The organism is Streptomyces sp. NPDC025833 (assembly GCF_055558055.1).
Genome location: NZ_JBVHNF010000007.1, coordinates 279401 through 391725, shown reverse-complemented (window position 1 = coordinate 391725; position 112325 = coordinate 279401). Strand labels below are relative to the sequence as shown.

At 73.7% G+C, this 112325-nt stretch carries 99 protein-coding genes, 2 pseudogenes and 1 riboswitch (1 of these 102 cut by a window edge); of the genes and pseudogenes, 39 read left to right on the top strand and 62 right to left on the bottom strand.

What is annotated here, in order from left to right:
- Window positions 1-12 carry the 3' end of a phospho-sugar mutase gene (locus tag ACZ4K2_RS15235; protein WP_467477870.1) on the top strand. The gene continues 1635 nt to the left of window position 1, outside the view, so the window shows 12 of its 1647 coding nt (coding positions 1636-1647); its start codon lies beyond the left edge, outside the window; its stop codon occupies window positions 10-12.
- An 800-nt stretch (window positions 13-812) separates the two neighbouring features.
- On the opposite strand, the gene ACZ4K2_RS15230 is transcribed toward ACZ4K2_RS15235, so the two are convergent.
- Window positions 813-1511, bottom strand: coding sequence for a PH domain-containing protein (locus ACZ4K2_RS15230; protein ID WP_467477874.1), 699 nt, complete (start codon window positions 1509-1511; stop codon window positions 813-815).
- Window positions 1512-1646: 135 nt separating this feature from the next.
- Between ACZ4K2_RS15230 and deoC the strand changes: the two genes are divergently transcribed.
- The 3 genes from deoC to ACZ4K2_RS15215 are packed head-to-tail and all read left to right on the top strand — an operon-like array spanning window position 1647 to window position 4920.
- Complete coding sequence (deoC, locus tag ACZ4K2_RS15225) at window positions 1647-2606, top strand: deoxyribose-phosphate aldolase (protein WP_467478271.1); 960 nt, start codon at window positions 1647-1649, stop codon at window positions 2604-2606.
- A 6-nt stretch (window positions 2607-2612) separates the two neighbouring features.
- Window positions 2613-4043, top strand: coding sequence for an aldehyde dehydrogenase family protein (locus ACZ4K2_RS15220; RefSeq protein WP_467477878.1), 1431 nt, complete (start codon window positions 2613-2615; stop codon window positions 4041-4043).
- On the top strand, window positions 4036-4920 hold the full coding sequence (locus ACZ4K2_RS15215; protein WP_467477881.1) for an aldehyde dehydrogenase family protein: 885 nt from the start codon (window positions 4036-4038) through the stop codon (window positions 4918-4920). Before ACZ4K2_RS15220 ends, ACZ4K2_RS15215 begins: the two co-directional genes overlap by 8 nt.
- A 96-nt stretch (window positions 4921-5016) precedes the next feature.
- Here ACZ4K2_RS15215 and ACZ4K2_RS15210 read toward each other — a convergent pair whose 3' ends face one another.
- The gene (locus tag ACZ4K2_RS15210) at window positions 5017-5421 is read right to left on the bottom strand and encodes a hypothetical protein (RefSeq protein ID WP_467477883.1); all 405 of its coding nucleotides are present in this window, start codon (window positions 5419-5421) and stop codon (window positions 5017-5019) included.
- Between the two features lie 160 nt (window positions 5422-5581).
- Between ACZ4K2_RS15210 and ACZ4K2_RS15205 the strand changes: the two genes are divergently transcribed.
- On the top strand, window positions 5582-6181 hold the full coding sequence (locus ACZ4K2_RS15205; protein ID WP_467478273.1) for a uridine kinase family protein: 600 nt from the start codon (window positions 5582-5584) through the stop codon (window positions 6179-6181).
- A 166-nt stretch (window positions 6182-6347) separates the two neighbouring features.
- Here the strand turns inward: ACZ4K2_RS15205 and ACZ4K2_RS15200 are convergent, their stop codons facing one another.
- A complete protein-coding gene (locus ACZ4K2_RS15200; RefSeq protein ID WP_467477887.1) occupies window positions 6348-7121 on the bottom strand; it encodes a SigE family RNA polymerase sigma factor in 774 nt (257 codons plus the stop codon).
- A gap of 239 nt (window positions 7122-7360) precedes the next feature.
- Here ACZ4K2_RS15200 and afsQ1 point away from each other — a divergent pair, with 239 nt between their 5' ends.
- From afsQ1 to ACZ4K2_RS15175, 5 genes are all read left to right on the top strand, one after another.
- Complete coding sequence (afsQ1, locus tag ACZ4K2_RS15195) at window positions 7361-8038, top strand: two-component system response regulator AfsQ1 (protein WP_190012869.1); 678 nt, start codon at window positions 7361-7363, stop codon at window positions 8036-8038.
- Entirely contained in the window at window positions 8035-9624 is a 1590-nt protein-coding gene (locus ACZ4K2_RS15190; RefSeq protein WP_467477892.1) for an ATP-binding protein, read from the top strand. Before afsQ1 ends, ACZ4K2_RS15190 begins: the two co-directional genes overlap by 4 nt.
- Entirely contained in the window at window positions 9621-10220 is a 600-nt protein-coding gene (locus tag ACZ4K2_RS15185; RefSeq protein ID WP_467477895.1) for a hypothetical protein, read from the top strand. Before ACZ4K2_RS15190 ends, ACZ4K2_RS15185 begins: the two co-directional genes overlap by 4 nt.
- Before the next feature lie 83 nt (window positions 10221-10303).
- A complete protein-coding gene (locus ACZ4K2_RS15180) occupies window positions 10304-10867 on the top strand; it encodes a VanZ family protein (RefSeq protein ID WP_467477898.1) in 564 nt (187 codons plus the stop codon).
- A gap of 110 nt (window positions 10868-10977) precedes the next feature.
- Window positions 10978-11178 (top strand): PspC domain-containing protein, encoded by a 201-nt coding sequence (locus ACZ4K2_RS15175; protein ID WP_467477902.1) that lies wholly within the window; start codon window positions 10978-10980, stop codon window positions 11176-11178.
- Window positions 11179-11284: 106 nt separating this feature from the next.
- On the opposite strand, the gene ACZ4K2_RS15170 is transcribed toward ACZ4K2_RS15175, so the two are convergent.
- Window positions 11285-11644: an ATP-binding protein gene (locus tag ACZ4K2_RS15170; protein ID WP_467477905.1), complete on the bottom strand. Its 360-nt coding sequence runs from the start codon at window positions 11642-11644 to the stop codon at window positions 11285-11287.
- Window positions 11645-11791: 147 nt separating this feature from the next.
- Window positions 11792-12979 (bottom strand): adenosine deaminase, encoded by a 1188-nt coding sequence (locus tag ACZ4K2_RS15165; protein ID WP_467477909.1) that lies wholly within the window; start codon window positions 12977-12979, stop codon window positions 11792-11794.
- Between the two features lie 134 nt (window positions 12980-13113).
- Between ACZ4K2_RS15165 and ACZ4K2_RS15160 the strand changes: the two genes are divergently transcribed.
- Window positions 13114-13875 carry a dienelactone hydrolase family protein gene (locus ACZ4K2_RS15160; RefSeq protein WP_467477912.1) on the top strand — a complete coding sequence of 254 codons (762 nt, stop codon included), beginning with the start codon at window positions 13114-13116 and terminating at the stop codon, window positions 13873-13875.
- Window positions 13876-14278: 403 nt separating this feature from the next.
- Here the strand turns inward: ACZ4K2_RS15160 and ACZ4K2_RS15155 are convergent, their stop codons facing one another.
- Window positions 14279-15241, bottom strand: coding sequence for a LysR family transcriptional regulator (locus ACZ4K2_RS15155; RefSeq protein WP_467477913.1), 963 nt, complete (start codon window positions 15239-15241; stop codon window positions 14279-14281).
- A 63-nt stretch (window positions 15242-15304) separates the two neighbouring features.
- Between ACZ4K2_RS15155 and ACZ4K2_RS15150 the strand changes: the two genes are divergently transcribed.
- Both ACZ4K2_RS15150 and ACZ4K2_RS15145 read left to right on the top strand, forming a co-directional pair.
- Window positions 15305-16582, top strand: a complete 1278-nt coding sequence (locus ACZ4K2_RS15150; protein ID WP_467477916.1) for an MFS transporter — start codon at window positions 15305-15307, stop codon at window positions 16580-16582.
- A gap of 148 nt (window positions 16583-16730) precedes the next feature.
- Window positions 16731-17744, top strand: coding sequence for a sigma-70 family RNA polymerase sigma factor (locus tag ACZ4K2_RS15145; RefSeq protein WP_467477917.1), 1014 nt, complete (start codon window positions 16731-16733; stop codon window positions 17742-17744).
- On the opposite strand, the gene ACZ4K2_RS15140 is transcribed toward ACZ4K2_RS15145, so the two are convergent.
- Window positions 17628-17999, bottom strand: a complete 372-nt coding sequence (locus tag ACZ4K2_RS15140; protein ID WP_467477920.1) for an STAS domain-containing protein — start codon at window positions 17997-17999, stop codon at window positions 17628-17630. The genes ACZ4K2_RS15145 and ACZ4K2_RS15140 overlap by 117 nt on opposite strands.
- A gap of 120 nt (window positions 18000-18119) precedes the next feature.
- Between ACZ4K2_RS15140 and ACZ4K2_RS15135 the strand changes: the two genes are divergently transcribed.
- Complete coding sequence (locus ACZ4K2_RS15135; RefSeq protein ID WP_467477923.1) at window positions 18120-19076, top strand: AEC family transporter; 957 nt, start codon at window positions 18120-18122, stop codon at window positions 19074-19076.
- An 85-nt stretch (window positions 19077-19161) separates the two neighbouring features.
- Here ACZ4K2_RS15135 and ACZ4K2_RS15130 read toward each other — a convergent pair whose 3' ends face one another.
- The 14 genes from ACZ4K2_RS15130 to ACZ4K2_RS15065 all read right to left on the bottom strand — a co-directional run bounded on the left by ACZ4K2_RS15130 (window position 19162) and on the right by ACZ4K2_RS15065 (window position 35858).
- Window positions 19162-20445 carry a thymidine phosphorylase gene (locus ACZ4K2_RS15130; RefSeq protein ID WP_467477926.1) on the bottom strand — a complete coding sequence of 428 codons (1284 nt, stop codon included), beginning with the start codon at window positions 20443-20445 and terminating at the stop codon, window positions 19162-19164.
- 72 nt (window positions 20446-20517) lie between these two features.
- Window positions 20518-20922: a cytidine deaminase gene (locus ACZ4K2_RS15125; RefSeq protein WP_467477928.1), complete on the bottom strand. Its 405-nt coding sequence runs from the start codon at window positions 20920-20922 to the stop codon at window positions 20518-20520.
- Window positions 20919-22205, bottom strand: coding sequence for an ABC transporter permease (locus tag ACZ4K2_RS15120; protein WP_467477930.1), 1287 nt, complete (start codon window positions 22203-22205; stop codon window positions 20919-20921). The genes ACZ4K2_RS15125 and ACZ4K2_RS15120 overlap by 4 nt, the downstream gene beginning before the upstream one ends.
- Complete coding sequence (locus tag ACZ4K2_RS15115; RefSeq protein WP_467477932.1) at window positions 22205-23335, bottom strand: ABC transporter permease; 1131 nt, start codon at window positions 23333-23335, stop codon at window positions 22205-22207. Before ACZ4K2_RS15115 ends, ACZ4K2_RS15120 begins: the two co-directional genes overlap by 1 nt.
- Complete coding sequence (locus tag ACZ4K2_RS15110) at window positions 23332-24858, bottom strand: ABC transporter ATP-binding protein (RefSeq protein ID WP_467478276.1); 1527 nt, start codon at window positions 24856-24858, stop codon at window positions 23332-23334. The genes ACZ4K2_RS15115 and ACZ4K2_RS15110 overlap by 4 nt, the downstream gene beginning before the upstream one ends.
- Before the next feature lie 203 nt (window positions 24859-25061).
- On the bottom strand, window positions 25062-26114 hold the full coding sequence (locus ACZ4K2_RS15105; protein ID WP_467477934.1) for a BMP family lipoprotein: 1053 nt from the start codon (window positions 26112-26114) through the stop codon (window positions 25062-25064).
- A gap of 527 nt (window positions 26115-26641) precedes the next feature.
- On the bottom strand, window positions 26642-27877 hold the full coding sequence (locus ACZ4K2_RS15100; protein WP_467477937.1) for an amidohydrolase: 1236 nt from the start codon (window positions 27875-27877) through the stop codon (window positions 26642-26644).
- Window positions 27878-28087: 210 nt separating this feature from the next.
- Window positions 28088-28609 carry a hypothetical protein gene (locus ACZ4K2_RS15095; protein WP_467477940.1) on the bottom strand — a complete coding sequence of 174 codons (522 nt, stop codon included), beginning with the start codon at window positions 28607-28609 and terminating at the stop codon, window positions 28088-28090.
- Window positions 28610-28642: 33 nt separating this feature from the next.
- Window positions 28643-30475 (bottom strand): alpha/beta hydrolase, encoded by a 1833-nt coding sequence (locus ACZ4K2_RS15090; protein WP_467477942.1) that lies wholly within the window; start codon window positions 30473-30475, stop codon window positions 28643-28645.
- 10 nt (window positions 30476-30485) lie between these two features.
- The gene (locus ACZ4K2_RS15085; protein WP_467477944.1) at window positions 30486-30932 is read right to left on the bottom strand and encodes a hypothetical protein; all 447 of its coding nucleotides are present in this window, start codon (window positions 30930-30932) and stop codon (window positions 30486-30488) included.
- A 163-nt stretch (window positions 30933-31095) separates the two neighbouring features.
- Window positions 31096-32241, bottom strand: a complete 1146-nt coding sequence (locus tag ACZ4K2_RS15080) for a hypothetical protein (protein WP_467477946.1) — start codon at window positions 32239-32241, stop codon at window positions 31096-31098.
- 47 nt (window positions 32242-32288) lie between these two features.
- The gene (locus tag ACZ4K2_RS15075; RefSeq protein ID WP_467477950.1) at window positions 32289-33227 is read right to left on the bottom strand and encodes an N-acetylneuraminate synthase family protein; all 939 of its coding nucleotides are present in this window, start codon (window positions 33225-33227) and stop codon (window positions 32289-32291) included.
- Between the two features lie 13 nt (window positions 33228-33240).
- Window positions 33241-34494, bottom strand: a complete 1254-nt coding sequence (locus ACZ4K2_RS15070) for a cytidylyltransferase domain-containing protein (RefSeq protein ID WP_467477953.1) — start codon at window positions 34492-34494, stop codon at window positions 33241-33243.
- A gap of 23 nt (window positions 34495-34517) precedes the next feature.
- Window positions 34518-35858, bottom strand: coding sequence for a DUF6716 putative glycosyltransferase (locus tag ACZ4K2_RS15065; RefSeq protein ID WP_467477956.1), 1341 nt, complete (start codon window positions 35856-35858; stop codon window positions 34518-34520).
- A gap of 198 nt (window positions 35859-36056) precedes the next feature.
- On the opposite strand from ACZ4K2_RS15065, the gene ACZ4K2_RS15060 reads away from it, so the two are divergent.
- The 3 genes from ACZ4K2_RS15060 (at window position 36057) to ACZ4K2_RS15050 (ending at window position 39879) form a co-directional block, all read left to right on the top strand.
- Complete coding sequence (locus ACZ4K2_RS15060) at window positions 36057-37037, top strand: glycosyltransferase family 2 protein (protein ID WP_467477959.1); 981 nt, start codon at window positions 36057-36059, stop codon at window positions 37035-37037.
- Window positions 37037-38380 (top strand): polysialyltransferase family glycosyltransferase, encoded by a 1344-nt coding sequence (locus ACZ4K2_RS15055; protein WP_467477963.1) that lies wholly within the window; start codon window positions 37037-37039, stop codon window positions 38378-38380. The genes ACZ4K2_RS15060 and ACZ4K2_RS15055 overlap by 1 nt, the downstream gene beginning before the upstream one ends.
- 317 nt (window positions 38381-38697) lie before the next feature.
- A complete protein-coding gene (locus tag ACZ4K2_RS15050) occupies window positions 38698-39879 on the top strand; it encodes an acyltransferase family protein (protein WP_467477966.1) in 1182 nt (393 codons plus the stop codon).
- A gap of 82 nt (window positions 39880-39961) precedes the next feature.
- Here the strand turns inward: ACZ4K2_RS15050 and ACZ4K2_RS15045 are convergent, their stop codons facing one another.
- The 4 genes from ACZ4K2_RS15045 to ACZ4K2_RS15030 form a co-directional block, all read right to left on the bottom strand.
- Window positions 39962-41377, bottom strand: a complete 1416-nt coding sequence (locus ACZ4K2_RS15045) for a polysialyltransferase family glycosyltransferase (RefSeq protein ID WP_467477969.1) — start codon at window positions 41375-41377, stop codon at window positions 39962-39964.
- Complete coding sequence (locus ACZ4K2_RS15040) at window positions 41374-42360, bottom strand: glycosyltransferase family 2 protein (protein ID WP_467477972.1); 987 nt, start codon at window positions 42358-42360, stop codon at window positions 41374-41376. The genes ACZ4K2_RS15045 and ACZ4K2_RS15040 overlap by 4 nt, the downstream gene beginning before the upstream one ends.
- Window positions 42361-42524: 164 nt before the next feature.
- Window positions 42525-43178, bottom strand: coding sequence for a leucine efflux protein LeuE (gene leuE / locus ACZ4K2_RS15035; RefSeq protein WP_467477975.1), 654 nt, complete (start codon window positions 43176-43178; stop codon window positions 42525-42527).
- A gap of 55 nt (window positions 43179-43233) precedes the next feature.
- Window positions 43234-44814 (bottom strand): acyl-CoA mutase large subunit family protein, encoded by a 1581-nt coding sequence (locus ACZ4K2_RS15030; RefSeq protein ID WP_467477979.1) that lies wholly within the window; start codon window positions 44812-44814, stop codon window positions 43234-43236.
- Window positions 44815-44892: 78 nt separating this feature from the next.
- Between ACZ4K2_RS15030 and ACZ4K2_RS15025 the strand changes: the two genes are divergently transcribed.
- Window positions 44893-45714 carry a L,D-transpeptidase family protein gene (locus ACZ4K2_RS15025; RefSeq protein WP_467477982.1) on the top strand — a complete coding sequence of 274 codons (822 nt, stop codon included), beginning with the start codon at window positions 44893-44895 and terminating at the stop codon, window positions 45712-45714.
- Window positions 45715-45926: 212 nt separating this feature from the next.
- Here the strand turns inward: ACZ4K2_RS15025 and ACZ4K2_RS15020 are convergent, their stop codons facing one another.
- The 7 genes from ACZ4K2_RS15020 to ACZ4K2_RS14990 form a co-directional block, all read right to left on the bottom strand.
- Entirely contained in the window at window positions 45927-47285 is a 1359-nt protein-coding gene (locus ACZ4K2_RS15020) for a hypothetical protein (RefSeq protein WP_467477986.1), read from the bottom strand.
- Window positions 47285-47947: an RNA polymerase sigma factor gene (locus ACZ4K2_RS15015; RefSeq protein ID WP_467477990.1), complete on the bottom strand. Its 663-nt coding sequence runs from the start codon at window positions 47945-47947 to the stop codon at window positions 47285-47287. Before ACZ4K2_RS15015 ends, ACZ4K2_RS15020 begins: the two co-directional genes overlap by 1 nt.
- Before the next feature lie 271 nt (window positions 47948-48218).
- Entirely contained in the window at window positions 48219-49157 is a 939-nt protein-coding gene (locus ACZ4K2_RS15010) for a hypothetical protein (protein WP_467477993.1), read from the bottom strand.
- Between the two features lie 213 nt (window positions 49158-49370).
- On the bottom strand, window positions 49371-49997 hold the full coding sequence (locus ACZ4K2_RS15005; RefSeq protein WP_467477997.1) for an RNA polymerase sigma factor: 627 nt from the start codon (window positions 49995-49997) through the stop codon (window positions 49371-49373).
- A gap of 132 nt (window positions 49998-50129) precedes the next feature.
- Entirely contained in the window at window positions 50130-50471 is a 342-nt protein-coding gene (locus ACZ4K2_RS15000; protein WP_467478000.1) for a hypothetical protein, read from the bottom strand.
- A 258-nt stretch (window positions 50472-50729) separates the two neighbouring features.
- Complete coding sequence (locus ACZ4K2_RS14995) at window positions 50730-51434, bottom strand: DUF4328 domain-containing protein (RefSeq protein ID WP_467478002.1); 705 nt, start codon at window positions 51432-51434, stop codon at window positions 50730-50732.
- Window positions 51435-51547: 113 nt separating this feature from the next.
- Entirely contained in the window at window positions 51548-53197 is a 1650-nt protein-coding gene (locus ACZ4K2_RS14990) for a beta-N-acetylhexosaminidase (protein WP_467478004.1), read from the bottom strand.
- 154 nt (window positions 53198-53351) lie between these two features.
- Here ACZ4K2_RS14990 and ACZ4K2_RS14985 point away from each other — a divergent pair, with 154 nt between their 5' ends.
- The 7 genes from ACZ4K2_RS14985 (at window position 53352) to ACZ4K2_RS14955 (ending at window position 58850) form a co-directional block, all read left to right on the top strand.
- The gene (locus ACZ4K2_RS14985; RefSeq protein ID WP_467478006.1) at window positions 53352-53927 is read left to right on the top strand and encodes a 2-oxo-4-hydroxy-4-carboxy-5-ureidoimidazoline decarboxylase; all 576 of its coding nucleotides are present in this window, start codon (window positions 53352-53354) and stop codon (window positions 53925-53927) included.
- A gap of 189 nt (window positions 53928-54116) precedes the next feature.
- A complete protein-coding gene (sdhC, locus tag ACZ4K2_RS14980; RefSeq protein WP_467478009.1) occupies window positions 54117-54497 on the top strand; it encodes a succinate dehydrogenase, cytochrome b556 subunit in 381 nt (126 codons plus the stop codon).
- Window positions 54498-54502: 5 nt separating this feature from the next.
- Complete coding sequence (locus ACZ4K2_RS14975; protein ID WP_467478011.1) at window positions 54503-54985, top strand: succinate dehydrogenase hydrophobic membrane anchor subunit; 483 nt, start codon at window positions 54503-54505, stop codon at window positions 54983-54985.
- Between the two features lie 19 nt (window positions 54986-55004).
- Entirely contained in the window at window positions 55005-56759 is a 1755-nt protein-coding gene (gene sdhA / locus ACZ4K2_RS14970; RefSeq protein ID WP_467478014.1) for a succinate dehydrogenase flavoprotein subunit, read from the top strand.
- Entirely contained in the window at window positions 56759-57538 is a 780-nt protein-coding gene (locus ACZ4K2_RS14965; RefSeq protein ID WP_467478016.1) for a succinate dehydrogenase iron-sulfur subunit, read from the top strand. Before sdhA ends, ACZ4K2_RS14965 begins: the two co-directional genes overlap by 1 nt.
- An 88-nt stretch (window positions 57539-57626) precedes the next feature.
- Complete coding sequence (locus ACZ4K2_RS14960; RefSeq protein WP_467478019.1) at window positions 57627-58037, top strand: VOC family protein; 411 nt, start codon at window positions 57627-57629, stop codon at window positions 58035-58037.
- A gap of 72 nt (window positions 58038-58109) precedes the next feature.
- The gene (locus tag ACZ4K2_RS14955; protein ID WP_467478022.1) at window positions 58110-58850 is read left to right on the top strand and encodes a TetR/AcrR family transcriptional regulator; all 741 of its coding nucleotides are present in this window, start codon (window positions 58110-58112) and stop codon (window positions 58848-58850) included.
- 11 nt (window positions 58851-58861) lie between these two features.
- On the opposite strand, the gene ACZ4K2_RS14950 is transcribed toward ACZ4K2_RS14955, so the two are convergent.
- On the bottom strand, window positions 58862-60406 hold the full coding sequence (locus tag ACZ4K2_RS14950; RefSeq protein ID WP_467478025.1) for an ABC transporter substrate-binding protein: 1545 nt from the start codon (window positions 60404-60406) through the stop codon (window positions 58862-58864).
- 226 nt (window positions 60407-60632) lie between these two features.
- Window positions 60633-60872: an SCO4848 family membrane protein gene (locus ACZ4K2_RS14945; RefSeq protein ID WP_467478029.1), complete on the bottom strand. Its 240-nt coding sequence runs from the start codon at window positions 60870-60872 to the stop codon at window positions 60633-60635.
- 91 nt (window positions 60873-60963) lie between these two features.
- On the opposite strand from ACZ4K2_RS14945, the gene ACZ4K2_RS14940 reads away from it, so the two are divergent.
- On the top strand, window positions 60964-62214 hold the full coding sequence (locus ACZ4K2_RS14940; RefSeq protein WP_467478032.1) for a D-alanyl-D-alanine carboxypeptidase family protein: 1251 nt from the start codon (window positions 60964-60966) through the stop codon (window positions 62212-62214).
- Here ACZ4K2_RS14940 and ACZ4K2_RS14935 read toward each other — a convergent pair.
- On the bottom strand, window positions 62162-63082 hold the full coding sequence (locus tag ACZ4K2_RS14935; protein ID WP_467478035.1) for a YihY/virulence factor BrkB family protein: 921 nt from the start codon (window positions 63080-63082) through the stop codon (window positions 62162-62164). The two genes, ACZ4K2_RS14940 and ACZ4K2_RS14935, sit on opposite strands and share 53 nt — an antisense overlap.
- A gap of 86 nt (window positions 63083-63168) precedes the next feature.
- Between ACZ4K2_RS14935 and ACZ4K2_RS14930 the strand changes: the two genes are divergently transcribed.
- Entirely contained in the window at window positions 63169-63936 is a 768-nt protein-coding gene (locus ACZ4K2_RS14930) for an SDR family NAD(P)-dependent oxidoreductase (protein ID WP_467478037.1), read from the top strand.
- A gap of 30 nt (window positions 63937-63966) precedes the next feature.
- Here the strand turns inward: ACZ4K2_RS14930 and ACZ4K2_RS14925 are convergent, their stop codons facing one another.
- The 5 genes from ACZ4K2_RS14925 to ACZ4K2_RS14905 all read right to left on the bottom strand — a co-directional run bounded on the left by ACZ4K2_RS14925 (window position 63967) and on the right by ACZ4K2_RS14905 (window position 69237).
- Complete coding sequence (locus ACZ4K2_RS14925) at window positions 63967-64548, bottom strand: 2'-5' RNA ligase family protein (protein WP_467478040.1); 582 nt, start codon at window positions 64546-64548, stop codon at window positions 63967-63969.
- A gap of 149 nt (window positions 64549-64697) precedes the next feature.
- Complete coding sequence (gene trpS, locus ACZ4K2_RS14920; RefSeq protein WP_467478042.1) at window positions 64698-65714, bottom strand: tryptophan--tRNA ligase; 1017 nt, start codon at window positions 65712-65714, stop codon at window positions 64698-64700.
- Between the two features lie 123 nt (window positions 65715-65837).
- The gene (locus tag ACZ4K2_RS14915; RefSeq protein ID WP_467478044.1) at window positions 65838-67286 is read right to left on the bottom strand and encodes a glycine hydroxymethyltransferase; all 1449 of its coding nucleotides are present in this window, start codon (window positions 67284-67286) and stop codon (window positions 65838-65840) included.
- 31 nt (window positions 67287-67317) lie between these two features.
- Window positions 67318-67407, bottom strand: a riboswitch (ZMP/ZTP riboswitch).
- A gap of 126 nt (window positions 67408-67533) precedes the next feature.
- On the bottom strand, window positions 67534-67995 hold the full coding sequence (locus ACZ4K2_RS14910; protein WP_467478046.1) for a nuclear transport factor 2 family protein: 462 nt from the start codon (window positions 67993-67995) through the stop codon (window positions 67534-67536).
- 84 nt (window positions 67996-68079) lie between these two features.
- Window positions 68080-69237: a Dyp-type peroxidase gene (locus tag ACZ4K2_RS14905; protein WP_467478050.1), complete on the bottom strand. Its 1158-nt coding sequence runs from the start codon at window positions 69235-69237 to the stop codon at window positions 68080-68082.
- Between the two features lie 87 nt (window positions 69238-69324).
- On the opposite strand from ACZ4K2_RS14905, the gene ACZ4K2_RS14900 reads away from it, so the two are divergent.
- Window positions 69325-70665 carry a right-handed parallel beta-helix repeat-containing protein gene (locus ACZ4K2_RS14900; RefSeq protein ID WP_467478053.1) on the top strand — a complete coding sequence of 447 codons (1341 nt, stop codon included), beginning with the start codon at window positions 69325-69327 and terminating at the stop codon, window positions 70663-70665.
- Window positions 70666-70680: 15 nt separating this feature from the next.
- Here ACZ4K2_RS14900 and ACZ4K2_RS14895 read toward each other — a convergent pair whose 3' ends face one another.
- The 4 genes from ACZ4K2_RS14895 to ACZ4K2_RS14880 form a co-directional block, all read right to left on the bottom strand.
- Window positions 70681-71361, bottom strand: coding sequence for a hypothetical protein (locus ACZ4K2_RS14895; protein ID WP_467478278.1), 681 nt, complete (start codon window positions 71359-71361; stop codon window positions 70681-70683).
- A 262-nt stretch (window positions 71362-71623) separates the two neighbouring features.
- Window positions 71624-74134 carry an SdrD B-like domain-containing protein gene (locus ACZ4K2_RS14890; protein WP_467478056.1) on the bottom strand — a complete coding sequence of 837 codons (2511 nt, stop codon included), beginning with the start codon at window positions 74132-74134 and terminating at the stop codon, window positions 71624-71626.
- Window positions 74135-74635: 501 nt separating this feature from the next.
- Window positions 74636-75817 (bottom strand): glutathionylspermidine synthase family protein, encoded by a 1182-nt coding sequence (locus ACZ4K2_RS14885; RefSeq protein WP_467478060.1) that lies wholly within the window; start codon window positions 75815-75817, stop codon window positions 74636-74638.
- A 13-nt stretch (window positions 75818-75830) separates the two neighbouring features.
- Window positions 75831-76250 carry a hypothetical protein gene (locus ACZ4K2_RS14880; RefSeq protein ID WP_467478062.1) on the bottom strand — a complete coding sequence of 140 codons (420 nt, stop codon included), beginning with the start codon at window positions 76248-76250 and terminating at the stop codon, window positions 75831-75833.
- Between the two features lie 115 nt (window positions 76251-76365).
- On the opposite strand from ACZ4K2_RS14880, the gene ACZ4K2_RS14875 reads away from it, so the two are divergent.
- Window positions 76366-77211, top strand: a complete 846-nt coding sequence (locus ACZ4K2_RS14875; RefSeq protein ID WP_467478282.1) for a DMT family protein — start codon at window positions 76366-76368, stop codon at window positions 77209-77211.
- Between the two features lie 54 nt (window positions 77212-77265).
- On the opposite strand, the gene pdxR is transcribed toward ACZ4K2_RS14875, so the two are convergent.
- Window positions 77266-78666 carry a MocR-like pyridoxine biosynthesis transcription factor PdxR gene (gene pdxR, locus ACZ4K2_RS14870; RefSeq protein WP_467478066.1) on the bottom strand — a complete coding sequence of 467 codons (1401 nt, stop codon included), beginning with the start codon at window positions 78664-78666 and terminating at the stop codon, window positions 77266-77268.
- 46 nt (window positions 78667-78712) lie between these two features.
- Between pdxR and ACZ4K2_RS14865 the strand changes: the two genes are divergently transcribed.
- The 3 genes from ACZ4K2_RS14865 to ACZ4K2_RS14855 are packed head-to-tail and all read left to right on the top strand — an operon-like array spanning window position 78713 to window position 80372.
- Window positions 78713-79213, top strand: a complete 501-nt coding sequence (locus ACZ4K2_RS14865) for a carboxymuconolactone decarboxylase family protein (RefSeq protein WP_467478070.1) — start codon at window positions 78713-78715, stop codon at window positions 79211-79213.
- Window positions 79210-79653, top strand: a complete 444-nt coding sequence (locus ACZ4K2_RS14860; RefSeq protein WP_467478073.1) for a carboxymuconolactone decarboxylase family protein — start codon at window positions 79210-79212, stop codon at window positions 79651-79653. Before ACZ4K2_RS14865 ends, ACZ4K2_RS14860 begins: the two co-directional genes overlap by 4 nt.
- A complete protein-coding gene (locus tag ACZ4K2_RS14855; protein WP_467478076.1) occupies window positions 79650-80372 on the top strand; it encodes an isocitrate lyase/PEP mutase family protein in 723 nt (240 codons plus the stop codon). Before ACZ4K2_RS14860 ends, ACZ4K2_RS14855 begins: the two co-directional genes overlap by 4 nt.
- 6 nt (window positions 80373-80378) lie before the next feature.
- Here ACZ4K2_RS14855 and ACZ4K2_RS14850 read toward each other — a convergent pair.
- The 5 genes and pseudogenes from ACZ4K2_RS14850 to ACZ4K2_RS14830 form a co-directional block, all read right to left on the bottom strand.
- Window positions 80379-80492, bottom strand: a pseudogene (locus ACZ4K2_RS14850) (glycine/betaine ABC transporter substrate-binding protein); the annotation flags it as partial.
- Between the two features lie 295 nt (window positions 80493-80787).
- Window positions 80788-81777 carry a malate dehydrogenase gene (locus ACZ4K2_RS14845; RefSeq protein ID WP_467478078.1) on the bottom strand — a complete coding sequence of 330 codons (990 nt, stop codon included), beginning with the start codon at window positions 81775-81777 and terminating at the stop codon, window positions 80788-80790.
- Window positions 81778-82152: 375 nt separating this feature from the next.
- Window positions 82153-83676: a helix-turn-helix domain-containing protein gene (locus ACZ4K2_RS14840; protein ID WP_467478081.1), complete on the bottom strand. Its 1524-nt coding sequence runs from the start codon at window positions 83674-83676 to the stop codon at window positions 82153-82155.
- 206 nt (window positions 83677-83882) lie between these two features.
- Window positions 83883-84356 (bottom strand): DUF3017 domain-containing protein, encoded by a 474-nt coding sequence (locus tag ACZ4K2_RS14835; RefSeq protein ID WP_467478083.1) that lies wholly within the window; start codon window positions 84354-84356, stop codon window positions 83883-83885.
- Window positions 84346-85200, bottom strand: coding sequence for a bifunctional methylenetetrahydrofolate dehydrogenase/methenyltetrahydrofolate cyclohydrolase (locus tag ACZ4K2_RS14830; protein WP_467478086.1), 855 nt, complete (start codon window positions 85198-85200; stop codon window positions 84346-84348). The genes ACZ4K2_RS14835 and ACZ4K2_RS14830 overlap by 11 nt, the downstream gene beginning before the upstream one ends.
- A 311-nt stretch (window positions 85201-85511) precedes the next feature.
- On the opposite strand from ACZ4K2_RS14830, the gene ACZ4K2_RS14825 reads away from it, so the two are divergent.
- Window positions 85512-86117, top strand: coding sequence for a hypothetical protein (locus ACZ4K2_RS14825; RefSeq protein WP_467478090.1), 606 nt, complete (start codon window positions 85512-85514; stop codon window positions 86115-86117).
- Between the two features lie 97 nt (window positions 86118-86214).
- Here the strand turns inward: ACZ4K2_RS14825 and ACZ4K2_RS14820 are convergent.
- The 3 genes and pseudogenes from ACZ4K2_RS14820 to purN form a co-directional block, all read right to left on the bottom strand.
- Window positions 86215-86778, bottom strand: a pseudogene (locus ACZ4K2_RS14820) (LuxR C-terminal-related transcriptional regulator).
- Window positions 86779-87004: 226 nt separating this feature from the next.
- On the bottom strand, window positions 87005-88567 hold the full coding sequence (purH, locus tag ACZ4K2_RS14815; protein ID WP_467478092.1) for a bifunctional phosphoribosylaminoimidazolecarboxamide formyltransferase/IMP cyclohydrolase: 1563 nt from the start codon (window positions 88565-88567) through the stop codon (window positions 87005-87007).
- The gene (purN, locus tag ACZ4K2_RS14810) at window positions 88564-89205 is read right to left on the bottom strand and encodes a phosphoribosylglycinamide formyltransferase (RefSeq protein WP_467478095.1); all 642 of its coding nucleotides are present in this window, start codon (window positions 89203-89205) and stop codon (window positions 88564-88566) included. The genes purH and purN overlap by 4 nt, the downstream gene beginning before the upstream one ends.
- 279 nt (window positions 89206-89484) lie before the next feature.
- Between purN and ACZ4K2_RS14805 the strand changes: the two genes are divergently transcribed.
- Entirely contained in the window at window positions 89485-90543 is a 1059-nt protein-coding gene (locus ACZ4K2_RS14805) for a hypothetical protein (RefSeq protein ID WP_467478098.1), read from the top strand.
- Between the two features lie 6 nt (window positions 90544-90549).
- Here the strand turns inward: ACZ4K2_RS14805 and ACZ4K2_RS14800 are convergent, their stop codons facing one another.
- The gene (locus ACZ4K2_RS14800) at window positions 90550-92475 is read right to left on the bottom strand and encodes a cell division protein PerM (RefSeq protein ID WP_467478285.1); all 1926 of its coding nucleotides are present in this window, start codon (window positions 92473-92475) and stop codon (window positions 90550-90552) included.
- A gap of 188 nt (window positions 92476-92663) precedes the next feature.
- Here ACZ4K2_RS14800 and ACZ4K2_RS14795 point away from each other — a divergent pair, with 188 nt between their 5' ends.
- A complete protein-coding gene (locus ACZ4K2_RS14795) occupies window positions 92664-93554 on the top strand; it encodes an RNA polymerase sigma factor (protein WP_467478102.1) in 891 nt (296 codons plus the stop codon).
- Between the two features lie 114 nt (window positions 93555-93668).
- Here the strand turns inward: ACZ4K2_RS14795 and sucD are convergent, their stop codons facing one another.
- The 5 genes from sucD to ACZ4K2_RS14770 all read right to left on the bottom strand — a co-directional run bounded on the left by sucD (window position 93669) and on the right by ACZ4K2_RS14770 (window position 101723).
- Window positions 93669-94553: a succinate--CoA ligase subunit alpha gene (gene sucD / locus ACZ4K2_RS14790; protein WP_467478105.1), complete on the bottom strand. Its 885-nt coding sequence runs from the start codon at window positions 94551-94553 to the stop codon at window positions 93669-93671.
- A gap of 28 nt (window positions 94554-94581) precedes the next feature.
- Window positions 94582-95763 (bottom strand): ADP-forming succinate--CoA ligase subunit beta, encoded by a 1182-nt coding sequence (gene sucC, locus ACZ4K2_RS14785; protein WP_467478107.1) that lies wholly within the window; start codon window positions 95761-95763, stop codon window positions 94582-94584.
- Between the two features lie 588 nt (window positions 95764-96351).
- A complete protein-coding gene (locus ACZ4K2_RS14780) occupies window positions 96352-97569 on the bottom strand; it encodes a VWA domain-containing protein (protein WP_467478110.1) in 1218 nt (405 codons plus the stop codon).
- 204 nt (window positions 97570-97773) lie between these two features.
- A complete protein-coding gene (locus ACZ4K2_RS14775; protein ID WP_467478113.1) occupies window positions 97774-100596 on the bottom strand; it encodes a DUF5682 family protein in 2823 nt (940 codons plus the stop codon).
- Entirely contained in the window at window positions 100593-101723 is a 1131-nt protein-coding gene (locus ACZ4K2_RS14770; protein WP_467478116.1) for an ATP-binding protein, read from the bottom strand. Before ACZ4K2_RS14770 ends, ACZ4K2_RS14775 begins: the two co-directional genes overlap by 4 nt.
- A gap of 132 nt (window positions 101724-101855) precedes the next feature.
- Between ACZ4K2_RS14770 and ACZ4K2_RS14765 the strand changes: the two genes are divergently transcribed.
- Both ACZ4K2_RS14765 and ACZ4K2_RS14760 read left to right on the top strand, forming a co-directional pair.
- On the top strand, window positions 101856-103211 hold the full coding sequence (locus ACZ4K2_RS14765; RefSeq protein ID WP_467478120.1) for an SWIM zinc finger family protein: 1356 nt from the start codon (window positions 101856-101858) through the stop codon (window positions 103209-103211).
- Window positions 103212-103294: 83 nt separating this feature from the next.
- On the top strand, window positions 103295-104971 hold the full coding sequence (locus tag ACZ4K2_RS14760) for a DUF5691 domain-containing protein (RefSeq protein WP_467478121.1): 1677 nt from the start codon (window positions 103295-103297) through the stop codon (window positions 104969-104971).
- Here the strand turns inward: ACZ4K2_RS14760 and ACZ4K2_RS14755 are convergent.
- The gene (locus ACZ4K2_RS14755) at window positions 104947-105369 is read right to left on the bottom strand and encodes a cobalamin B12-binding domain-containing protein (RefSeq protein ID WP_467478124.1); all 423 of its coding nucleotides are present in this window, start codon (window positions 105367-105369) and stop codon (window positions 104947-104949) included. The genes ACZ4K2_RS14760 and ACZ4K2_RS14755 overlap by 25 nt on opposite strands.
- Before the next feature lie 221 nt (window positions 105370-105590).
- Here ACZ4K2_RS14755 and ACZ4K2_RS14750 point away from each other — a divergent pair, with 221 nt between their 5' ends.
- Together ACZ4K2_RS14750 and ACZ4K2_RS14745 are read left to right on the top strand one after the other, a co-directional pair.
- Window positions 105591-106445 carry an esterase/lipase family protein gene (locus tag ACZ4K2_RS14750; RefSeq protein WP_467478127.1) on the top strand — a complete coding sequence of 285 codons (855 nt, stop codon included), beginning with the start codon at window positions 105591-105593 and terminating at the stop codon, window positions 106443-106445.
- A gap of 309 nt (window positions 106446-106754) precedes the next feature.
- A complete protein-coding gene (locus ACZ4K2_RS14745) occupies window positions 106755-108341 on the top strand; it encodes a M23 family metallopeptidase (RefSeq protein WP_467478131.1) in 1587 nt (528 codons plus the stop codon).
- Window positions 108342-108423: 82 nt separating this feature from the next.
- Here ACZ4K2_RS14745 and pcrA read toward each other — a convergent pair whose 3' ends face one another.
- Together pcrA and ACZ4K2_RS14735 are read right to left on the bottom strand one after the other, a co-directional pair.
- On the bottom strand, window positions 108424-110904 hold the full coding sequence (pcrA, locus tag ACZ4K2_RS14740) for a DNA helicase PcrA (RefSeq protein WP_467478134.1): 2481 nt from the start codon (window positions 110902-110904) through the stop codon (window positions 108424-108426).
- A 282-nt stretch (window positions 110905-111186) separates the two neighbouring features.
- On the bottom strand, window positions 111187-111540 hold the full coding sequence (locus ACZ4K2_RS14735) for a hypothetical protein (RefSeq protein WP_467478137.1): 354 nt from the start codon (window positions 111538-111540) through the stop codon (window positions 111187-111189).
- Between the last annotated feature and the right edge of the window lie 785 nt (window positions 111541-112325).

The window sequence follows — 112325 nt, the reverse complement described above, 5'->3', positions numbered from 1 at the left end:
GCCGGCATCTGACCCGCACCTCCCGGACGGGGTGCCCCCACGAGGGGGCACCCCGTCCGGCCGTTCCTCCACCCGCCCGGGGCGGAGGGAACGGCCGGGTCCGCACCGACCGGCGACCCTGCACTCCCGCGGCACGGCACACCGGCCATCCGGAACCACGCGAACCGGCCGGCCGGATGCGGCGGAGCCGGCAGCCGGCAGACGGAAGACGGCAGACGGCAGACGGCAGACGGCAGACGGCAGAGCCGGACGGAGAGGCTCGGCTGCCCGGCGCGGCACCCTCCGGACGGACCACTCCGGCCCGCCTGGAGGCGGGGAGGACGGTCAGGTGCCGGGAGGAGGGCGGCGGGCGGCCCGGTCACCGCCCGCCGCCCTCCCGGGCCCGACAGCACCTCCGCGTTCGCCGCGGCACGGTCCGGCAAGCCCACCGGGCCCCGCCCCCGGAACTGGATGCACCCCACCGCGCAGGCTCGACAGCCCACCACGCCCGGCGACCGCCGAGCGGCACCGCGGTCCTCGACGCCCCCGCCTCGGAGCGCGCCCCCGGCGGGCCCGGCCCACCACGGCCCCGGCGCCTCTCCACGCCCCGACGACACCTCGCCCCAGGACACCGGCCACCGCCAAACGGCACCGCGAACCCACCGAGCCCCGTACGGAACGCACCCAGGCGGGCCGGGCTCGCCTCAGACCTCGCGCACCGGCCCCGCAACACACCCGGCACCCGGCCCCGACGACACCTCGCCCCAGGACACCGGCCACCGCCAAGCGGCACCGCGGGCCCTTCACACCCCGCGCGGAGCGCCCCGGTGGGATCAGCCCGCGATCAGCAGGATCGCCAGCAGGACGGCTCCGGCGACGGCGGGCGCGGCCACCTCGTAGGCCCAGCGCACGGTGACCTCGCCCTGCGCCGACTCGGCCGGCCCGCGGCTCTCCAGGAGCTCCCGCAGGTCGTCCATGACCCTGTCGGTCTCGGCACGGGTCGGCCCGGCGTCCGGGCCGCGCAGGCTGAACCCGCCCATGCCGATGCCGCTCGGCCCGAGCCCGCCGCCCCGGCCGCCCGGCCGCACGCCCCGGGCCGCGTCCGCCGCCGCCCGCTGCTGCCGGCGGGCCGCCTTCTTGCGGGCCCGCAGCGAGACGGGGACGGCCCACAGCTGGTACTTGGCGCCGGACCCCGCGAGGACCTCGTTGGTGTAGCCGGAGCGCAGGCCGGTGACCGCGCCCCAGGGCAGGATGATCACCCGGAAGGGGTTGCGGACGCGCAGCCGGTCCTCGTTGGCGAAGACCGCCGGGCGGAGCGTGAAGGCGAGGATCAGCGGCACGACCAGGATCATGCCGGCCAGCGCCAGCCACGGGGTCCGGCCGTGGCCCTTGAACAGCGCGTCGAAGCCCAGCCAGAGCACGACCAGGAGCAGCAGCACGCCGCCCGCCAGCCCCAGGGGCGAGCGGTAGATCCGGTCCCTGACGGTGGGCACCGGGGGCTGTGACGCGGGTGACGGGTGGTCCGGGGTCATGGCCCGATTCTGCACGACGCCGGCGGCGGTGCGGCCGGCCGCCCTCGAACCGGCGCTCATCCGTGATCTCCCGGCCCGGGACGAGCGCCGGGGGTGTACAGAAACTACGCGCGTAGATATGCTCGTCTGGTGACCATGCCCACTACCGCACCCACAGCACACGCTCTCTCGGACGTCACCGCGTCCGACGGCACGCTGCGCCGCTTCCTCCACGGGCTGCCCGGCGTCGACGCGGTCGGCCTGGAGGCGCGCGCCGCGTCTCTCGGCACCCGATCCATCAAGACCACCGCGAAGGCGTACGCCATCGACCTCGCCATCTCGATGGTCGACCTGACGACGCTGGAAGGCGCGGACACCCCGGGCAAGGTCCGGGCGCTCGGCGCCAAGGCGGTCCACCCCGACCCGACGGACCGGACGACCCCGGCCACGGCGGCCGTCTGCGTCTACCCCGACATGGTGGCCGTCGCCAAGGAGGCCGTCGCCGGCTCGGGCGTCAAGGTCGCCTCGGTGGCCACCGCCTTCCCGGCCGGCCGTGCCGCGCTCGGCGTGAAGCTGGCCGACGTCCGCGACGCGGTCGCGGCCGGCGCCGACGAGATCGACATGGTGATCGACCGGGGCGCGTTCCTCGCCGGCAGGTACCTGAAGGTGTACGACGAGATCGTCGCCGTGAAGGAGGCCTGCGGGACGAGCGCCCGGCTGAAGGTCATCTTCGAGACGGGCGAGCTGTCGACGTACGACAACATCCGCCGCGCCTCCTGGCTCGGCATGCTGGCCGGCGCCGACTTCATCAAGACCTCCACCGGCAAGGTCGCCGTCAACGCGACCCCCGCGAACACGCTGCTGATGCTGGAGGCGGTGCGCGACTTCCGCGCCCAGACCGGCGTCCAGATCGGCGTGAAGCCCGCCGGCGGCATCCGCACCACCAAGGACGCGGTCAAGTTCCTGGTCCTGGTCAACGAGACCGCGGGCGCGGACTGGCTGGACGCCCACTGGTTCCGCTTCGGCGCCTCCTCGCTGCTCAACGACCTGCTGATGCAGCGGCAGAAGCTGGCCACCGGCCGCTACTCCGGCCCCGACTACGTGACGGTGGACTGATCCCCCATGGCATTCGAGTACGCACCCGCCCCCGAGTCCCGCGCGATCGTCGACATCGCGCCCTCGTACGGCCTCTTCATCGACGGCGAGTTCGCCGAGGCCGCCGACGGCAAGGTCTTCAAGACGGTCTCGCCGTCGTCCGAGGAGGTCCTCTCCGAGGTCGCCCGGGCCGGCGCCGAGGACGTGGACCGCGCGGTCAGGGCCGCCCGCAAGGCGTTCGAGAAGTGGTCGGCGCTGCCCGGCTCCGAGCGCGCCAAGTACCTGTTCCGCATCGCCCGCATCGTCCAGGAGCGCAGCCGTGAGCTGGCCGTCCTGGAGACGCTGGACAACGGCAAGCCGATCCGGGAGACCCGCGACGCGGACCTCCCGCTGGTCGCCGCGCACTTCTTCTACTACGCGGGCTGGGCCGACAAGCTCGGTCACGCCGGCTTCGGCCCGGACCCGCGGCCGCTGGGCGTGGCCGGCCAGGTCATCCCCTGGAACTTCCCCCTGCTCATGCTGGCGTGGAAGATCGCCCCGGCGCTGGCGGCCGGCAACACGGTCGTCCTCAAGCCCGCCGAGACCACCCCGCTGTCCGCCCTCTTCTTCGCGGACATCTGCCGCCAGGCCGGCCTGCCCAGGGGGGTCGTCAACATCCTCCCGGGCCACGGCGACGCGGGCGCCGCGCTCGTCGCGCACCCGGACGTGGACAAGGTCGCCTTCACCGGCTCCACGGCCGTCGGCAAGGAAATCGCCCGCACGGTCGCCGGCACGCGGAAGAAGCTCACCCTCGAACTGGGCGGCAAGGGCGCCAACATCGTCTTCGACGACGCCCCGATCGACCAGGCCGTCGAGGGCGTCGTGAGCGGCATCTTCTTCAACCAGGGCCAGGTCTGCTGCGCGGGCTCCCGCCTGCTCGTCCAGGAGTCGATCCACGACGAGCTGCTGGACTCCCTCAAGCGCCGCCTGTCCACGCTCCGCCTCGGCGACCCGCTGGACAAGAACACCGACATCGGCGCGATCAACTCGGCCGAGCAGCTCGCCCGGATCACCGCGCTCGCCGACCAGGGCGAGGCGGAGGGCGCCGAGCGCTGGTCCCCGGCGTGCGAACTCCCCTCCTCCGGCTACTGGTTCGCACCGACGCTGTTCACGAACGTCACCCAGGCGCACACCATCGCCCGCGACGAGATCTTCGGCCCGGTGCTGTCGGTCCTCACCTTCCGCACGCCGGACGAGGCGGTCGCCAAGGCGAACAACACGCAGTACGGCCTGTCGGCGGGCATCTGGACCGAGAAGGGCTCCCGGATCCTGGCCGTCGCGAACAAGCTGCGCGCCGGTGTCGTCTGGTCCAACACGTTCAACAAGTTCGACCCGACCTCGCCGTTCGGCGGTTACAAGGAGTCGGGCTTCGGCCGCGAGGGCGGCCGCCACGGCCTGGAGGCTTACCTCGATGTCTGACCGTCTGAGCGTCTTCAAGACCTACAAGCTGTACGTCGGCGGGAAGTTCCCGCGTTCGGAGAGCGGCCGGGTGTACGAGGTGTCCGATTCGAAGGGCAAGTGGCTGGCGAACGCGCCCCTCTCCTCCCGCAAGGACGCCCGGGACGCGGTCGTGGCCGCGCGCAAGGCGTTCGGCGGCTGGTCCGGCGCGACCGCGTACAACCGCGGCCAGGTCCTCTACCGCGTCGCGGAGATGCTGGAGGGCCGCCGCGAGCAGTTCGTGCGCGAGGTGGGCGAGGCGGAGGGCCTCTCCAAGTCGAAGGCGGCCGGGGTCGTCGACGCGGCCGTGGACCGCTGGGTCTGGTACGCGGGCTGGACCGACAAGATCGCCCAGGTGATCGGCGGCGCCAACCCCGTCGCGGGCCCCTACTTCAACCTCTCCTCGCCCGAGCCGACCGGTGTGGTCGCCGTGCTGGCGCCGCAGGAGTCGTCCTTCCTCGGCCTGGTGTCGGTCGTGGCCCCGGTGATCGCGACCGGCAACACGGCGGTCGTGATCGCCTCCGAGAAGGCCCCGCTGCCCGCGCTGTCCCTGGCCGAGGTGCTGGCCACCTCGGACGTCCCGGGCGGTGTCGTCAACGTGCTGTCCGGCCGCACGGCCGAGATCGCGGCACCGCTGGCCGCGCACCAGGACGTCAACGCGATCGACCTCGCGGGCGCCGACGAGGCGCTGGCGAAGGAGCTGGAGATCGCGGCGGCCGACAACCTGAAGCGCGTCCTGCGTCCACAGGCTGTGGACTACTTCGAGACGCCGGGGACCGACCGGATGACGGCGTTCCTGGAGACGAAGACGGTGTGGCACCCGACGGGCTCGCTGGGCGCCTCCGGCTCCGCCTACTGAGCCCGGCCGGGCCCGGCGCCCGGCCTCGTCGGGACCGGCCGCGGCGCCCCGCGTCCGGTCACCCGCGAGGGCGGCCGGACGCCCCCTGCCGGGGGCTCAGCGGCCCAGCGCGCCCAGTACCTGCCCCGCCACCGGCACCGCGCCGAGCGAGCGGGCCTGGGCGACCGGGGCCGTCAGCATCCGCGAGCCCACCGGCTTGAAGTCGGCCACCTGGGTGCCCAGCCCGTTGTCGAGCGGGTCCACGCCCGTGCCCGCCAGCGGGTTGGGCTTGAGGCCGGCGACCGGCCCGGTGACGTAGCCGGTCGCGGCGGAGAGCGCCGTCAGGCCCGCCTGCGGGTCGACCTTGCCCAGCGACGTGGGCCGCCACGGCACGTTCAGGAGCTGGGGGCCGGAGTCGGCGTGGGCCGTGGCCGCGCCCGCGCCCAGGGCCGCTCCGGCGGCGGCGAGGGCGATCAGGGCGCGCTGCGCGGTGGGGTGCTGGGGGGAGCTGTGTCGGGCCATCGCTGGTGCCACCTTCTGGTGCGCAGGGTAATCAGGTCGGCACCAAGGGTAGTTGAGGCGGGGCTCACGCTCAAAAGCCGACCCGCGGGGTCGGCAGGGCGCCCCCCATGCGTCAAACTGGTGTTCCGTGAGCATTCATCCCCCGTCACCCGCCCGTGTCGTGCTGCTGTGCGGCCCCTCGGGCTCGGGCAAGTCACTCGTCGCCGCCCGCTCCGGGCTCCCCGTCCTGCGCCTGGACGACTTCTACAAGGAGGCCGACGACCCGACTCTGCCGCTGGTGCGGGGGAGTTCGGACATCGACTGGGACCACCCGGAGTCCTGGGACGCGGACGTCGCGGTCGAGGCCATCACCCGGCTGTGCGCGACGGGTTCGACGCCGGTCCCGGTGTACGACATCTCGCTGAGCGCCCGTACCGGCGAGGAGGCGCTGAGCATCGGCCGCACCCCGCTGTTCATCGCGGAGGGCATCTTCGCCGCGGAGATCGTGGAGCGCTGCCGGGAGCTGGGCGTCCTCGCGGACGCGCTGTGCCTGACCCGCGGGCCCGTCACCACCTTCCGCCGGCGGTTCCTGCGGGACCTGAAGGAGGGCCGCAAGTCGGTGCCGTTCCTGGTGCGCCGCGGCTGGCGGCTGATGCGCGCGGAGCGCTCGATCGTCTCCCGCCAGGTGTCCCTCGGCGCCCACCCGTGCGACCGGGACGAGGCGCTGGACCGGCTGACGGCGGCGGCCGGCGGGCAGGCGCGGCAGCGGACGGCGGCCTGACGGCCGTACGCGAACGCGGAACGGGACTGGTCGGCCCCCCGGCCCGCCAGTCCCGTTCCTCTTGCTCCCCCGTGAGCCCACCCCCCAGGTGGCTCCCCCCGTTTCCCCCGTTCCCCCGTTGTCCCCCGTGTCCCCCCTCGGGCCATTCCCCCGATGGCCCCGGCCTTCAGGCGACCAGCTCGCCGAAGGCGTCCTCCTCGTCACGGCCGAAGCTGAGGACCTCGTCCTCACGCAGCCGGCGGAGCGACCGCCAGATGCTGGACTTCACCGTGCCGACACTGATGCCGAGTATCTCCGCGATCTCCGGGTCCGTGCGGCCCTCGTAGTAGCGCAGGACCAGCATGGTGCGCTGGAGTTCGGGCAGCCGGGCCAGCGCCTGCCACAGGACGGCGCGCAGTTCGGTGCCGCGCATCGCGTCCGTCTCGCCCGGCGTCTCCGGCAGTTCCTCGGTCGGGTACTCGTTGAGCTTGCGCCGCCGCCAGGCGCTGATGTGCAGGTTGGTCATGGTGCGGCGGAGGTAGCCGCCGACCGCCGCCTTGTCGCTGATCCGGTCCCACGCCCGGTAGGTCGAGAACAGCGCGCTCTGGAGCAGGTCCTCGGCCTCGAAGCGGTCACCGGTCAGGTGGTAGGCGGTGGCGTACAGGGAGGCGCGTCGCTCCTGGACGTAGGCGGTGAACTCCGCCTCCGTCAGGGACCGGCGCCGCTCACCGGAGTCCTCCCGGGACACGGAACCGCCGTGCTCGTCCGGGCGGGCGTCGACCACCGACATGTAGGACGCATGCTGGCGTCCGGTGCCACGGGCGCATCCCCGCCCTCCCCCGCGCTCGAAAGCGCTCGCGCGGGAGGGACCCCCCTCGGCACCGGACTTCTCGGTACCCCGGTGCACGTCGTGCAGGCGCGTGACCACTGCGCTGGTGCTGATGCCGTGCAGCGTTTTCATCTCGCGCTCCCCGTCGTGGACTTCCGGTGACTCGGTGTCGCCGGGCCGGTTCCGGCTCTCCGTCCGGCCCGTGACGAAAAGACTGCCGGGGCCACTTCATCGCCGTGTCCGCCGTCTGTCACAGACCTGTCACAGGGCCCCTCCCGGCGCGGTCACCCACCACGCGCGGGCGGCCGCGCCGGCGAAGGCCGGGCGCCGGCGGGTCGTACGACACCCCGTCCATGGGCCAGAATGAGCCCGTGCCTTCCCTGTTGCTGATCGAGGACGACGACGCCATCCGTACGGCCCTGGAGCTCTCCCTGACGCGCCAGGGGCACCGGGTTGCCACCGCTGCCAGCGGCGAGGACGGTCTGAAGCTGCTGCGCGAGCAGCGGCCGGACCTGATCGTGCTGGACGTGATGCTGCCCGGCATCGACGGGTTCGAGGTGTGCCGGCGCATCCGGCGCACCGACCAGTTGCCGATCATCCTGCTGACCGCGCGCAGCGACGACATCGACGTCGTGGTCGGACTGGAGTCGGGAGCCGACGACTACGTCGTCAAGCCGGTGCAGGGGCGGGTGCTGGACGCCCGGATCCGGGCCGTGCTGCGGCGCGGGGAGCGCGAGTCCAGCGACTCGGCGACCTTCGGCAGCCTGGTCATCGACCGCTCGGCGATGACCGTGACGAAGAACGGCGAGGACCTCCAGCTCACCCCGACCGAGCTGAGGCTGCTGCTGGAGCTGAGCCGGCGGCCCGGTCAGGCGCTGTCGAGGCAGCAGTTGCTGCGGCTGGTGTGGGAGCACGACTACCTGGGCGACTCGCGTCTGGTCGACGCGTGCGTGCAGCGGCTGCGCGCCAAGGTCGAGGACGTGCCCTCCTCGCCGACGCTGATCCGCACCGTCCGTGGTGTCGGCTACCGCCTGGACACGCCTCAGTGACCGACACGCAAGGGGGGTCGCGCGGCTGGGGCGCCGGGCGCAGGGGAGGTCTCGCACGGCTCAGGTTCACCAGCCTGCGGCTGCGGCTGGTGCTGGTCTTCGGGCTGGTGGCGCTCACCGCCGCGGTGTCGGCGTCGGGCATCGCCTACTGGCTGAACCGGGAGGCGGTGCTCACCCGCGCCCAGGACGCGGTGCTGCGCGACTTCCGGCAGGAGATGCAGAACCGCGCGGGCGCCCTGCCCGCGCACCCGAGCCAGGACCAGCTCCAGCGCGCCGCGGGGCAGATGGCCGCCAGCAGCCAGCGGTTCAGCGTGCTGCTGGTCGCGCGGGACGGCGACGGCGAGACGGTGTACGGCAACTCGGGCGGGATCAACGGCTTCGCGCTGGAGGACGTGCCGGAGTCGCTGCGCACGGCCGTGGCCAAGCGGCAGCAGGTGACCGACTCCAACCGGCAGCCGTACCACCTGTACTGGCAGCGGGTCGTGGCGCACGGCACGCCCTACCTGGTGGCCGGTACGCGCGTCATCGGCGGCGGCCCGACGGGGTACATGGCGAAGTCCCTGGAGCCGGAGGCGAAGGACCTCAACTCGCTGGCCTGGTCGCTGGGCATCGCCACCGGGCTCGCGCTGATCGGCGCCGCGCTGCTCGCGCAGGCCGCCGCCACCACCGTGCTGAAACCGGTGCACCGGCTCGGTGTGGCCGCCAGGCGGCTGGGCGAGGGCCGGCTCGACACCCGGCTGCGGGTGTCCGGCACGGACGAACTGGCCGACCTGTCGCGGACGTTCAACAACGCGGCCGAGGCGCTGGAGCACCGGGTCGCGGAGATGGCCGCGCGGGACGAGGCGTCCCGCCGGTTCGTCGCCGACATGTCGCACGAGCTGCGCACGCCGCTCACCGCGATCACCGCCGTCACGGAGGTGCTGGAGGAGGAGCTGGAGGCGGAGACCGGGAGCATGGACCCGATGATCGAGCCGGCCGTCCGGCTGGTGGTCAGCGAGACCCGGCGGCTGAACGACCTGGTCGAGAATTTGATGGAGGTCACCCGCTTCGACGCGGGCACCGCCCGGCTGGTCCTGGACGACGTCGACGTGGCCGACCAGATCACCGCCTGCATCGACGCCCGCGCCTGGCTGGACGCGGTCGAGCTGGACGCCGAGCGCGCTCTCCACGCCCGTCTGGACCCGCGCCGCCTGGACGTCATCCTCGCCAACCTGATCGGCAACGCGCTCAAGCACGGCGGCTCGCCGGTGCGGGTGTCGGTGCGGGCGGCGGACGAGTGGGTCGACATCCGGGTCCGCGACCACGGGCCCGGCATCCCGGAGGACGTCCTCCCGCACGTCTTCGACCGGTTCTACAAGGCGAGCGCCTCCCGGCCGCGTTCCGAGGGCAGCGGGCTCGGCCTGTCGATCGCGCTGGAGAACGCCCACATCCACGGCGGCGAGATCACCGCCGCCAACTCACCGGAGGGCGGAGCGGTGTTCACCCTCCGGCTGCCCCGGGACGCCTCACGGCTGACCGAGGAGGACGAGGGGGGCGCCGAGGACCGCGGGACGGGCCGCACCGGCGCGCGGAAGGAGGGGTCATGACCGTACGACGCCTGCTGGCGCTGCCCCTGCTGGGCGCGCTGCTCACCGGCTGCGGCATCCGGGCCACGGAGGTGCCGACCGACTTCGGGGCGGCGCCGTCCCGGGTGCCGTGCACGCTGGCCGGGCCGGACGCCTCCGCGGTCTCGCGCGGGGTGCCCGTCCAGGTGTTCCTGCTGTGCCGGGCGTCCCTAGTGGCCGTGGACCGCGCGGTGCGGGTCCCGGAGGGCACCGCGGACGCCCGGCGCCGGGTGATCGTCGCGCAGGGGCTGCTGGACCAGCTCGCGAAGTCGCCGACCAGCGCGGAGCGCTCCGCGGGTTACGCCACGCACGTGCGGGGCGGCCTCGGCGTGAGCGGGCCCGGCAAGGGGGACCCCGAGGACACGCTGCGGCTGACCACGGCGCCCTCGCGGCTCACCCCCTACGCGCTGGCCCAGTTGGTGTGCACCCTGTCCGACTCGGCGGCGACGGAGGACGACGGCTCGGTCATCCTGGGCGGCCCCGGCCCGGGCCCGCTGCGGCGCTACGAGTGCACGGACGCCGTCCGCGACCACCCCGGCACGACGCGGCCCCCGTCCGGGGAGATCACGGGCGGGTAGGAACCGGGGGCGCGGCCCGGATCCTACGGGCGAAACGTTTCCACGGCGGAACCGATCGCGCCCGCCCCCGCGTCTAGGGGGTCGTGCAGCGTCAAGGCTCCATCGGCGGCAGCGCCGCGATCCGCGTCCGTGTGACAGGGGGTGTCCTCCTCGTCGCGCACCTCGCCCTCGTCGCCTGGCTGATGCTGCGCCCCCTGGACGTCCTCTGGGTGATGCCCCCGAACCTGCGTCCGCTGGCCGGCGTCCGTGCCGACCTGGCGCTGGGCTGGCCGGGGGCCGCGAGGCCCCTCGGTGAGGGTCTCGCGCTGCTCGCGCCGCTGGGGGTGCTGCTGCCCATGGCGCACGGCAGGCTCACCGTCTCGCCGTTCGCCTCGCTGGTCCGTACGGCCGCGGCCGGCACGCTGGTCTCCCTCGGCATCGCCCTGCTGCAGACCGGTGTGCCGGGCCGGGTCGTGGACGTCGACTCGCTGCTGCTGAACACGGCGGGGGTCGTCGTGGCCCACCTGGCCGTCGTGCCGGCGGGCCGGGCGTGGCTGCGCCGGCGGGACACGCGTGAACCCGGTGCGGCCGGGCAGGCGGTCACCGTCCAGGAGGAGCTGGCTCAGGGGCGTACCCCGACGATTCCCAGGGTCGGGATCGCCCCGTAGAGCGATGTTTCGCCCCCTTCGTCTCCGTACCGTGGAAGACAGATGAGGGGCTCCGCCCGGGGCCCTCGCCACCGGCTCGCGAACGGGCCGACGACCACGGAGGAACCGAGATGACCGCCCTCGCCCGCCCCACCCACGGCCGCATGATCGGCGGAGTCTGCGCCGGACTCGCCCGGCGGTTCGGCACCTCGGCCACGACGATGCGGGTGATCTTCCTGGTGTCCTGCCTGCTGCCGGGCCCGCAGTTCCTGCTCTACATAGCCCTGTGGCTGCTGCTGCCGTCCGAGGACAAGGTGCGCAACGCCTGGTAGCCGACGGCGGCCGGGCCGCACGGCACGCGGGGCAGGTGACGCGCGGACGCCGCCGGGGCGCCCCCGGACTCCGGGGCGCCCCAGCGGCGTCGTACGGCGGGCGGTGTCAGCCGAGCGGGATCCCGTTCACCGGCACGCCGTGCGTGGGCAGACCGGTGTTGTGCACGGGCAGTCCGCCGAGCAGCCCGGCGACCGGCGCGGTCGGCCCCTGGGCGAGGACCTTCCGCACGGCGGGCTGGGCGGCGGCCACCCCGGCACCCACGGCGCCCTGCCCCTGCGTGAGCGCCTGGGCGGCACCCGGCAGCGCCTTGCCGACGTTCTCGGCCGGCAGCGTCCTCGTGACGGTGTCCAGGGCCTGCGACGCGCCCGGGGCGGCCGGGGCGGCGTTGGCCGCGCCCGCGCCGACGGCGGCGATGGCGGCACCGAGGGCGGCGACACCCAGGGTCTTGACGGCAGACTGCTTCATGAATGCGTCCTTGCGTGCGGAGACGGTGGACCACGAACGGGCCGAGCGGTCCCCGACCGTAAACATGCCGCACCGGCCGCCGCAAACACCGAAATGCGGACACCCCGTGAAAGCGTGTCCGCATTCCGTGCCGCCCAGACCTCGCGGCTATGCCTCCGGGTCGCCGGAACCGCTGGTGGACGCGGTCTGCCGGAACAGCCATTCGGATTTCAGCTCGGCGTATCCGGGCTTGATCACGTCATTGATCATCGCGAGTCGTTCATCGAAAGGAATGAACGCCGATTTCATCGCATTGACGGAGAACCACTGCAGGTCGTCGAGCGTGTAACCGAACGCGTCGACGAGGTGCTCGAATTCGCGGCTCATGCTGGTGTGTGACATCAGACGGTTGTCGGTGTTCACCGTCGCCCGGAAGTGCAGCCGGCGCAGCAGCCCGATCGGATGCTCGGCGTAGGACGGCGCGGCGCCGGTCTGGAGGTTGGAGCTGGGGCACAGCTCCAGCGGGATCCGCTTGTCCCGCACGTAGGAGGCGAGCCGGCCGAGCCGGACCGAGCCGTCCTCGCGGACCTCGATGTCGTCGATGATCCGCACCCCGTGCCCGAGCCGGTCGGCGCCGCACCACTGGAGCGCCTGCCAGATGGAGGGCAGCCCGAACGCCTCGCCGGCATGGATGGTGAAGTGGTTGTTCTCCCGCTTGAGGTACTCGAAGGCGTCGAGGTGCCGGGTGGGCGGGTGGCCGGCCTCGGCACCGGCGATGTCGAAGCCGGCCACCCCCGCGTCCCGGTGGCGGTTGGCGAGTTCGGCGATCTCCAGGGAGCGGGCCGCGTGCCGCATCGCGGTCAGCAGGGCGCCGACCCTGATCCGCCGGCCGTTCTCCCGGGCCAGCCGCTCGCCCTGCCGGAACCCCTCGTTGACGGCCTCGACCACTTCCTCCAGGGTCAGCCCCGCGGCGAGGTGCTGCTCGGGCGCGTAGCGGACCTCGGCGTAGACGACGCCGTCCTCGGCGAGGTCCTCGGCGCACTCCCGGGCGACCCGGACCAGGGCCTGCCGGGTCTGCATCACGCCCACGGTGTGCCGGAAGGTCTCCAGGTACCGTTCGAGCGAGCCGGAGTCGGCCGCCTCCCCGAACCAGATCCCCAGCTTGTCCGGGTCGGTCTCGGGCAGACCGGTGTACCCGGTCTCCCGGGCGAGTTCGACGACGGTGCCCGGGCGGAGCCCGCCGTCGAGATGATCGTGCAGCAGTACCTTGGGCGCCCGGCGGATCTGGTCCGGCGTCGGAACGTGTGCCGGCACGGGCGCCGGGACGGCCCCCGTCGGTGCAGTCTGGCTCGTCATTTCCGCACTGTAACTCCTACGCGCGTAGAGGTCCCGGTGTGCGCGGCGACCGGCGTCCGGCCTTTTTCCGCCGATACGCAACGGTGACCCCACGGACGGGTTTCGTACACCGCGCCTTCTGACACTGTTCTGTCATGGGACAGCAAGCGACACCGGTGCGAACGGCCAGGCTGGGAAAGGCAGTCGGCCCGGAGCCGACGTCGGTGAGCGGAGCGGTGCTGCTGCTCCCCGGCGGGCAGGAGGTCTCCGCCCGCCGCCCGTCCCCCGTCTGGCCGACGGCCCTCATCCGCCCCCTGGGCCGCGCGCTCGCCCGCACGGGCCGCACCGAGGGACTGGCCGTCCACCCCGTCCACTACCGCTACCGCGGCTGGAACGGCAGCGCGGCCCATCCCGCGGCGGACGCCGAGTGGGCCGCGGACGAGGTCGTACGGCGGTACGGGGACGTGCCCGTGTGCCTGGTCGGGGTGGACATGGGGGGCCGCGCGGCGCTGCGGGTGGGCGGCCACGACGCCGTCAACTCCGTGGTGGCCCTGGCTCCCTGGCTGCCCGAGGAGGACGTCGCCGCCCCTGCCGAGCCGGTGAAGCAGCTGGTGGGGCGCCGGGTGCTGATCGCGCACGGCACGAACGACGAACGGACCGACCCCGAGCTGTCGTTCCGGTTCGCGGCGCGGGCGAAGAAGGTGAACCGGGAGGTGTGCCGGTTCGAAGTGCACTCCGACGGCCACGGCATGCACGGGCACCGCGACGAAGTGCGCTGTCTGACGGCCGACTTCGTGATGGGGGCGCTGTTCGGGCGCCCGGTGGCCCGGCCGGTGGAGGACGCCCTGGCCGCGCCCCCGCCGATCGGCCTCCGCATGCCGCTGGCCGCGGGCTTCGGCAAGTCGCTGAAACGGTAGGACCGGCGGCGGGCGCGGCGACTCGACCGAGGGGAGGCCCGGGGGCCGGGCGGGACCGTTCCGGCCTCGGACGCACCCGGGAGCGGAGCCGCTTTCGCCGCGGACGCGCACGGCGGGCGGGGCGGCTCGGGCCACGGTCGTGTACGGCAGGCGGGGCCGCCCGGGTCGTGCCCGCGCCCGGCCGGGCGGGGCCGCTCGGGCCACGAACGCGTCCGGGGCCGGGGCCTGGTCCCACCCGGGAAACGGGACCACCCGGACCGTGCCCGCACCCGGCGGAGCGAGGCCGCCCGCGGTCACGGGCGCGGGCGGGGCCGAGCCGCGGGCACACGGACGGGGCGGGACGCGGACGCGTACGGGCGGGCGGGTCCGGGGCCGGGCCGGCGGGGACATCGGGGAGGTGGCGTCAGGCGGGGAGCAGGCCGCCTCTTCTGGAGAGCAGGAACTTCTTGAAGGCGGCCACCGGCGGGGTGTCCGGGCGGTCGGCGAGCCAGGCGACGCCGATCTCCCGCACCGCCCGGGGAGCGGTGACCGCCAGTTCCACCACGCCCGGCCGCGGCACCGTCGGCGGCGGCAGGAGGGCCACGCCCAGCCCGGCCGCCACCAGTCCCCGCAGCGTCTCCGCCTCCTCGCCCTCGAAGGCGACCCGCGGACGGAACCCCGCCTCGCGGCAGAGCGAGTCGAAGATGCGGCGCAGCCCGTAGCCGGGCTCCAGGGTGACGAAGGTGTCCTCGGCCGCCTCGGCCAGCCGGATACGGCGGCGGCCCGCCAGGCGGTGGTCGGCCGGGACGACGAGTCGGAGCTTCTGCTCGTCGAGGCGGCGGGCCACCAGGTCGGGCGCGTCGGGGACGGGCGAGGTGAGGCAGAGGTCCAGTTCGCCCGCGCGGAGCCGCTCCAGCATCGCCTCGCCGTAGTTCTGGACCAGGCTGAACCGGATCCGCGGGTGGTCCGCGCGGAAGGCGTGCAGCAGCCCCGGCACGGTCTCGGCGCCCATGGTGTGCAGGAAGCCGAAGGCGACCTTCCCGGTGGCCGGGTCGGCGTCCGCGCGGACCTCCTCGGCGGCGCGCCCGATCTCGGCGAGGGCCCGTTCGACGGAGGCGAGGAAGGTGCGGCCGGCGGTGGTCAGGGAGACGGTGCGGCCGTGCCGGGCGAACAGGTCGACGCCCAGGTCCTGCTCCAGGCGGGCCATCGCGCGGGAGAGGGTGGACTGCGGGACGTTCATCTCGTGGGCGGCCCGGGTGACGTGCTCCGTGCGCGCGACGCCGGCGAAGTAGGCGAGGCGGGGCGCGAGCAGCCGCACCGTCCCGCCCATGTCTGCTGTGTCACCGGACGGTGACAGCCGCAGCTGTGACCTGTGCTGATGCTCCATGGGATCGATTATGGCGATTCCATGCATTGGACGGATGAGTCCGGCCGTCCCTACGGTCGAGGCATGTCTCCCGCCAGTACCGGGGCGTCCGCCCCCGTGGACGCCGCTCCGCCCGCCCCCGACTCCGACCCGCGTCTCGCCCCGGGCGGCCCCGGCTACCGCCGGATGAGCTTCGCCCTGTTCCTCGCCGGGGTCGCGACCTTCGCCCTCCTCTACTCCACCCAGGCCCTGCTCCCGCTGATCTCCGGTGAGTTCGGCGTCGCGGCGGGCGAGGCGAGCTGGACCGTGGCGGCCGCGACCGGCGGGCTGGCCCTGTTCGTGCTGCCCATGAGTGCCCTGTCGGAACGTTTCGGCCGCCGTACGGTGATGACCGCGTCCCTGGCGGTCGCCGTCACCGTCGGCATGCTGGTGCCCTTCGCGCCGTCGCTCGGCGCGCTGGTGGTGCTGCGCGGGGTGCAGGGCGCGGCGCTGGCCGGTCTGCCGGCCTCGGCGACGGCCTACCTCGCCGAGGAGGTCCGGCCGAAGGCCCTGGTCACGGCCATCGGGCTGTTCGTGGCGGGCAACAGCGTCGGCGGGATGAGCGGCCGGGTGATCACCGGCTGGGTCGCCCAGGAGTGGGGCTGGCGGGTCTCGGTCGGCGTGATCGGGGCGGTCGCGGTCGCCTGCGCGGTGGCCTTCCGGCTGCTGCTGCCGGCCCCGAGGCACTTCACGGCGGGCTCGCTGCGCCCCCGCGTCCTGCTCGGCACGGTCCGCGACCACCTCTCCGACCCGCTGCTGCGCCGCCTGTACGCGATCGGCGCGCTGTTCATGGCGGTGTTCGGCGGGGTGTACACGGTGATCGGCTACCGGCTGACGGAGCAGCCGTTCGGGCTGCCGCAGGGCGTCGTGGGCTCGATCTTCCTCGTCTACCTGGTGGGCACGGTCTCCGCGTCCACCGCGGGCCGGCTGGTGGGCCGGTGCGGCCGCCGGGGCGCGCTCTACCTGGCGGGCGGTACGACGGCGGCGGGGCTGCTGCTCTCCCTGGCGTCCTCGCTCCCGCTGGTCCTGCCGGGCCTGGTGCTGATCACGGCGGGCTTCTTCGCCGGGCACGCGGTCGCCTCCTCGGCGGTCGGCAAGACCGCCACCCGCGGCCGGGCCCAGGCCGCGGCGCTGTACCAGTCCGCGTACTACATCGGCTCCAGCGCGGGCAGCACGGTCGGCGCGATGGCCTTCCACGCGGACGGCTGGGCCGGCACGGTCGGCGTGGGCCTCGTCGCGGTCCTCGGCGTCGTCACGATCACCGTGCTCGGCTCGCGCGCCGCCCGGGTGGCGGACCGCCGGGAGCCGGTGGCCGCGCACTGAGCCGCCGCACGCCGCTCCGCCCGCCGGGGCGACCCCTCCCGCCTGGGGTTTCTCCCACTCCGGGGGCCGTTGTCAGTGGGCTGCGGTAACTTCCCGAGTGCTGGGGCGCGACGGCGCGCCACAGGACGGCCACAGGGGTGGGTGGACGATGGGCAACGGCACGGCGACGGCGGACCTGGACGTCGCACTGGAGAAGCACCGGACCGAGCTGACGGGGTACTGCTACCGCATGCTCGGCTCCTCCTTCGAGGCCGAGGACGCGGTGCAGGACACCCTGGTGCGGGCCTGGCGGAGCTACGACACGTTCGAGGGCCGCTCCTCGCTGCGCTCGTGGCTGTACCGGATCGCGACGAACGTGTGCCTGGACATGCTGACCGCGGGCGGCAAGCGGGCGCGGCCGATGGACCTGACCGAGGCGTCCCCGCTCGCCCGGGCGGCGCTCTCCCCCCGTCCGGACAGCACCTGGCTGGAGCCGATGCCCGACGCGCGCGTGCTGCCGACGGTCGAGGACCCGGCGGAGGCCGCCGTCGCGAAGGAGTCCGTTCGGCTCGCCTTCATGGCGGCGCTCCAGCAACTGCCGCCCAAGCAGCGGGCGGTGCTGATCCTGCGCGAGGTGCTCGCCTGGCGGGCGAGCGAGGTGGCCGAGCTGCTGGGCACCACCGTCGCCTCGGTGAACAGCGCGCTGCAGCGGGCCCGCGCCACGCTCGCCGAGCGCGGCGAGGCGGGCTCCGCCGGAGCGGTGTCCGACCCGCTGGACGAGGAGCAGCGCGTACTCCTGGAGCGCTACGTGAAGGCGTTCGAGGGCTACGACATGACGGCGCTGACGGCGCTGCTGCACGAGGACGCCATCATGACGATGCCGCCGTTCGACCTGTGGCTGCGCGGCACCGCCGACATCACGGGCTTCATGACCACCTTCGGCGCCTCCTGCGCCGGCTCCCGGCTGCTGCCCGTCGAGGCCAACGGCCTGCCGGGCTTCGCGCACTACAAGCCGGACCCGGACAACGGCGGGTACAGCCCGTGGGCGGTGCAGGTCCTGGAGATCTCAGACGGCCGGATCACCGGTTTCCACTGCTTCCTCGACACCCAGCGCTGGTTCCCGCTCTTCGACCTGCCCCTCCACCTGGACGCGGAGTCCGACGAGGTCCAGGAGGGCGTGTAGCGCGGGGTCGGCGTCCCGCAGCCGTATCCGCCCGCCGGACCGGCGGGCGGTCAGCTCCAGCCGCGCCAGCAGGTCGACGGCGGCGAGACCGGGCGGCCCGATCCCGCCCACGTCGCACACGACCACCCCGGCGCCACGGCCCTCCAGCAGTACCCGCACTTCGGCGCACCACCGGGCCACCTCGTCACGGCGGACGGGTCCGGGCAGCACGAGCACGGCGGTGTTCTCGGCATCCACGTGCGGGTAGACCGGCACGGCCCGCGGAACTCATCGGCGGGTCCGGCCCGGGTGGCCGCGGGCACGGCCGCCGGGCGGGCGCGCTCCCGGCGGAGATCACATTGACCGGCCCGGCTCCGCCCCCGGAGGGTTGGCCCCATGACGGGGGTGCTGAGCGGGTTCGCGGTGATCGCGGTGGTCATCGGGGCGGGGTTCGTACTGGGGCGGCGAGGGACGCTCGGGGCGCAGGGCGGGGAGGTGCTGACCCGGCTGGCGTTCGCGGTGGCCGGTCCGGCGCTGCTCTTCACCACCCTCGCGCGCGCCGACCTCTCGGTGCTGTTCTCCGCCCGGCTGCTGGTGACGGCGCTCGGCACGGCCGCCGTCGCCGGGGTGTTCGTGGCGGTCGGCGTGGTCCGGCGCTGGGGGCTGGGCCGTACGACGATCGGCGCGCTGTGCTCGGGGTACGTCAACTCGGGCAACCTCGGCATCCCGATCGCCGCGTACGTCCTGGGCGACGCCTCCCTGGTGGCGCCGGTCCTCCTCTTCCAGGTCGTGCTGGTCGCGCCCGTCGCCCTCACCGTCCTGGACCTCTCCCGGCAGGACCACGAGGACGGCAGAGGCGGCGAGGGCGGGGAAGGCGGGAAGGGTTCGGTGGGGCGGCTGCTGCTGACGCCGTTGCGCAATCCCGTCGCCGTGGGCTCGCTGTCCGGGGTCGTGGTGTCGGCGGCGGGCTGGCGGCTCCCCGGCCCGGTCCTGAACCCGCTCGCCCTGCTCGGCGCGATGTCCGTGCCGGCGGCGCTGCTGGCCTTCGGCATGTCCCTGCACGGCAGCCCGGCCCCGGGCCGGGGGCGGGACCGGCTGCCGGTCCTGCTGTCCGTGGCGCTGAAGTCCGTGGGCCAGCCGCTGGTGGCGTGGGCGCTGGCGCGGGGCGCCTTCGGACTGCACGGCGCCGCGCTGCTGGACGTGGTGGTGACCGCGGCCCTGCCCGGCGCCCAGAACCTGTTCACCTACGCGAGCCGCTACCGGGTGGCCGAGGACCTGGCCCGCGAGTCGGTCCTGCTGTCGACCCTGGTGTCGGTCCCGGTGCTGGTGGCGGTGGCGGCGGTGCTGGGATGACCCGGGCGGCCCGCGGCGGGCGCGTACCGACCGGGACCGGCGACGGTCCGCCGGTCCCGGGCCCCGGAACGGTGCGGGGCGCGGGTCAGGCGATGCGCTCCAGCACCACCGGGCTGGGCCGGAAGTCCGTGCCCGGCGCCGCGACGTCGTAGGAGCTTTCGACCGCCTCCAGCGCGTACGCGAAGCGCTCCGGGGTGTCGGTGTGCAGGGTCAGCAGCGGCTGGCCCTCGGTGACCGTGTCACCCGGCTTGGCGTGCATCTCCACGCCCGCCGCCGCCTGCACCGGGTCCTCCTTGCGGGCGCGGCCCGCGCCCAGGCGCCAGGCGGCGATGCCGATGTCGTAGGCGTCCAGGCGGGTCAGGACGCCGGAGGACGGGGCCGTGACGACGTGCTGCTCCCGCGAGGTGGGCAGCTCGGCGTCCGGGTCGCCGCCCTGGGCCGCGATCATGCGGCGCCAGACGTCCATCGCGGAGCCGTCGGCCAGCGCCTTCGCCGGGTCGGCGTCCTTCAGGCCGGCCGCGTCGAGCATCTCGCGGGCCAGCGCGATCGTCAGCTCGACGACGTCCGCCGGGCCGCCGCCCGCCAGGACCTCCACCGACTCGCGGACCTCCAGGGCGTTGCCCGCGGTGCGGCCGAGCGGGGTGGCCATGTCCGTCAGCAGCGCGACCGTCTTCACGCCGTGGTCCGTGCCGAGGCCGACCATCGTGGACGCCAGCTCGCGGGCGTCCTCGATCGTCTTCATGAAGGCGCCGCTGCCGACCTTGACGTCCAGGACCAGGGAGCCGGTGCCCTCGGCGATCTTCTTGGACATGATGGAGGACGCGATCAGCGGGATCGCCTCGACCGTGCCGGTGACGTCCCGCAGGGCGTACAGCTTCTTGTCGGCGGGGGCCAGGCCGTCGCCCGCCGCGCAGATCACCGCGCCGGTGGTGTCGAGGACGTGCAGCATCTCCTCGTTGGAGAGCAGGGCGCGCCAGCCCGGGATGGACTCCAGCTTGTCCAGGGTGCCGCCGGTGTGGCCGAGGCCCCGGCCGGAGAGCTGCGGCACGGCCGCGCCGCAGGCGGCGACGAGGGGGGCCAGCGGGAGGGTGATCTTGTCGCCGACGCCGCCGGTGGAGTGCTTGTCGGCCGTCGGGCGGCTCAGCGTGGAGAAGTCCATGCGCTCGCCGGAGGCGATCATCGCCGCGGTCCAGCGGGCGATCTCGGCGCGGTTCATGCCGTTCAGCAGGATCGCCATGTTGAGCGCGGCCATCTGGTAGTCGGCGACCTCGCCGCGGGTGTACGCGTCGATGACCCAGTCGATCTGCTCGTCGGTCAGTTCACCGCGGTCCCGCTTGGTGCGGATGACGGAGATGGCGTCCATGGCCATGGCTGGTGGCTTCCTTCCGGGAGGTGCGAAGCCGTACGGCCCCCCTGAGCACTCAGGGGGGCCGTACGGGAGTTACTTGGCGAGGTGGTCCGGGCCGAAGGCCTGGGGCAGCATCGCGGAGAGCGGGAGGACGCCCGCGGGGGTGTCCAGGAGCAGGTCGGGGCCGCCGAACTCGTACAGGAGCTGGCGGCAGCGGCCGCAGGGCACCAGCAGGGCGCCCTCGCCGTCCACGCAGGTGAAGTGCGTGAGGCGACCGCCGCCGGTGCGCTGGAGCTGCGAGACCAGGCCGCACTCGGCGCACAGGCCGATGCCGTAGGAGGCGTTCTCGACGTTGCAGCCGGTGACGACGCGGCCGTCGTCGACCAGGGCCGCCACACCGACCGGGTAGCCCGAGTAGGGGGCGTAGGCGTGGGCCATGGCCTCGCGCGCCTCGGCGCGCAGTGCCTCCCAGTCGAAGGCGGCGGTCTCCGTGCTCACTTGCCCTGACCCTTCCGGTACCGCATGCCGTCGGCCTTCGGCATCCGCAGGCGCTGCGCGGACAGCGACAGCACCAGCAGCGTGACGACGTACGGCGTGGCGCCCACGAAGTCGCTCGGGACCTCGTCGGTGAACAGGTACCACACCAGGACCAGCACGGCCGTGCCGAGGCTGATGCCGCCCTGCCAGTGTGCCTTGCGGTAGATCTTCCAGCCGGCCAGCAGCGCCAGCAGGACGACCAGCAGGAGCAGCAGGGCGTGCACGGTGACACCGCCGTTGCGGAGCTGGAGGGCGTCGGAGTAGCCGAACAGGCCCGCGCCCATGGCGAGGCCGCCGGGACGCCAGTTGCCGAAGATCATCGCGGCGAGACCGATGTAGCCGCGGCCGCCGGTCTGGCCCTCCAGGTAGGTGTGCGAGGTGACCAGCGCGAGGAACGCGCCGCCCAGGCCGGCGAGGCCGCCGGAGACGGCCACGGCCGCGTACTTGTACCGGTAGACGTTGACGCCGAGCGACTCCGCGGCGACCGGGTTCTCGCCGCAGGAGCGCAGCCGCAGGCCGAACGGGGTGCGCCACAGCAGCCACCAGCTGCCGACGAACAGCAGCACGGCCAGGACCGTCACCACGGACAGGTTGGTGATCAGGCCGCCGATGATGCCGGCGAGGTCGGAGACCAGGAACCAGTGGTGCTTCTCGATCGATGCGAGGCCGTCCGAGAGGCCGGGCAGGGTGACGTCGGGCAGCGAGTCGGCCGGCGGGGACTGCTTGGGGTTGCCGCCCGCCTCGGCGGCCGTGCCGTCGGCGAAGAACAGCTTGGCCAGGTACTGGGTGGCGCCGAGCGCGAGCAGGTTGACGGCGACACCGGAGACGATGTGGTCGACGCCGAAGGTGACGGTGGCCACGGCGTGCACCAGGCCGCCGAGGACGCCGAAGCCGATGCCGCACAGCAGGCCCAGCCAGGGGTTGGTCTGCCAGCCGACCCAGCCGGCGCCGAAGGTGCCGAGGATCATCATGCCTTCGAGGCCGATGTTGACCACGCCCGCCCGCTCGGACCACAGGCCGGCGAGGCCGGCCAGGCCGATGGGCACGGCGAGGCCGAGCGCGGCGGCGACCTGGCCCGCGGAGTCGAGCTGGTTGGCACCGGTGATCACGCGGACGGCGGCGAGGAGCAGCAGGGCGCCGGCGACGATCATGAGGACGAGGCCGAGGGAGCGGCCGGAGCGCTGGGGCGCCCCCTCCGCCTTGGGCGCCGCGGGCGGCGGCGCGTCGGTCATCGTGGCAGTCATCACGCCACCTCCTGCTTCTTCTTCGTCGGGGCGGCGGCCTGCGCGGCGAGTTCGGCGCCGACCTTCTGCTGCTGGCGCTTGAGGCCGTAGCGCCGGACGACCTCGTACGCGATCACGACGCACAGGACGATGACGCCCTGGATGACGCCGAGGATCTCCTTGTCGTACCCCTCGAACTCGAGGTGGTTGGTAGTGCGCTCCAGGAAGCCCCAGAGCAGGGCGCCGAGCGCGATGCCGACCGGGTTGTTGCGGCCGAGCAGCGCGATGGCGATGCCGGTGAAGCCGATCCCGGTGGGGAAGCTGTTGTCGTACTGGTGGCTCTCGTTCAGCAGCGTGGGCATGCCGATCAGGCCGGCCACCGCACCGGAGATGATCATGCTGGTGGCGATCATCTTCTTCACCGACACACCGCTGGCGGAGGCGGCGCTCTCGGACTGGCCGACCGTGCGCAGGTCGAAGCCGAACCGGGTGCGGCCGAGCACGAACCAGTAGGCGAGGCCCACGATCACGGCGACGACGATGAAGCCGTCCAGGACGCCGGCCTGGCCGGTGTCGATGCTGAAGAAGAACGAGGACGACGGCAGCGGCTCGGTGGAGACGAGGGTGCCGCCCTGCTGGAGTTCGCCGAGCCGGTCCGGCTGGAGCAGGTAGCCGATGATCGCGGTGGCGATCGAGTTCAGCATGATGGTCGCGATGACCTCGCTGACGCCCCGGGTCACCTTGAGGATGCCCGCGATGGCCGCCCACAGGGCACCGGTCGCCATGGCGCATATCAGGATCAGCGGGATGGCGATCCAGCCCGGCACGGTCAGCGCGCCGCCGAGGACGGCGGCGATGAACGCGGCGAGCCGGTACTGGCCGTCGACACCGATGTTGAACAGGTTCATGCGGAAGCCGACGGCCACCGCGACGCCCGCGAGGTAGTACGTCGTCGCCTTGTTGAGGATGTAGACCTGGCTGTCGCTGGCGAAGCCGTAGGTCATCATGTCGCTGAAGGCGGAGCCGGGGTTCTTGCCGGTCGCGGCGATCACCAGGGCGGTGACGACGAGCGCGGCGACGACCGCCAGCACCGGGGCGGCGACGCCGAGGAACAGCCGCTCCTTGTCGATCCGTGAGGTCAGCTTGTTCATCGCTCGTCGTCCTCTGTGTGCTCCAGGTGGCCGGTGGCCGCACCCGTCATGGCGGAGCCCAGCTCTTCGGGGGTGATGGTGGCGGGGTCGGCGTCGGCGACCAGGCGGCCGCGGTACATCACCCGCAGGGTGTCGGAGAGGCCGATCAGCTCGTCCAGGTCGGCGGAGATCAGCAGTACGGCCAGGCCCTCGCGGCGGGCCTCGCGGATGTAGTCCCAGATGGCCGCCTGGGCGCCGACGTCCACACCGCGGGTGGGGTGGGCGGCGATGAGCAGCTTGGGGTGGTGGCTCATCTCGCGGCCGACGATCAGCTTCTGCTGGTTGCCGCCGGACAGCGAGGCCGCGGTCACGTCGATGCCGGGCGTGCGGACGTCGTACGCCTGGACGATCCGCTCGGTGTCGGCGCGGGCCGCCTTGATGTCGAGGAGGCCGCCGCGCGAGTTCGGCTTCTCGGTGACGTGGCCGAGGATGCGGTTCTCCCACAGCGGTGCTTCCAGGAGCAGGCCGTGGCGGTGGCGGTCCTCGGGGATGTAGCCGATGCCGGCCTGGCGGCGGTCCCGGGTGGCGGTGCGCGAGATGTCGGTGCCGTCGAGCGTGACGACGCCGGTGTCGGGCTGCCGCATGCCCATGATCGCCTCGACCAGTTCGGACTGGCCGTTGCCCTCCACGCCGGCGATGCCGAGGACCTCGCCCTTGTGGATGGTGAAGGAGACCTCGTCCAGGATGATCCGCTCGATGCCGTCGAGGTCGGTCTGCGACAGGTGCACCCCGGCCAGCTTCAGCATCGGGACGTCCGTGACGGTGGACTCCTCGGTCTCCGGGGTGGGCAGCTCGCTGCCGACCATCAGCTCGGCGAGCTGCTTGGGGGTGGTGCCCCGCGGCTCGACCGTGCCGACGGTGGTGCCGCGCCGGATCACGGTGATCTCGTCGGCGACCGACAGCACCTCGCCCAGCTTGTGGGAGATGAAGATGACGGTGAGGCCCTCGGCCTTGAGTTCGCGCAGGTTGTCGAAGAGCGCGTCGACCTCCTGCGGCACGAGCACGGCGGTCGGCTCGTCGAGGATGAGGGTCTTGGCGCCTCGGTAGAGGACCTTGAGGATCTCCACGCGCTGGCGGTCGGCGACGCCCAGCTCCTCCACGAGGACGTCGGGCCGGACGTTCAGGCTGTACGCGTCCGAGATCTCCTTGATCCGGGCGCGGGCCTTGCCCCCGATGCCGTACAGCTTCTCCGCGCCGAGGACGACGTTCTCCAGCACGGTGAGGTTGTCGGCGAGCATGAAGTGCTGGTGCACCATGCCGATGCCGCGGGCGATGGCGTCGCCGGGGTTGTGCAGGACGACCTGCTCGCCGTTGACCGTGATGGTGCCCTCGTCCGGCTGCTGCATGCCGTACAGGATCTTCATCAGGGTGGACTTGCCGGCGCCGTTCTCACCGCACAGGGCGTGCACGGTGCCCGTGCGCACGGTGATGTCGATGTCCCGGTTGGCGACGACGCCGGGGAAACGCTTGGTGATGCCGCGCAGTTCGACGGCAGCGGGAGGGCTGGACGCGTTGATGGCGCACTCTCCTCGGGGAAAGGGGCTGCTTAGGGGAGGTGGCAGGCGTCGGCGACGCTAGCGCGGCAACTCCGTGCTACACGCGTAGAGTTGACACATTGTTATGGCTCGGCGGGGGGCTCCGTCAGGTGCCCCCGCGCCGAGCCTCAGGTCCGGCGGGACCCGTCAGGTCACGGGGTGGTCTTGACCTTGATCGAGCCGTCGACGATCTTCTTCTTCGCCGCGTCCAGCTTGGCCTGGACGTCGTCGATGAAGCCGCCGCTGGTGGAGAGCTTCACGCCGTCCTTGGCCAGCGAGTAGGTGTTGGTGCCGGTCAGCGGCTTGGCGTCGTGCACCGACTTGACGAAGTCGTAGACGCCGACGTCGACGTTCTTGACCATCGAGGTCAGGATCGCGTTCTTGTACTTGGCCAGACCCGGGATGTTGTACTGGTCCGAGTCCACGCCGATGGCCCAGGCGCCCTTCTTGCCCGCGACGGCCTCGATGGCGCCGTTGCCGGAGGAGCCGGCCGCCGTGTAGACGACGTCCGCGCCGTTGTCGAGCATGCCCTGCGCGGCTTCCTTGCCCTTGTCGGGGCTGGCGAAGCCGGAGGTGTCCGAGCCGTGCGACAGGTACTGCGTGTCGACCTTGATCTTCGGGTTGGTGTCCTTGACGCCCTGGACGAAGCCCGCCTCGAACTTCTTGATCAGCGGGACGTCGACACCGCCGATGAAGCCGACGTGCTTCGACTTGGACTTCAGCGCGGCGGCGACACCGGCCAGGTAGGAGCCCTGCTCCTCGGTGAAGTTGATGCTGTCGACGTTCTTGCCGTCCACGACGGAGTCGACGATGCCGAAGCTGGTCTTCGGGTACTTCGCGGCGACCTTCGTCATGGAGGCGGCGTAGGCGTAGCCGACACCGATGATCGGGTTGTAGCCCGCGTCCGCCAGGTCCGACAGGCGCTGCTCGCGGTCGGCCTCGGTGTCCGAGGTCTTCGCGGTCAGCTCCTTGATGTCGCCGCCGAACTCCCCCTTCGCCTTGTCGGCACCGCGCGCGGCGGAGTCGTTGAAGGAGCGGTCACCACGGCCGCCGACGTCGAAGGCGAGACCGACCTTGACGCCCTTGCCGTCACCGGAGGACGAGCCGGAGTCCTTGTCGGAGGAGGTGCTGCCACAGGCAGTGGCAGTCAGTGCGAGTGCTGCGGATGCGATACACGCAGCGGAAAGCTTGGCTACCCGGCGCACGGGAAGGCTCCTTCACCTGACCTGAGCGCCATGTCGGCGCTTGATGGGAGCGCCGTGTCGGCGCCCCAGCCGAGACGCCCCTTCGGCGTCGGCTTCGCGGCATCGTAACGCGCGTAGATGTCGCAAAAAACCCTCTCGCGAAGCCGTTATCGATTCGAGGCAAACACTGCCTGAACTCGGCCTCCGGGCCGTCCGACGGCGCCGCCGCGGGCCGGGTGCGAGTGGCTTGCTTTCGCTGTCGGGGCGGGTGCGGTCTGCGGTGCCGGGGCGGGAGCGGCCTTCGGTGTCGCGGCGGGAGCGGCCTTCGCTGCTGCCGGGCTGGGAGTCGCCTTCGGTGTCACGGCGGGCGCGGCCTTCGCTGCCGGGGCCGGGAGCCGCCCTGGGTGTCGTGCCAGGGCGCGGCCTTCGGTGGCGGGCCGGGTGTCGGCCCCGCCGTCGGGTCGGGAGCCGCCTTCGGTGTCGTGCCAGGTGCTGCCGCCCCCGCCGCTGCGCCGGGCGGGGGCGGCACGGCCCCGGGGGACCGGCCGTCAGCCGCGCGTGGTGTCGCCCTCCAGGAAGGCGGCGGCGGTGAACATCTCGACCCCGACCGTGATGGCGTGCTCGTCGGCGTCGAAGTCGCCCTGGTGGAGGTCGCGCACCGTGCGCTCGCCGGGCCGGCGCACCCCGAGGCGGGCCATCGCGCCGGGCACCTCCTCCAGGTACCAGGAGAAGTCCTCGCCGCCGAGGCTCTGCTCGGTGCTCTCCACGGACTTCATGCCGCGCCGCGCGACCATCGCGCGGCGCAGCAGGTCGGTGGAGTCCCGGTCGTTGACCACCGGCGGCACCCCGCGCATGTAGTTGATCTCCGACTTGGCGCGGTGCAGGGTCGCGACCTCGTCGATCGCCGCGTGCACGATGTCCGGGGCGTCCCGCCAGGCGTTCAGGTCCAGGCAGCGGACGGTGCCGGACAGCTCGGCGTGCTGCGGGACGACGTTCGGGGCGTGCCCGGACTCGATCCGGCCCCAGGTGACGGCGAGACCGGCGCGGGTGTCGACGCGCCGGGCGACGAGCGCGGGCACGTCGATGGCGACCCGGGCGGCGGCGGTGACCAGGTCGGTGGTCAGGTGCGGGCGGGCGGTGTGCCCGCCGGGGCCGTCCAGGGCGATCTCCAGGCGGTCGCAGGCGCTGGTGATCGGCCCGTGCCGGAGTCCGATCCGGCCGGCGTCCACCCGGGGGTCGCAGTGCACGGCGAGGATCCGGCCGACCCCTTCGAGTGCCCCGTCCGCGATGGCCCCCAGGGCGCCGCCGGGCAGCACCTCCTCGGCGGGCTGGAACAGCAGCCGCACCGGGCGGGACAGCAGCCCCTTGGCGTGCAGGTCGGCCAGGACGAGCCCGGCTCCGAGGACGACGGTGGTGTGCACGTCGTGGCCGCAGGCGTGGGCGCGGTCGGGGACGGTGGACCGGTAGGGGCAGTCCGTCTTGGTGTCCGGGATGGGCAGGGCGTCGATGTCCGCCCGCAGGGCCAGCAGGGGGACGGACGGCCGCTCACCCTCCGTGAGCCCGATGTCGCAGACGAGCCCGGTACCGGTGGCCAGGACGCGTGGGCGCAGCCCGGCCGCCTCCAGCCGCTCCTTGATCGCGGCGGTGGTGCGGAACTCCTGGTTTCCCAGTTCGGGATGCATGTGCAAGTCGCGGCGGAAGGCGACGAGTTCGGCGTGCAGGGACTCGCTCAGCACGCCGGGGAGCACATCCCCCGAAAGGCCGGCCTCGGACTCTAGGGACATCAATTGCTTCACCCTCTGAAGGGTAGGACGCCCACTGATCAACTACCCCTCGATCAACCAAAGTTCAGCCCGTTAGGGGAAGAAAATCTGACCGGCGGACGCATGGCTGCGGACTGTGTTGGGTAAGACCCTTGTTTCCTCCCTCCACGGATACCATGCATCCCAGGTGTCGCGCGCGTCATGTCCACGAAACGGACCACGCCCGATCGCCTAGAAACGCTCGACCTCCTGCCCACCGGGGACCTGGTAGCAGCCGGAGACGATCATGATGCTGAGCTTGGGAGGGTTCCTCTTCTTCATCTGGGTGATCTGTACGCCGACCTTCTGCTCGTCGTTGTCGGCGGTCAGGGCCAGGTTCTCGTTCCGGCTGGTGTCGGGGCCGTACTCGACGATCTTCCAGCCGTGCTTCGGCAGTCCTTCCCGCAGGTGTCGCATCGCGGCGTCGAGATCACTCGCCGACGCCGGACGGAAGCTCCACTTGTGGAAGATCCGGAAGTACGTGTCGCGGTCCTTGCCCGGGCACTCCTGGACGCCGGGGCCGCTGTCGGAGGCCGTGCCCTCGACTCCGATGAGGTCGTAGAGCCGGCTGGAAACGCTCTCCGCCCTGGCGGCGGCGTCCCGTGACGTGCTCGTGCCGGCGGAGGGGATGTCATCGGGTTCCGTGCTGGAGGTCATGCCGCATCCGGTGGAGGTGGTGAGGACGGTGGTCACGAGGAGCGCGGCCGCGCTCATGCGTCTCTTCAAAATCGACGGGCCTCGCTCTTCCTAACGGGTGTACTGCCAGGTCGGGGTCGGTTGCTTCAGCTGCACGTCCTCCCCGTGCCCCGCGACGACCAGTGCCTGGTTGAGCAGACTGTCAGAGCCCTCGTCCCAGTAACCACTGTGGCCGTCGGTGTCGGTGGTCATTTGCTGGGCACCGAAGCGCTCGTCGCTGGGCACGGTCCAGGGCCCGTCCCAGTCGGTTCCGCCGTGGCCGAAGCGGCCGATGTCGGGCACGATGTCGCCGTCCGCCTCCTCGTTCCACACATGACCCTTCGGAACGTCCAGCTGCTCCGCCTTCGGCACCGTCACACCGGGACTGCCCGCGGTGATCACATCGTCCGCATTCAGCGTGCCATGGTCGGCGGCCGAGCCGACGAGGGTCGTACCGTACGAGTGTCCGATCACGGTGCGGTGCGGCGGGGTGTCGCCGCTGTGGGAGGCCTCCAGCCCGTCGAGGAACTGGTTGAAGGCCGGTGCGCCGTCGTCCGCGTAGTGGCGGCGCGGCGAGTCCGTCACGATGTTCTGTGGGGCGTCGTACCCGAGCCAGGTGATGGTCGAGACCGGCTGCCCGTCGGCTTCATCGGTGGCCACCCGCCAGGTCGAGGTCATCCTGTCGACGTTGCCGCTGATGTTGCCGAGGTTCGAGGTGGTGCCGGGCACGTAGACAGCCTGGTGCCGGGCCGTGTCCGGATCGCCGTTTGCGATGATCGCCCGACCGTTGCCGTCCGCGCTGAAGCCGAGGAGGAAAGCCGGAGGCAGCCCCTTCGAGTCCCTCTCGGTGCCCCGGCCGGTCGAGTCGAAGCGGCTCTGGATGGCCTCCATCCCACGCAGCGAGCTGGTGAGGTGGTCGTAACGCTCGCCGTGCTTGTTGTACCAGTCCATCCATTCGTCGGTGTGCACCTTGGACGCCCAGCCGTTGGTGGCGATGTAGGTCCACTCGTTCATGGGTGGCTTCGGCATGGAATCGAGTTCCATCCGGTATCGGGCCCGGGTCTCGTCGAGCACCACCCGGTTCGCCTCGTCGCGGATCGTCGAGGGCAGCCCGTCGAGCTTGCCCACACTGTCCGGACGGAGGGAGAGCCATGCTTGCCGGTCCTCGTCGGTGAGGCCTCTCCACCACGCCGCGTTATCCCTGGGGCTGCCATCCTCGGGCGGGCGCGGGAGCGAGTCGAGATACTTCTTGCCGGCCTCGCCCACCCCGTCCTGGTCCGACTTCACGTCCGACCAGTCCTGGTCCGAGACCTTCAGGTCGTCGTCGGCTTTCAGCGCCCGGAGCTTCGGCGCCCACGTGGCATCCGCGTCCGTCGCCTCCTGAAGCGCATCACCGATCCGGTTCGCGAACCCGACCGCCTTGCCGAAGTTCGGGTTCGGATGCATGTTGACGGCCTGGCGCTCGATCGCCGCGGACGTCGGGTCGGTCATGCTGGTGCTGGGCGCCACGATGTCACCCCCGGGTACCTTGCCATCGACTTCTTCGCCGCCGGGGGGAAAGGTGACCGAGCCGTCCGCGCCCACCGTGCACCCGGCCGCCTCGGCGTCCGCCAGCGCGGCCTCCAGCTTCCGCTTGGCGGCCGCCAGCTCGAAAGCGAAACCGTTCAGCGCGGTACTGGCCAGCGCGCACTCGGTCTGCATGTAGTGGAAGTCGTTGCCCAGTTCCTGCAGCTCCCGTAGGGCAGCGTCCACGGCTGCGCCTTCCAACTGGTTGCGCAGGCGCGCCGAGATCCGGTTGTCCACGGCTTCCTTGGCGGTGCTCGCCATATCGCTCGCGGCCCGGTACCCCTCGGCGGCTTCCTCGAACTCCGAGGGCTTCAGTGCCTTCAGCGTCGCCAGGTCCATGGCCGCTCCGTCACCGGCCCTTCGCCTGGCCGCCGACGGCCTCGGTGTCCTGGTACTTCGTCCTCAGCCTGTCCAGCTCGGCCTTGACATCGCCATCCGTCTTCGCAAGGTCGTGCCCGGAGCGCTCCATCACCCCACCGAGTTCAACGCAGCGACCTTGCACGTCCTCGACGTACTTCTTCCAGGAGTCGTATAACTCCTTCTGGGCCGCCGCGGACTGGCACCCGGACGTCTCGCCGAGCCCGGACTGTCCGTCGTCGAGCTTCCGCAGGGCCTTGCCGATATCGTCCCGCAGACCTCTGGTGTCCTCACCGACCTGCGTCCAGATCTTCTTGTCGGACTTCAGCCTGTCCCCGCCGCCGTCTCCGGGGCCTGACGGCACGTGGTTCAACCGCATCCCCGTCGAGCCGCGGGCCGCGACGTCCGCCTTCACCCGCTCCCACTCGTCCCACGCCATGGGTGACGACCTCCCCGTTTTCCCACGTTTCCGGCGGTCTTCCGCTGCGTCGCGCATGGTCGGTGCGCAGGGAAGAAATCCTAGGACGGAGCGGTTCCACGGTGCCTGAGTATGCGTACTTACGTACGGTCAGGCGGGTGGCTCCGCCAACCGGTGGGGACCGTCACGCCGGGGTCACCGCCGGCAGGTGGTGGATGTCTCGGGCCGTGCCCGTGACGTCGGACAGGAAGCCCTGGGCGCGGGGGGAGGCGGTGTCCGTGAGCCAGGTGGGGTCGATGTCGCAGACCGCCACCCGGACGCCCGTGCCGGCCAGGGCCAGCGGGAGGGTGTGGACGACCGTGGACGGGAAGCTGAGGATCGTCCGGCCGATGGGGCCGCGGCGGGCGATCAGTTCCAGCGGGAGGTCCGGGCGGACTATCTCCAGGCCCGTCTCGGTGGCGAGGCGGTGCAGCTTGCCGGTGCTCTCGCGGCGGTGGGCGAAGTAGCGGGCGGCGCCGTGCGCCCTGGCCAGGCCGCGGACGGCCTCCAGGTAGCGGTCGCCGTCCACGACGCCGGTCTCCACCAGGGAGGTGCCGACCAGGTCCGCGCCCCGCGTGATGCGCGGCGGGCCGAAACGGGCCCGCGTCCAGGCGAACTCGTTGGCGGTGACGGTGACCCCCGCGGGGGCCTCGGTCACCGGCATGGAGGAGAAGACCTCGACCCGGCGGTCGCCGCCCGGGGTGAGGCGGCGCCGGGCGGAGGAGGAGACCGGCGCGAAGAGCAGGTCGCGCGGGCCGGGCCGGCCGCCCTTGCGGTGCCAGCGGACCAGGCGTTCGCCGCGGGCGAGCTGGGCGACGAACTCCAGCGTCGCGGTGCCGTCGTCCACCACGACCAGGTCGGTCGCCCGGGTGATGGTCAGCAGGAGCTGCACGTACCGGGAGAACGGGTCCCCCATGACGATGCGGTCGGCCCGGCGCAGCGGGCCCGCCAGACCGCCGATCGTGTGGAAGGGCGCGGTCGTACCGCCCCGCGCCTCCTCCCAGCGCACCACGTACCCCTCGTCCCGGGCCAGGTCGGCCATGCGGCGCAACTGGCCCCGGGTCATGGGGTCCGTCGGGGACAGGACCACGACGGTGAGCTCCGCGCCGGCCGGCGGTGGCGCGGCCGGCACCCGCCGGGACTGCGCGGGCACCGCCGGCCGGTCCGGCGCGGCGCCACCGGGCCGGCCGTGCAGGTGCGCCCACTCCAGTACGTTCAGCAGCTGTACCGGGCTCTCCACGAAGGCGAGCGTGCGGGCAGGGTGGCCGGCCTGACCGGCGCGGGGGCTCATCGGCGTACGACCGTCCCGTCGTAGGGCAGCTAAGGCGATCGGAGGGGTCAGACCGAGACCGGCTCGCCCGCCGCCGCGGCGATCTCCGCCTCGGCGACGACGCCGGCGACGCGGCGCAGCTTCTTCATCGGGCCCTGCTCGGACTCGTACACCCGCTTGACGCCGTCACCGAGGGACGCCTCGATGGTGCGGATGTCGCGGACCAGGCGGACGAGGCCCTGCGGCTCCACCGAGGCGGCCTGGTCGGAGCCCCACATGGCGCGGTCGAGGGTGATGTGGCGCTCGACGAAGGTCGCCCCGAGCGCGACCGCGGCGAGGGTGGTCTGCAGGCCGGTCTCGTGGCCGGAGTAGCCGATCGGGACGTTCGGGAACTCCTTCTCCAGCGTGTTGATCACGCGGAGGTTCAGCTCCTCGGCCTTGGCCGGGTAGGTGGAGGTGGCGTGGCACATGAGGATGTTGTCGCTGCCCAGGACCTCGACCGCGTGGCGGATCTGCCTCGGGGTGGACATGCCGGTGGAGAGGATGATCGCGCGGCCGGTGGCGCGCAGGGCGCGCAGCAGCTCGTCGTCGGTGAGCGAGGCGGAGGCCACCTTGTGGGCGGGGACGTCGAACTTCTCCAGGAAGGCGACGGCCTCGGTGTCCCAGGGGGAGGCGAACCAGTCGATCCCCTTCTCCTTGCAGTACGCGTCGATCTGGCGGTACTCGTCCTCACCGAACTCCACGCGGTGGCGGTAGTCGATGTAGGTCATCCGGCCCCAGGGGGTGTCGCGCTCGATGTCCCACTGGTCGCGGGGGGTGCAGATCTCGGGGGTGCGCTTCTGGAACTTGACGGCGTCGCAGCCGGCCTCGGCGGCCACGTCGATCAGCTTGAAGGCGTTCTCCAGCTCACCGTTGTGGTTGATGCCGATCTCGCCGCAGATGTAGACGGGCGCGCCGGGGCCGACCTCGCGCGAACCGAAGGTGCGCAGACGGGAGTTGGTGCTCATCAGGGGGGTGTCCTTACTTGGGGAGGGAGTCGAGAGAGGGGCCGAGGATCCAGCTGGCGATCTCTCGGACGGCGCCGTCGCCGCCGGGGACGGTGGTGACCGCGCGTGCGGCGCCGCGTACGACGTCGTGAGCGCTCGCGACCGCGACCGGCCAGCCCACGAGGGCGAAGCACGGCAGGTCGTTGACGTCGTTGCCGACGTAGAGCACGCGCTCCGGCGCGATGCCCTGCTCCTCGCACCACTGCTTCAGCGCGAGGTCTTTCCGGTCGATGCCGTGCAGCACGGGGATCCGCAGCTTCCGTGCGCGGGCGGCGACGACCGGGTTCTGTTCCGTGGACAGGATCAGCAGCTTCAGGCCGCTCCTGCGGAGGGCCGCGACGCCGAGCCCGTCACCGCGGTGCACGGCGACGAACTCCCGTCCGTCGGAGTCGATCAGCACCCGGTCGTCCGTCTGGGTGCCGTCGAAGTCCAGTACGACCGCGTCGACGTCGTCGGCGGTCGGCAGCGAACCGGGGCGGTCCGCGTCGAACAGCGGCGCGAGCGCGCGGGCCCGGGCCAGGTCGTGCGGGTCGTCGATCTCCAGTACCCGGGCCGGGTCGGTGCGGACCAGCTCGGTGTGGCCGAAGAAGCGGTGCCGGTGCTCGCGGAAGCCGGCCACGTCCATCGCGTAGGCGGCGCCGGTCTCCAGGAAGTCCTGGGGGCGGTCCTGCCGGCGCGGGCGGTAGGACTTGTCGTGGTTGACGCCCGTCCCGCCGCTCACCGCGCCGTCGGCCCCGGCGCCGGCCCCTTCGCCGGCCTCCCGCCAGACGAAGCCGTGGAAGGGGGCCACGGTGACGGCGGTGTCCGCGCCGTTCTCCGCGACCGCCGCGGCCACCCCGTCGATGTCCTCGCGGACCAGGAAGGGGCTGGTGCACTGCACGAGCACGACCACGTCGACCGGGGCGCCGTGCAGTGCCTCGTGGGTGTCCACGGCGTGCAGGACGGCGGCCTCCGAGGTGGCGGTGTCCCCGGCGATGGCGGCGGGCCGGAGCACGACCTCGGCGCCGGCCTGCCGCGCGGCGGCCGCGATGGCCTGGTCGTCGGTGGAGACGACCACGTCGGTCACCAGCCGGGTCGCGCGGCACTCCCGCACCGCGCGCGCCACCAGCGGGACACCGCCCACGGGGGCGAGGTTCTTCGCGGGCACGCCCTTGGAGCCGCCACGCGCCGGGATCACCGCGAGCACCCGGCGGACGGCGGGTCCTGGGGCCGGTTCCGAGTGGGACATGGGGTCTACTCCTTGCGATGAGGTCACAGCTCGCCCATCCGCCGGATCACGGGGGCGACGCGCTGGACGCCGTGCCGGTAGGCGCCGCGCGCGGCCCGGCGCACGATCTGCCGGACGGGGCCGGGCGCCTTGTCGGCGGCGGGCGCGCCGGGCAGCGGGACGCCGTCGGGGCCGAGGTGGTGGCGGGCGAGGATGCCGGGCAGGTAGCCCGGCGCGGTCACGGTGGTGTAGTAGGGGTTCAGGGGAGGCAGGCCGCCGGGGCGGTCCAGCAACTTGGCGATGCGCTCGCGGGCGGCGTCGTACGCGGTGGCGTACGCCCCCGTCCCCGCGGGCGCGACGCCCTGCCGGGCCACCCACTCCCCGTCCGGCACCGGCAGGTGCCCGGCGTCGAGCTGCTCCCAGGAGGCGAGGCAGCCGGAGCCGGTGAAGTGGTGGTTGCCGAGCACCTCGCGGACCCCGAGGTCGGTGAGGATCGCGGTGGGGATGCCGCGGTGCAGGGCCTCCAGGGCGGCGGTGGAGCTGACCGTGACGAGCAGGTCGGTGCGGTCCAGCACCTCGCCCATGTGCCCGTAGACCATCCGGAAGTTGGCCGGCAGGTCCTTGCCCTGGACCAGCTTCTGGTACGGCAGTTCCTCGATGTGGGTGGTGTGCTCGCCGGGCTTGGAGCGCAGTTTCAGCAGCACCTCGCGCTCGGGGTGCTTCCGGGCGTGGTCGAGGAGGCGGTCGAGCAGGTGGAGGCGGTCCCGGCGGTTGTCCGGCACGGACGGCTGGGCCGCGAACACCACGGTGCGGGTCCCGCGCCCGTCCGCCGCGGGGGCGTCGGGGCCGCCGGTGTAGGGCGCGCCGCCGAGGAAGGGCAGGGCGACCTCGGTGACCGAGGAGGCGTCGGCGCCCACGCCCTCGTAGACGGCCCGGAACCGGTCTGCGTCGTGGCGGGAGTTGGCGAGGACGATGTCCGCGCCGTGCCGCAGCAGCAGTCCGTCGGCGAGCTTCTCGTAGACGACCCCGACGTAGCCGGTGACGACCACGGGGCGCTTCCCCGAGCCCCAGGCGGCGCGCAGCCCGTGCAGCATCGCCTGCACCCCGCCGCCGACCAGGGCGAGGACGAGGACGTCGTACGGCTCGTCGGTCAGGGCACGCAGGAACTCGACGCCGGTGACCTCGCGCAGGGAGTCCGCCCGGACGCCGACTTCGCCGAGCTGGCGGGCGGTCGGAGTGGCGCGTCCCCGCAGGAGGTAGCCGTCGAGCCGGACCTCGGCAGCCGCGGGAGTGAGGCGCTGCGCGGTGAGCGCGCCCCACTTCCAGCGGGTGTCGGAGTCCGCGAGGACGGCGACCCGCAGAGACTTCGTAGCACTTACTGGCACGCCGAAGACGCTAGGAACCGATTTCGAGGTTCCGCCCAACCTGAACACAACAAACGGTTAACAGAACGTCGCCGAATGGCGAATCAGGCTCTGATCACATCGGAAAACAGTTCGGTTCACAGCTTTGCCACGCGCAGTTCACCTGGAATCCAGCATCCGGTCAGGGCGTGTGCCGGGCCGCCCTCTACCGTCTTCCGCGTGGTGAAGCTCTCGGTGATCGTGCCCTTCTACAACGTCCAGCAATACGCGCCAGACACGCTGAAGAGCCTGCGCGCGAACACGCGTGAGGACTTCGAATTCATTCTCGTCGACGACTGCTCGCGCGACGAGACGACGGAGATCCTGGCGCGCGCGGAACGCGAACTGCCCGGTGCGGTGCTGGTCAGACACGAGCAGAACGGGGGGCTGGCGACCGCCCGGAACACCGGCATCGACCGGGCCCGCGGCGAGTATCTGACGTTCCTGGACGGCGACGACTGGCTCGCCCCCGGGTACTACCCCCGACTGGTGGCGGCCATGGACGAGCTGGGCTGCGACTTCGTCCGCACCGACCACGTGCAGTGCACGGGCCGGGCCCGCGCCGTCCACCGGGTCCCGCAGGGCCGCCGCGGGGTCGTGCTGAACCCGCGGGAGGCGATCCTGCCCGCGGACCGGTCCACCTCCGTCGACTACGCGTACGCGTGGGCGGGCGTCTACCACCGCCGGCTCGTCGACCGGGGCCTGCTGCACTTCACCCACGGGCTGCGCACGGCGGAGGACCGGCCGTGGATCTGGAGGCTGCACCGGGAGGCGGAGTCCTTCGCCGCGGTCGGCCTGCTCGGCGTGTATTACCGGCGCGGTGTCGCCTCGTCACTCACCCAGATCGGTGACGTCCGCCAATTGGATTTCGTTCGCGCATTCGACCAGGTGATCGAGGAAACGGCGCGGGATCCCGAGGCCGATAAACTGCTCCCGAAAGCCGTGCGTACATATTGCGCCATCATGGCTCATCATCTCGGATCGATCGAGAGGTTCGAACCCGCCGTGGCCCGACAATTGCGCTCCCTGGGCGCGGGCGCGCTCAGGAGGCTGCCGCAGGACGTCCTGGCCCAGGTCCTGGACTCGATGGACCCCCAGCGCGCGGGCCGGCTGCGGCGGCTGCGGCGCCGGCCGGCCGGCACCCGGACGGTGGCCGCCTGATGTCCCGTACGACCCACATCTTCTGCGCGTCGACGCTGTACGGGGCGGCCACCCTGGCCGCCGCCCTGGACGCCGGGCTGTTCGCCCCGGCCGACCGCCGGCTGCTGGTGGTCACCAACAACGCGGTCAACCCCGAGACCACGCCGTCCGTGGACCGGATGCCGGGCTTCGAGGCCCTCGCCGGCCGCTTCGACGGGGTGCTGTCCTGGAACGAGGCCATCGCGCCCCTGCACCCGAGCGGCTGGGGCCCGCGCGCCAACGACATCCCCATGTGGGAGCGGTACGTCCGGCTGCTGTGGGGGCTCGGCGACGACCGGATCCGGCTCACCGTGGAATCCGTGCACGTCAACCCGGCCCTCGCGCTGTGCCAGTTGTTCACCGGGGCGCCCGTCGACGTCTACGCCGACGGCCTCATAAGCTATGGCCCCACGCGCGACAAGATCGACCCGCTGGTCGGCACGCGCATCGACCGCCTCCTCCACCTCGATCTGGTCCCCGGGCTGACCCCGCTGCTGCTCACCGAGTTCGGCGTACGGCCGGAACTGGTGCCCGCGGAGGCGTTCCTGAAGGTGCTGGAGGAGCTCGCCGGGGACGGCACCGAGCTGCCGGATGCCGACGGGCCGCGGCCCGCCCTGCTGCTCGGCCAGTACCTCTCCGCGCTGGACGTCCTCAGCGTCGCCGAGGAGGAGGAGCTGCACCTGCGGATGGTGCGCGGCGCGGTGGCGCTCGGCCACCGCAGGCTGGTGTTCAAGCCGCATCCGGTGGCGCCCGCCCACTGGTCCCGGCTGCTCCAGCGGGAGGCGGAGCGGCTCGGCGCGGAACTCGTCCTGCTGGACGTGCCCGTGCTCGCCGAGGTGGCCTTCCGGCGGCTGCGTCCCGCGCTGGTCGTCGGCTGCTTCTCCACCGCGCTGCTCACGGCGGCCGCGCTGCACGGCCTGCCCGTCGCCCGGGTCGGCACGGACACCGTCCTGGCCCGGCTCGCGCCCTACCAGAACAGCAACCGGGTGCCGGTCACCATCGTCGACGCGCTGCTGCCCGACCTCGACGACGGCGCGGCCGTGTCCGGCTGGTCGATGCCCTCGCCGGAACGCGTGGCCGAACTGGCCGCGCTGCTCGCGGCGGTGGGCTTCGCGATGCAGCCGAAGATCCACCCCGAACTGCGGGGCGCCGCCGAGACCTATCTCGCCCGCCACCTCGACCAGCACACCTGGCGCTACTTCAAGCGCCGCCGGCTGACCGCGCTGGCCCTGCCGGGCGCGGTCCCCGCGCAGTTGTCGTTCATCCCGCGCAACGCGACCGTGCGCCGCATCGCCCGCCGGGCCCGTGCGCTGACGCGGCGCTGAGCCCGCCGCCCCGCCCCGCCGCACATCGCCCCCGTGACCCTCGTGGCCCACGGGGGCGTCCCGCCTCCCGCCGTCCGGGTCCAGAACAGGTGCCCGAACGGGAGCCCGCGCGGGCGCCGGGGTGAGCCTCCGGACGGGCGCCGGGAAGGAGCCGGAACGGGCGCCGGGGCGGGCACACCGTCCTTCACCCGCACGACACCTGTGCGATCTCCGTACGTCAACTTCCCCTCGTTTTCCCTCCGTCGGGGGTGCGTAGCGTCGCCTCGTTGACCCACGAGCGCGACCCCCGAGATCGCATCCGCCGAAAGAGGCCCACGATGAAACCGGCCGACCAGACCCTCGCACCGGCGAGCGCCGTCGGTGCGCTGCCCGCCGAACGGCTGCCGGGCCCCGGCAGCCTGCCGGCCGGCCCCGTCCGCGTGCGCGCGGGTGACCGGCTGCGCGCCCTGGACGGGCTGCGGCTGCTGGCCGCGCTGATGGTCTGCCTCTACCACTTCGCCGGCAAGAACGGCGAGGTCGCCGCCTCCTGGCACCAGTCCCCCTCGGACGTGTTCCCCACCCTGTCGCAGGCGGCGACGTACGGCTGTCTGGGCGTGCAGTTCTTCTTCGTCATCAGCGGCTTCGTGATCTGCATGAGCAGCTGGGGCCGTACCCTGGGCGACTTCTTCCGCTCCCGCGTCTCCCGGCTCTACCCGGCTTACTGGGCGGCCCTGTTCATCGTGGGCGCGGCCTCGGTCGTCCTGCCGGTCGTGGTGCACCCGCTCCGGTCGGACGAGTTCCTGATGAACTTCACCATGCTCCAGCAGCCGATGGGCGTGCCGCGGGTGCTGGGCGTGTGCTGGACGCTCTGGGTCGAGATGCGGTTCTACGTGCTCTTCGCGCTCTTCGTGATCTGGCGCGGGGTCACCTACCGGCGCGTGGTGACCTTCTGCATCCTGTGGACGCTGGCCGGTGTGCTGTCGCGGGTCGCCGACACCCCGCTCACGGACGAACTGGTGATGCGGGACCACGCGCCGTACTTCATCGGCGGCCTGGCGCTCTACCTGATCCACCGCTTCGGCAGCGACTGGCTGCTGTGGGGCATCGTCGGCATGTCCTTCCTGCTGGGACAGCGCTACTCGGTCACGGCCCTGTGGCACCCGGGCCCGCAGGGCGCCTTCCCGCGGGACGCGCACGTCATCCAGGGGATCGTCTTCCTGTCCTTCGCGGCGGTCGCGGTGGTGGCACTGGGCTGGACGCGGTGGGCGAACTGGCGCTGGCTGACGCTGGCCGGGGCGCTGACGTACCCCTTCTACCTGATCCACGAGCACCTGGGCTGGTTCGTCATCCGGATCCTGCACCGCGGGCTCGGCCTCGGCCCGTATCCGACGCTCGCGCTGACCGTGGCCGCGCTGCTGGGACTGGCCTGGCTGATGCACCGGTTCGTGGAGCGGCCGTTCGGGCCCCGGCTGAAGCGGGCGCTGGCGGCGCGCCGGACGGCGGCCGTCCCCCCGCGCTGAGCGGCCTGCCGCACCCGCAGGGAAAGGCGGCCGACGGGAGCGCTCCGCTCCCGCCGGCCGCCCGGGTCCGCCCCGGGCGCGGCTACCGCCGGCGCGCCCGGATCTGCTTCACGGCCTTGCGCACCGCCGGGTGGCGGCGCAGGGCCTCGGCGCGTACGGTGCTGCCGCCGGGCAGGCGCAGCGCGGTCAGGCGGCGCTTCTTGAAGTACCGCGGACGGCCGGCGAGGTGCGCGCCGAGCCAGGCGACGGCCTCCTCGCGCAGGCCGGGCAGCTTGCGGGACTGCATGCAGTAGCCGACGGTGCGCACGAGCGGGCCGAGGTCCGCGCCGAGCGAGTCCAGCGGGAGCGGGGTGCCGGTCGTGTCGCGTTCCGCGTCGGGCAGGGCCGCGTCGATGATGGTGAGCGGGATGCGGTTGCTGTTCTCGTACGGCGTGATGCGGTCGAGGAGCAGGTCGGTGCCGACCCGGGCGACCGGGATGCCGTAGAAGGCGGCGGCCGTCATCAGCGCGGTGGAGAAGCAGCCGATGACCAGTTCCGGCTTCAGGTGGGCGAAGACGGTCTCGGCGAGCACGGGTTCGCTCAGGACGGTCAGCCGCACGCCGAGCGCCGCGGCCTCCGCCTCCAGCGTGCTGTCGTAGGCGGCGGGGGCGCTGGGGTGGGGCTTGAACAGGACCCCGCGGTGCCCGGCGCGGGCGGCGGCGCGCAGCATGCGGACGTGGAGTTCCTCCTCCTCGTCCTGCGTGATCAGGCCGATGGCGGAGAGGTACTGGCCGAGCAGCACCGCGGTGGGGCGCTCGGCGGCGGGGACGCGGTCGGCGAGGATCCCGGCGCCCTCCGCGCCGATCTCGGCGAGCACCCCGACGACGGAGTCGTTCGGCACCGCCACGGGTTCGATCCCGTACTCGGCCAGCAGCAGCGGGCGCAGCCCGGGCACCAGGTCGAGGTGGAGCACGCGCGCGATGCGGCTGCTCATGCCGTGCGGGATGCGGTTGCGGGTGGGGCCGTAGCTCATCAGGCCGTCCGCGTACACGTGGATCGGGCTGTCGGCGAAGATGTCGGCCACCGCGCGGGAGGGGTTGGCCTGGATCGACTCGCAGGCGATCTCGACCGGCTCGTCGCCGAGGTTCCAGTCGAGGCGTACGGCCTTCTGCCACATCACCAGGTCCTGGCCGCGCGGGGACCAGCCGGCCGGGTGGTGCGGGGCGATGAAGTCGTTCCAGGAGCGGACCTCGTCGAATTCCGGGCGCAGCCGCTCGAAGCCGGCCATGCGGTCCAGCGGGGTGCCGACCTCGGGCACGGCGGCGGTGTTGCTGACGACGAGGATGCGCCGGTGCTCGGCGCGGGGGCCGAAGAGCCCGGCGCGCAGGGCGGCGGTGACGGTGGCCGCCGCGTACTGGGTGGCCGAAAAGAATATCTGGGTCGTACCGGGCCGGCACGCGCCCCCGGCCGTGGCCCGGGCCGTGCCCGCGCCGGTGTCCGTACGGTCCGTGCCGCTCATGCCGCGATTCCCTTCATGCCGCCGCGTATGCGCCGCAGCACGTCCACGCGTCGCTCGCCCATGCCGACGAGGGCCTCGGTCAGTTCTTCCTCGGACATGCGCTCCAGTGCCTCGCCGGCCAGCTGCCGCAGCCGGGCGGCGACGCTCCGCTCGAACCGCTCGCGGTTCAGGAGCTGGTGGGCGATGACGACGCAGTAGTTGCGCAGCGCCTTCTTGCGCAGCCTGCCCGCCTCGGGGTCGTCGGCGAGTTCGGCGAGGACGAGGTCGAAGGAGCGGAAGAAGTCGAGCTGGCGCACGTCGCCGATCTGGGTGAGGGAGCTGGCGACGCCCCTGCGGTAGAAGACGCCGTGCAGGCTGGCGACGGCGTAGGAGTCCGCCCTGCGGTGCAGCTCCCAGATCCAGGGCCGGTCCTCGGCGGTGCGCAGGCCGTCGTGGAAGCGCAGCATGCCGCGGTCGAGCAGGCGCCGGTGGTAGATGCCGGCCCAGGCATACGGGTAGTCGACCATGGTGCTCTCGTCGACCGGGAGGATCGAGTCGCGCGGGTCGAGCGCGATGTGCCGGCGTCCTTCCGGTGCCCGGTGGACGGCGCGCTTCACGCCGGTCACCTGGACGTGGTCGGTGCGGACGAAGTCGACGTCCAGGCGCTCGATGTGGCGCACCAGGCTGTCGAGGTAGCCGGGGGCGAGCCAGTCGTCACCGTCGAGGAAGGTGAGGTAGCGGCCCTCCGCCGCGTCGATGCCGGTGTTGCGCGCGGTGGCCAGGCCACCGTTCTGCTCGTGCCGGACGACCCTGCTGTTCGGCAGCCGTTTCGTCAGTTCCAGCAGCGCCTCGTAGGTGTTGTCCTTGGTCGACCGGTCCTCGATGAGGAGGAACTCGAAGTCGCTTCGGGCGTTGTTGACGAGGCTGGCGACCGTCTCCGGAACATACGTCTCGACGTTGTAGCAGGGGATGATCACCGACAGTTTCGGGGAGCGGTTGGTCACACGTACACCCGGGCTCTCTCAGCAGGTCGTCTCAGGGGCAGGTCCGTGTGACCGTAGAAAGTGTTCGACGCCGGGCGGCGACCCCCGCCGGAACACGGGGTGAACGCGGGGTGGCGGCCTGGCGCTGCCCCGCCGGCCGGGGTCCGGCGGGGTCCGGCGGAACGTCAGGAGGAGGCCAGCGACAGCTTGACCGCGAAGCCGAGGAACAGGGCGCCCGCCGCCGAGGTGGCCGTCGCCGACAGCCGCTTGCGGCGCCGGAAGGCGGCGGCGAGGCGGGTGCCGCCGAAGATCAGCGCGCTGAGGTAGAGGAAGCTGGCCAGCTGGGCGAAGGCGCCGAGGACGACGAAGGACAGGGCCGGGTAGGCGTACCCGGGGTCCACGAACTGCACGAAGAAGGCGACGAAGAAAAGGATCGCCTTGGGGTTGAAGAGGCTGACGACGAAGGCGCGGCGGAAGGGCCGCTCGTCGGCGGCCCGGTCGGGCCCGGCCGCCTCCTCGGCGCTCCGCGTGCGCCGGGTCCGCCACAGCTCCCACGCGGAGCGCATCATCCCGATCGCCAGCCAGGTCAGGTAGCCGGCGCCGGCGTACTTCACGATCCCGAACAGCACCGCGTTCGCCTGGAGCAGGGAGGCGACGCCGGCGGCGGAGAGCGTCATGAGGACCGTGTCCCCGCACCACACGCCGGCGGCGGCCGTGTACCCGGCGCGCACACCGCGGCGGGCGGCCACGGACAGGACGTAGAGGGAGTTGGGGCCGGGCAGCAGGATGATGAGGGCCAGGCCCGCGAGGTAGGTGGGGAGGTCTGTGACGCCGAACATGGCAGGAGTGTCGCACGGGGGTGCCCGGGCGCGGCCCGGGTGTCCGGGGGCCGGATCAGAACGCGTCCGGGGGCACGTACTCGCCCCAGACGCGGCGCAGCACCCCGCACACCTCCCCCACCGTCGCCCGCCGCCGCAGCGCCTCCTTCATCGGGTGGAGGACGTTGTCCTCCCCCTCGGCCGCCCTCCCCAGCGCGTCCAGCGCCGCGGTCACCGCCCGCCCGTCCCGCCCGGCCCGCAGTGCGCGCAGCCGCTCGGTCTGGCGGGCCTCGATCGCCGGGTCGACCCGCAGCGGCTCGTACGGTTCCTCCTCGGCCAGCCGGAAGCGGTTCACGCCGACCACCACCCGCTCCCCCGACTCGGTCTCCCGGGCGATGCGGTACGCGTTCCGTTCGATCTCCGACTTCTGCAGGCCCCGCTCGATCGCCGCGACCGCCCCGCCCGCCTCCTCGACCCGGCGCGTCAGGGCGAGGGCGGCCTCCTCCAGGTCGTCGGTCATCCGCTCGACCGCGTAGGAGCCCGCGAACGGGTCCACCGTGGCCGGCACGTCCGTCTCGTGGGCGAGCACCTGCTGGGTGCGCAGCGCCAGCCGGGCGCTGCGGTCCGTCGGCAGCGCGATCGCCTCGTCGAAGGAGTTGGTGTGCAGGGACTGGGTGCCGCCGAGGACGGCCGCCAGGGCCTGGACGGCGACCCGGACCAGGTTCACCTCCGGCTGCTGGGCCGTCAGTTGGACCCCGGCCGTCTGGGTGTGGAAGCGCAGCATGAGGGACCGGGGGTCGCGTGCGCCGAACTCCTCCCGCATCACCCGGGCCCAGATCCGGCGCGCCGCGCGGAACTTGGCGACCTCCTCCAGCAGGGTCGTGCGGGCCACGAAGAAGAAGGACAGGCGAGGGGCGAAGCCGTCGACGTCCATGCCGGCGGCCACCGCCGTGCGGACGTACTCGATGCCGTCGGCGAGGGTGAAGGCGATCTCCTGCGCGGGGGACGCGCCCGCCTCGGCCATGTGGTAGCCGGAGACCGAGATGGTGTTCCACTTCGGCATCCCGGCCGCGCAGTACCGGAAGACGTCCGCCGTCAGCCGCAGCGAGGGCCGGGGCGGGAAGATGTACGTGCCGCGCGCGATGTACTCCTTCAGCACGTCGTTCTGGACCGTGCCCGTCAGCCGCCCGGCCGGCACCCCCTGTTCCTCCGCCACCAGCTCGTACATCAGGAGCAGCGGCGCGGCCGGCGCGTTGATCGTCATGGACGTGGAGACCCGGTCCAGCGGGATGCCGTCGAACAGCGCCCGCATGTCCTCGACGGAGTCGACGGCCACGCCCACCCTGCCCACCTCGCCGTGCGCGAGGGGGGCGTCGGAGTCGTGCCCCATCTGGGTCGGCAGGTCGAAGGCGACGGACAGGCCGGTGGTGCCGTGGGCGATGAGCTGCCGGTAGCGGGCGTTGGACTCGGCCGCGGTGCCGAAGCCCGCGTACTGCCGCATGGTCCAGCCCCGGCCCGTGTACATGGTCGGGTGGATGCCGCGGGTGAACGGGTACGCGCCCGGTTCGCCCAGTTTCCGGCCGGGATCCCAGCCGGTCAGGTCGGCCGGCCCGTACACCGGCTCGATGGGCAGGCCCGACTCCGACTCACGTGCCATGGGTGCCTCCGCGGTACGCCCCCACCCCCTCACCATGCCCCGTAGTTCGGCGCGGGTCACGCGGGGAAGCATCCGGGGATGAGGATGCCGGGGAGACCTGCCGCCCTGCCCGCCCGGGCCGCCGCCGCGGTCGCCGCGGTCGCCGCGCTCTGCGGCTGCACCGTCCAGCCGCCGGGCGCGGACGGCGGCCGGGGACTGCCGGTGCGCGTCCGGCTCCCGGACGACGGGGCCGGTCCCGGCCGGACGGCGTCCGCCGGGCAGCCACCGTCCCGGGTGCTGTGGTCGCGCGGGGACAGCGGGCCGGCCGTGCGGGAGCTGCAGGCGCGGCTGCGCCAGGTGGCCTGGCTGACCGAGGAGCCGACCGGGTCGTACGACGGCGCGACCGTGCAGGCGGTCTGGGGCTTCCAGGGCAAGCGGGGGCTGCCGCGCACCGGCGCGGCGGATGCCGAGACCTGGCGGCGGCTGGTCGCGATGACGCGGCCGCCGGGCCCGGGGGAGCTGTATCCGACCAGTGGCCGGCCGGTCGGCGCGCCGGATCCGCGCTGTCTGGCCGGCCGTGTGCTGTGCATCGACAAGTCCGGCCGGACGCTGCGCTGGATGGTGGACGGGCGCACGCTGTCCACGCTGGACGTGCGGTTCGGCTCGCAGTACAGCCCCACCCGCGAAGGTGTCTTCAGCGTCTACTGGAAGTCACGGCATCATGTGTCGACTCTCTATAACGCGCCGATGCCGTACGCCCTGTTCTTCAGCGGTGGCCAGGCGGTGCACTACTCGTACGACTTCGCGGCGCGCGGCTACACGGGCGGCTCGCACGGGTGCGTGAACGTCCGGGACGAGACGGCGATGGCCCGGCTCTTCGACCAGGTGCGGGTCGGCGACAAGGTCGTCGTCCACCGGTGAGGCGGGCCGCCCGGGCGGGCGTTGCGGTGGGGGCGCGGACGGGACCGGGGGAACGTGTCCCGCCCGCGCCGGGTGCACGAACCTTGGGTACGGGGGGAACCCCGGCTCAGTGCGACGGCCGATGACCAGTCGGCTCACTCAGTACTGCGTCAGGGGCCCCGGAAATGTCACACCTCGCACGATGAAATTTTCAAAACTGGGAAAGACGCAGGTCAGAGGCTTGGCTGCACGAAGGCCGGGGTCGTCCGGGAGGCCGAGTGCGGGGCACGCGGTGCCGCGGCGGGCCGGCCGCCGCCCGACCGGCCGGGGTGCGGGGAGCCCGTGGTGGCGGAGGGAGCGGGTGCGGCGGCGCGGCGTGGCCGGCCGCCTTTGCCGTGGTCCGGGTCACCGCCCCGGTCGCCGTGGTCCCGGTCGGCGCGGCCGTGGCCGTGGCCCTGGCCGGCCTTGCCCGGGGTCCGGCCCCCGCCCTGCCCGCCGAGTCCTTCGCCCCCGCCGGCTCTGCCCCCGTCGTCGTTGCCCCCGTCGCCTTCGTCCCCGCCGCCCTGACCGCCGCCGCCTTGGCCGCCGCTGGCCTGACCGCCGCTGTCCTGGCCACCGCCCTGGCCGCCCTGGCCGTCCTCGCCGCCGCGGCCTTTGCCGTTCCCGCCGTTTCCGTTCCCGCCCGTGCCGTTCCCGCTGTTTCCGTTCTTGTCCTTGCCGTTACCGCCGTTGCCGTTCCCGCCACCCGTACCGTTGCCGTTGCCGCCCCTGCCCTTGCCCTGCTCGTCGCCGGAGTCCTCCCCGGTGCCGCCGGGGCCGGTGCCGCCGTCGGTCAGCAGGATCCGGCAGTACCGGGCCACGCGGGCGGGGCCGCCCGCCAGCCGCTCCAGGGTGCGCAGACGGCCGGCGTCCACGTCCCCGCCGTCCCCCAGGGCCCGGCAGACCGCGGCCGCACCGGGCCACCCGGCGCCCGGCGTCGCGGAGGGCGCGGGACCACCGCCCTGCCCGGCGGCCTCGCCGGTGCGGCGGCGGCCCGGCTCGCCCGTCGCCGTCGCCCCACCGGTCGTGGCCGGCCTCGGCGGCGGACCGAGCGGCGGCCCGGTCGTCGTACCGGCGGAGACGGAGGCGCCGGGGCGGGGGGCGTCGTCACCGAACGGGGTGGGCAGCACACCGCTGCCGGCGGCCACGGCGACCCCGCCGAGCGTGCCCACGGCCAGCGCGGCGGCGAGCGCCAGACGTGCCGGACGCGCCCACGGGCGGGGGGCGGGGATTCCGGTACGGGCCCGGTGGCCGAGGCGGACCGGGCCCGCGTCGGCGCCGGGGGCGGACGGGCGGGCACCGGTGGGGGCGTGCGCGGCGGCGGCGCGCTCCGCCTCGGCGGCCGCGCGGGCCTTGCGGAACGCGGCCAGGGCGGCCTGCTCGCCGGGGAGTCCGCCGGGGGCGGAGGCCACCTCCGCGGACAGCGCGCCGAGCGTCCGGGAGAGGCGTTCGGCCTGGTCACGGGCGCAGAGGTCGACGGCTTCCAGTGACTCACCGCGCAGCAGGCGTTCCGCCGTCTCCCGGTTCAGCCACTTGTACCGCTCGTCGGCCATCACATGTCCTTCTGCGTCCGCGTACGCGTATGCGTCACAGTGGCGGACGTCACCGCGCCGCGGCGCGGTTCTCGCTGTGGCGGGAGGGCGTCGAGGCCGCCCGCCGATTCCGGATCCGCGCCGATCAGCTCCGCGAGCCGTTTGAGGCCGCGGTGCGCGGCGGTGCGGACGGCCCCCGCGCGTTTGCCGAGCGTCTCGGCGGCGGTCTTCGCGTCCAGGCCCACCACCACGCGCAGGACGACGGCCTCGGCCTGGTCCTGCGGGAGCCGGGCGATCAGGGAGAGGGCGCTGTCGGTGGTCAGGGCCTCGATGGCCTCGCCGGCCGTGTCGGACTCGGCGGCCCGGCCGGTCAGCTCCGTCTCGTCGCCGCCTATGGCCGGGCGGCGGCCGCGCATGCGGATGTGGTCGAGGGCGCGGTTGCGGGCTATCCGGGCGGCCCAGCCGCGGAACCGGTCGGCGTCCCCGCTGAACCGGTCGAGGTCGCGGGCTATCTGGAGCCACGCCTCGGAGGCGACGTCCTCCGCGTCCGGGTCTCCGACCAGGGTGCGCACATATCCGAGCAGCCGGGGCTGCACGGCGCGGTACACCGTACGGAACGCGGTCTCGTCCCCGTCCTGTGCCGCACGCACCGCGGTGGTCAGCTCCGCGTCGTCCCCCAGCACCGCACTCCCTTTACGCCTGTCTTCGGTCGGCGCGAAAGGCACGTTACGGCGTGAAACCGGTGCCCGTCCACGTCTGTAGAAGATGCAACTAACTCGTGACCGGGTTCGGATGTGCACAGGGTGATCACCCGGCGCGCCAGGGTGTGACAGAAAACGCACGCGCGGCGCTGAGGGGAGTACGGGCCGTACGCGGCCCGTCCGCGCGACGGCCGGGGCCTCTCCTGTGGGGGGTGGCGGCCCCGGCCGTTGCCGTGGCGCGGCGGTACGGCACCTACCCGCGGCCACCGGTCCGCTTCCCACCGGACTGCCGTCCCCGGCCGCCGCCCTCGGCCGCTCCCCCGCCGCCGGTGCCGGACGTGCCCGCGGCGCCCGTCCGGCCCGCCTTGCCGGAGTTGCCCGCCCTGCCGGAGTTCCCGGTGGTGCCGGGGCCGACCGCCTTGCCGGAGTTGCCCCCCGTACCGGAGCCGCTCGCCTTGCCGGAGTTGCCCGGTGCGTCCACGTGGGCGGAGTTTCCCGGGCCGCCGGGGTGGCCCGGTTTCCCGGCGTTGCCGTGCTCGGCGCGGGCGAGCAGGGCGGCGCAGTGGGCCGCGGCCCTCTCCGGGCCGCCCGCGGCTTCGACGATGCGCTGCCAGGCCGTCCCGCCTCGGTCGCCGGAGCGGGCCCGGTTCCGGCAGTGGGCCAGGGTGTCCCGGACGGTGGCCGGGCGCGCGCCGGCGGCGGGGAGGCCGGCGGGCGCGGTGACCCGCGGTCCGGCGGCCGGGCCGCCGGTGCCGGGCGTCGCGTGGGACGGTGCGGGCGCGGTGCTCGCCGTCCCCCGCGCGGGCCGCGGTGCCGGACCCGGGTCGCCGGAGCCGGAGTCCGCGGTACCGATCGCCGCGACGGCCACTCCGCCGAGGGCGACGGACGCGAACGCGAGCGAGAGGGTGGTCCGCAGCGAGCGCCGGGCGCGGCCCGGCCGCCCGGGCCGCCAGTCGTCCCGGGCGCGGCTGCGCGCGCCGTGCGCGCCCGCGTCGCGGGCGGCCCGGAAGGCGGCCACGGCACCGCGCTCGGCCTCGGGATCGACGTCCCCGGCGCGCAGCGCGGCGCCGAACCGGTCCTCCAGTCCACCGGCCGGGCCCGGGGAGCCGTCCGGTTCGGGCGCGACAACGGTCCCGCCGGGGAACGGGCGCCGGTGGCCGGGCGGCCCCTCGCCGCTGTGCCGTTCACCCATGTCCGTTCCCGTCCTCGTCCGGTCCGCCTAGAAGCCCGTACCCGTACCCCGTGTCCCGTCCGCGTGCCGCGCGGTCCCGCCGCGCGCCCGCGGCCACCGGCCCGCCGGACTCCGGCGTCCGGCCCGCGCGGCCACCGGCCCCGCGCGTCCCGCGCACCGGCCGGGCCGGGGCGCCGTACGCGCCCGCGCGAGTCCCGCGCCCGGCGGCGGTCGTCACGACTCACCCAGCGTCGGGGGCTCGCCGGCCGTCACACCGTCGTCGCCGTCGGGCGCGCCGAGCCGGCGGGCCAGGCGGCGCAGCCCCCGGTAGGCGGCCGTGCGGACGGCGCCGGGCCGTTTGCCGAGGACGCGGGCGGCGGACGGGCCGTCGAGGCCGACGACCACCCGCAGCAGCACCGCCTCGGCCTGGTCCCGGGGCAGCGCGCGCACCAGCTCCAGCGCGTGTGCCGTGGACAGCGACTCCAGCGCCTGGTCGGCGGTGCTGTGCGGGCCGGGCAGTTCGAGGGCGTCCCGTTCGAGCTGTGCGGCCCGCGGCCGGACGCGCCGGCGGCGCAGGTGGTCCAGCGCGCGGTGCCGGGCGATGGTCGCGGTCCAGCCGCGGAACCCGGCGCCGTCGCCCCGGAACCGGCCGAGGTCGCGGGCGATCTCCAGCCACGCGTCGGCGGCGACGTCCTCCGCGTCCTCGCCGACCAGGCCCCGCAGGTAGCCCAGCAGGCCCGGCTGCACGATCCGGTAGGCCACCGCGAAGGCGGTCTCGTCACCCTCCTGGGCCCGCGCCACCGCCGCGCCCAGCTCCCCGTCCCGCGGCTGCGGGCGGCGGGGTTCCCCTCCCTGGCCCAAGACCGTCCTCGTTCGTGCCGAGTTCCTGGCCACTGCGTGGCGCCTGCCTCACGGTGCGAGACGCTCCGGCCGTGTCCGTCGCCCCCCACGATCATCAGCGTCGGCCCCGACGGAAGTGTCACAGCCGGGCGGTCAGCCCCCGGCGGTGGCGTCCCGGCACAGCAGCCGCAGCGAGCCGTCGCCGCCGTAGCAGCGGCGGGCCTCCTCGACCGGGTCCCACAGCCGCCCGTCGGGGGTGCGCACCCAGTGCTCGCCGCCGGTCGCCCACCACTCGCCGCCGGTCCGGCGGACGATCACCTCGCCGGCGTAGGCGCCGAAGCCGCGCAGCACGCTCTCGACGGCCGCGTACGGCGGCCCCTCCCGGCGTATCTCCTCGATCATCCGGTCCACCCGCCACAGGCTCTGTGCCGAGTAGTCCAGCCGGACCCGCGCACCCTCGCGCATCGTCGCCACCGCGTCCGCCGCCCACCGCACGGGCCTCGCCGCGGCATGCGGCCTGGGCTCCTGCGGTACCGTCGCGCACCGGTCTGTCACATGGGTTGTCAGATGGGCTGTCACATAGGGGAGAGCGAGCCGGGGCCGCGTTCCGTCACCGCCATTCGAGACGTTTCTCCGACGTTTCGAAAGCCGCCGCAGGACCGCCCCACGTCCACCGCAGGACGGGCACGGCTTCCCCCCACGTCACGTGTTCCGCGCTGCGGCGGCCCTGCGCGCCGCACCGGCGAGGGGTCCTCAGCCGAGCGCCGGTACGGGCACCTCGCCCGTGCGCATCTTGCGCTCCCGCATCCGGGTCAGGCGGAGGACGACGACGGCGGCGAGGACGGCCGCCACGATGTCGAGGGCGTCGGAGAACAGCAGCGCCCGCGCGGCCTCGCGTATCTCGGCGGCCGTGTCGGCGCGCCGGTAGGCGGCGTCGGCGTACCGGCCCACGACGACGCCGGCGAGCCACGCCGCCCACCAGGCGTTGAGCACCGTGTGCGGGTGCCGGATCCCCCACGGGGCGCCGGCGTCCCAGGCGTCCGCCACGATCCGGCGCGGGAACCACAGGTGCACGACCGGGCAGAACCAGCCGCCGATCGTCCAGCCGCGGCGCATCCGGTGCCGGGCGGCGTCGAACACCTCGGCGTTCAGCCGCACCCGCCACAGCCGGCACAGGTAGACGACGGCCGTGGCCACCAGGACGGTCCCCTGCGTGATCGCGGCCGCGGCGAAGAGGGTGTCGGCGCGGTCGGCCCGGTCCGCCGTGCCCGCCCCGACGGCGCCGTCGGCGATGTCACCGGCGACGTCCGCATCCAGCAGGTCCGCGAAGCAGGCGAACACGTCGGCGGCGGCGACGAGCCCGAGCAGGACGGTGGCGGCACGGGCGAGGCCGGCCGGCGAACGCGGCCGGGAGCCGGGCGGGGCGGCGTACGGCGGCGCGGGCACGGGTGCGGTCATGAAGGGTCCCCCCGGAGCACTGGACGAGCGGGCGCGTCGCGCGGCTCTCCCCGAACCGGGCGCCCCAGCGGTCGAACCTGCGGTCGGCCGCCGTCACACGTCCATTCCGTCTCTCAGCCCAGCCGGTCCGCCAGCTTCCGGAACTCGGCCCAGGACAGCGCGGGCGTGCCCGGGTCCCAGAGCTTCTGCGCGGTGGCCCGCAGCGGCATCCGCACCCCGGCCGCGACCTGGGCCTGGGTCTGGGCGTGCGGGAAGTCGCCCCACACCGCGAAGGTCCCGCCGAGGATCTGCCCGTCGTAGCGCGCCGGCACGGCGGTCGTGCCGCGCAGCACCCGCGGGGTCCACTGCTCGTAGATGCGCTGTCCCGTCGGGTACACGAACGTCTGCGGCTGCCCGAGGACGTAGTAGAGGAACTCGTCGTTGTAGTTGACGACCTGCCGGCCGGCGTCCAGGTACTCCACCGGCTTGCGGGCGCCGATCTCCTTGCCCGTCCAGTAGGCGACCTGGAGGTCCTTGGCGGGCGGCACGGAGGCGCTCCGGAAGAAGCCGTCGTTCCACGCCCGCATCGTCCTGCCGTGGGCGCGGACGGTGGCGGCGCGGTCGTCGAGCCAGCCGGTGGCCAGGTCGGCGACGGTGGCGCCGGAGCCGAACCGCTGCCGGGCGGCGGCCGCGAGCTGCGGGAAGGACGCCTGCGGGTCCCGCACCGTGAGCGCCTGGTACTCGTCGCCGCCGAGGTGCCAGCGGCCGCCGGGGAAGAGGCCGGCGTACTCGTCGAGCAGGTCGTCGACGATCTTCGCGGAGCCCGGCTCGGAGATGTCGACCGCGCCCCGGACGGGCGTCCCGTTCACATCGCGCAGTTGCAGGCCGGGGTGGGCGGCGATGACCGCGCCCAGGTGTCCCGGCGAGTCGATCTCGGGGAGGACGGTGATGTGGCGGCTGTCCGCCAGGTCGACGATCCGCTTGACCTGCGCCTTGGTGAGGTGGTCCGGGGAGACGATCTCGGGGTGGGTGGCGGACTCGATCCGGAAGGCCTGGTCGTCGGAGAAGTGCAGGCCCAGCTCGTTGTACTTCAGGTCGCCCAGCTCGCGTATCCGGTCCTCTATCCAGGACTCGTCGTACGGCTTGCGCGCGATGTCCAGCATGAACCCGCGCACCGGCTTGGCCGGCTCGTCCCGTACGACGCCCTCCGGGGCGGTGCCGCCGCCGCGGACCTCCTGTTTCAGGGTGCGGGTGCCGTGGAAGACACCCGCCTCGCCGGGCCCGCTGATCTCGACCCGCCCGTCGCGGACGGTCATCGTGTACGACTCCGGGCCGCCGCCCCCGCCGAGCGCGAGCCGCACGTCGCCCGGCCGCACGTCGCCGGCCTGCCCCGCGTAGGCGAGGCCCAGCTCGCCGGCCACCAGCCGTCCCTCGTCGGCCAGGCCGGGGTCGGCCACCACCACGCGCGCGCCGCCGCGCGGCTGCCAGCCGGGCCCGCGCGCGGGGGTGTGGGAGCGCACCGCGGGGATCGTGCGCGGCGCCCGGGAGAGCGGATAGGAGCGACTCGGACTCGGCGCGGGCGTGTCCGGCACCGCGGACCCCTCGGCGATCCGGCCGGACGCCGACTGCCGCGCGCCCTCCCGCGGGCTCCCGCCGCCCCCGTCCGCCGAGGCCCACACGCCGACGCCCGTGCCGAGCGCGACCGTCCCGACGACCGCGGCGGTCACGACCGCCCGCTTCCGCTTCACCTGTCGCGCCGCACCCCGGCGCCTGTGCTGGCTCACCCAGCCAACGTACGACCGATCCGGCGCCCACGTGTCACCCGGACGAACCGAAACTCTCCCGTTCGGGTGAAATCCGGGCATCCACCGGACACACCATGAACACTCTCGATAACCTGACGACACACCTTTCACAGCATCCCCTGCCACGCCACCTGTGACGCGAGGACCCACGCTGTCCGCCCACCGCCTGCCGTATCTCCCCCAGCCCCTCGACGCCTTCAACGCCGCTCCCGCCGACGAGGCGCGCGCGCTGCTCCTGCGCTGCCTGCACAGCCGCCGCTGGTCCTGCCGGATCGCCGGCCACCGCCCTTACCCCGACACGGAGTCCCTGCTGGCCGCGGCGGACGAGGCGGCGTACGACCTCTCGCCGGCCGACCTGGCCGAGGCGCTGGCCGGCGAGTCGCTGCCGGAGCTGCCCGCGGGCGCGTACTCGGCGGCCCACACGGCGCTGCGCGCGGCCCACGCCGCCTACGAGGCCCGGTTCGGACACGCGTTCGTGATCTATCTGGGGGACGCCCCTCCGGGCGAGGCCATCGATCGCATCCTCGAAGCGATCCGGTCACGATTGACGAACGATCCGGAGGAGGAACGGGTCACGGCGGCCGAGGAGCTGCGGCGCCTGGCCCGGGGAAGACTCGCGGCGCGGCTGAGGGGCACGGGCCCGTGTGCGCCGTCCGGTCCCTGCCGCACGGGCGTGACCAGGCACGATGCGCCCGCGGTCGGCACATGAGCGGGCATACCGCCCAAGACGCCGCATTTCTAGTCCGTCCGGTGCCACTTTGATCACACCGGTAGGCCCCCCGTAAGCCACGGCGCGCCGCCTCGCTACGATGCTGGGGGCCGGTGGACCGTACCCGGCCGGGCCCGACCGACAGTGAAGCCGGCGCGGCCCTAGTCCCCGCTCCCGGAGGGTTCTTCCGTGCCGGCTGGAACGCTGTACCGCGGCCGGGAAGGAATGTGGTCCTGGGTGGCTCATCGAGTCACCGGCGTCCTCATCTTCTTCTTCCTGTTCGTTCATGTGCTGGACACCGCTCTCGTGCGTGTCTCCCCCGAGGCCTACGACAAGGTCGTGGCCACGTACAAGACGCCGATCGTCGCGCTGCTGGAGTACGGCCTCGTCGCCGCCATCCTCTTTCACGCGCTCAACGGCCTGCGTGTCATCGCCGTCGACTTCTGGTCGAAGGGCCCGCGCTACCAGAAGCAGATGTTCTGGGTCGTCGGCGTCATCTGGGTGGTGCTGATGCTCGGCTCGGTCTACTCGGTGCTGGGCCACGCCTTCCGTGTCCTCTTTGGGAGCTGACGCCGATGTCCACCACTGAAACCACCGCGTCCGGAGTCGGCCCCGTCGAGGGCGCCCCCGTGTACACGGTCGACAACCCGGCCCCGTTCATCGAGGCGCCCCGCAAGCGCACCAAGAAGACCCCCAGGTCCACCCGGGGCAACTTCGAGATGGCCGCCTGGCTCTTCATGCGCCTGTCGGGCATCGTGCTGGTCGTCCTCGTCCTCGGCCACCTGCTGATCCAGCTCTTCCTGGACGGCGGCGTCTCCAAGGTCGGCTTCGCCTTCGTGGCCGGCCGCTGGGCGTCCCCGTTCTGGCAGGTCTGGGACCTGGTGATGCTCTGGCTGGCGATGCTGCACGGCTCCAACGGCCTGCGCACGATCATCAACGACTACGCGGAGCGCCCGGCCAGCCGCATGTGGCTGAAGGCGCTGCTCTACACCGCCACGGTGTTCACCATCCTGCTGGGCACGCTGGTGATCTTCACCTTCGACCCGAACATCCGCTAGGCACGGGGCTGCGAGAAACATGAAGATCCACAAGTACGACACCGTCATCGTCGGCGCCGGCGGCGCGGGCATGCGCGCGGCCATCGAGTCGACGAAGCGCAGCCGCACCGCCGTGCTGACCAAGCTCTACCCCACCCGCTCCCACACGGGCGCCGCGCAGGGCGGCATGGCCGCCGCGCTGGCCAACGTGGAGGAGGACAACTGGGAGTGGCACACCTTCGACACGGTCAAGGGCGGTGACTACCTGGTCGACCAGGACGCCGCCGAGATCCTGGCGAAGGAGGCCATCGACGCCGTCCTCGACCTGGAGAAGATGGGCCTGCCGTTCAACCGGACCCCGGACGGCACCATCGACCAGCGCCGCTTCGGCGGTCACTCCCGCAACCACGGCGAGGCGCCGGTCCGCCGGTCCTGCTACGCCGCGGACCGCACCGGCCACATGATCCTCCAGACGCTGTACCAGAACTGCGTCAAGGAGGGCGTGGAGTTCTTCAACGAGTTCTACGTCCTGGACCAGCTGATCACCGAGGTCGACGGCGTCAAGAAGTCGGCCGGTGTCGTGGCGTACGAGCTGGCGACCGGCGAGATCCACGTCTTCCAGGCGAAGGCCGTCATCTACGCCTCCGGCGGCACCGGCAAGTTCTTCAAGGTGACCTCCAACGCGCACACCCTCACCGGTGACGGCCAGGCCGCCGTCTACCGCCGGGGCCTGCCGCTGGAGGACATGGAGTTCTTCCAGTTCCACCCGACCGGCATCTGGCGCATGGGCATCCTCCTGACCGAGGGCGCCCGCGGTGAGGGCGGCATCCTCCGCAACAAGGACGGCGAGCGCTTCATGGAGAAGTACGCGCCGGTCATGAAGGACCTCGCCTCCCGTGACGTCGTCTCCCGCTCCATCTACACGGAGATCCGCGAGGGCCGCGGCTGCGGTCCCGAGGGCGACCACGTCTACCTGGACCTGACCCACCTGCCGCCGGAGCAGCTCGACGCCAAGCTCCCGGACATCACCGAGTTCGCGCGCACGTACCTCGGCATCGAGCCCTACACGGACCCGATCCCGATCCAGCCGACCGCGCACTACGCGATGGGCGGCATCCCGACGAACGTCGAGGGCGAGGTCCTGTCGGACAACGTCACCGTCGTCCCGGGCCTGTACGCGGCCGGCGAGGTCGCCTGCGTGTCGGTGCACGGCGCCAACCGCCTCGGCACCAACTCGCTGCTGGACATCAACGTCTTCGGGCGCCGCGCGGGCATCGCCGCCGCCGAGTACTCGGCGAAGTCCGACTACGTGGAGCTGCCGGAGAACCCGGCGTCCTTCGTCGTCGAGCAGATCGAGCGGCTGCGGACCTCCACCGGCACCGAGCGGGTCGCGACCCTGCGCCGCGAGCTGCAGGAGACCATGGACGCCAACGTCATGGTGTTCCGCACCGAGCAGACGATCAAGACGGCCGTCGAGAAGATCGCCGAGCTGCGCGAGCGCTACCGGAACGTGGCGATCCAGGACAAGGGCAAGCGGTTCAACACCGACCTCCTGGAGGCCATCGAGCTGGGCAACCTGCTGGACCTGGCCGAGGTCATGGCCGTGTCCGCGCTGGCCCGCAAGGAGTCCCGCGGCGGTCACTACCGCGAGGACTACCCGAACCGCGACGACGTCAACTTCATGCGCCACACCATGGCGTACCGCGAGGTCGGCGCCGACGGCTCGGAAACCGTCCGTCTCGACTACAAGCCGGTCGTCCAGACCCGCTACCAGCCGATGGAGCGTAAGTACTGATGGCTACCCCTGTTCTGGACAAGGCGGACGCGGCCGGCGAGCCCGAGCCCGGTTTCGCCGACTCCCCCTACATCACGGTCACCTTCCGCATCCGCCGGTTCAACCCGGAGGTCTCGGCGGAGGCCACCTGGGAAGACTTCCAGCTGGAGATCGACCCCAAGGAGCGGGTCCTCGACGGCCTCCACAAGATCAAGTGGGACGTCGACGGCACCCTCACCTTCCGCCGCTCGTGCGCGCACGGCATCTGCGGCTCGGACGCGATGCGGATCAACGGCAGGAACCGCCTCGCCTGCAAGACCCTGATCAAGGACATCAACCCCGAGAAGCCGATCACGGTCGAGCCCATAAAGGGCCTGACGGTCCTGAAGGACCTGGTCGTGGACATGGAGCCGTTCTTCCAGGCGTACCGGGACGTCATGCCGTTCCTGGTCACCAACGAGACGAACGAGCCCACGCGCGAGCGGCTGCAGTCCGCCGAGGACCGTGCGCGTTTCGACGACACGACGAAGTGCATCCTCTGCGCGGCCTGCACCTCGTCCTGCCCGGTGTTCTGGAACGACGGGCAGTACTTCGGCCCGGCCGCGATCGTGAACGCCCACCGCTTCATCTTCGACAGCCGTGACGAGGCGGGCGAGCAGCGCCTGGAGATCCTGAACGACCGCGACGGCGTGTGGCGCTGCCGCACGACCTTCAACTGCACGGACGCCTGCCCGCGCGGTATCGAGGTCACGAAGGCGATCCAGGAGGTCAAGCGCGCGCTCATCACGCGTCGCTACTGATCCCCCGGCATCCGCCGACGAGCCCCACCGGAACCCGTTTCCGGTGGGGCTCCTCGCTTCCCGGCAGAAGGACTCCTAATCTGACGACATGTCAGACGAAGAGTCGTACGAACTGCTCGGCTTCGACAACGTGCTGCTCCCCGTCGGCGACCTCGGCGAGGCCGTCGCGTTCTACGGACGGGCCGGGTTCGCCGTGGGGTTCCGGTTCGACGAGGCCGGGATCGCGCTGCTGCGGGTCGGCGCGGAGACGCCCGGCATCCTGCTGCGCGCCGAGGAGGGGCTGGGCCACCGGTCGCCGCTGTGGCCCGCGCCGCGGATCTGGCTGGAGGTGCCGGACGCGCGGGCGGCGGCGCGGGAGCTGGCCGCCGCCGGCATCAGGCCCCTGGACGAGCCGTCCGAGGCGGTCACCGGCTGGACCGTGGAGGTCGCCGACCCCTGGGGGAACGTCGTGGGCTTCACGGACTACACCAAGCGCCCGGCACTGGGCCGCAGGGGCTGAACGCCCGCGTGCGGGAGGAGCGGCGGGTGCGGGCCGGCGGGCCCCGCCCGGGTGACTCGTTAGGCTCCTACCGTGCCCGCGAAGAACGACGGCCCCACCGTGGCCGGCCCCCCGACCAGCAAGTCCGAGCAGACCCGCGCGCTCATCCTGGAGACCGCGATGCGGCTGTTCCGGGAGCGCGGGTACGGCAAGACGACGATGCGGGCCATCGCCCAGGAGGCCGGGGTCTCCGTGGGCAACGCCTACTACTACTTCGAGGGCAAGGAGCACCTGATCCAGGGCTTCTACGACCGGATCGCCGCCGAGCACCAGGCGGCGGTCCGGGAGGTCCTCGCCCGGGAGACCGACCTGGAGACGCGGCTCGCGGGCGTGCTGACCGCCTGGCTGGACATCGCCCGGCCCTACCACGAGTTCGCGGTGCAGTTCTTCAAGAACGCCGCCGACCCCGACAGCCCGCTCAGCCCCTTCTCGCCGGAGAACGAGCCCGCGCGCGAGCAGGCGATCGGCGTGCACCGGGCGGTGCTGGCCGGTTCGAGGTCGAAGGTGGCACCGGAGCTGCGGGACGTCCTGCCGGAGTTGCTGTGGCTCGCCCAGATGGGGCTGGTCCTGTACTGGATCTTCGACCGCACGGAGGACCGCGAGCGCAGCTACCGGCTGGCGCGGCGGGGCGCCCGGCTGACCGCCCGCGGCGTGTCCCTGGCCCGCTTCCGCATCCTGCGGCCGCTGGTCAGGGAGGTCCACGAGCTGTTCACGGACTTCCTGCCGGGGATGACGAGGGCGCTGCCCGACCCGGGCCGCGGCCGGACCGGCTGATCGCCTCCGGGTCAGATCCAGCCCAGCCGCCACAGCCGGAACACCCCGGTGCCGTCGAAGAGGTACTGGCCGCCGCCGACGTCCTCGGTGCTCACCACGTACTCCTTGCGCTGCCACAGCGGGATCAGCGGCACGTCGTGGGCCACGTTCGTCTGGATCTCCTCGAAGTCCTTCGCGGCCCGGCTGCGCTGGGCGAACTGCTGGCTGTCCAGGACCAGGCGGTCGACCCGCTTGTTGCTGTACCCGGTGTTCATGGTGGAGCCGGTGCCGACGAGCGCGGCGCCGAAGGTGTCCGGGTCGGGGTAGTCGGCCACCCAGCCGACCGCCCAGGCGTCCATCCTCCCCTCGGACCAGCGCTTCTGGAAGTCGGTCCACTCGTACCCCTTGGTCTCCACCCGGAACAGGCCGCCCGCCTCCAGCTGCTTCTTCAGCTCCGCGGCCTCCTCGGCGCCCTGGCCCCGGCCGGTGCCGTACCCGAGGGTGAAGCGCACCGGCAGGCTCACCCCGGCCTCGGTGAGCAGCCGCCGCGCCTTGGCGGCGCTCGGCCGCGGGTAGTTGTCGAAGAACGCGGTGGTGTGGCCGATGATCCCGGCCGGGATCAGCGAGTACAGCGGGTCGACCGTGTCCGCGTAGACCGCCGAGGCGAGCTGCTCGCGGTTGACCAGCCAGGCCATCGCCCGGCGCACCCGGGAGTCGTGCAGCGGGGAGCCGGAGCGGGTGTTGAGGTACAGGTTGTGGGTCTCGGAGCTGTCGGAGTCGGTGACCCGCTGCCTGGGGTCGCTCGGGTTCAGCGCGGAGAGCACGCGGGGCGGCAGCGTGCGGGTGGCGACGTCGATCTGCCGGGTCCGCCACGCGCGGTCGAGCTGCGCGGAGTCGGTGTAGTAGCGCAGCTCGATCGGGCGCCCGGTGTCGCTCAGGTAGCCCTCGTAGCGCTCGTTCGGCGCCAGCTCGGCCGTGCGGCCCCGGGTGTACGCCGTCAGCGTGTACGGCCCGGTGCCGTCGACGCCGGAGTCCGTGCGCAGGGCGCCGGCCGGGTACTTGTCCCGGTCCACGATCGCGCCGGCGCCGGTGGCGACCTTCAGCGGGAAGGTGGCGTCCGCGGAGGAGAGGTGGAAGGTGACGGTGCGCTCGTCGTCGGCGCTGACCGAGGCGAGCGTGCCGAGCAGCGACGCCGGGCCGACGTCGGAGTCGATCTTCTTGACCCGGTCGAAGGAGAACTTCACGTCCGCGGCCGTCATGGCGCGTCCGCTCGGGAAGGTGATCCCCTCCCGCAGGGTGCAGCGGTACGTCCGCAGGCCGCCGCCCCGGAAGGCGCAGCTCTCGGCCGCGTCCGGGACCGGCTCCACCCCGCCCGGCCCGAACGTCAGCAGCGACTGGTAGACGTTGCTGAACAGGGCCATGGACCCGGCGTCGTAGGCACCGGCCGGGTCCAGCGCGGTGACCGCGTCCGTCGTGCCCACGGTGATGGTCCTGTTCCGGTCCCCCTGCGACGGGAGGAGCTGCCAGCCGCCGATCCCCACGACGGTGAGCACGAGCAGCGTGACGAGAATCCGCATGCGAACAGATCGCACGGCGATGCCCTCCCCGGGGCCGACGAGGCCCCTACCCCTGGCCCAGCACGAATCGGCCACTCCCCCAGGAGTGACGCGGCTCACCTAATCACACCGGTTTCACCGCGCGGAAGGACTTTCTGCCCTGTTGTGAAAGAACTTGCCGAGACGTTGATCGCGCCGGGCCGCACGGCCTGCCGGACCGCGGCGGAAAGGACGGCCGGAACCGCCGCTACGACGTCTTGCGCAGTGCGCGCACCCCGCGCAACCCGATGACCCCGATGACCGTCCCCCATACGAAGGAGGCGATCGCCAGCAGCAGGTGCACCCAGAAGTACGCCGTCGGGTGGCCGTCGTCGAAGGCGAGTCCGCTGCCGTCCTTGACGAGATTCTTGACGAAAGTGATCCAGATGATCCAGCTCCACACCCCGAAGGCGAGCAGGAACCAGGAGACGGGGCGGCTGAGCTTCATGCGTCCAGTATCGCCGTCCCGTTCCGGCCGCCGTGCCGGGGGTGGAGCCGGTGGTGGGACTTCACGCTCCGGCACGGGTACGTTCTCGTCCGTGCCCGCACCGAAGAAGACCGGGCGGCGGTCCCTGCTGGTGACCTCCGCCACCGCGCTGTCCCTCTCCGTCACCGCGCCCGCCGCCCTCGCCGCGCCGGCGCCCCCGGCGAGCCCGACGGCCACGCCCCCGGCCCGCATGTCGACGCTCGGCGGCGCCCGGCTCGGGCAGCCGGGCACGCAGGTCAACCTCGCTCCCGGTGTCCCGGTGCTGCCCAAGGACCTGACCGCCCGGTCCTGGATCGTCTCCGACGCCGAGTCGGGCGAGGTCCTCGCCGCGCACAACGCCCACTGGCGGCTGCCCCCGGCGAGCACGCTCAAGATGCTGTTCGCGGACACCGTGCTGCCCCGGTTCCCCCGCGCCACCCGCTACAAGGTGGCGCCCGGCGACCTCAAGGGGGTGGGCGCGGGCTCCAGCGTGGTCGGGATGAAGGAGGGCGCCACCTACTCCGTGCAGGACCTGTGGCTCGGGGTCTTCCTGCGCTCGGGCAACGACGCGGTGCACGCGCTGTCCGCGATGAACGGCGGTGTCCGGCGGACCGTCGAGGACATGCAGGACCACGCCGAGGAACTCCAGGCGCTGGACACCTACGTGGTCTCGCCCGACGGCTACGACGCGCCGGGGCAGGTGTCGTCGGCGTACGACCTGTCGCTGTTCGCCCGCTCGGGTCTCCAGAAGAGGGACTTCCGCGACTACTGCTCGACCGTGAGCGCGCGGTTCGGCTCCACCGAGATCCGCAACACCAACCGGCTGCTGAGCGGGGACGACGACGTCCCCGTCTACCGGGGCATCGCGGGCGTGAAGAACGGCAACACCACCCACGCGGGCGCCACCTTCACCGGGGTCGCCGAGCGGAACGGCAAGGTGCTCCTGGTCACGGTGATGAACCCGGAGAAGCACGAGCACAACGAGGTCTACAAGGAGACCGCGAAGCTGCTCGACTGGGGCTTCCAGGCGGTCGGCAAGGTCAACGCGGTGGGCGATCTGGTGCCGCCGCGCAGCGCCTCGTCGCCGACCGTGCGGCCGGAGCCCGGCGTCTCCCCCGGCGAGGGCGCGCAGACCCCGGCCGGCGCGGCCGGCGGGGCGGGCGCGCGGCCGGCGGCGAGCGCCGCCACCGGGTCCGCGTCCAGCGGCGTCGGGACCGCCCTGGCCGTCGCGGGCGGTCTGCTGGCGCTGCTCGCCGGCGGGGTCTTCCTGGTCAACCGCCGGTGGCCGCTACCGGACCTGATGCGCCGTCGGACGCGTCCCTGACGCCGACGCCCTCCTCCTCCTTGCTGCCCGTCGCCGTCCAGGAGGCGCAGAACAGCACCAGTTTCGACGTGAAGTTGATCCACAGCAGCAGGGCGACCGGGACCCCGAACGCGCCGTACATGCTCTTCGCGGCGACGCCCTGGATGTAGCCGCTGAGCAGCAGCTTCAGCAGTTCGAAGCCGGTCGCGCCGAGCAGCGCGGCGACCAGCAGGCGGCGGCGCGGCGGCTCCACCCCGGGCAGCAGGGTCAGGACGTAGAGCAGGACCAGGAAGTCGGCGGACACGGCGACGACGAAGGCGACGATCCGCAGCAGCACGATGCCCCAGCCGTGTTCGTCGAGGTCGGCCTGGCCGGACAGCCAGCCGACGGCGGCCGAGGCGAGGGTGGAGGCGGCGAGCGTGCCCAGCAGGGCGCCGCCGAGCCCGAGCAGGATGCCGGCGTCCTTGGCCTTGGTGAGCACCGGGTTCTCCTCGCGGTCCGGCATCTCCCACACCGCGCGCAGGCAGTCCCGCACCTGGCCGACCCAGCCGATGCCGGTGAACAGCAGGACCGCGCCGGCGATGACCCCGACGGTGCCGGCGTTGTCGACGAGCGAGGTGATGTCCAACTGGCTGGAGAGGACGCCGGGGAACTGCTCGGAGATCTTGTGCTCGACGTTGCGCTGCTGGGACGAGGTGAGCGTCGCCGCGCTGACGGCGGCGGCCACGGTCAGCAGCGGGAAGAGCGCCACGAAGCTGACGAAGGTCATCGCGGCGGCCAGCCGGGCCCACTTCACCCGGTCCAGCCGTTCGTAGGACCGCCACGCGTGCGTGGCCGTCAACCGGATGACGATCGGCCCGATACCGGGGAGCTTCTTCAGCCAGTCCATGCTTCCGACTGTGCCCGCTGCGCGGGAGCGTCAACACCGCGTTTCTCCACCGGAACGGTCATACCCGGGCGATACGGTCAGTTGCCATGAAGGCTGCCACGGAACCGTCCACCGCCCCACCCCGCTCCCTGCTCGTCCTCGGCGGCACGTCGGAGATCGCGCTGGCCGTCGCCCGCCGGCTGATCGCCCGCCGCACCCGCACGGTGTGGCTGGCGGGACGGCCCTCCCCGGCCCTGGAGGAGGCCGCCGGGAGCCTGTGCGCCCTCGGCGCGGACGCCCGCACGGTGGCCTTCGACGCGCTCGACGTCGAGTCGCACGAGACCGTCCTCGGCAAGGTCTTCGCCGAGGGGCCCGTCGACCTGGTGCTGTTCGCCTTCGGCGTCCTCGGCGACCAGGCGCACGACGAACGCGACCCGGTCCGCGCGGTGCGGGTCGCGCAGACCAACTACACCGGGGCGGTCTCGGCGGGGCTGGTCGCCGGGCGCCACCTCCAGACGCAGGGCCACGGCTCCCTCGTCGTGCTGTCGTCCGCCGCCGCCGAACGCGCCCGCCGCGCCGACTTCATCTACGGCTCCAGCAAGGCCGGTCTCGACGTGTTCACGCAAGGCCTGGGCGACGCCCTGTACGGCACGGGCGTGCACGTCATGCTGGTGCGCGCCGGGTTCGTCCGCACCCGGGCGACGGCGGGCCGGTACCGGCCGCCGCTCGCCACCACGCCGCAGGCCGTCGCCACCGCCGTCGAACTCGGCCTGCGCCGCCGCTCCGAGACGGTCTGGGTACCGGGCGCGCTGCGCCTGCTGATGTCGGTGCTCCGGCACACGCCCAGGGCGCTGTTCCGGCGCCTTCCGCTGTAACCCGCCCCCGGGGGCGGCGGGTCCGCGGCGCTACCCGTACAGCGCCCCGCGCTCGGCGTCGGCGTGGCCGGGCTGGGGCGGCACGACGGGTCCGCCGAAGGTGTACTCACGCAGCTTGCGCCAGACGAGGTCGGCGCCCTGCTCGTACAGCGCGAAGCCGGTGCAGGGCCACTCGGCCGCGTAGCCGGCCAGCTCCTCGAAGGCCCGGTCCATCGCCGCCTCGTCGATGCCGTGCGCGACGGTGACGTGCGGGTGGTACGGGAACTGCAGCTCGCGCGCCACCGGACCGGAGGCCTCCCGGATCCGCTGCTGGAGCCAGGCGCACTCCTCGGCGCCCCGCACGACCCGGACGTAGACCACCGGCGACAGGGGCCGGAAGGTGCCCGTGCCGCTCAGCCGCATCGGGAACGGGCGGCCCGCCGCCGCGACGCAGGTGAGGTGCGCGTCGACCGCGGACAGGTCGGCCGCGGCCACCTCGGTCGGCGGCAGCAGCGTGACGTGCGTGGGAATGCCGTGAGCCGCGGGGTCGCCGAAGCCCGCGCGCCGCTCCTGGAGCAGGCTGCCGTGAGGCTCCGGGACCGCGATCGACACGCCGATCGTTACGGTCCGCACGTCGTCTCCTGTCGTCGCGTCTGTCGTCTTCTCGGCCGTCTCGTCCCGGCCGTCGGATATCGACTGTACGGCCACGGATGTCCCGGGGGCAGGCGCAGCGGAAGTGATGTGCAGCGCTCTGCCCTCACGCACCCGTGCGGTCGTACGCCTCAGTGCTTGGCCGGGAGGAAGCCCACGCGGTCGTACGCCTGCGCGAGGGTCTCGGCGGCGACGGCGCGCGCCTTCTCGGCGCCCTTGGCCAGGATCGAGTCGAGGGTCTCGGCGTCGTCCAGGTACTGCCGGGTGCGCTCCCCGAACGGCGTGACGAACTCGACCATCACCTCGGCGAGGTCCGTCTTGAGCGCGCCGTACATCTTGCCCTCGTACTCCCGCTCCAGCTCGGCGACCGGCCTGCCGGTGAGCGTGGAGTAGATGGTGAGCAGGTTGGAGACGCCCGGCTTGTTCTCGACGTCGTAGCGGATCACCGTGTCCGTGTCGGTGACCGCGCTCTTCACCTTCTTGGCCGTGGCCTTCGGGTCGTCGAGGAGGTTGATGAGGCCCTTCGGCGTGGACGCCGACTTGCTCATCTTGACCGACGGGTCCTGGAGGTCGTAGATCTTCGCCGTCTCCCGCAGGATGTACGGCTTCGGGACGGTGAAGGTCTGGCCGAACCGGCCGTTGAACCGGTCGGCGAGGTCGCGGGTCAGCTCGATGTGCTGGCGCTGGTCCTCGCCGACGGGCACCTCGTGGGCCTGGTACAGGAGGATGTCCGCGACCTGGAGCACCGGGTACGTGAACAGGCCGACGGAGGCGCGGTCGGCGCCCTGCTTGGCGGACTTGTCCTTGAACTGGGTCATGCGGCTCGCCTCGCCGAAGCCGGTGAGGCAGTTCATGACCCAGGCGAGCTGGGCGTGCTCGGGGACGTGGCTCTGCACGAAGAGGGTGCAGCGGTCCGGGTCGAGCCCCGCGGCCAGCAGCTGAGCGGCGGCGAGCCGGGTGTTGGCGCGCAGCTCCCGCGGGTCCTGCGGGATCGTGATCGCGTGCAGGTCGACGACCATGTAGAAGGCGTCGTGGGACTCCTGCAGGGCCACCCACTGGCGCACGGCGCCGAGGTAGTTGCCGAGGTGGAACGAGCCCGCGGTGGGCTGGATACCGGAGAGCACTCGGGGGCGATCAGCAGTGGCCATGGTGCCCATTCTCGCAGAGGCCGGGGGTGGGACAGGCCGGGCAGGGGGGTCGGCCCCGGGGTGCGGGGCCCGCGGGCCGCGGTGGGCCGGCCGGGCGGGCCCACCGCGTCCCTCGCGAACGCGTCAGCCGAGGTCGACCTGCGGGTAGAGCGGGAAGCCCGCCACCAGGTCCGTGGCCCGCCCGGCGATCTCCCGCGCCACCTTCTCGTCCAGGACGTGGGCCGCCTTGGACGGGGCGCCGGACTTGGTGGTGCCCGCCTCGGTGGTCGTCAGCACGCGGTCCATCAGGCCCGCGACCTCGTCCATCTCGGCCGTGCCCAGGCCGCGGGTGGTCAGCGCGGGGGTGCCGACGCGGATGCCGGAGGTGTACCAGGCGCCGTTCGGGTCGGCGGGGATGGCGTTGCGGTTGGTGACGATGCCCGAGTCGAGCAGGGCCGCCTCGGCCTGGCGGCCGGTGAGGCCGTAGGAGCCGGCGACGTCGATCAGGTTGAGGTGGTTGTCCGTGCCGCCGGTCACCAGGGTGGCGCCCCGGCGCATCAGTCCCTCGGCGAGCGCGCGGGAGTTGTCGACGACCCGCTGGGCGTAGTCCCGGAAGGCGGGCTGCCGGGCCTCGGCCAGGGCGACGGCCTTGGCGGCCATGACGTGCGGGAGCGGACCGCCGAGGACCATCGGGCAGCCGCGGTCGACCTGGTCCTTGAGGGAGTCGTCGCACAGCACCATGCCGCCGCGCGGGCCGCGCAGGGACTTGTGGGTGGTCGTGGTGACGATCTGGGCGTGCGGGACCGGGTCGAAGTCGCCGGTGAGGACCTTGCCCGCGACCAGGCCGGCGAAGTGCGCCATGTCGACCATGAGGGTGGCGCCGACCTCGTCGGCGATCTCACGCATGATCCGGAAGTTCACCAGCCGGGGGTACGCGGAGTAGCCCGCGACGATGATCAGCGGCTTGAAGTCGCGGGCCTGGGCGCGCAGGGCCTCGTAGTCGATGAGACCGGTGGCCGGGTCGGTGCCGTAGGAGCGCTGGTCGAACATCTTGCCGGAGATGTTGGGGCGGAAGCCGTGGGTGAGGTGGCCGCCCGCGTCCAGGGACATGCCGAGCATGCGCTGGTTGCCGAAGGCCCGGCGCAGCTCGGCCCAGTCCTCCTCGGTGAGGTCGTTGACCTGGCGGACGCCGGCCTTCTCCAGGAAGGGCGCCTCGACGCGGTCGGCGAGGACCGCCCAGAAGGCGACGAGGTTGGCGTCGATGCCGGAGTGCGGCTGGACGTAGGCGTGGCGGGCGCCGAACAGCTCGCGGGCGTGCTCGGCGGCGAGGGCCTCGACGGTGTCGACGTTGCGGCAGCCGGCGTAGAAGCGGCGGCCGACGGTGCCTTCGGCGTACTTGTCGCTGAACCAGTTGCCCATCGTGAGCAGGGTGGCCGGCGAGGCGTAGTTCTCGGAGGCGATCAGCTTGAGCATCTCGCGCTGGTCGGCGACCTCCTGGCCGATGGCGTCGGCGACGCGCGGCTCGACGGCGCGGATCACGTCGAGGGCGGCGCGGAAGGCGGTGGACTCGGTGGAGAGGTGCTGCTCTGGCATGGGGACCTCCGGACGTGGCGTTCGGCGTGTTCGGTTCGGCCCAGGCGCACGGCACTCGTTCGTGCTCGGGCCGCTCCCCGATGGTCGGTCCCATCCCAGCGCGCCAGTCACGGCCCGCTGGTCAGCCTACCCGGGGTGCCGGAACGCCGAGATCCCTCGTCCACCATGCGAGCGGCGGCGGGAAGGGGGCACCGCGCGCCCCGGCGGCGGCCGTGTCCGCCGCCGGGGACCGGGCGCCGGGGCCCGGTCAGCGCGGCGGGATGTCGAGGCCGTGCTCGCCGGCGGGCCGGGGGCCGAAGATGCGCCGGTCGGCCTCGCGGATGGGCACGTCGTTGATGCTGGCCTCGCGGCGCCGCATCAGGCCCCGCGCGTCGAACTCCCACAGTTCGTTGCCGTAGGAGCGCCACCACCGGCCGTCGGCGTCGTGGCACTCGTACTGGAAGCGGACGGCGATGCGGTCGCCGTGGAAGTCCCAGAGGCTCTTGCGCAGCGCGTACTCCTGCTCGCGCCGCCACTTCTCGGTCAGGAACGCGATGATCTCGTCCCGTCCGGTGAGGAACCGGTCGCGGTTGCGCCAGACGGAGTCGGGTGTGTAGGCGAGCGCCACCCGGTGCGGGTCCCGGGTGTTCCAGGCGTCCTCGGCCGCCTGCACCTTGCGGCGGGCGGTCTCCTCGGTGAACGGCGGGTGGGGCGGGCGTCCTTCGGGCACGGCGGCCTCCTGCGGGTCGTCCTGCGGCGGTCCGGCCGGCGGGGCGGCCCGGGTGCCGGCGGGGGTGCCGCGGCCCGCGCGTGCTCAGCCGAACAGGGTGGAGCCTAACGGGCGCCGCCGGTCGAAGCCGGGCAGGATCAGGAAGGTCGCGCCGGCGGTCGTGGTGGTGAAGCGCAGCAGCGCGTCGGAGGCGTCCATGCGGGCGAGGGTCGCGGTGAAGGTCCGCAGGTCGTTCTGGAAGCTGATGAAGAGCAGGCCGGGGGCGGGTTCGTCGGTGCTGTAGGAGCGGCGCAGCATGAGGCCGGCGCCGACCACGGCGGGGTTCGCCCGGCGCGCGTGGGCGTCCGCGGGGACGAGGTAGCGCCCGTCCGGTGTCTTGGCGCCGAGGTCCGGGCCCGAGGCGGCGCCGCCGCCGGAGAGCGGGACGCCACTGGCCCGGCGCCGCCCGAAGACCGCCTCCTGCTCGGCCAGGGACAGCGCGGCGAACCGCGACACGTCGAGCTCCATGCGCCGCAGGACGGCGATGGTGCCGCCGGCGACCGCGGGGGGCCCGGCCAGCCACAGGTCGCGCCGCTGCTCGGCGGCCGTGTGCGGTCCCACGATGCCGTCGATGAAGCCGAGCGGGTTCCGCGGCGCGGTGAGGCCGCCGCCGAGGGACACGTGCGGGCCGCGCCGCGCGGACTGCCGCCAGCGTTCGCGGACGCGGTCACCGGCCCGGTCCAGGAGCGCGGCGGCGGCGACCGGCAGGAGCAGCGCGTCGTCGGCGCAGATCTGGAGCAGCAGGTCGCCGCCGCGCTCCGGCGGGGCGATCCGTTCGCGGGAGAAGCGCGGCAGGTCGCTCGCGCCGGGCAGGGCGGCGCCGGCCGCGCGCACCAGCCGGGGGCCGACGCCGACGGTCACGGTGAGGTTCCCGGGCGCCAGGCCCAGCAGCCGGGGGTCGGTCCCCGCGGCGAGGGCGCGGACGGCCTCGCCGAGGTCGGCCAGGAGCGGTCCGGCGGCGACGCCGGCGCCGAGGTCGGCCACGACGGCCAGCAGGTTGCGCTGGGCCGGCTGGGGGACGGTGATGCCCGCCTGGTGCCGGCCCGTCACCGGGACCGGCGCCGGGGCGGCCGCCGCGGGCGGGGCGGGGCGGCCCGGCCGGCCGGCGTCCGGTGTGCACCCGGCGATCAGGCCGGCGGCCGCCAGCGTGCCGGTGGCATCGAGGAACGCGCGGCGCGACGGGGGGCGGTCGGCTCGGGGCATGGTGTGCAGGGTGCCACACCCGGCTCTCCCGCGCCGGTCAACCCGGTTTATGGCAAACGGAATTGGGCGCCGTGCCAGACTGGGATCATGCCTCGATTAGCTCTGCGCGTGATGGCGACGGTGGTGGTGACGCTGACCCTGGTGGCCGGTTGCGGCGGTGGCGACGGCGGATCGGGGGAAGGCCGGCGGCCGAGCGGCGAGCGGGTGACGATCCGGGTGCCCGGCGACGCGCCGACGATCTCGGCCGCGGTGTCCCTGGCCCGCCCCGGCGACCTGGTGCTGGTCTCCCCCGGCGTCTACCACGAGTCGGTGAAGATCAGGACGGCCCGCGTCACGCTGCGCGGCCTGTCCCGGGACAAGGTCGTCATCGACGGGCGGCTGCGGCAGCCGAACGGGATCGTCGTCGCGGCGCCCGGGGTGGCCGTGGAGAACCTGACCGTGCGCAACAACACGCAGAACGGGGTGCTGGTCACGGGTTCGGCGGCGGCCGTCGCCGGGCTGCCGGGGACGAGCGGCGGCTACGACACCGGCGACGAGCCGGTGACCTTCCTGAAGTCGTTCCTGGTCTCGTACGTGACCGCGACCCGCAACGGGTTGTACGGCATCTACGCGTTCTCCGCGCAGAACGGTGTCATCGAGCACTCGTACGCCTCGGGCGGGGCCGACTCGGGGATCTACGTCGGCCAGTGCAAGCCGTGTCACATCGTGGTGCGGGACAACGTCGCCGAACTCAACGCGGTCGGTTACGAGGGCACCAACGCGAGCGGGGACATGTACGTGGTCGGCAACCGCCTCACCGGCAACCGGGTCGGCCTGACCACCAACTCCGACCACCAGGAGAAGCTGCTCCCGCAGCGGGGGACCGTCATCGCGGGCAACCTGATCGCCGCCAACCAGCAGACGGCCACCCCGGAGCAGGCCGACGGCGGGTGGGGCACCGGCATCGGCGTCGACGGCGGCAGCGACAACCGGTTCGTCCGCAACCGCGTCACCGGCAACAGCAACGCCGGGCTGGTGATCACCGCGACCGCCGACATCCCCCCGCTCGACAACCAGATCGTGGACAACACCTTCACCGGCAACGGCGTCGACGTCGGCTGGACGTTCCCCACCGCCACCCGGGGCCGGGGCAACTGCCTGCGCGGCAACGTGCTGCGCAGCACCGTGCCCGCCCGGCTCGCGGCCACCGCGACCTGCCCGCCGTCGGCCGGATCGCCGTCGCCGGCCGGCCGGTGGACGGCGCCGACGGCACCCGGTGGCATCGCGTTCACCGAGGTCGCGGAGCCCGGGCCGCAGCCGCAGTTCCCCGGTGCCGGCACGACGGGCGCCACCGTCGTCCCGGCCGTTCCGGTCATGCCGGACACCGCGGCCGTGAAGCTGCCGCCGGTGACCCTGCTGGCCGCGCACGCGCGGGTGCGCACGCCCTGACGCCCCGGCCGGCGCTCACCGCGCCGGGGTGACTCCGGGGGCCGCTCTGACCGGAACGTACGGCTGGGTGTCGAAGTCGATGACCACCGGCTCCGGCGCGGACCGCACGTCGAGGCGGACCCGGTGCATCCTGGCGTCCGCGTCGATCCAGTAGCGCACGCTGCCCGCCGTCCCGGGGCGGTCGCGGGAGGACGGCCCGGTCATGACGTCCACCCGGTGCCCGGCCACCCGGTCCCGGCCGAGCCAGGTGGCGCCGTTCTGCGGCAGCAGCTGGGCGTTGTCCGGCCGGTCGGCGCCGAGGCCGAGGGCGATGGCCAGGGAGCTGTCCAGCGAGCTGCCGGAGGACCGCAGCGGGCGGCTGAACCAGCCCGAGCGGGGCGGTGCCGCCGGTGCGCGCGCCGGGGCGCCCGCCATCGGGTGGACGGACACCGAGCGGGCCGTCCACTGGATCAGCCCGTCGCTGGAGGTGTCCCGCCCGGTGCCGCGCACCACGCCGTACCCGAGCCCGCCGCGGTAGTCGACGGACGCGGTGACGGTCAGCCCGCCCGCGGTGCCCGGCACGGTGATGGTGACGGCGCGGCCCCGCGCCTCGTAGTTGCGGAACCGGGTGAGCGCCAGCCGGTCCGCCTCGTCGGAGGTCAGGGCGCGCGGTCCGGCGGGCCCGGAGCCGGTGCCGACGGCCAGGAGCACCGCCACCGCGACGGCCGCGGCGGCGAGGACCGCCAGCACCCGGCGCGGCCGGAGCCACCGGCGCCGGCCGGCCGGGCCTTCGGGCAGGGGCCGCCGGGTTCCTCCGCCGCGCACACGGCTCGACGCTGCCACCGTCCTGCTCACCCTCTCCGCTCCCTCTCCGTCACCGCACCGCCCGGCCGGGACGCGCGCTGCCCGGCCGCGCCGTGCGGGCCGCGGTCGGGCAGCTCACCGCCGTCCGGTCGGTTCCTTCGTTCCGCTCGTCCGGTCAGGCCGTCCGGTGCTGCCGGGCGCGGCGCCTGCGGCTCACGACCGCGAGGGCCAGGCCGCCGCCCACCAGCAGGGCGACGAGGCCGATCATCCCGGGCAGGCCGGTCAGACCGGTGTCCGCCATCGAACCGCCCCCGCCGTCGGGGCCCGGGCCGGCGGGCGGCACGGAGGGTGCCGGTGTGCCGCCCGGTGCCGAGGTCGGCGCCGGGGTCGGGACGGGCGACGGGGACGACGTCACGGTCGCGGTCGCGGTCGGGACGGGCGTCGACGTCGACGTCGACGTCGAGGTCGGCGTCGGGCTCGGGCTCTCCTCCGGGATGTACACCCCGGCATCGATCGTGTGGTCGACGCCGCCCGGCTTCTCCGGCGCCGTGACGGGCGCGTAGCCGTTGCACAGCTCCCCGCTGGTCGGCGGGGTCACGTTGGAGTCGTGCGCGCGGTCGTCCCCGGCGCGCGGGAGCGTGAACCGCAGCGCGCTCGCCGGGGGCTCGCCGGGCACCTGGCTGGTGTCCGCGGTGCACACGTCGAACTGCACCGTGTACTTCGCGCCCGGGGTGAGTTCGTACGCGGCGCCGACCCCGCCGAAGTAGTACTCGCCGGCGGCATCGGTCGTGGTCGTCGCGACCTGCTCGCCGTCCTCGTCCAGCAGGTTGATCGTCGCCCCCGGCAGCAGCACGTGCCCCGGGTCCTGGATGCCGTTGTGGTCGCCGTCGAACCACACGACGTTGCCGATCTGGACCGGCGCGTTGGCGGCCGCGTAGGCGATGTCGCCGAGCCCGCCGGCCTTGCCGAACCCGCCCTGGGCCTGGCTGACGAACTGGAACCCGTTGGCGGTCGGTTTGTTGCCCGGGCCCTCGCCGGTGGTGATGTCGTGGTAGCCGGTCCCCGAGGTCGCCACGTTGACGACCGGGTCGAACTCGGTGCTGACGACCCACTGCTGCTGCGGGATGTAGGCCACCGACCCCAGCGCGGTCTCCTGGTGCGCGTTGGCGTAGAAGTCGCCCGGGAAGTACTCGACGACATCGGCGGGCTGGCCGCCGTTGTTGGCCGGGGTGGCGTGGTTCGGGCAGCTCCCGGTGCCTTCCCACTGGTACTCACCGGTGGGGGTGGCGCAGACCATGGTGATGTCACCGCCGGACATGCCGCTCTCCGGCGTGTCGTTCCCCGGGCGGGGGTCCAGCCCTCCCCAGCTGACCGTGTCCATGAACCGGTCGCGGAAGCCCAGGATCATGGAGCCGTCGCGGCCGAAGGCGAGGGAGGCCAGCTCCGGCTGCGGGTCGATGAAGACGTTGCCCGACTTCCGGTCGTCCCAGGTGTCCAGGCCGGTGTTCCACGGGTTCCAGTGGGTGGCCTTGTCACCGGCGCCGAAGACGGTGCCGCGCTCCTGCGTGAGCGCGTGGCTCAGCACCGGGGTGAACCGCTTGCCGTCGTAGGTGTAGACGACGGCCTTCAGGTCCGCGCGCTGCTGCGTGCTCTCCGCGGTGCACACGCCGCCGACGTACAGCGTCGCGTCATGGGCGGAGAGGCCGAACGGCCGCCAGTCGCCGGGGCTCGCGCACCCCGGGTCCGGGATCGGGACCGTGGCCCTGGGCGCCGCGGCGGTGGCCCCCGTCGCGTCGAAGCTCACCAGGCTGCGCGACCGCAGGTTCACCGCGTACAGCGTGGTGCCGTCCTCCGACAGGGCCAGGCCGCCGATGCTCTCCTTGCCCGGCGCGTCGGTGAACCCGGCGTCCTTGATCAGGTTGGCGGTGTCGTGCCGTGTCTCCCCGGTGTCCGGCACCCGGGCGAACAGCTCGGGCGCGCCGGTGCCGTTCACCGGCACCGTGTAGATCGCGCCCCCGCCCTGCGGCCCGTACGGGGCGTACCGGCGGGCGAACGCGCTCTGGAACAGCCGGGTCCGGTACCTGTCGTACGCCAGCCCGAACGTCGTGCCCACCTGGTCCTGCGTGGCCAGCGTCTCCGGGCACGCCACGTCGGTGGGGCACGTGCCCCGGACCTTGGTCCCGAACGCCACCAGGGCCCGGGTGTCGGTCCCGTTGGCGCCGTTGTGGACCGGCACGAAGTACCGCGATTCCGGCAGCGCGTAGTCGGCCGGATTCCACACGGCCGTCACGACCGAGTCGTCCTTCCCCTCCGACACGTCCACGAACGACGTGAAGCTGTCGAAGTGGTTCTCCGCCGTCGAGGCGGGCGCCGCCCGCAGATAGCGGTTGTACGGGGCCGGAATGCTGACGTCGACGCGGTACCGGCCGCCGTCCAGTTCCGGCGACTGCGCCACCACGACCTTTCCGGTCGCGTCGGTGACGCCGGTGACGTGGTGCCCGGCGGGGTCGGTCACCTCCACCCTCATGCCCCGCTGCGGCACGTCCATCGTCGCGTTGAGCACGCCGGTGCCGAAGAAGTCGCGCAGCACCTCGACCGTCAGCGTGCCGTCGGCGCCGGATGCGGCGGCCGGTCCGGACGCCACTCCCACGGCGCCGCCTGCGAGTAAGAGGCCGGCCAACCCCATGCGCGCCAGCGGCCCCGCGAGCCCGCGGGCCGGCCGGCGCGTGTCTCTGCCGACTCTGTTCATGGCATCACGCTCCACACTTTCCCTGGTCATGAGAACGAAGCCCCCGCTTCTCGCTGCACGTCCTCTCCGTGGCCCGTACGCGGACACCGGAAACCGGCCGCGAACTCCACGGAAAAGAAAAAGGACCCACTGCCGTCGCGTGGGCCGCTTTGCGGTGATCCTTCGAAAAAGCCGTGGACGAGTCGTAAGTGCCGCGGGCCGGAGAAAGCGAACGCGCGTTCAACACCTCGGGCGGGGCCGCGCCGTGACGTATTCTTCCGCAGCTCGATCACGGTATTCCCACCCCCCACCGCCGACCTCGCCGACCGCCATCGCGAGCAGCGCGCGATATCTTAGGCGCTGGTGTCTCGCCGTCACCAGCGGAATCCTGATGTTCGAAGACACGATCCGATATCCGGCCGGCGATTTCCGGCGGCCCGGGGCGGCCGGACAGGGCCCTCAGAGGATGACGTGCGGCAGGAAGCGGGCGTACCCGTCCGTGATCAGGCCCGTGGATTCGCGGATGCCGAGGCCGGCCGGCTCGTCGCGGACCACCCAGGCGCCGAGGACCACGTGGTTGCCGCCGAAGGCGGGCAGCGGCGCCAACCGCTGGTAGCAGCAGGGCTCGTCGCGCGGGACGGGCGGTTCCCCCGGCCGGTGCACGGTGACGCCCTCGCCCTCGCGGCCGAGCAGCGGCTTGGCGACGTAACCGGACGCGGCCAGTTCCCGGGGGCCGTCCAGGTAGGCGGGGAGCAGGTTGGGGTGGTCCGGGTACAGCTCCCAGAGGACGGCCAGCAGGGCCTTGTTGCTGAGCAGCATCTTCCAGGCGGGTTCGATCCACAGGGTGCTGCCCGTGCCGCCACCGTTGTCGAGCGTGTCCAGGACGTGCTCGCCGAACGCGTCGGTGGTGAGCCACTCCCACGGATAGAGCTTGAAGATGCCGCGGATGAACCGGAGTCCGTTGTCGACGAAGCGGCCGGAGAGGCCGTCCCAGCCGATCTCCTCCATGGCGAGCCAGTCGGTGTCCAGGCCGGCCTGTTCGGCGGTCTCCTTCAGGTAGGCGACCGTCATCAGGTCCTCGCCGAGTTCGTCGGCGGCGGAGTGCGCGAAGTGCAGCGGGCTGCCGGGCGGCAGCAGGGCGGCCTGCGCGCGCCAGGCGTCGACCAGCCGTTCGTGCAGGGAGTTCCACTGGTCCGCGCCGGGGAACCGCTCCTCCATCCAGAACCACTGCGGGGAGGCGGCCTCGACCAGCGAGGTGGGGGTGTCGGCGTTGTACTCCAGGAGTTTCGCCGGTCCCGTGCCGTCGTACCGCAGGTCGAACCGGCCGTAGACGGTGGGCAGTTCGGAGCGGCGCTGCCAGGACTCGGAGACCGCGGCGGCCACCCGCGGGTCGGTGATGCCGAGGTCGGCGAACCGGTCCCGGGCCACGATGTGCTCCGCCGCCGCGAGGCACATCGCGTGCAGTTGCCCGACGGTCTCCTCCAGCGCCTCGACCTCGTCGAGGGAGAAGACGTAGCAGGCGCTCTCGTCCCAGTAGGGGCGCAGGGAGCCGTCGGGGTGCCGGGTGAGCGGGTAGACGAGCCCCTGCCGCTCGACGGTCTGCTGCCAGCCGGGGCGGGGCGTGAGGGTGCGGCGTTCCACGTGCGTGTGTCCGTCAGCCGCCGGAGCCGCCGTCGCCGCCGCCGAAGCCGCCGCGATGGACCCCGCCGCGGCCGTCGTCGTCCGAACCGCGGCCGCCCGAACCGCCGCCCGAACCGCCGGGCTTGGTGAACGAGCCGCCGTCGACCCAGCCGCCCTCCTCCTTGCCGTCGTAGTACCAGGCGGCGTCCACCGGCCGCTTGGCGCCCTTGCCGACGCGCTTGGACCGGCCCGTGGTGCTCCCGGCGCCGGCCCCGGAGGAGGTCTTGCACGCCTTGTCGGCCACCACCTTGTAGCCCTTGGCGAGGTGGTGGCTGTCACGGTCGACGCACCGCTTGTCCGGATCGGACGAGCAGGCGGTGAGCGCCACCGCCAGCACGCCCACACCACCCAGTACGACCGTGCCGGAACGGAGCCGCCTGTCTGCCCGCGCCATGGTTGTCCCCCCGTCGGTTGCGCTGTTCACCGGCCAGCCTAGAGACCGCTCGCGGCCGCTGCCCAGGGTCCCCCGCGATCTCGCGCTCGCTTAGGGTCGGTTCGTGCTTTTGGGAATGGTGTGCGCGCTCGGGGCCGCGGTCTGCTTCGGTACGGCGACGGTGTTGCAGGCGGTGGCCGCGCGGGCGGCGGGTGAGGGGGGCGGCGGCGACGCGGCGCTGCTGCTGCGGGCGGTACGGCAGTGGCGGTACCTCGCCGGCCTGGCCCTGGACGGGCTGGGCTTCCTGCTCCAGATCGTGGCCCTGCGGTCGGTGCCGATCTACGCGGTGGGCGCCGCGCTGGCGGCGAGCCTCGCGGTGACGGCGGTGGTGGCGGCCCGGCTGCTGCGGGTCAGGCTGAGCGGCCTGGAGTGGGCCGCGGTGGGCGTGGTGTGCGCGGGCCTGGGGATGCTCGGCCTGGCCTCGGGCGCCGAGGGCGACCGGAGCGGGCCGGGCTGGCTGCCGTACGCGGTCCTGGTGACGGCGGTCGGCGTGCTGCTGCTCGGCGGGATCGGCGGGCGGCTGTCCGGCCGGGCCCGGGCGCTGCTGCTCGGGGCCGGCGCCGGGTGCGGGTTCGGGGTGGTGGAGGTGTCGGTGCGGCTGATCGACTCGCTGCGCCCGCTCCACCTGCTGGCGGACCCGGCGGTGTACGCCCTGCTCGTCGGCGGTGGCGCCGCGTTCCTGCTGCTCACCTCGGCCCTGCAACGGGGCTCGGTGACCACCGCGACGGCCGGCATGGTGCTCGGCGAGACCCTCGGCCCGGCGGCGGTGGGCGTGTTCTGGCTCGGTGACCGCACCCGTGAGGGCCTGACGTGGCTGGCGGCGCTGGGCTTCGCGGTGGCGGTGGCCGGGGCGCTCCTGCTGGCGCGGTTCGGGGAGGCGCCGGTGACCGGGCCCGCGGCCGGGGCGGCGGCCGCGGAGTGAGCCGGCCCGGTCCGCGCGGCCGGGGGCCCGGGTCGGACCGGCCCGGCGGCGCGCTCAGGGCAGTACCCGGCACAGCGCGTCCAGCGCTCCCGACCACGCGCTGTCCGGGGGCGTGCCGTAGCCGACGACGAGGGCGTCCAGCCGCTCGGCCACGGCCTGCGGGTGCCGGTGGAAGGCCAGGCCGTGCAGCGCCAGGCCCTGCCAGGCCGCGGCCTGCACCACCGGCTCCTCGGTGCCCGGCGGCAGCCGCAGCACCGCGTGCAGCCCGGCGGCGATCCCGGTGACCCGTACCTCCGGCGCCCGCTCGGCCACGGCGGCGGCGAGGGCGTCCCGGCGGCGCCGGTAGCGCTGGCGGGAGGCGCGGACGTGCCGGTCGTACGCGCCGCAGGACAGGAACTCCGCGAGGGTGAGCTGTTCCAGGACGCCCACGGTGTCCACCTGGCCCTTGACCCGGACGGCCTGCGCCGCCAGGTCCGGCGGGAGCACCATCCAGCCCAGCCGCAGGCCCGGCGCGAGCGACTTGCTGGCCGTGCCGAGGTGGACGACCCGGTCGGGGGCCAGGCCCTGCAACGCGCCGACGGGCTGGCGGTCGTAGCGGAACTCCCCGTCGTAGTCGTCCTCCAGGACGAGGCCGCCGGTGCGTCTGGCCCAGGCGACGACGGCGGCCCGCCGGTCGGGGTGCAGGGGGGTGCCCATGGGGAACTGGTGGGCGGGGGTCAGCAGGACCGCGCCCGCGTCGCCGGGGTCGCCGGGATCGGTGCCGAGTCCGTCGTACGGCAGCGCGGGCGTGGCCAGCCCCGCCTTGCGCAGCACCGCCCGGTGGACGTCCAGCCCGTACGACTCCACGGCCGCCGTCCGCACCCCGCGGGCCCGCAGCACCTCGCCGAGGATGCCCAGGGCGTGCGAGAAGCCGGCGGTGATCACGATCGCGTCGGGGTCGGTGCGCACACCGCGGGCGCGGGCGAGGTAGCCGGCGAGTGCGGTGCGCAGTTCGGGCCGGCCGCGCGGGTCGCCGTAGCCGAGGGCGTGGAAGGGCGCCGTGGCGAGGGCCCGCCGGGTCGCCCGGAGCCATGCGGCGCGCGGGAAGGCGGCGAGGTCGGGGGTGCCGGGGGTCAGGTCGTGGACCGGGCGGCCGGGGGTGCGGCGGGCGGCCGGGCCGGTGCCCGCGGGCGGCGCGGCGCCGGCGGGCGCGCCGGCCGCCACCCGGGTGCCGGAGCCCTGCCGTGCGGTGAGCCAGCCCTCGGCCACCAGGTCGGCGTAGCACTCGGCGACGGTGTTGCGGGCGACGCCCAGATCGGCGGCGAGGGAGCGGGAGGAGGGCAGGCGGGTGCCGGGGGCGAGCCGGCCGGAGCGGACGGCGTCCCGCAGGGCGTCGGTCAGCCCCCGGCGCAGGCCGCCGGCCCCGCTCGGTTCGAGGTGCAGGTCGACCCCCGAAGTGGCCCAGGAATTCGCCATGGAAATGGACCATACCCCTGGGCTGCCTCGCTCCTAGGGTCGAGGAATGAGCGCTGCACAGGAAACCGTCGAATACGCCCCCGAAGAGGCCCCGCGGCTGCGCTGGGCCGAGCACGCCCCCGACGTCTACAAGGCGATGATCCGCCTGGAGGCCGTGACCAGGCAGGGCCTGGACCCGAAGCTGTACGAGCTGGTGAAGATCCGCGCCTCGCAGCTCAACCACTGCGCGTTCTGCCTCGACATGCACACCAAGGACGCCCTCGCGGCGGGCGAGAGCGTCGAGCGGATCGTCCAGCTCAGCGCCTGGCGGGAGTCCCGGCACTTCTACACGGCGCGGGAACTGGCCGCGATCGAGCTGACCGAGGCGGTCACCGTGCTGACGGACGGCTTCGTGCCGGACGAGGTGTACGACAGGGCGGCCGAGCGGTTCGAGGAGGCGGAGCTGTCCCGGCTGATCGCCGCGATCACGGTGATCAATGCCTGGAACCGGTTCGGCGTGACCACCCGCATGACCCCGGGGCACTACCGGCCGGGGCAGCACGGATGAGCCGCACCCGGTACCTGGACCCGGCGTTCCTCCAGGCGATGTCCGCCGTCAGCGCGGCGGCGAAGCAGGGGCTCGGCGACCCGGTCCTCGCCGAGCTGGTCATGATCCGCGCCTCGCAGCTCAACCACTGCGCGTTCTGCCTCGACATGCACCTGCGGTTGGCCCGGGAGAACGGCGAGTCGCAGGAGCGCGTCCAGTTGCTCGACGCCTGGGAGGAGACCGAGGACCTCTACAGCGAGCGGGAGCGGGCGGCGCTGGCGCTGACCGAGGCGGTGACGGTCCTCACCGAGGGGTTCGTGCCGGACGCGGTGTACGAGCGGGCCGCCGAGCACTTCACGGAGGCCGAACTCGCCCACCTCGTCGCCGTGATCACCGTCATCAACGGCTGGAACCGCCTCATGGTCAGCCGCCGTGTCCCGCCGGGGGGCCGGCCGTCATGAGCAAGGCGGACGAGTTCCGTGCCCTGCACCGCGGGCGCCTGCCCGGTGACCCGCTGGTCCTGCCGGGGCCGTGGGACGCGGCCAGTGCGCGGGTCCTCGCGGAGGCGGGGTTCCCGGCCCTGGCCACGCCGAGCGCGGGCGTGGCCGCCTCGCTCGGGTACGCGGACGGGGACACCCCGGCCGGGGAGATGTTCGCGGCGGTCGCCCGAATCGCCCGCGCGGTGGACGTGCCGGTCTCGGCGGACGTCGAGGGCGGCTACGGACTGGCGCCCGCGGAACTGGTCGAGCGGCTGCTGGCGGCGGGTGCCGTCGGCTGCAACCTGGAGGACTCCGACGGCGGCGTCCTGAAGGACCCGCACGCGCACGCCGAGTTCCTCGCCGGGGTGCGGGCCGCGTCCGCCGACGCGCTGTTCGTCAACGCCCGCGTCGACGTCTTCGTGTACGGCGACGGCGATCCCGAGCGGGCCATCGAGCGGGCCGCGCTGTACCGGGCGGCGGGTGCCGACTGCGTTTACCCGATCTTCGCCCCGCCCGCGCTGGTGCCCCTGCTGCGGTCCGGGATCGAGGGGCCCCTGAACCTGCTGGCCCGGCTGGACGGGGACGGCCCCTCGCCCGCCGCGCTCGGCGGGCTCGGGGCCACCCGGGTCACCTTCGGCCCGGGGCTCCAGCGGCGGGCCGCGGCCGCGCTGCGGGACGTCGCGGACGGCCTGCTGCCGTGAGGCCGGTCAGGACAGCCACTTCTTCCACACCGCGGGGTGGCTGTCCACCCACCGCTTCGCCGCCTCCTGCGGGCTGAGCTTCTGCTCGGCGATCATCAGGGAGACCTCGTTCTGGTCTTCTCCTGGTCGGGGTGGCCCCAGTCCTCCAGGAGGGCGTCCACCCGGCCCTGGCTGAGCGCGTCCCAGGCGGGCGGCGGACGGGACCGGCACGCCCCGGAAACGACGAAGTCCCCTCCCGCCTGTGCGGGAGGGGACTTCGTACGCGGAGCGCCGGGCAGGCCTTGCACCTGCATTTCCCCGCAGGAAGCGGGGCGTCTTTCCTTGGACCACCAACGCATCACCTGGTGCCGGTTTCCCGGCGGCCGGTGCGAGATCAACTATAGCGCACCGGCGCCGGGGTCACACCACGTCAGGTTCAGAGGAGGCCGAGACCGCGGACCGCCTCGCGCTCCTCCGCCAGCTCCTTGACGGAGGCGTCGATGCGGGCGCGCGAGAACTCGTTGATCTCCAGGCCCTGGACGATCTCGTACGAGCCGTTCTTCGTGGTGACCGGGAAGGAGGAGATCAGGCCCTCCGGGACGCCGTAGGAGCCGTCCGAGGGGATGCCCATGGAGGTCCAGTCGCCCTCGGCGGTGCCGTTGACCCACGTGTACACGTGGTCGATGGCGGCGTTGGCGGCGGAGGCGGCGGAGGACGCGCCACGGGCCTCGATGATCGCCGCACCGCGCTTGGCGACGGTCGGGATGAAGTCCTCGGCCAGCCACTTCTCGTCGTTCACGGTCTCGGCGGCGTTCTTGCCGGCGACGGTGGCGTGGAAGATGTCCGGGTACTGGGTGGCGGAGTGGTTGCCCCAGATGGTCAGGCGCTTGATGTCGGCGACCGTCGAGCCCGTCTTCTTCGCCAGCTGGGTCAGGGCGCGGTTGTGGTCCAGGCGGGTCATCGCGGTGAAGCGCTCGGCCGGGACGTCCGGCGCGGCGGCCTGCGCGATGAGCGCGTTGGTGTTGGCCGGGTTGCCGACGACGAGCACCTTGATGTCGTCCGCGGCGTGGTCGTTGATGGCCTTGCCCTGCGGCTTGAAGATGCCGCCGTTGGCCTCCAGCAGGTCGCCGCGCTCCATGCCCTTGGTGCGCGGACGGGCGCCCACCAGCAGGGCCACGTTGGCGCCGTCGAAGGCGACGTTCGGGTCGTCGCTGATCTCGATGCCCTGGAGCAGCGGGAAGGCGCAGTCGTCCAGCTCCATGGCCGTGCCCTCGGCGGCCTTGAGGGCCGGGGTGATCTCCAGCAGGCGCAGCTTGACCGGCACGTCCGCGCCGAGCAGCTGGCCGGAGGCGATGCGGAAGAGCAGGGCGTAACCGATCTGGCCGGCCGCGCCGGTGACGGTGACGTTCACGGGAGTGCGGGTCATGGCGTTCTCCGTATGACAGCTGGCGGTGGGGCGTCCCTGCCCCGGACGGATGATCGATCTCTTGGCGTCAAGAGAGATCCAGCGGTCAGGCTATCGCGCATCCGCGATACGGGACGTCCGGGGCCGTGTGGCTCACCCCACAAGAGGATCAGCGGGGACCGCCGGGACGTGCGGCGACGTATCGGCGGGCGGCACCGGGAGGCGGCCGCCCGTCGTCCGGGAGAGGGAGGGGACGGAGACGGCCGCCGTTGGGGGGTACCGGTGTACCGGACTCCCGTGGGGGTACGGTTCGCGTGCCCACGATCCGGCCCGCCAAGCGTGCGTTCCGGGATTTTTCCCTCCCCCGGTCCCCGCCTCGCGCTCCCCGCCCCGCTCTCACTCGGTGCAGCCGGTCGGACCTGCCACGAGCGTGGCGCAGGCCCTGGCCAGCGCCGGGTCGCGCACGACGACCATCGGGGTGTACCCGATCGTGTCCCCAACGGCGGTGATGTCGCCCGTCTGCCGCTCCCCGCCCACGGTGACCCGTACGGTGTCGCCCGGCGAACCGCCGGTGATCCGGCCCCAGGCCGTGCCGCACGTCTTGCTGTAGCGGACCTCCAGGGTGGTGGTGCCGACGGTGGCGGTCTTGGCCGTGGACACCAGGTCGCCGCTGCACCCCATCGCCTCGGCGTCCTTGCCCGCGCAGGACTTCCCGGTGCACTTGACGCCGGGCGGCAGGCTCGTGGGGGTCCGCGCCGACGGGGAGGGCGACGCGGTGGCGCCGGCGGCCCGCCCGTCGCCGCCCCGGTGGGTCAGGTAGAAGACGCCGCCGATGAGGGCGAGCACGCCGAACAGGCCCACGCAGAACATCGTCACCTGCTGGCGGCGCGCGGACCACCGCTCGGCCGGCCCGGGGCGCGGGGCGGCGGGTACGGCGTCGGTACCGGCCGTACCGGACGGGCCGGGGGCGGGGACGGCGGGACGGGCGCCGGTTCCGGCGCCGGGGGCGGCGGGGCCGAACGGGCTGCCGACGGGGCCGGCGGGGATGCCGACGGGGCCGGCGGGGATGCCGATCGGGCCGGCGGGGGTGCCGGTGGGGCCGGAAGGGCCGTTGGGGGCGCCGGTACGGGCGCCGGTGGCGCGGGCGGGGCCGAAGCGGGCGCCGCTCGGGCCCGGGGGCGCGCCGGTGGGGCCGGAGGAGGCACCGGTGGGGCCGTAGGAGCCGGTGGGGCCGTACAGGCCGGTGGCACCGGCGGGACCGTAGAGGCCGGTGGGGCCGGTGGCGCCGGTGGGGCCGTTCGGGCGGGTGCCGGTCCGGGACGGCCCCCGGTAACCGGCCAGTCCCCAGGAGTTCTTGACGGGCAGGCCCGCATCGCCGTCCGCCGGGCCGTCGTCCTCGGCGCTGCCCGCGTCGTCGCCCGGACCGCTGTCATGGGCGCTGTCCGGGGCGTCGCCCCCCGGGGCCGCCGGACGGGCGGGGGGCGCCGGCGGGGCACCGGCGGGGCCCGTGCCCCCCGGTGCCGCCGCGGCCCCTCCCCCGCGCCGGCCGGCCGGTCCGGCGCCCTGCTCCGGGACCGCCCCGGCCTCACCGTCCACGGCCCGCGTCCGCGCGACGCGGAGGGCGTCCCTGGTGCTGTCGTGCCGCATCTCCGAGCGGTGCCAGGCGCGTTCGGCCAGCTCCCACAGGGTCGTCAGCTGGCCGGCCTCGGCGCCGGTGGCCTCGGCGAGCGCGATGACCGCGCCCTTGGGAGCGAGCAACTCGCCGCCCAGGTACCGCTCCCACGACGTCCTGCTGTAACCCGTCCGGTCGGCCAGTGCCGCGATGCCCAGCCCGCCGCGGTCCACGAGTTGCCGCAGCCGGCCGGTGAACTCCTTGATCTGCGGGTCCAGATCCTCCGGCAGGGCTTTCCAACGAGGCATGGGTTTCCCCCTCTTCCCCCGGTCGTGCTGTCGATCCCGCGCAGGTTCCCCGGCCACCCACGGGGATGCGCTGACCAAGGATTACAGGTCCCGGGGCGGGGTGCACACGCCCGGCACGGCGCGGGGCCGCCGCGGCACCGGGAGGGGGTACGGCGGCCGGCCCGCGCCCCAGGGGGAGGCGCGGGCCGACTGCCGTACCGCGTGCGCTACTTGGTGAGCGTGAAGTGCAGGATGTCCTTGAGGAACGTCAGCTTCAGCAGGGGATCGGGCTGGATCATCAGCGCCAGCAGGCAGATCACCAGACCGAGGGCGCCGTAGGTGACGATGTCCGTGAAGCGGGACCGCACGGCGAGCATGCCGACGCTCGGCAGCAGCCAGCGCAGTACGGCGCCGCCCAGCAGCGCGACCCCGATGAGCAGGGTGCCCGGCCGGAACGAGTCCAGCGCGGTCACCAGCAGGCCGACCGCCACCAGGCCGGTGACGGCGAGCATCGGCCACTGCCGGGCGGGCGCCGGGGCGCCGCCGGCCGCGGCCCGGCCGCCGCCCTCGGGCCGGGCGGTGTCCCGCGTGAACAGCGGGAAGCGGCGGGTGACGCGGCGCGCGCGCCCCTCGGCGTCGGGGGCGCTGACGGCGTCGCGCACGGTGGGCTCCGCGTGCCCGCGGGTGTCCTCAGCCGGCACTGCGCTCCGCCGCCTCGACCACGTTGACCAGCAGCTGCGCCCGGGTCATCGGGCCGACGCCGCCGGGGTTGGGGGAGATCCAGCCGGCCACCTCGGTGACGTCCGGGTGGACGTCACCGACGATCTTGCCCTCGGCGTTGCGGGAGACGCCGACGTCCAGTACGGCCGCGCCCGGCTTGACGTCCTCGGCGCGGATCAGGTGCGGGGAGCCGGCCGCCGCGACGATGATGTCGGCCCGCTTCAGGTGGCCGGCGAGGTCGCGGGTGCCGGTGTGGCACTGGGTGACGGTGGCGTTCTCGCTGCGCCGGGTGAGCAGCAGCGGCATCGGGCGGCCGATGGTGACCCCCCGGCCGACGACCACGACCTCCGCGCCCTTGATCTCCACGCCGTGCGCGCGCAGCAGGCTGATGATGCCGTTGGGGGTGCAGGGCAGCGGGGCGGGCTCGTTGAGCACCAGGCGGCCGAGGTTCATCGGGTGCAGGCCGTCGGCGTCCTTGGCCGGGTCCATCAGCTCCAGGATGCGGTTCTCGTCGATGCCCCTGGGCAGCGGGAGCTGGACGATGTAGCCGGTGCAGGCGGGGTCCTCGTTCAGCTCGCGGACGACCGCCTCGATCTCCTCCTGGGTGGCCGTGCCCGGCAGCTCCCGCTGGATGGAGGCGATGCCCACCTGGGCGCAGTCGCGGTGCTTGCCCGCGACGTACTTCTGGCTGCCGGGGTCGTCCCCGACCAGGATCGTGCCGAGGCCGGGCGTGACGCCCTTCTCCTTCAGCGCCGCCACGCGGGCGGTCAGATCGGACTTGATCGCGGCTGCGGTGGCCTTGCCATCGAGAATCTGGGCGGTCATGGTCCCATCCTCGCGGATGAACCGGCCCTGGTTCCAATCCGGTCCCCGCGGACGAACCGGCCCCGGTTCCGATCCGGTCCCCGCGGATGAACCGGCCCCGGTTCCCATCCGGGTGTCACGGCTTGATCAGTGATGTTGCACTTGCACAACGCCTGGCGTATCCGGCTGGACAAGTAAGAGCATGCTAAAGAACGATGAGCGGACAGTGCCGCGGACAGTGCCGGGGGGACGGACCGCATCTGTAGAACTCTCCTCCGAACCGTGCCGCGTGTCGTCCCCGCACTTGAGCAACGCAACGGAGGAAGACCGCCATGAGCTTTGGCGACCCGAACAACCCCTACGGCGCGCCGCAGGGTCAGCAGCCCGGCTACCCGCCGCAGCCGCCACAGGGCCAGCCCGGCTACGGCTACCCCGCCGCCCCCCAGGGCCAGGCCGGCTACGGCTACCCGGCCGCCCCGCCGCTCGGGCAGCCCGGCTACGGCGTGCCGATGGAGATGCCGGGCCTGATGAAGACCGCCCGGGTGCTGCTGTTCATCCTGGCCGGCTTCCAGCTCCTGTTCGGTCTGCTCGTGGGCTCCGTCATCGGTGCCGCCCAGGACGTGTCCAACGGGGTCGGCTCCGGCGACAGCACCGGCGGGCTGGCCGGGCTCGGCTTCCTCATCGCGGCGCTGCTGGTGGGTCTGGGCGCGCTGTCGATCTTCCTGGGCGTGAAGTTCAAGAACGGCGGAAACGGCATCCGCGTCACCACGATCGTCTACTCGGCGCTGATGATCCTCGGCGGCATCGGCAACGTCGTGAACGGCGCCAACGGCTCTGGCACCTTCGGCGGCCTGATCTCGCTGGCCGTGGCGGGCATCATCCTCGCGTCGATGGTCAGCGGCTCGGCCTCGGCCTGGTTCAACCGCCCGCGGTACTGAACCGCCGGCGCACCCGGCACTCGGGGGCCGTGTCCCGTCCGCCCGGACGGGACACGGCCCCTCGTCGTCTCCGCGGGCCCCGTGCGCCGCGGCGGGATCACTGGTCCACGCAGGCCAGGACGGCCGGCACCCGGTGGTTGTCGGAGTCCGCCTGGAGGAGGCCGAGTTCGGTGAAGATGTCGCCGATGTGCTTGGCGACGGCCTTCTCCGTGCTGAACAGGCCCTGCGCGATGCCCGCGTCGGAACGGCCCTGCGCCGAGTTCCAGCACCTCGCGCTCGCGGGCGCAGAGGCTGCCGACGGCCACGGCGCGCGCCTTGCGGAGCCGCAGCCGGGCGACGGCCTCGGGGTCGAGGGCGGTGCCGCCGGACGGCGTCCGGGAACCGGGCGCCGTCGGTGACGCGGTCCTTCAGCAGGTGGCCGACGCCCCGCCCGCCGCTGCCGAGCAACGCGCGGGCGTGGAGCGGCTCGACGTACCGGGAGAGCAGCGGCACCGGCAGGCCGGGTTTCTCCCGGCGCGCGGCCAGGACGGCGCGCGGCCCCTCGTCGGTGAAGGCCGGCGGGAGCCGGACGTCGGCGACCGCGGCGTCCGGGCGGCACGTGCCGAGCGCGGATCAGCCCGTCCCTCAGCAGGACGTGGTCCTCGGTGAGGACAATGCGCACGGGTCTCCATCGTCACCGTGCCCATGCGACTCGCTCCCCCTCGGTGCGCACCCCGCCGGGTCGTTCGGTCCTCGTTGCGGCGGGGCGGTGGGGGCGGAGCCGGTGGGAAGAACTCACCTCTCGCACGCCGCGCGGACGGCTCCGCCCCGGACACACGTGTGGTCCCGCCCGTCGGACGACGGGCGGGACCACACGGGATGCCGCCACGGGGCCGGTGGCCGCCGGATCAGTGGAAGAAGTGCCGCGTGCCGGTGAAGTACATCGTCACGCCCGCCTTCGTGGCGGCCTCCACGACCTGCTCGTCCCGGATCGAGCCGCCCGGCTGGACGATCGCCCGGACACCGGCCGCGATGAGGATCTCGGGGCCGTCGGGGAAGGGGAAGAAGGCGTCGGAGGCCGCGAAGGCGCCCCGGGCCCGCTCCTCGCCGGCCCGCTCGACGGCCAGCTTGCAGGAGTCGACGCGGTTGACCTGGCCCATGCCGACGCCGACCGAGGCGCCGTCCTTGGCGAGCAGGATCGCGTTGGACTTGACCGCGCGGCACGCCTTCCAGGCGAAGGCCAGCTCCGCCAGCTCCTCGCCGGTGAGCGCCTCGCCGCTGGCCAGCGTCCAGGAGGCCGGGTCGTCGCCCTCGGCCTGGAGCCGGTCGGCGGCCTGGAGCAGCGCACCGCCGTCGATCGGCTTGATCTCGACCGGCTGGGCCGGGGCGTCGGGACAGCGCAGCACGCGGATGTTCTTCTTCTTGGTGAGGGCCTCCAGCGCGCCCTCCTCGTAGTCCGGCGCCACGATGACCTCGGTGAAGATCTCCGCGACCTGCTCGGCCATCTCCTTGCTGACCGGCCGGTTCACGGCGATCACGCCGCCGAACGCGGACAGCGGGTCACAGGCGTGCGCCTTGCGGTGCGCCTCGGCGACGTCCGCGCCGATCGCGATGCCGCAGGGGTTGGCGTGCTTGATGACGGCGACGCAGGGCTCGGCGTGGTCGTACGCGGCACGGCGGGCGGCGTCCGTGTCCGTGTAGTTGTTGTACGACATCTCCTTGCCGTGGAGCTGCTCCGCCGCCGCGAGCCCGCCCTCGCCGGAGGTGTAGAGGGCGGCGGGCTGGTGCGGGTTCTCGCCGTAGCGCAGGGTGTGCGCGCGCTCCAGGGTGGTGCCGACGAACTCCGGGAACGCCGACTCGTCCGCCGGGGCGTACGCGGAGGCGAACCAGGAGGCGACGGCGATGTCGTACTCGGCGGTGTGCCGGAACGCCTCGGCCGCCAGGCGCTTGCGGGCCGCGAGGTCGAACCCGCCGTCCTGCACCGCGGCGAGGACGTCGGCGTACCGCCCGGGGCTCGTCACCACGGCCACGGACGGGTGGTTCTTGGCCGCGGCGCGGACCATCGAAGGGCCGCCGATGTCGATCTGCTCCACGCACTCGTCGGGCGAGGCGCCGGAGGCGACGGTCTCCCGGAACGGGTAGAGGTTGACGACGACCAGGTCGAACGGCTCCACGCCCAGCTCGGCGAGCTGCTCGCGGTGGCTGTCCAGGCGCAGGTCGGCGAGGATGCCCGCGTGCACCTTGGGGTGCAGGGTCTTCACCCGGCCGTCCAGGCACTCGGGGAAGCCGGTCAGCTCCTCGACCTTGGTGACGGGGACGCCGGCGGCGGCGATCCGGCCGGCCGTGGACCCGGTGGAGACCAGCTCCACACCGGCCTCGTGCAGCCCGCGGGCCAGCTCCTCCAGGCCGGTCTTGTCGTACACGCTGACGAGTGCGCGACGGATGGCCCGCTTGTTGCTCTCGGCGGTCACTGGATAACTACCTTTCGTCCCTCGATGCGATAGCCGTTGCGGGCGAGCCGCCCCACGACCTCGACGAGCAGCCTTCGCTCGACTTCCTTGATGCGCTCGTGCAGCGCGCTCTCGTCGTCCTCGTCCCGGACCTCGACCACGCCCTGGGCGATGATCGGCCCGGTGTCGACACCGTCGTCGACGAAGTGGACGGTGCAGCCGGTGACCCTGGCGCCGTACGCGAGCGCGTCGCGGACGCCGTGGGCGCCGGGAAAACTGGGGAGCAGGGCGGGATGGGTGTTGACGAAGCGCCCGCCGAAGCGGCTCAGGAACTCCTTGCCCACGATCTTCATGAAGCCCGCGGAGACGACGAGGTCGGGCTCGTACCCGGCCACGGCCGCGGCGAGGGCGGCGTCCCACTCCTCGCGGGAGGCGTGGTCCTTCACCCTGCACACGAAGGTCGGGATCCCGGCGCGTTCGGCGCGGGCCAGCCCCTCGATACCGGTACGGTCGGCGCCGACGGCCACGATCTCGGCGCCGTACGCCTCGGCGCCGAGGGCGGCGATCTCGTCCAGCAGCGCCTGGAGATTGGTGCCGGAGCCGGATACCAGCACGACGAGGCGCCTGGCTGCCGGGCCGGCGGAGGTGGCGGCCACCATGGGGCCCTTTCTCGGGTTTGCGGTGCGTGTACGGCCGACTTGTGCCATCGTACGAATGCCTCGCTCCCCCGTTTACGGGGAAGTCTACGAAGCGGCCGACCGCCAGCAACGATACCGGCACTGCGTGAGGGCCCCTCGGGACGGGTGGCGGCCCGGCAGGTAGCGTTCGCAAGGAATCACGGAAGAGCAACCCCGGGAACGCGGTCGTCGTGCGGTGCGTTCACGGGGTGGACGCTCACGTCTGACGGCCGTAGTCACCTAGGGGAAGACGCTCTTTTGATGCCCGATCGCAGCCTGCGACTCCTCACGTTCCCGCCGCGCCCGGCCCAGGGGGGCGAGAGTGGCGCCGCGCTGCTGCGCGAACGTCCGACCCCGCCCCCGGCGCGGACGCCCCGGGGCGGACCCGACGGCTCCGGTCAGGGCGGCACCGGTCAGGGCGGCTCCGGCCAGGAGGGCACCGGCCAGGGCGGCTCCGGCCAGGAGGGCACCGGCCAGGGCGGCTCCGCGAACGGCGGCCCGGGCGGGGGCGGTTCCGGCACGGGAGGTTCCGGGCAGGACGGCTCCGGGCGGGACGGCGGGTCGCGGGACGGGAATCCGTTCGCGCCGCCGCCGGAGGGCGCGCCGGACCGGCCGTGGCAGCCGCGGCACCCCGGCGGCCCGTCCGGACATGAGCACGGTCCCGGGCACGGCCCGGGCTGGGGCGCTCCGGGACAGGGGCAGGCCGGCCCCGGTCAGGGCCCGGGCCACGCCCCCGGGCAGGGGCCCGGGGGCGTGGCCGGACCCACCGGCCAGGGGCCCGGTGGCGGTTCGCCGTGGGGCGGCCAGTGGAGCGACCGGCAGCCGGGCCGCTCCCCCGGCGGCTTCGGCGAGCGGCCGGGCGGCGGACCGCAGGGCGGCCCCGGTGGCGGACCGGCCGGCCCCGGCACGCGCTGGGACCCGACGGACCCGGCCCAGCGCCGCGCGCGGTACGCCCTGCTCTGCGGCATGTGGTCGGTGTTCTTCGTGCTGTTCAGCTGGCCGTACGTGGCCCTGCTGCTCGGCGCCCTGGCCCTGTACTGGGGCGGCAGCGCGCTGCGCACCACGCCGCGCCGCCCCGCTCCGGACGCCCCGGACACCCCGGCGGCCACCACCGGACGGCCCCAGCGGACGGCGGCCGTCAGCGGCCTGGTCACCGGGGGCCTCGCCCTCGTCCTGGTCGCGTCGACCTTCACCGTCCAGCTCGCCTACCGCGACTACTACACGTGCGTCGACGACGCCCTCACCCACGAGGCCAAGCAGTCCTGCGAGACCCTGCTGCCGCACGAACTGCGCGGTCTCCTGGGGTCGCAGAACGACTGACGCCCCTCACCCGGCGGAGTCCGGCCGGGGCTCCGCAGGCGGGCCGGAGTGCGGCCCGGGCCGGGCCTCCGGTCGGGCTCCGGGGGACGGCCGGGGGACGGCGCCGGGCTCGTCGGGGGCCGCGGCCCGCCTGAGGGCCGCCCAGCGGGAGGCCCGCGCGCCGTCGTCGTGCCAGTCCCCCGGGAACGGCTCGGTGAACGGCGACGGGAACGGGTCCTCGGCGGGCACGAGGTCGTACAGCTCCTCCTCCGCGGCCTCGGCCGCGTCGGCGAAGGCCGCCGTCCGCCCGGACCCGTAAGCCCGCCCCCCGGGCAGCGCCGCCCCGCCCTGACGCGGCTCCTTCCCGGAACCGGCGTCCCCGCCCGTGCCCGCGGCCCGTCCGGCGGTGCGGCCGTACCCGCCCGCGCCTTCGCCGCCGGTCCCGCAGCCCTGCGCCCGCGGCCCGCCGGCCGTCGCCTGCGCACCGGCACCGGCCGCTCCCGGCCCGCTCCGCGGCCCCGCCCCCGTGGCGGGCGCCGGCACCCCCGCCCGTACCCCGGGTGACGGCGGCACGGCCGCCTGCCCGCCCTTCGGCCCCGCCGCTGCCGCCGCCTGCGCCTCCTGCTCCGGGACCGCGCCACCGCCGCGCGCGCGTCGGCGCAGCAGCCGCCAAACCCGCGCGATCAGCGCCACCGGCAGGGCGAACACCAGGGTCCAGGCCCCGGCCGCGCCCCCGGTCAGCCACCACTGCGGGCCGAGGCGGGCCAGCGCGGCGACGCCCAGGGCGCCGCCCGCCAGCAGGCCGAGCACGGCGAGCGACACCGCGCAGGCCACCGCCGTCAGCAGGACCACCCCCGCGGTCCGCAGGGCCGACCAGCGGGCCCGCGCCCGCTCCCCGGGCTCCGCCGGCGCCACGGCCGCGCGCGCCACGAACCACCCCGCCGTCACCCCGGCCGCCGCCGGCACCAGCCCCGCCACCCAGTGCTGGGGCGTACCGGCACCCGGGTCCGGCACCGCGGCCAGCAGCGGGAACGCCGGCAGCACCGGGGCGGGGTGGGACGCGAACGGGCCGACCAGGTGCCCCGCGCCGAGGAGGAAGCCGGGGCCGAGCGCGTAGGATGCCGCCCACACCGCGGCGTTGGGGATCAGCGCGACGCCGAGCAGCAGCACGGCGCACCGGCCCGTCCAGCCCACCGTCAGGTGCAGGAAGGACTCCCGCGCCGCAGCGCCGTGCCACACCAGTGACACCGCGGTCAGCAGGGCCCCGCCCCCGCAGAGCACCGCCGTCGCGGCAGCGGCCGCCCGTACGGCCGCGACCAGCCGGGCCCACTCGTCCGGGCCGGACGCCCAGCGCCGCACCGGTTCCGGCAGCACCGTCAGCGCGTTCAGCAGGGGTTCGCGCGCGTACCCGTAGGCCGACCAGACCCCGGTACCGGCCGCGGTGGCCGCAACGAGCGGCAGACACACCGTCAGCCAGCCCCAGTGGGGCCTCGGTTCACCATCGGAGCAATAGACCCCCGCGGCGATTCCGACACCCAGATAGCCGACGAGCACGCCCGTCCACGCGGTGCGCGCCGGCACCGGCGGCGGGGCGTCCGGCTCGGCGGACGCGTCGGCGGCGTCCCGCGCCGCCCGGTACAGCAGCCACACCGGCAGCGCGAACAGCAGCAGCGGGGTGATGCCGACGGGCATGGGAGCGCCGGAGAGGGTGTTGCCGCGGACCAGTTCCACACCGTGCGCCAGCAGCCACAACGCCGCGGTGACGCGCAGCGCCCCGTCCGGTCCGCTGTCCGGGTACGGCGAGCTGACCCACAGCATCATGACGAGCACGGCGAGGCAGCCGAGGCCCAGTCCGGCCGCCACGGCGCCGTTCAGCACGCTCGCGCCGAACCCGGGCGGGCGGTCGCGCAGCCGGGAGCGCAGGGACGACAACGACGGGGGGCGAGCGGTCATCCGGGTCACGCCGCCATGCTCCCAACGACACGCGCCTTCCGGCTGTAACGGGCGAACCTCCGAAGTGTCGCCCAATATATGTTTATGTTCTTTTTCGCACGAAAGGACGCATGGTGACGACGACGCAGAACCCTGCCAGCCCGCCACCGCCACCGGGCGGACGCCTGCGTCTGCGCCGGTCACGTCCGTTGACGAACGATCAGAAGCCGCTTCCACGGGCGGACTCGGCCACCGGCCCCCGGCAACCGGGGCGCCCCGCCGCCGCCTCCGACCGCGCCCGGACCCTGACGCCCGATCAGGCCTTCGACGCGCTGTACGCGTTCTGCGCCCCCGCCCTCGCCCGCCAGGCCTATCTGCTCACCGGGCGGCGGGAACTGGCCCGCGAGGCCGTGGAGCGCGCCTTCCAGCTCGCCTGGCAGCGCTGGCCGGAGGTGGCCCTGGACCGGGACCCGGCCGGCTGGGTGCGGGCGGCGGCGTACGACTGCGCGCTCTCCCCCTGGCACCGCCTCCGGCCCCGCCACCGGTCCCCGGAGCCCCCGCCCGCCGCCCCCGCCGACCGGGAACTGCTGCGCGCGCTGCTGACGCTGCCGCCGTCGTACCGGCGCACGCTCGTCCTGTACGACGGTGTGGGGCTGGACCTGCCGGAGACGGCGGCGGAGACGGAGGCCAGCACGCCGGCCGCGGCGAACCGGCTGATGCGTGCGCGGGAGGCGGTGGCCGCGCGGGTGCCGGAGCTGGCGGATCCGGCCGCGCTCCACCGCCGGCTGCTCGAACTGGCCTCGTCCGAGCGGCTGAGCCCGGCCCGCCCGCCGGCCGTCCGGACCGGCGGCGAACGCCGGAACGTCTTCTGGACCCGGGCGGCCATCGCGTTCACGGTGACGATCATCGGCGCGACGACGCTCACGCTGCGGACCGCGCCGACCCGGTACGAGGCACCGGTGGCCCCGGCGCGAGCGGTGCACGGCGTGCCGCCCCCCGCGGGGCTGGGACCGCTGTCCCGGGAGGAGCAGGCGCTGCGCGCGAAGCTGCGCCGGTCGGCGGCGAGCGGTCCGGAGAGGCTCGCCCCGGACACCAGGTGAGCGCTCCCGGCACGGCCGTGAACGCGGGCAGGCCCGCTCCCCCACCAGGGGAACGGGCCTGCCTGACGGTCGGACCTGGCGTCGAGACGCCCAGGCGCCCCGGATCCCGGACGCTCAGGCGCTGAGGATCTCGCGGGCGAGCTTCGCCGTCTCGGTCGGGGTCTTGCCGACCTTGACGCCCGCTGCCTCCAGGGCCTCCTTCTTGGCCTGTGCGGTGCCGGAGGAGCCGGAGACGATGGCGCCGGCGTGACCCATGGTCTTGCCCTCGGGCGCGGTGAAGCCCGCGACGTAGCCGACGACCGGCTTGGTCACGTTCTCCTTGATGAACGCCGCGGCACGCTCCTCGGCGTCGCCGCCGATCTCACCGATCATCACGATGAGGTCGGTCTCGGGGTCGTCCTGGAACGCCGCGAGCGCGTCGATGTGCGTGGTGCCGATGATCGGGTCGCCACCGATGCCGACGGCGGTGGAGAAGCCGATGTCGCGCAGCTCGTACATCATCTGGTACGTCAGCGTGCCGGACTTCGACACCAGGCCGATGCGGCCCGGCTTGGTGATGTCGCCCGGGATGATGCCGACGTTCGACTGGCCCGGGGTGATGATGCCGGGGCAGTTCGGGCCGATGATGCGGGTCTTGTTGCCCTTCTTGCCGGCGTACGCCCAGAAGGCGGCCGTGTCGTGCACGGCGATGCCCTCGGTGATCACGACGGCCAGCGGGATCTCGGCGTCGATGGCCTCGACGACCGCGTCCTTGGTGAACTTCTCCGGCACGAAGATGACGGAGACGTCGGCGCCGGTCTTCTCGATGGCCTCCTTGACGGTGCCGAAGACGGGTACCTCGGTGCCGTCGAAGTCCACGGTCTGACCCGCCTTGCGCGGGTTCACGCCGCCCACGACGTTGGTGCCGTCACCGAGCATGAGCTTCGTGTGCTTCATGCCGGTGGCACCGGTCATGCCCTGGACGATGACCTTGCTGTCCTTGTTGAGCCAGATAGCCATGGTGTGTTGGTGTCCTCGTCCTGAGTGCTTACTTGGCGGCGTGGGCCAGCTCGGCGGCCTTGTCGGCCGCGCCGTCCATGGTGTCGACGCGCTGCACCAGCGGGTGGTTGGCGTCGGTGAGGATCTGCCGGCCCAGCTCGGCGTTGTTGCCGTCGAGGCGGACGACGAGCGGCTTGGAGACGTTCTCGCCGCGGTCCTCCAGGAGCTTCAGGGCCTGCACGATGCCGTTGGCGACCTCGTCGCAGGCGGTGATGCCACCGAAGACGTTCACGAAGACGGACTTGACGTCCGGGTCGCCCAGGATGATCTCCAGGCCGTTCGCCATGACCTGGGCGGAGGCGCCACCGCCGATGTCCAGGAAGTTGGCGGGCTTGACGTTGCCGTGGTTCTCACCGGCGTACGCGACGACGTCCAGGGTGCTCATGACGAGCCCGGCGCCGTTGCCGATGATGCCGACCTCACCGTCGAGCTTGACGTAGTTGAGGTTCTTCTCCTTGGCGGCGGCCTCGAGCGGGTTGGCCGCGGCCTTGTCGTGGAGCTCCTCGTACTCGGGGTGGCGGAACTCGGCGTTGTCGTCGAGCGACACCTTGCCGTCGAGGGCGATGACCTCGCCGGAGGCGACCTTCGCGAGCGGGTTGACCTCGACGAGGAGGGCGTCCGACTTGATGAAGGTGTCCCAGAGCGTGACCAGGACGTTCGCGACCTTGTCCGCGACCTCGGCCGGGAACTTGGCGGCCGCGACGATCTCGCGGGCCTTGGCCTCGTCCACACCGTCGATCGGGTCGATCGGCGTCTTGGCGACGGCCTCCGGACGGGTGGCCGCCACCTCCTCGATCTCCATGCCGCCCTCGACGGAGGCGATGGAGAGGAAGGTGCGGTTGGCGCGGTCGAGGAGGAAGGAGACGTAGTACTCCTCGACGATCTCCGGAGCGGTCTCGGCGATCATCACCTTGTGGACCGTGTGGCCCTTGATGTCCATGCCGAGGATGTCCGTCGCACGGGCGACGGCCTCGTCCGCGGAGGCGGCCAGCTTGACGCCACCGGCCTTGCCGCGGCCACCGACCTTCACCTGCGCCTTGACGACGGACTTGCCGCCCAGCCGCTCGGTGATCGCGCGCGCCGCCTCAGGCGTGTCGATGACTTCACCGGCCAGCACCGGTACATCGTGCTTGGCGAAGAGGTCCCTCGCCTGGTACTCGAACAGGTCCACGCGCTTCCGTCCCTATCAGTGATCTCGCGGTTCGTTGGATGCGTGGGCGTGCCGCGAAGGGCAACGTGACGTCCGCTGTGTCACAAGGGAAGCGCACACGGTGTCCGAGCGCGCGGCATGTCCGTCTCGCAGGTTATCGCCGCTTGCGGGGGCTCCCTAAATCGAGGGTCACACCTCAGCGGTGATACCTGTCACATGATGCCGGAATCCCTGGCACAGCGTGCCGTCCCGTGAGTGCCGCCGCAGGTCCACGGGGCCGGGTGCGGACGCAGGCCCACGGAACCGGGTGCGGGCACAGGCCCACGGGGGCCGGGTGCGGGCACAGGCCCGACGGGCGCCGCACGGTCGGGGCACGGGCCTCACCGGGCTGGGGTTGACCCGGTGAGACCCCGGCTCCCCCGGGCCGGCGGGCCCGGGGCCGGGGCGCTGGGTCCCCACCCCAATGGGGACCACGGGCCCCTCCGCAAGGCTCCACCCGGACGTGCCGACGGTGTTCGGCCGCCCGGCGAGGCACACCCCGTGGAGCTGTCCGCACCACGCGTTCCGGATACCGGGTGCCCTCGCCGGGCCGTTGTCACGCCCGCCGGGTCACGCCGTCTCCGGTATCGGCAGGGGCCGTTTCTCCAGCGCCGCGGCCATCACCTCGGGGAACAGGTCGGGCGTGCAGGCGAAGGCCGGCGCGCCGAGCGCGGCGAGAGCCGCCGCGTGTTCCCGGTCGTACGCGGGCGCCCCCTCGTCCGACAGCGCGAGCAGCGACACGAACTGCACCCCCGACGCCTTCATCGCCGCGACCCGCTTGAGCATCTCGTCGCGGATACCGCCTTCGTAGAGGTCGCTGATCAGCACGACGACGGTCTCGCCCGGCCGGGTGATCCGGCCCTGGCAGTAGGCGAGCGCCCGGTTGATGTCCGTGCCGCCGCCGAGCTGGGTGCCGAAGAGCACGTCGACGGGGTCGTCCAGCTGGTCGGTGAGGTCGACGACCGCGGTGTCGAAGACGACCAGCCGGGTGCTGAGGGACCGCATGGAGGCGAGGACCGCCCCGAACACCGACGCGTACACCACGGACGCCGCCATCGACCCGGACTGGTCGACGCAGAGCACGACCTCCTTCCGCACCGACCGCGCGGCCCGCCCGTGGCCGACCAGCCGTTCCGGCACGACCGTGCGGTACTCGGGCAGGTAGTGCCTGAGGTTGGCCGCGATGGTCCGGTGCCAGTCGATGTCGTGGTGGCGCGGGCGCCGGATGCGCATGCTGCGGTCCAGGGCGCCGGTGAGGGTGGCCCGGGTGCGGGTGGCGAGCCGCTTCTCCAGTTCCCCGACCACCTTGCGCACGACCGCGCGTGCCGTCTCCCGCGTCGTCTCGGGCATCGCCTTGTGCAGCGAGAGCAGCGTGCCGACCAGGTGCACGTCGGCCTCCACCGCCTCCAGCATCTCCGGCTCCAGCAGCAGGGAGGCGAGGCCGAGCCGGTCGATGGCGTCGCGCTGCATGACCTGGACGACGGAGGACGGGAAGTAGTCGCGGATGTCCCCGAGCCAGCGCGCCACGGACGGCGCCGAGGACCCGAGTCCCGCCGAGCGGTCCCCGCCCGGCCGCGCCCGGTCGCCCCGGCCGTACAGGGCGGCGAGCGCGCCGTCCATCGCCGCGTCCCGGCCGGACAGCGTGCATCCGGTGCCGTCGGCCTGGTCCCCGCCGAGCACCAGCCGCCAGCGCCGCAGCCGCTCCGACGCGGGATCGAGCGCCGGTCCTGGTGCCGGTGCGGGTGGCTGTGCCGGTACTGGTGCCGGTGCGGGTGTCTTCTGCGTCATGTGGCCACCCCCGTGGGACTTTCGTGGTCGGTGCCGCCGCCCGTCGCGCCGGGCGCCTGCGCCGGTACCCGGGCCGGTGGCGACGCCGGTGCCGGTGCGGTCGTCGTGTGCGTCATGTGGTCACCCCCGCGAGGCTGTCGTGCTCGGCGCCCCTGGGCGTCGCGCCGGGCGCCCCGGGCCGGTGCCGGGCCGGTGGTCGTCTCGTCATGCGCGCACCCCCGCCAGGCTGCCGTGATCGGCGCCGCCTGGCGTCCCGGGCCGATCGTCGCTCCGGGGTCGGTCGGGTGCCGTCGCGTCCCGCGTGCCGCGGGCGAGTGGTGGGGCGTGCGGCGTGCCGTGGTCCGGGTCCGGGCCGAGGAGCAGCCGCAGAACCGGCAGCACCGCGTCGGCGCGCGCGGTGTCCGGTTCGGCGGCGAAGCCGGGCACGGCGGCGCCCTGGGCCGCTCCGCCGGGCCGGTCACCGGGGCCGCGCCGGACCAGTTCGCCGAGTGTTCTGCGCACTCCCGGCTCGTACGCCGCGAAGGTGCGCCGCAGCAGGGGCAGTACATCCGTGAAGGCGTCCGCGGGCACACCCGTCAGCCAGGTGTCGAGCAGAGCGAGGAGCCGCTCGTCGTGCACCAGCAGCAGCCCGCCCCCGCCGGCGAAGCCCTCGACCCAGGCGGCGGCAGCGGCGGGCGGCGTACCCGGCGACAGCGCGAGTCCCATCAGCCGGGCCGCCTCCTCGTGCCGCAGCGCACCGTCGTCCAGCAGCAGCCGCACGGCCCGCCCGCGGATGACACCGGGAGCGGTGTCCCGCAGCGAGAGCTTCCGCAGCACCGCCCGCCAGCGGTCCCGCAGCCCGCCGGCACCGCCGTGGCCCCGCCCGGCACCGCCCGGAGCACCACCCCGGGTGCCATCACCACCGTCCCGGTCCCCGTCCGTGGCACCCCGGTCCTCGCCGGTTCCGCCCTGATCCTCGCCGATTCCGCCCCGGCCCTCGCCGATTCCGTCCCGGTCCCCGCCCTCGCTGCCCTGGCCACCCCGCCCTCCGCCGTCGCCGTCCCGGACACCGCCCCCGTCCCCGCCGGTTACGCCCTGCTCGCCGTCCCCGCCCCCGCCGTCCGCCCCCGTGCCGGGGAGGCTGTCCGTCAGTAGGCCCACCGCCGTGTGCACGGCGTCCACGTGACCGCGCATCTCCTCCGCCGCGTCGGCGTCGAGCGCGGTGCAGGCCGAGGGCAGGCCGACGAAGACGCGTTCGGCGAGCCCCTCGGCGACCTCGGCCAGCGCACCGGTGTCGGTGCCGCGCACGTCGCCGTAGCGCAGTGAGCGGACCAGCGCGGGCAGCGCCTCGGCGAGCCTGCCGACGTCGGTGTCGAGGGCCGCCCGGTCCGCGAGCACCCGCATCACCACGGGCAGCGCGTCCGGCAGCCCGGCCGGCAGGCACTGCTCGGCGAGCGCGGTGACGTCGGCGAGGGTGGGTGCCGCCACCGCGTCCGCCTCGGCCTTGGCCCGGGCCGCCGCCCGCACGGTCGTCCCCCACACGCCCGCCTCGGCGACCCGCACGGACAGTTCTGGCTCCCAGCGCAGCAGCCAGGTCTCCCGGAAGGTCCCCGTGCTCCCCCGGGACCGGACCGGCTCCCCCCAGCCGACGCCGAGCAGCCGCAGCCGGTGCAGCAGCCTGCTGCGCCCGGCGTCGGTGTCACCGCGCAGGTCGAGCTCCAGCTCGCGCTCCGCCGCCTCGGGCTTGAGCCGCAGCGCACGCTGCCGCCGGACCAGGTCGCGCTGCAACGGGACCGCGGGCGCCGAGTCCGGGACCTCGCCCAGGACGTCCCCGACCACCAGCCGGTCGTGCACCAGCGCCAGCGGCACGTCCGAGCCCTCGCACAGCACCGCGCGCACCGCGTCGGTGGTCTCGCCCAGGCCGGGCAGCGGACGGCCGCGCAGCGCCGCCAGCGTCTCCGCGAGCCGTACGGCCTCGATGACGTGCGCGGAGGACACGATCCGGTCCTCCTCGCGCAGCATCCCGGCCACCTTGGTCAGCCACCGCTCCACCGGGCGGTCGGGGGCGTGGAAGAGGTGCCCGTACCAGCCGGGCGAGTCGACGCCCGCGCCGTACCCGCCGTCCCGGGCCAGCCTGCGGTGGGTCCAGGGCACCCAGGTCAGGTCGGCCTTCCGCCGGGGCAGGCCCCGGAGCAGGGACCGGTCGGCGGTGACGGTGGTCCGCTCGCGCAGCGCGGGCACGTGCCAGGCCCCGCAGACCACGGCCACGGCGTCCCCGAACTCCTTGCGCGCCTCCCGCAGCCGCAACCGCATGTGCGCCTCGCGGACGAGGTCCCGCGGGCGCCCGCCGGCGCCGTACCTCTCGCGCAGCGCGCCCATGGCCTCCGCCACCGCCTCGAACGGCGCGAACGGGTCGCGGGTGCCGGGCCCGCGGTGTTCGACGACGTCCTCCCACCAGCGCTCGGGATCGTCGTACCCGGCCGTCCCGGCGAGCACGGCGAGGGGGTCGACGCGGACCTGGTCGGCGCGGTCCTGGTCGGCGTCGTCCGCGGGCCCGGACGCACCCGTGTGGTCCCCGCCGCCGGGAACGGACACCCGATCCTTCTCCCCGCCGCCAGGGACGGTCCCCCGCCCCTCCTCCCCGCCGCCGGGAGCGGCCCCCCGGCCGTCGTCCCCGCCGCCGCGCGGCTCGTCGTCGTCCCCCCACGCGAGCGTGTGCGTGGCCGGCAGGTCGATGAAGCGGGCCGGGACGCCGTGCTCGACGGACCAGCGGATGGCCACCCACTCCGGGCTGAACTCGGCGAACGGCCAGAAGGCGGAGCGGCCCGGCTCGTCCACGGCGTGCGCGAGCAGGGCGACCGGCGGCCGCAGGCCGGGGTCGGCGGCCAGCGGGATCAGCGCGTCGGCCTCGGGCGGCCCCTCGATCAGGACGGCGGCGGGGCGGGCGGCGTCCAGCGCGGCCCGCACCGCGCGCGCGGAACCGGGCCCGTGGTGCCGTACCCCGAGCAGCAGCGGCCCCGCGTCGTACGCCGGGCCCGCGCCGGTCATGCGCTCACCTCGCGGCAGGCCCGGTAGAAACCGGTCCAGCCCTCGCGCTCGCGGACGACCGTCTCCAGGTACTCCTGCCAGACGACCCGGTCGGCCGCCGGATCGCGGACGACGGCGCCGAGGATGCCGGCGGCGACGTCCCCCGGGCGCAGCACCCCGTCGCCGAAGTGGGCGGCGAGGGCGAGGCCGTTCGTGACGACGGAGATCGCCTCCGCCGTGGACAGCGTGCCGCTGGGCGACTTCAGCTTCGTGCGCCCGTCGGCGGTGACGCCGTCGCGCAGTTCGCGGAAGACGGTGACGACCCGCCGGATCTCGTCGATGCCGTCGGGCGCGGCCGGCAGGTCCAGGGAGCGGCCCAGCTGCTCGACCCGGCGGGTGACGATGTCGACCTCGGCCTCGGCGCTCTCCGGCAGCGGCAGCACCACCGTGTTGAAGCGGCGGCGCAGGGCGCTGGACAGGTCGTTGACCCCGCGGTCGCGGTCGTTGGCGGTGGCGATGAGGTTGAACCCGCGGACCGCCTGGACCTCCTCGCCGAGTTCCGGGACGGGCAGGATCTTCTCGGACAGGATGGTGATCAGCGTGTCCTGCACGTCGGCCGGGATCCGGGTCAGCTCCTCCACCCGGGCGGTCATGCCCTCGGCCATGGCGCGCATGACGGGACTGGGCACGAGGGCGTCGCGGCTGGGGCCGTGGGCGAGGAGCCGTGCGTAGTTCCAGCCGTACCGGATCGCCTCCTCCGGTGTGCCGGCCGTGCCCTGCACCAGCAGCGTCGAGTCGCCGCTGACGGCCGCCGCCAGATGCTCCGACACCCAGGTCTTGGCGGTGCCGGGCACCCCGAGCAGGAGCAGGGCGCGGTCGGTGGCGAGCGTGGTGACGGCCACCTCGACGATCCGGCGCGGCCCCACGTACTTGGGGCTGATCACCGTGCCGTCCGGCAGGGTGCCGCCGAGCAGGTAGGTCGCCACCGCCCACGGCGACAGCCTCCAGCGGGCCGGGCGCGGGCGGTCGTCCTGCGCCGCGAGCGCGGCGAGTTCGGCCGCGAAGGCGTGCTCGGCATGCGGTCGCAGCACCTGCGCGTCGTCGGCGCGGTCGGTCTCGGCGGTCGTCGGTCGCACGGACACAGTCATGGCTGAGGCCCCCTCCAGCTCGGCCGGTTCGGATCTGTCACCCACCGTGCACCACACCACTGACAATCGCTCTGACCTGCACGGATGCGCTCAGCAGACCGATTGTCAGTGGCGGGACCTACCGTCGGTGGCATGACTGAGCAGGGGGTGCGCCGGACCGCGGACCAGGTGCTGGCACTGGCGCCTGACGCCGCGTCACGCAAGGCGGGGAGCAGACTCGCCGCCGCCGGGCCGTGGTCGGGGACGGGCGGCGGAGAGGGGGCGGTGTGGGGGCTGTGCAAGGGCAGCGGCAGCACGCCGTACCGGACGGTGGTGGACCTGGCCGACCCGGCCGGACCCGCCTACCAGTGCAGTTGTCCCAGCCGTAAGTTTCCGTGCAAGCACGCGCTCGGGCTGCTGCTGCTCTGGGCGGGCGACGACGGGTCGGTGCCGGAACCCGCGCGGCCGCCGGACTGGGCCGGGCGGTGGCTCACCGGGCGGCGCGGCCGCGCCGAGACCGGGAAGTCACGGGCCGGGGGCGGCTCCGGCGGGACGCCCGCGGATCCGGAGGCGGCCCGGCGGCGGGCCGAGCGCCGGGCCGGGCGGGTCACCGCGGGCGCGACGGAGCTGGAGCAGCGTCTGGAGGACCTGCTGCGCGCCGGGCTGGCCACGGCCGAGCGGGCGGGGTACGGGCAGTGGGACGAGACGGCGGCCCGCATGGTCGACGCGCAGGCCCCCGGACTGGCGGCGCGCGTGCGCGAGTTGGGGGCGATACCGGCGTCCGGCGCGGGCTGGCCGGCCCGGTTGCTGGAGGAGTGCGCGCTGCTGCACCTGCTCGGCCGGGGCTGGCTCCGACGCGACCGGCTGCCGGACGGCCTCGCGGCCACGGTCCACTCCCGGCTCGGCCTGCCCGCCGCCCCGGACGGCCCGCCGGTACGCGACCGGTGGCTGGTCCTCGCCCAGTACGACACGGTGCACCCGAAACTGACGACGCGCCGGATCTGGGTGTACGGCGCCGAGTGCGGCCGGACCCGGCTGCTGCTGTCCTACGGCGCGGCCGGCCGGACGCCGGAGCTGTCCCTGCCGGTCGGCCTGGCCCTGGACGCCGAGCTCGCGCCGTACCCGGGCACGGCCCAGGCCCGGGCCGCGCTGGGCGAGCGGTTCGCCGCGCCGGTCCCGGCCGTCTTCCGCCCGCCGGGCGTGACCACCGGCGAGGCGCTGGACCGGTACGGCGAGGCACTGCGGGACGACCCCTGGCTGGAGTCGGTCCCGGTCACGCTGGACGGGGTGACACCGGTTCCGGACGGCGACCGGTGGCAGCTGGCCGACGCCGGCACGGACACGGCCCTGCCGCTGAGCCCGGCCGCCCGCGCCCGGCCCGGCCTGTGGCGGCTCGTCGCGCTGTCCGGCGGCGCCCCGGTCACGGTCTTCGGCGAGTGCGGCCACCGCGGCTTCACCCCGCTCACGGCCTGGCCGGCGGGGGAGGGCGAGGCGGTGCCGCTGTGCTGACCGGCCGTACGGACGCTCCCGCGCGGGCAAAGGCGCGGGCACGAGGGGATCTACGAGGGGTTTTACGAGGAGAAGGGGACGGGATGAACGGGGCACCGGCCGGGGGCACCACGGCACCGGAGAGCACCTGGGAGGAGCTGGTCACCACCGCGCTCCTCGGCACCGACCGGCGCGTCCCGGCGCAGATTCCGCCCGGCCGCACGGCCCCGGCCGCGCTGCTCGACGCGGCCGCCGTGGCGACCGTACGGCGGCGGGCGGGGCTGCGGCCCGCCCGGGCGACACAGCGGCCCGGACCCGCGCCCGCCGACCCCCGCCCGGCCCTGCCCGCGGCGGCGGCGCGCCGGCTCGCCGCCCTGCTGGCCGACCGGCCGGGCGGCGGGAGCGGCAGCCGGCGGGGCGGCTCCCCGGACCTCGTCGAACTGCTCCCGCAGTGGCTCGCGGCGGCCAACGCGCACGGCTACGCGGCGCCGCCGCAGGCGCTGCCCGCCCTGCTGGACGCCGCCCGGGGCCGCACGGACCTGCGCCCGGCGGCGCTGGCGTTCGCGGGCCCGCGCGCGCTGTGGCTGGCGCGGCTGAACCCGGACTGGCGGTTCGCCCTGCGCGCGGCCCCCGGCGGCGGCGCGACGCTGCCCGACACGGAGGACGCCGAGGCGGTGCGCCGGCTGTGGCAGGAGGGGCTGTTCGCCGAGCGGGCGGCGCTGCTCGGCGCGCTGCGGTCCCGCAGCCCGGCGCCGGGGCGCGAGCTGCTGGCGTCGACGTGGGCGACGGAGCGGGCGGAGGACCGGCTGATGTTCCTCGACTCGCTGCGCACGGGCCTGTCGGACGCGGACGAGCCCTTCCTGGAGCAGGCGCTGGGCGACCGCAGCCGCAACGTGCGCGCCACGGCGGCGGAACTGCTGTCGGCGCTGCCGGGCTCGGCGCTCGCCGGGCGCATGGCCCTGCGGGCCGCGGCCTGTGTCGCCCTGGACCGCACGGGGGGCGCGCCGGCGATCGCGGTGGAGGCCCCGCCGGAATGCGATGCGGGCATGGAACGGGACGGTGTCGCGGCCACTCCCCCGGCGGGCCGGGGGGAACGGTCCTGGTGGCTGGGGCAGTTGGTGGAGGCCGCCCCGCTCGGCACCTGGCGGGAGCGGCTCGGCGGGCGGACGGCCGAGGAGATCGTGGCGCTGCCGGTGGCGGACGGCTGGCAGGGCGAACTGCACGCGGCCTGGTGCCGGGCGGCGGTACGGCAGCGGGACGCCGCGTGGTCGCGGGCGCTGCTCGGCTCGCCGTCGGCACCGGAGGCGGGCGGCCCGGGCGCGGTGTCGCTGGCGGAGCGGGCGAAGCTGCTGGCCGCGCTGGCCCCGGCGGAACGGGCCGCGTGGGTGGCGGGGTTCATCGCCACCCACGGCCTCTCGGAGGCGTTCCAGTTGCTCGGGGTGTGCGCGGTGCCCTGGTCCGCCCCGCTCGGCCGGGCGGTCGTCGACGCCCTGAACATCGCCCGGGACGCCGGGAGTTACCCGTGGAGCTTCAGCGGCGTGATGGGGCTGGCGGAGCGCTGCCTGGACCCGGCGGAGGCCGTGCGCCTGGAGGCGCTGCTCGCCGCGCCCGACGAGCGGGAGGACGCCGCGCCGGGCGCCGGCGGCTACTGGGCCGAGGCGTTCCAGCGGCTGGTGACCACGCTGCGGCTGCGGGCCGCGATGACGCGGGAACTGGCACCGCCGGGATCGCCCGCGGAGCCGGCCCGGACGGCCGGTCAGCCGCCGGAGGCCGCCGTCTGACGGACGTTCTCCCGCACCCACTCCACGATCGACGTGGTCGTCGCGCCCGGGGTGAAGATCTCCGCGACGCCCTTCTCCTTCAGCGGCGCGATGTCCTCCTCCGGGATGATGCCGCCGCCGAAGACGAGGATGTCCTCGGCCTCGCGCTCCTTGAGCAGCTCGATGACGGCGGCGAACAGCGTGTTGTGGGCGCCGGAGAGGATGGACAGGCCGATCGCGTCGGCGTCCTCCTGGATGGCGGTCCCGACGATCTGCTCCGGCGTCTGGTGGAGCCCGGTGTAGATGACCTCCATACCGGCGTCGCGCAGGGCGCGCGCGATGACCTTGGCCCCGCGATCGTGGCCGTCGAGCCCCGGCTTGGCGACCACCACGCGGATCGGACCGGCTGCCACACCCATCACTGCCTCCATCAAGCGACCACGGAAGCGATCGCTTCCGTCTCATCACGACAAGTACCGCACTTCTGGCGCGTCCCGCCACCGTCGCGAAGTGAACGAACGTTATCTCCAGCATCCCGCAACCGGCAGTTTTACGGTGCGCGGCGAGGGGGAAATCACATAGTGGGACATGCGCACCCGGGGTACCGAGCGTCCTCCGGCGTGCGGACAGGAGGTCGGCCATGAAGGTCACCGGGGTGTTGCCGCCGCTCTTTCTCCCGCTCTGCCGCCGTCTGTGGCCGGGCCGACTCGCCGGACTGTCCGTGACGCTGCTGCGGGCGACCGCCCTGGAGGCCGCGATCCTCGCCGGTCACCTCCTGCTCTACCCGACCGGTCTGGTCCAGGAGCGCCGCTGCGCCGCCCTGCCCGGCACCGGCGGTGCCGCCACGCTCCCGTCCCGCCCGGCCCCGCCGGTCGTGCTGCTGCACGGCTTCATCGACAACCGCTCCGTGTTCGTCCTGCTCCGCCGCACCCTCGCGCAGCACGGCGGCCAGCGCGTCGAGTCCCTCAACTACTCTCCGCTGACCTGCGACATACGCACCGCCGCCGAACTGCTCGGCCGGCACATCGAGGAGATCTGCGAGCGCACCGGCAGCGCGCGCGTCGACATCGTGGGGCACAGCCTCGGGGGCCTGATCGCCCGCTACTACGTGCAGCGGCTCGGCGGGGACCGGCGGGTCCGCACGCTGGTCACACTCGGCACCCCGCACTCCGGGACCCGGGTGGCGCCGCTGGCCGACGCGCACCCGATCGTGCGGCAGATGCGGCCGGGCTCGGTGGTGATCGAGGAACTGGCCCGGCCCGCACCCGGCTGCCGGACCCGCTTCGTCAGCTTCTGGAGCGACCTCGACTCCCTCATGGACCCGCTGGAGACGGCCTGCCTGGACCACCCCGACCTCGACGCGCACAACATCCGGGTGACCGGCATCGGGCACCTCGCCCTGCTCGTGCATCCCGCCATCGCGGCCGGCATACGCGAGGCCCTCGACGCCCCGCGGCCCCCGGACCGGAGCACCGGCGGCCTGACGGTGGCGTGAGGCGGGACCGGGCCCGGGAAGACGGACCTCGGGAAAACGCCACGGAGCCGGAGAAGAAGCGCAGAAAAAGCGGAGAAACGGCGGAGGGAGGGAACGGCCGGGAGGGGGCTCACGGCCCGCGCATCACCGCTCGACATCGAACATTCTTCGAACGCAAGGCCAAGGTCGCGTTCGGGGCCCCCGAAACACGGCCGAATGCCCGTTTCCGGCCCACGCGAAACCGGCCGAAGATTGTCGCGCCCAGGTACCGACGGGTACAGTCGCCGCACTGCTCTGGCAGCCCCTGTTGTCGAGGCGAAAGAGAAGTTGGTGAACGACCGTCACCCGTCGGGGACCATGACCACCCCGGCCCCGGCTTCCGACGCCTCCCCGGCGCACTACGCGCCGTACGGGGCCCAGGAAGCCCAGTACGACGACCTCACCACGTACGGCGGCTATGACGCCACCGGTTTTCCCTGCGGTTCCGGCGGCAGCACCGCCTTCCACGCCGACCCGCTCTTCGGCAGCCTGCCCGGCGGTGAGCAGACGACCGGGGCCTACGACACCACGCAGTGGCAGACCGGCCACGGTCAGTCGGATACCCCGGCCTACGACCCGTACGCCTCCCCGTACCCCACCGCCTACGACACCGGCGCCTACGACAGCACCGCCTGGGGCCTCCCCGCGCAGGCCACCGGCAACGACGTCAGCGGCCAGTGGGACACGGGCGCCTGGCTCCAGCCCGACCGGCCCACCACCACCGGCCCCGCCCAGCAGTGGGAGTGGGGCACCCAGAACTTCGACACGGGCGCGTACGACGCCACGCAGTGGAACTCCGCCGGGCAGGCCGTGCCCACGGCCCCGGGACACGACGGCGAACCGTTCGACCAGCAGGCCACCGCGACGTTCGAGGCGGTCGGCGACCCACGGACCCCCGCGACGTTCGAGGCCGTGACCGACCCGCAGGCGGTGTTCGAGCAGGACGGTGACCCGCGGACGACCGCGGCCTTCGAGCAGCCGTCGTACGAGGACACCGACTTCGGCGACCGGTCCGACGGCGAGGGTGACGGCGCGGACGCACCGGACGCCACCGGTGAACCGCCCGTCGTGGACGGCCTGCTGGACGGCCAGGAGGAGGTCACGCCGGCGCCCGTGACCCGCGCCGGTTCCCGCGGAGCGGCTCGTTCCCGGCGCCGTACGCCCGCCAAGCGCTCCGCGCTGCTGACCGTCGCCGTGCCGTCGGCCTGCGTGATGGGGGTCGCGGGGATCGCCGCCGCCTCGGTCGGCGCCTTCGCCGACGACTCCGGCGGCACGTCCACCACCGCCTCCGACGCGCAGCCGGTCAAGCCGTCGGTCGCCAACGGCAAGCTGGACAGCCAGCTCAAGACCCTGTCCGCCGGCGCCACCGACTTCGCCGACCGGGCGAGCCGCACCCAGGAGCGGATCGACCTGAAGGTGCAGCAGGACCTGGAGAAGAAGAGGGCCGCCGCGGAGGCCGCGCTCCGGGAGCGGCTGCGCCCCAAGTTCGCGCTGCCGGTCGAGCAGCACGGTCTCAGCGCCTACTTCGGCCAGGCGGGCATCAACTGGATGTCGGTGCACACCGGCATCGACTTCCCGGTCTCCTACGGCACCACGGTCATGGCCGCCACCGACGGCGTCGTCACCACCAAGTGGAACACCGCCTACGGCAACATGATGATCGTGACGGCGAAGGACGGCACGGAGACGCTGTACTGCCACCTGTCCAGCTACCGCCTCGCCTCCGGTACGACCGTCAAGGCCGGCGATCCGATCGCCTACTCCGGCAAGTCCGGCAACTCCACCGGTCCGCACCTGCACTTCGAGGTCCGTCCGGCGGGCGGGGCGTCCATCGACCCCCTGTCGTGGCTGCGCAGCCACGGACTGGATCCCAGCTGACCGCCGGGGCCCCGCTCTCCAGCGGGGCCCTTCGTTCTTCCGGCAGGGCCCGCGGGCTTCCGGCGCGGACCCCGCCGGCGGGCTACAGCTTCTCCACCGGCGCGTACCGCAGCAGCAGCCGCTTGGGCTTGGTGTCACCGAAGTCGATCGTCGCCTCCGCGTTCGCGCCCGTGCCCTTCACCCCGACGACCGTGCCGAGCCCGAACTGGTCGTGGGTGACCCGGTCACCGACCGCCAGCGCGACCACCGGCTTCTCCGCCGTGCGCCGCGTGGCGAACCCGGAGGCGCCCGACGCCGAGGAGCGCGAGCGGGACGAGGACAGCGAGGCCGCGATGCCGGACACCGGTCCGGAGGAGACCGGCGCGGTGGCTCCCGTCCGCTTCCACTCCACGTGGGCGGGCGGGATCTCCTCCAGGAAGCGGGAGGGCGGGTTGTAGGACGGCTGGCCCCAGGCGCTGCGCAGCGTCGACCGCGTGAGGTACAGCCGCTCCCGCGCGCGCGTGATGCCCACGTACGCCAGGCGCCGCTCCTCCTCCAGCTCCTTGGTCTGGCCGAGGGCGCGCATGTGCGGGAAGACGCCGTCCTCCATGCCGGTCAGGAACACGACCGGGAACTCCAGGCCCTTGGCGGTGTGCAGGGTCATCAGCGTGATGACGCCGTCGCCGTCCTCCTCGTCCGGGATCTGGTCGGAGTCGGCGACCAGCGCGACCTGCTCCAGGAAGTCCGCGAGGGTGCCCTGCTCCCCTTCCGCGCGTTCCTGCTCGAACTCCAGCGCCACGGCCGCGAGTTCCTGGAGGTTCTCGATCCGGGTCTCGTCCTGCGGGTCGGTGGACGCCTGCAGTTCCGCCAGGTAGCCGGTGCGTTCGAGTATCGCTTCGAGGACGGTGGCCGGTCCGGCGCCGGACTCCACGATCGTGCGCAGCTCCTCCATCAGCGTGTTGAACCGCTTGACGGCGTTGGTGGAGCGCGCGGCCATGCCGTACGCCTCGTCCACCCGCTTCAGTGCCTGCGGGAAGCTGATCTTCTCGCGCTGGGAGAGGGCGTCGATCATCGCCTCCGCGCGCTCGCCGATGCCCCGCTTGGGCACGTTGAGGATGCGGCGCAGCGGCACCGAGTCCTCGGGGTTGGCGAGGACGCGCAGGTAGGCGAGGACGTCCCGGACCTCCTTGCGCTCGTAGAAGCGGACGCCGCCGACGACCTTGTAGGGCAGGCCAACCCGGATGAAGATCTCCTCGAAGACGCGGGACTGGGCGTTGGTGCGGTAGAAGACGGCGACGTCTCCGGCCTTGGCCTCCCTCGCGTCGACCAGGCGGTCTATCTCGTCGGCGACGAACTGGGCCTCGTCGTGCTCGGTGTCGGCGACGTACCCGGTGATCCGGGCGCCCTGGCCGGCGTTGGTCCACAGGTTCTTCGGGCGGCGGGACTCGTTGCGCTCGATGACCGCGTTGGCGGCGGACAGGATGGTCTGCGTGGAGCGGTAGTTCTGCTCCAGCAGGATCGTCGTCGCGTCCGGGTAGTCCTCCTCGAACTGGAGGATGTTGCGGATCGTCGCGCCCCGGAAGGCGTAGATCGACTGGTCCGCGTCACCCACGACGCACAGTTCGGCGGGCGGGACGTCGTGCTCGGCGGGCGGCACGTCCTCGTCGTGCGCGCCGGTCCCGACCAGCTCGCGGACCAGGGCGTACTGGGCGTGGTTGGTGTCCTGGTACTCGTCGACCAGGACGTGCCGGAAGCGGCGGCGGTAGTGCTCGGCCACGTCCGGGAAGGCGCGCAGCAGATTGACCGTCGTCATGATCAGGTCGTCGAAGTCCAGCGCGTTCGCCTCGCGCAGCCGCGACTGGTACAGCGCGTAGGCCTGGGCGAGGGTCTTCTCGAAGCCGTCGACGGCCTGCGCGGCGAAGTCCTCCTCGTCGATCAGCTCGTTCTTCAGATTGCTGATCTTGGCGCTGAAGGACTTGGGCGGGAAGCGCTTGGGGTCGAGGTCGAGGTCCCGGCAGACCAGGGCCATCAGGCGCTTGCTGTCGGCGGCGTCGTAGATCGAGAACGACGAGGTGAAGCCGAGCCGCTTGCTCTCCCGGCGCAGGATGCGCACGCACGCGCTGTGGAAGGTCATCACCCACATCGCGTTGGCGCGCGGGCCGACGAGCTGCTCGACGCGCTCCTTCATCTCGCCCGCGGCCTTGTTGGTGAAGGTGATCGCGAGGATCTGGCCCGGGTGCACGCCCCGCTCGGCGAGCAGGTGGGCGATGCGGTGGGTGAGCACGCGGGTCTTGCCGGAGCCGGCACCGGCGACGATGAGCAGCGGGGAGCCGGCGTGCTCGACGGCGGCGCGCTGGTTCTCGTTCAACCCCGCCAGGAGGGTGGCCGCGTCGAGCGCCGGCCGGGGAGCGCCGTCGCGGTAGTAGGCGTCCCGGTCCGGGGGCACGTCGAACTTCCCGCCGAACAGGTCGTCCGGAACCGGCTCCGGCGCGTGCTCGTCCTCGGGCGGCGGCGGGGGCTCCTCCTCGCGGCCGCGAGGGGCCTGGAGGTCCGCCAGGAAGCTGTCGTCAAAGAGGCTGCTCATCGCTCTCCGAGTCTAGGGCGCTCCACCGACAACCGGTCGCCGTCCCGGGAACAACGGCTCGCTTCCCGGCCGTCCGGCCCGCGCCGCCACGCCGCCCGCCGGACACTCACCGAACGGAAGCGCCTGGTCACGCGCGCGTGCACGAGTCCGCACGGCACGGAACCGGGTCGGGCACACCCCGCGCCGACTTTCACAGGACGCCCGCGGACCGGCCGGGAGGCCGCCGGGCCGCACGGCCTCTTCGTGTGGGGGGCGCGGGCCGAGGCCGGGGCGCGCCGAGGATCAGGTCCAGAGGACGGCGATGAAGACGTTGGCCAGGGTCAGCAGGCCGACCAGCCCGAACGCGCCCTTGTCGACCCGCTCCTCGTCGCGCTTCACGTAGACCAGGCCGAGGATCACGATCAGCAGGGCCAGCTTCACGCCGATCTTGACGGAGTCGACGTGGTGGCCGTCGGCCTGGTTGAGGCCGACCAGGGCCACACCGGTGACCAGCATGGTGATCGCGCCGTGCAGCATTCCGGGCACGAACCGGGCCGTGCCCTGGCGCATCGCCTTCATCTGGGTGAGGAATCCGCCGAGCAGCGCGGCGATGCCGATGATGTGCAGGGCGACGAAGAGATGGATGAGTACGTCCATGGGGCCGGAGCCTAGCCAGCGGCGCGGCCACACCGTGCCACCGGCCCCCGCCCGAGGCCGCCCGCGACGCCGTCCCGGCGACTCCGCCCGAGGCTGCCCGTGACCGGACGGTCTCCGAAGCGGTGACCCCACGGCACCCGTACCGGCGAACCTGCGGCTCCCAGGACGGTGACGCCGGACTGTGCTCTCGCGGTCCGTGTCGCCGTCACCCGGTGATGCATATATGCGTGCCATAGCACCCCACGACTCCCAGCCGTCCCGCTTTCCGCGCTTCGGTCACCACGCTCCGTGAAGGCGTCGACTCCACCCCGCTCACGCGGTCGCAACCGGTCACAAGGCGTTCCGTCGCCGCCAGTTCCGTACAGCGCGTTACCAACCTGTCACCGTGCGGCCTAGCGTCCTTCCGCAGGTGACCGGCTCCCCATCGCCGCCCGGGCCAGGGGCGGCAGCCGGCCATCCCCGCCGAGAAAGGCCCGGCGGCGGCCCGCCTCCCTCGTGCGGGCCGCCGCAGGGCGTACCGACCGCTCGGCCGGACGCATCGCACGGAAGGACGTGACGGTCCAGGTGGCAGCGCACCGCAAGCCTCCGCACCGCCCGCTCGGCGGCCCCACGGCCCGGGTGGCGGCCCTCTTCGCCCTGGCGGGCGCGGCCACCGCGGCCGGCTTCGTGGGGGGGGGGGCCCCCCCCCCCCCCGCCGCCCCCCCCCCCGGGGGGGGGGGGGGGGGGGCCGTGTTGCGGGGGGCCGCCGCGGGCCCCCCCCGGGGGCACCGGGCCGCGGGGGACCC

Coding starts and splice junctions, on each gene's coding strand:
- ACZ4K2_RS14845 (WP_467478078.1), bottom strand. CDS start 81,777: ATGACCCGCACTCCCGTGAACGTCACCGTCACCGGCGCGGCCGGCCAG.
- sdhA (WP_467478014.1), top strand. CDS start 55,005: ATGAAGATCCACAAGTACGACACCGTCATCGTCGGCGCCGGCGGCGCG.
- ACZ4K2_RS14855 (WP_467478076.1), top strand. CDS start 79,650: ATGAGCAAGGCGGACGAGTTCCGTGCCCTGCACCGCGGGCGCCTGCCC.
- ACZ4K2_RS14825 (WP_467478090.1), top strand. CDS start 85,512: ATGAGCTTTGGCGACCCGAACAACCCCTACGGCGCGCCGCAGGGTCAG.
- ACZ4K2_RS14800 (WP_467478285.1), bottom strand. CDS start 92,475: ATGACCGCTCGCCCCCCGTCGTTGTCGTCCCTGCGCTCCCGGCTGCGC.
- ACZ4K2_RS15045 (WP_467477969.1), bottom strand. CDS start 41,377: ATGAGCGGCACGGACCGTACGGACACCGGCGCGGGCACGGCCCGGGCC.
- ACZ4K2_RS15120 (WP_467477930.1), bottom strand. CDS start 22,205: ATGACTGCCACGATGACCGACGCGCCGCCGCCCGCGGCGCCCAAGGCG.
- ACZ4K2_RS15070 (WP_467477953.1), bottom strand. CDS start 34,494: ATGTCCCACTCGGAACCGGCCCCAGGACCCGCCGTCCGCCGGGTGCTC.
- ACZ4K2_RS15165 (WP_467477909.1), bottom strand. CDS start 12,979: ATGACGAGCCAGACTGCACCGACGGGGGCCGTCCCGGCGCCCGTGCCG.
- ACZ4K2_RS15080 (WP_467477946.1), bottom strand. CDS start 32,241: ATGAGCCCCCGCGCCGGTCAGGCCGGCCACCCTGCCCGCACGCTCGCC.
- ACZ4K2_RS14755 (WP_467478124.1), bottom strand. CDS start 105,369: ATGGGTGTGGCAGCCGGTCCGATCCGCGTGGTGGTCGCCAAGCCGGGG.
- ACZ4K2_RS14935 (WP_467478035.1), bottom strand. CDS start 63,082: ATGGACTGGCTGAAGAAGCTCCCCGGTATCGGGCCGATCGTCATCCGG.
- ACZ4K2_RS15160 (WP_467477912.1), top strand. CDS start 13,114: ATGGGACAGCAAGCGACACCGGTGCGAACGGCCAGGCTGGGAAAGGCA.
- ACZ4K2_RS15130 (WP_467477926.1), bottom strand. CDS start 20,445: ATGGCCATGGACGCCATCTCCGTCATCCGCACCAAGCGGGACCGCGGT.
- ACZ4K2_RS14900 (WP_467478053.1), top strand. CDS start 69,325: ATGCCTCGATTAGCTCTGCGCGTGATGGCGACGGTGGTGGTGACGCTG.
- ACZ4K2_RS15150 (WP_467477916.1), top strand. CDS start 15,305: ATGTCTCCCGCCAGTACCGGGGCGTCCGCCCCCGTGGACGCCGCTCCG.
- ACZ4K2_RS15220 (WP_467477878.1), top strand. CDS start 2,613: ATGGCATTCGAGTACGCACCCGCCCCCGAGTCCCGCGCGATCGTCGAC.
- ACZ4K2_RS15025 (WP_467477982.1), top strand. CDS start 44,893: ATGAGGATGCCGGGGAGACCTGCCGCCCTGCCCGCCCGGGCCGCCGCC.
- ACZ4K2_RS15020 (WP_467477986.1), bottom strand. CDS start 47,285: ATGGCCGACGAGCGGTACAAGTGGCTGAACCGGGAGACGGCGGAACGC.
- ACZ4K2_RS15135 (WP_467477923.1), top strand. CDS start 18,120: ATGACGGGGGTGCTGAGCGGGTTCGCGGTGATCGCGGTGGTCATCGGG.
- ACZ4K2_RS15170 (WP_467477905.1), bottom strand. CDS start 11,644: ATGAAGCAGTCTGCCGTCAAGACCCTGGGTGTCGCCGCCCTCGGTGCC.
- pcrA (WP_467478134.1), bottom strand. CDS start 110,904: ATGAGCAGCCTCTTTGACGACAGCTTCCTGGCGGACCTCCAGGCCCCT.
- ACZ4K2_RS14930 (WP_467478037.1), top strand. CDS start 63,169: ATGAAGGCTGCCACGGAACCGTCCACCGCCCCACCCCGCTCCCTGCTC.
- ACZ4K2_RS14770 (WP_467478116.1), bottom strand. CDS start 101,723: ATGACTGTGTCCGTGCGACCGACGACCGCCGAGACCGACCGCGCCGAC.
- ACZ4K2_RS15215 (WP_467477881.1), top strand. CDS start 4,036: ATGTCTGACCGTCTGAGCGTCTTCAAGACCTACAAGCTGTACGTCGGC.
- ACZ4K2_RS15030 (WP_467477979.1), bottom strand. CDS start 44,814: ATGGCACGTGAGTCGGAGTCGGGCCTGCCCATCGAGCCGGTGTACGGG.
- ACZ4K2_RS14750 (WP_467478127.1), top strand. CDS start 105,591: ATGAAGGTCACCGGGGTGTTGCCGCCGCTCTTTCTCCCGCTCTGCCGC.
- ACZ4K2_RS14875 (WP_467478282.1), top strand. CDS start 76,366: ATGGTGTGCGCGCTCGGGGCCGCGGTCTGCTTCGGTACGGCGACGGTG.
- ACZ4K2_RS14735 (WP_467478137.1), bottom strand. CDS start 111,540: ATGGACGTACTCATCCATCTCTTCGTCGCCCTGCACATCATCGGCATC.
- ACZ4K2_RS14830 (WP_467478086.1), bottom strand. CDS start 85,200: ATGACCGCCCAGATTCTCGATGGCAAGGCCACCGCAGCCGCGATCAAG.
- ACZ4K2_RS14805 (WP_467478098.1), top strand. CDS start 89,485: ATGCCCGATCGCAGCCTGCGACTCCTCACGTTCCCGCCGCGCCCGGCC.
- ACZ4K2_RS14975 (WP_467478011.1), top strand. CDS start 54,503: ATGTCCACCACTGAAACCACCGCGTCCGGAGTCGGCCCCGTCGAGGGC.
- ACZ4K2_RS14865 (WP_467478070.1), top strand. CDS start 78,713: ATGAGCGCTGCACAGGAAACCGTCGAATACGCCCCCGAAGAGGCCCCG.
- ACZ4K2_RS15115 (WP_467477932.1), bottom strand. CDS start 23,335: ATGAACAAGCTGACCTCACGGATCGACAAGGAGCGGCTGTTCCTCGGC.
- ACZ4K2_RS15050 (WP_467477966.1), top strand. CDS start 38,698: ATGAAACCGGCCGACCAGACCCTCGCACCGGCGAGCGCCGTCGGTGCG.
- ACZ4K2_RS15100 (WP_467477937.1), bottom strand. CDS start 27,877: ATGTCCCTAGAGTCCGAGGCCGGCCTTTCGGGGGATGTGCTCCCCGGC.
- ACZ4K2_RS15075 (WP_467477950.1), bottom strand. CDS start 33,227: ATGAGCACCAACTCCCGTCTGCGCACCTTCGGTTCGCGCGAGGTCGGC.
- ACZ4K2_RS14840 (WP_467478081.1), bottom strand. CDS start 83,676: ATGCCTCGTTGGAAAGCCCTGCCGGAGGATCTGGACCCGCAGATCAAG.
- leuE (WP_467477975.1), bottom strand. CDS start 43,178: ATGTTCGGCGTCACAGACCTCCCCACCTACCTCGCGGGCCTGGCCCTC.
- ACZ4K2_RS15185 (WP_467477895.1), top strand. CDS start 9,621: ATGACCGTACGACGCCTGCTGGCGCTGCCCCTGCTGGGCGCGCTGCTC.
- ACZ4K2_RS15175 (WP_467477902.1), top strand. CDS start 10,978: ATGACCGCCCTCGCCCGCCCCACCCACGGCCGCATGATCGGCGGAGTC.
- purN (WP_467478095.1), bottom strand. CDS start 89,205: ATGGTGGCCGCCACCTCCGCCGGCCCGGCAGCCAGGCGCCTCGTCGTG.
- ACZ4K2_RS14760 (WP_467478121.1), top strand. CDS start 103,295: ATGAACGGGGCACCGGCCGGGGGCACCACGGCACCGGAGAGCACCTGG.
- ACZ4K2_RS14780 (WP_467478110.1), bottom strand. CDS start 97,569: ATGACGCAGAAGACACCCGCACCGGCACCAGTACCGGCACAGCCACCC.
- ACZ4K2_RS15210 (WP_467477883.1), bottom strand. CDS start 5,421: ATGGCCCGACACAGCTCCCCCCAGCACCCCACCGCGCAGCGCGCCCTG.
- ACZ4K2_RS14915 (WP_467478044.1), bottom strand. CDS start 67,286: ATGCCAGAGCAGCACCTCTCCACCGAGTCCACCGCCTTCCGCGCCGCC.
- ACZ4K2_RS15155 (WP_467477913.1), bottom strand. CDS start 15,241: ATGGAGCATCAGCACAGGTCACAGCTGCGGCTGTCACCGTCCGGTGAC.
- ACZ4K2_RS15145 (WP_467477917.1), top strand. CDS start 16,731: ATGGGCAACGGCACGGCGACGGCGGACCTGGACGTCGCACTGGAGAAG.
- ACZ4K2_RS14765 (WP_467478120.1), top strand. CDS start 101,856: ATGACTGAGCAGGGGGTGCGCCGGACCGCGGACCAGGTGCTGGCACTG.
- ACZ4K2_RS15095 (WP_467477940.1), bottom strand. CDS start 28,609: ATGAGCGCGGCCGCGCTCCTCGTGACCACCGTCCTCACCACCTCCACC.
- ACZ4K2_RS15200 (WP_467477887.1), bottom strand. CDS start 7,121: ATGAAAACGCTGCACGGCATCAGCACCAGCGCAGTGGTCACGCGCCTG.
- ACZ4K2_RS14945 (WP_467478029.1), bottom strand. CDS start 60,872: ATGAAGCTCAGCCGCCCCGTCTCCTGGTTCCTGCTCGCCTTCGGGGTG.
- ACZ4K2_RS14960 (WP_467478019.1), top strand. CDS start 57,627: ATGTCAGACGAAGAGTCGTACGAACTGCTCGGCTTCGACAACGTGCTG.
- deoC (WP_467478271.1), top strand. CDS start 1,647: ATGCCCACTACCGCACCCACAGCACACGCTCTCTCGGACGTCACCGCG.
- trpS (WP_467478042.1), bottom strand. CDS start 65,714: ATGGCCACTGCTGATCGCCCCCGAGTGCTCTCCGGTATCCAGCCCACC.
- ACZ4K2_RS14965 (WP_467478016.1), top strand. CDS start 56,759: ATGGCTACCCCTGTTCTGGACAAGGCGGACGCGGCCGGCGAGCCCGAG.
- ACZ4K2_RS15055 (WP_467477963.1), top strand. CDS start 37,037: ATGTCCCGTACGACCCACATCTTCTGCGCGTCGACGCTGTACGGGGCG.
- ACZ4K2_RS15010 (WP_467477993.1), bottom strand. CDS start 49,157: ATGGGTGAACGGCACAGCGGCGAGGGGCCGCCCGGCCACCGGCGCCCG.
- ACZ4K2_RS14860 (WP_467478073.1), top strand. CDS start 79,210: ATGAGCCGCACCCGGTACCTGGACCCGGCGTTCCTCCAGGCGATGTCC.
- ACZ4K2_RS14905 (WP_467478050.1), bottom strand. CDS start 69,237: ATGCCCCGAGCCGACCGCCCCCCGTCGCGCCGCGCGTTCCTCGATGCC.
- sucD (WP_467478105.1), bottom strand. CDS start 94,553: ATGGCTATCTGGCTCAACAAGGACAGCAAGGTCATCGTCCAGGGCATG.
- ACZ4K2_RS15090 (WP_467477942.1), bottom strand. CDS start 30,475: ATGGACCTGGCGACGCTGAAGGCACTGAAGCCCTCGGAGTTCGAGGAA.
- ACZ4K2_RS14775 (WP_467478113.1), bottom strand. CDS start 100,596: ATGACCGGCGCGGGCCCGGCGTACGACGCGGGGCCGCTGCTGCTCGGG.
- ACZ4K2_RS14995 (WP_467478002.1), bottom strand. CDS start 51,434: ATGACCGCACCCGTGCCCGCGCCGCCGTACGCCGCCCCGCCCGGCTCC.
- pdxR (WP_467478066.1), bottom strand. CDS start 78,666: ATGGCGAATTCCTGGGCCACTTCGGGGGTCGACCTGCACCTCGAACCG.
- ACZ4K2_RS15085 (WP_467477944.1), bottom strand. CDS start 30,932: ATGGCGTGGGACGAGTGGGAGCGGGTGAAGGCGGACGTCGCGGCCCGC.
- ACZ4K2_RS14880 (WP_467478062.1), bottom strand. CDS start 76,250: ATGGCGCGGGCAGACAGGCGGCTCCGTTCCGGCACGGTCGTACTGGGT.
- ACZ4K2_RS15230 (WP_467477874.1), bottom strand. CDS start 1,511: ATGACCCCGGACCACCCGTCACCCGCGTCACAGCCCCCGGTGCCCACC.
- ACZ4K2_RS14950 (WP_467478025.1), bottom strand. CDS start 60,406: ATGCGGATTCTCGTCACGCTGCTCGTGCTCACCGTCGTGGGGATCGGC.
- ACZ4K2_RS14890 (WP_467478056.1), bottom strand. CDS start 74,134: ATGGGGTTGGCCGGCCTCTTACTCGCAGGCGGCGCCGTGGGAGTGGCG.